105 protein-coding genes, 4 tRNA genes, 2 rRNA genes and 1 pseudogene (1 of these 112 cut by a window edge) are annotated in these 110,662 nt (G+C 68.6%); 77 read left to right on the top strand and 35 right to left on the bottom strand.

Going from position 1 to position 110,662, the window contains the following annotated elements; all coding sequences use genetic code 11:
- The 4 genes in view from mobB to ASG30_RS14165 are tightly spaced (at most 1 nt apart) and all read left to right on the top strand, a layout consistent with a single transcriptional unit that may run on beyond the window.
- On the top strand, positions 1-500 hold the 3' portion of the coding sequence (gene mobB, locus ASG30_RS14180) for a molybdopterin-guanine dinucleotide biosynthesis protein B (RefSeq protein ID WP_055897836.1). The gene continues 34 nt to the left of window position 1, outside the view; 500 of the gene's 534 nt are visible here — the last part of the coding sequence; its start codon lies off the left edge, out of view; the stop codon is at positions 498-500.
- Entirely contained in the window at positions 497-1,720 is a 1,224-nt protein-coding gene (locus tag ASG30_RS14175; RefSeq protein ID WP_156385551.1) for a molybdopterin molybdotransferase MoeA, read from the top strand. Before mobB ends, ASG30_RS14175 begins: the two co-directional genes overlap by 4 nt.
- The gene (locus ASG30_RS14170; protein WP_055897833.1) at positions 1,717-1,971 is read left to right on the top strand and encodes a MoaD/ThiS family protein; all 255 of its coding nucleotides are present in this window, start codon (positions 1,717-1,719) and stop codon (positions 1,969-1,971) included. The genes ASG30_RS14175 and ASG30_RS14170 overlap by 4 nt, the downstream gene beginning before the upstream one ends.
- Before the next feature lies 1 nt (position 1,972).
- On the top strand, positions 1,973-2,458 hold the full coding sequence (locus ASG30_RS14165; RefSeq protein WP_055897831.1) for a molybdenum cofactor biosynthesis protein MoaE: 486 nt from the start codon (positions 1,973-1,975) through the stop codon (positions 2,456-2,458).
- A 9-nt stretch (positions 2,459-2,467) separates the two neighbouring features.
- On the opposite strand, the gene ASG30_RS14160 is transcribed toward ASG30_RS14165, so the two are convergent.
- The gene (locus ASG30_RS14160) at positions 2,468-2,962 is read right to left on the bottom strand and encodes a MarR family winged helix-turn-helix transcriptional regulator (protein WP_055897828.1); all 495 of its coding nucleotides are present in this window, start codon (positions 2,960-2,962) and stop codon (positions 2,468-2,470) included.
- A gap of 97 nt (positions 2,963-3,059) precedes the next feature.
- On the opposite strand from ASG30_RS14160, the gene ASG30_RS14155 reads away from it, so the two are divergent.
- Together ASG30_RS14155 and ASG30_RS14150 are read left to right on the top strand one after the other, a co-directional pair.
- Positions 3,060-4,058: a tripartite tricarboxylate transporter substrate binding protein gene (locus tag ASG30_RS14155; RefSeq protein ID WP_156385550.1), complete on the top strand. Its 999-nt coding sequence runs from the start codon at positions 3,060-3,062 to the stop codon at positions 4,056-4,058.
- A gap of 7 nt (positions 4,059-4,065) precedes the next feature.
- Positions 4,066-5,298, top strand: coding sequence for a flavin-dependent oxidoreductase (locus ASG30_RS14150; protein ID WP_055897825.1), 1,233 nt, complete (start codon positions 4,066-4,068; stop codon positions 5,296-5,298).
- 15 nt (positions 5,299-5,313) lie between these two features.
- On the opposite strand, the gene ASG30_RS14145 is transcribed toward ASG30_RS14150, so the two are convergent.
- Complete coding sequence (locus ASG30_RS14145; RefSeq protein WP_055897822.1) at positions 5,314-5,892, bottom strand: hypothetical protein; 579 nt, start codon at positions 5,890-5,892, stop codon at positions 5,314-5,316.
- 108 nt (positions 5,893-6,000) lie between these two features.
- Between ASG30_RS14145 and clpB the strand changes: the two genes are divergently transcribed.
- From clpB to ASG30_RS14125, 4 genes are all read left to right on the top strand, one after another.
- Positions 6,001-8,625, top strand: a complete 2,625-nt coding sequence (gene clpB, locus ASG30_RS14140; RefSeq protein ID WP_055897820.1) for an ATP-dependent chaperone ClpB — start codon at positions 6,001-6,003, stop codon at positions 8,623-8,625.
- Positions 8,626-8,734: 109 nt separating this feature from the next.
- A complete protein-coding gene (locus ASG30_RS14135; protein WP_055897819.1) occupies positions 8,735-9,019 on the top strand; it encodes a hypothetical protein in 285 nt (94 codons plus the stop codon).
- Between the two features lie 6 nt (positions 9,020-9,025).
- On the top strand, positions 9,026-10,006 hold the full coding sequence (gene acuI / locus ASG30_RS14130; protein ID WP_055897815.1) for an acrylyl-CoA reductase (NADPH): 981 nt from the start codon (positions 9,026-9,028) through the stop codon (positions 10,004-10,006).
- 83 nt (positions 10,007-10,089) lie between these two features.
- Positions 10,090-10,338, top strand: a complete 249-nt coding sequence (locus ASG30_RS14125) for a hypothetical protein (protein WP_055897812.1) — start codon at positions 10,090-10,092, stop codon at positions 10,336-10,338.
- Positions 10,339-10,345: 7 nt separating this feature from the next.
- Here ASG30_RS14125 and ASG30_RS14120 read toward each other — a convergent pair whose 3' ends face one another.
- Positions 10,346-10,768 (bottom strand): J domain-containing protein, encoded by a 423-nt coding sequence (locus tag ASG30_RS14120; RefSeq protein WP_055897809.1) that lies wholly within the window; start codon positions 10,766-10,768, stop codon positions 10,346-10,348.
- A 371-nt stretch (positions 10,769-11,139) separates the two neighbouring features.
- Between ASG30_RS14120 and ASG30_RS22580 the strand changes: the two genes are divergently transcribed.
- From ASG30_RS22580 to ASG30_RS14110, 3 genes are read left to right on the top strand one after another with little or no spacing between them, the layout of a single operon-like run.
- Entirely contained in the window at positions 11,140-11,316 is a 177-nt protein-coding gene (locus ASG30_RS22580; protein ID WP_156385549.1) for a hypothetical protein, read from the top strand.
- 50 nt (positions 11,317-11,366) lie between these two features.
- Positions 11,367-11,909, top strand: a complete 543-nt coding sequence (locus ASG30_RS14115) for a YfiR family protein (RefSeq protein WP_055897806.1) — start codon at positions 11,367-11,369, stop codon at positions 11,907-11,909.
- Positions 11,906-14,155 (top strand): ATP-binding protein, encoded by a 2,250-nt coding sequence (locus tag ASG30_RS14110; RefSeq protein ID WP_055897801.1) that lies wholly within the window; start codon positions 11,906-11,908, stop codon positions 14,153-14,155. The genes ASG30_RS14115 and ASG30_RS14110 overlap by 4 nt, the downstream gene beginning before the upstream one ends.
- Before the next feature lie 12 nt (positions 14,156-14,167).
- On the opposite strand, the gene ASG30_RS14105 is transcribed toward ASG30_RS14110, so the two are convergent.
- The 3 genes from ASG30_RS14105 to ASG30_RS14100 all read right to left on the bottom strand — a co-directional run bounded on the left by ASG30_RS14105 (position 14,168) and on the right by ASG30_RS14100 (position 15,766).
- On the bottom strand, positions 14,168-14,629 hold the full coding sequence (locus ASG30_RS14105) for an NUDIX domain-containing protein (RefSeq protein WP_055897798.1): 462 nt from the start codon (positions 14,627-14,629) through the stop codon (positions 14,168-14,170).
- A gap of 20 nt (positions 14,630-14,649) precedes the next feature.
- Positions 14,650-14,817, bottom strand: coding sequence for a hypothetical protein (locus ASG30_RS22575; protein WP_156385548.1), 168 nt, complete (start codon positions 14,815-14,817; stop codon positions 14,650-14,652).
- A gap of 127 nt (positions 14,818-14,944) precedes the next feature.
- Entirely contained in the window at positions 14,945-15,766 is an 822-nt protein-coding gene (locus ASG30_RS14100) for an AraC family transcriptional regulator (protein WP_055897795.1), read from the bottom strand.
- An 82-nt stretch (positions 15,767-15,848) separates the two neighbouring features.
- Here ASG30_RS14100 and ASG30_RS14095 point away from each other — a divergent pair, with 82 nt between their 5' ends.
- The 3 genes from ASG30_RS14095 to ASG30_RS14085 are packed head-to-tail and all read left to right on the top strand — an operon-like array spanning position 15,849 to position 19,544.
- Entirely contained in the window at positions 15,849-17,084 is a 1,236-nt protein-coding gene (locus ASG30_RS14095; protein ID WP_055898699.1) for an MFS transporter, read from the top strand.
- A gap of 37 nt (positions 17,085-17,121) precedes the next feature.
- Complete coding sequence (locus ASG30_RS14090; RefSeq protein WP_055897792.1) at positions 17,122-18,774, top strand: ExeA family protein; 1,653 nt, start codon at positions 17,122-17,124, stop codon at positions 18,772-18,774.
- A 2-nt stretch (positions 18,775-18,776) separates the two neighbouring features.
- Positions 18,777-19,544 (top strand): general secretion pathway protein GspB, encoded by a 768-nt coding sequence (locus ASG30_RS14085; RefSeq protein ID WP_055897789.1) that lies wholly within the window; start codon positions 18,777-18,779, stop codon positions 19,542-19,544.
- Positions 19,545-19,547: 3 nt separating this feature from the next.
- On the opposite strand, the gene ASG30_RS14080 is transcribed toward ASG30_RS14085, so the two are convergent.
- Entirely contained in the window at positions 19,548-20,219 is a 672-nt protein-coding gene (locus ASG30_RS14080) for a hypothetical protein (RefSeq protein WP_055897786.1), read from the bottom strand.
- Between the two features lie 193 nt (positions 20,220-20,412).
- Between ASG30_RS14080 and ASG30_RS14075 the strand changes: the two genes are divergently transcribed.
- Positions 20,413-20,931 (top strand): bactofilin family protein, encoded by a 519-nt coding sequence (locus ASG30_RS14075; RefSeq protein ID WP_055897784.1) that lies wholly within the window; start codon positions 20,413-20,415, stop codon positions 20,929-20,931.
- Positions 20,932-21,060: 129 nt separating this feature from the next.
- Here ASG30_RS14075 and ASG30_RS14070 read toward each other — a convergent pair whose 3' ends face one another.
- The 5 genes from ASG30_RS14070 to ASG30_RS14050 form a co-directional block, all read right to left on the bottom strand.
- On the bottom strand, positions 21,061-21,972 hold the full coding sequence (locus ASG30_RS14070; protein ID WP_055897781.1) for a sugar phosphate isomerase/epimerase family protein: 912 nt from the start codon (positions 21,970-21,972) through the stop codon (positions 21,061-21,063).
- A gap of 4 nt (positions 21,973-21,976) precedes the next feature.
- Positions 21,977-23,164 (bottom strand): dihydrodipicolinate synthase family protein, encoded by a 1,188-nt coding sequence (locus ASG30_RS14065; protein WP_055897778.1) that lies wholly within the window; start codon positions 23,162-23,164, stop codon positions 21,977-21,979.
- A gap of 10 nt (positions 23,165-23,174) precedes the next feature.
- Entirely contained in the window at positions 23,175-24,338 is a 1,164-nt protein-coding gene (locus tag ASG30_RS14060; RefSeq protein WP_055897775.1) for a Gfo/Idh/MocA family protein, read from the bottom strand.
- A 55-nt stretch (positions 24,339-24,393) separates the two neighbouring features.
- Positions 24,394-25,371 (bottom strand): tripartite tricarboxylate transporter substrate binding protein, encoded by a 978-nt coding sequence (locus tag ASG30_RS14055; protein WP_055897772.1) that lies wholly within the window; start codon positions 25,369-25,371, stop codon positions 24,394-24,396.
- A 99-nt stretch (positions 25,372-25,470) separates the two neighbouring features.
- On the bottom strand, positions 25,471-26,133 hold the full coding sequence (locus tag ASG30_RS14050; protein ID WP_055897769.1) for a TetR/AcrR family transcriptional regulator: 663 nt from the start codon (positions 26,131-26,133) through the stop codon (positions 25,471-25,473).
- Between the two features lie 38 nt (positions 26,134-26,171).
- Here ASG30_RS14050 and ASG30_RS14045 point away from each other — a divergent pair, with 38 nt between their 5' ends.
- The gene (locus tag ASG30_RS14045) at positions 26,172-27,875 is read left to right on the top strand and encodes a thiamine pyrophosphate-binding protein (RefSeq protein ID WP_055897766.1); all 1,704 of its coding nucleotides are present in this window, start codon (positions 26,172-26,174) and stop codon (positions 27,873-27,875) included.
- 62 nt (positions 27,876-27,937) lie between these two features.
- Here ASG30_RS14045 and ASG30_RS14040 read toward each other — a convergent pair whose 3' ends face one another.
- Both ASG30_RS14040 and yedA read right to left on the bottom strand, forming a co-directional pair.
- The gene (locus tag ASG30_RS14040; protein WP_055897764.1) at positions 27,938-28,381 is read right to left on the bottom strand and encodes an SWIB/MDM2 domain-containing protein; all 444 of its coding nucleotides are present in this window, start codon (positions 28,379-28,381) and stop codon (positions 27,938-27,940) included.
- Positions 28,382-28,560: 179 nt separating this feature from the next.
- Positions 28,561-29,469 carry a drug/metabolite exporter YedA gene (gene yedA / locus ASG30_RS14035; RefSeq protein ID WP_055897762.1) on the bottom strand — a complete coding sequence of 303 codons (909 nt, stop codon included), beginning with the start codon at positions 29,467-29,469 and terminating at the stop codon, positions 28,561-28,563.
- Between the two features lie 92 nt (positions 29,470-29,561).
- On the opposite strand from yedA, the gene ASG30_RS14030 reads away from it, so the two are divergent.
- A complete protein-coding gene (locus ASG30_RS14030; protein WP_055897753.1) occupies positions 29,562-30,056 on the top strand; it encodes an Lrp/AsnC family transcriptional regulator in 495 nt (164 codons plus the stop codon).
- Positions 30,057-30,075: 19 nt separating this feature from the next.
- Here the strand turns inward: ASG30_RS14030 and ASG30_RS14025 are convergent, their stop codons facing one another.
- Positions 30,076-30,918, bottom strand: coding sequence for a DMT family transporter (locus ASG30_RS14025; RefSeq protein WP_055897751.1), 843 nt, complete (start codon positions 30,916-30,918; stop codon positions 30,076-30,078).
- Between the two features lie 364 nt (positions 30,919-31,282).
- On the opposite strand from ASG30_RS14025, the gene aceA reads away from it, so the two are divergent.
- The 13 genes from aceA to ASG30_RS13960 all read left to right on the top strand — a co-directional run bounded on the left by aceA (position 31,283) and on the right by ASG30_RS13960 (position 45,671).
- On the top strand, positions 31,283-32,608 hold the full coding sequence (gene aceA / locus ASG30_RS14020; RefSeq protein WP_055897748.1) for an isocitrate lyase: 1,326 nt from the start codon (positions 31,283-31,285) through the stop codon (positions 32,606-32,608).
- Positions 32,609-32,788: 180 nt separating this feature from the next.
- Positions 32,789-34,576: a CHASE domain-containing protein gene (locus tag ASG30_RS14015; RefSeq protein ID WP_162243737.1), complete on the top strand. Its 1,788-nt coding sequence runs from the start codon at positions 32,789-32,791 to the stop codon at positions 34,574-34,576.
- Positions 34,577-34,767: 191 nt separating this feature from the next.
- Positions 34,768-36,675: a threonine--tRNA ligase gene (gene thrS / locus ASG30_RS14010; protein ID WP_055897743.1), complete on the top strand. Its 1,908-nt coding sequence runs from the start codon at positions 34,768-34,770 to the stop codon at positions 36,673-36,675.
- 75 nt (positions 36,676-36,750) lie between these two features.
- Positions 36,751-37,362, top strand: coding sequence for a translation initiation factor IF-3 (gene infC, locus ASG30_RS14005; RefSeq protein WP_082522111.1), 612 nt, complete (start codon positions 36,751-36,753; stop codon positions 37,360-37,362).
- A gap of 198 nt (positions 37,363-37,560) precedes the next feature.
- Positions 37,561-37,764, top strand: coding sequence for a 50S ribosomal protein L35 (gene rpmI / locus ASG30_RS14000; RefSeq protein WP_055897737.1), 204 nt, complete (start codon positions 37,561-37,563; stop codon positions 37,762-37,764).
- 25 nt (positions 37,765-37,789) lie between these two features.
- Complete coding sequence (gene rplT / locus ASG30_RS13995; protein WP_055897735.1) at positions 37,790-38,149, top strand: 50S ribosomal protein L20; 360 nt, start codon at positions 37,790-37,792, stop codon at positions 38,147-38,149.
- Between the two features lie 93 nt (positions 38,150-38,242).
- Positions 38,243-39,286 carry a phenylalanine--tRNA ligase subunit alpha gene (gene pheS, locus ASG30_RS13990; RefSeq protein WP_055897733.1) on the top strand — a complete coding sequence of 348 codons (1,044 nt, stop codon included), beginning with the start codon at positions 38,243-38,245 and terminating at the stop codon, positions 39,284-39,286.
- A 20-nt stretch (positions 39,287-39,306) separates the two neighbouring features.
- Positions 39,307-41,724, top strand: a complete 2,418-nt coding sequence (pheT, locus tag ASG30_RS13985) for a phenylalanine--tRNA ligase subunit beta (protein ID WP_055897730.1) — start codon at positions 39,307-39,309, stop codon at positions 41,722-41,724.
- A 40-nt stretch (positions 41,725-41,764) separates the two neighbouring features.
- Positions 41,765-42,103 carry an integration host factor subunit alpha gene (locus ASG30_RS13980; protein WP_055897727.1) on the top strand — a complete coding sequence of 113 codons (339 nt, stop codon included), beginning with the start codon at positions 41,765-41,767 and terminating at the stop codon, positions 42,101-42,103.
- Positions 42,104-42,194: 91 nt separating this feature from the next.
- On the top strand, positions 42,195-42,644 hold the full coding sequence (locus tag ASG30_RS13975; RefSeq protein WP_055897724.1) for a MerR family transcriptional regulator: 450 nt from the start codon (positions 42,195-42,197) through the stop codon (positions 42,642-42,644).
- A 25-nt stretch (positions 42,645-42,669) separates the two neighbouring features.
- Positions 42,670-42,746 (top strand) — tRNA-Pro (locus ASG30_RS13970).
- 90 nt (positions 42,747-42,836) lie between these two features.
- The gene (locus ASG30_RS13965; RefSeq protein ID WP_055897721.1) at positions 42,837-43,727 is read left to right on the top strand and encodes an adenylate/guanylate cyclase domain-containing protein; all 891 of its coding nucleotides are present in this window, start codon (positions 42,837-42,839) and stop codon (positions 43,725-43,727) included.
- Positions 43,728-43,745: 18 nt separating this feature from the next.
- The gene (locus ASG30_RS13960) at positions 43,746-45,671 is read left to right on the top strand and encodes a serine/threonine-protein kinase (protein ID WP_055897718.1); all 1,926 of its coding nucleotides are present in this window, start codon (positions 43,746-43,748) and stop codon (positions 45,669-45,671) included.
- A gap of 16 nt (positions 45,672-45,687) precedes the next feature.
- Here ASG30_RS13960 and ASG30_RS13955 read toward each other — a convergent pair whose 3' ends face one another.
- The 8 genes from ASG30_RS13955 to ASG30_RS13920 all read right to left on the bottom strand — a co-directional run bounded on the left by ASG30_RS13955 (position 45,688) and on the right by ASG30_RS13920 (position 53,721).
- Positions 45,688-46,248: an NUDIX hydrolase gene (locus tag ASG30_RS13955; protein WP_235579801.1), complete on the bottom strand. Its 561-nt coding sequence runs from the start codon at positions 46,246-46,248 to the stop codon at positions 45,688-45,690.
- A 129-nt stretch (positions 46,249-46,377) separates the two neighbouring features.
- Entirely contained in the window at positions 46,378-47,445 is a 1,068-nt protein-coding gene (locus ASG30_RS13950) for a TRAP transporter substrate-binding protein (RefSeq protein WP_055897711.1), read from the bottom strand.
- A gap of 66 nt (positions 47,446-47,511) precedes the next feature.
- Positions 47,512-48,828 carry a TRAP transporter large permease gene (locus tag ASG30_RS13945; protein ID WP_055897709.1) on the bottom strand — a complete coding sequence of 439 codons (1,317 nt, stop codon included), beginning with the start codon at positions 48,826-48,828 and terminating at the stop codon, positions 47,512-47,514.
- Positions 48,825-49,334: a TRAP transporter small permease gene (locus tag ASG30_RS13940; RefSeq protein ID WP_055897706.1), complete on the bottom strand. Its 510-nt coding sequence runs from the start codon at positions 49,332-49,334 to the stop codon at positions 48,825-48,827. Before ASG30_RS13940 ends, ASG30_RS13945 begins: the two co-directional genes overlap by 4 nt.
- Positions 49,335-49,412: 78 nt before the next feature.
- Positions 49,413-50,108, bottom strand: a complete 696-nt coding sequence (locus tag ASG30_RS13935; protein ID WP_055897701.1) for a fumarylacetoacetate hydrolase family protein — start codon at positions 50,106-50,108, stop codon at positions 49,413-49,415.
- Positions 50,105-51,160 (bottom strand): gentisate 1,2-dioxygenase, encoded by a 1,056-nt coding sequence (gtdA, locus tag ASG30_RS13930; protein ID WP_082522110.1) that lies wholly within the window; start codon positions 51,158-51,160, stop codon positions 50,105-50,107. The genes ASG30_RS13935 and gtdA overlap by 4 nt, the downstream gene beginning before the upstream one ends.
- Before the next feature lie 21 nt (positions 51,161-51,181).
- A complete protein-coding gene (locus ASG30_RS13925) occupies positions 51,182-52,525 on the bottom strand; it encodes an FAD-dependent oxidoreductase (RefSeq protein WP_055897698.1) in 1,344 nt (447 codons plus the stop codon).
- Positions 52,526-52,527: 2 nt separating this feature from the next.
- Complete coding sequence (locus ASG30_RS13920) at positions 52,528-53,721, bottom strand: 3-hydroxybenzoate 6-monooxygenase (RefSeq protein ID WP_055897695.1); 1,194 nt, start codon at positions 53,719-53,721, stop codon at positions 52,528-52,530.
- 114 nt (positions 53,722-53,835) lie between these two features.
- Here ASG30_RS13920 and ASG30_RS13915 point away from each other — a divergent pair, with 114 nt between their 5' ends.
- Complete coding sequence (locus ASG30_RS13915) at positions 53,836-54,273, top strand: MarR family winged helix-turn-helix transcriptional regulator (RefSeq protein ID WP_055897692.1); 438 nt, start codon at positions 53,836-53,838, stop codon at positions 54,271-54,273.
- Positions 54,274-54,408: 135 nt separating this feature from the next.
- Here ASG30_RS13915 and ASG30_RS13910 read toward each other — a convergent pair whose 3' ends face one another.
- From ASG30_RS13910 to ASG30_RS13900, 3 genes are read right to left on the bottom strand one after another with little or no spacing between them, the layout of a single operon-like run.
- Positions 54,409-54,735: a 2Fe-2S iron-sulfur cluster-binding protein gene (locus tag ASG30_RS13910; protein ID WP_055897689.1), complete on the bottom strand. Its 327-nt coding sequence runs from the start codon at positions 54,733-54,735 to the stop codon at positions 54,409-54,411.
- Positions 54,736-54,742: 7 nt separating this feature from the next.
- The gene (locus ASG30_RS13905; RefSeq protein WP_055897686.1) at positions 54,743-56,221 is read right to left on the bottom strand and encodes a glutamine synthetase family protein; all 1,479 of its coding nucleotides are present in this window, start codon (positions 56,219-56,221) and stop codon (positions 54,743-54,745) included.
- Positions 56,218-57,633: a Rieske 2Fe-2S domain-containing protein gene (locus ASG30_RS13900; protein ID WP_055897683.1), complete on the bottom strand. Its 1,416-nt coding sequence runs from the start codon at positions 57,631-57,633 to the stop codon at positions 56,218-56,220. Before ASG30_RS13900 ends, ASG30_RS13905 begins: the two co-directional genes overlap by 4 nt.
- 55 nt (positions 57,634-57,688) lie before the next feature.
- Between ASG30_RS13900 and ASG30_RS13895 the strand changes: the two genes are divergently transcribed.
- Genes ASG30_RS13895 through pgeF form a run of 5 tightly spaced genes read left to right on the top strand, consistent with a single transcriptional unit; the run spans position 57,689 to position 60,877 of the window.
- Positions 57,689-58,411, top strand: coding sequence for a GntR family transcriptional regulator (locus ASG30_RS13895; protein ID WP_055897680.1), 723 nt, complete (start codon positions 57,689-57,691; stop codon positions 58,409-58,411).
- On the top strand, positions 58,408-59,106 hold the full coding sequence (locus tag ASG30_RS13890; protein ID WP_055897677.1) for an AzlC family ABC transporter permease: 699 nt from the start codon (positions 58,408-58,410) through the stop codon (positions 59,104-59,106). Before ASG30_RS13895 ends, ASG30_RS13890 begins: the two co-directional genes overlap by 4 nt.
- Positions 59,096-59,407 carry an AzlD family protein gene (locus ASG30_RS13885; RefSeq protein ID WP_055897674.1) on the top strand — a complete coding sequence of 104 codons (312 nt, stop codon included), beginning with the start codon at positions 59,096-59,098 and terminating at the stop codon, positions 59,405-59,407. Before ASG30_RS13890 ends, ASG30_RS13885 begins: the two co-directional genes overlap by 11 nt.
- A 40-nt stretch (positions 59,408-59,447) precedes the next feature.
- Positions 59,448-60,089, top strand: a complete 642-nt coding sequence (gene maiA, locus ASG30_RS13880; protein ID WP_055898691.1) for a maleylacetoacetate isomerase — start codon at positions 59,448-59,450, stop codon at positions 60,087-60,089.
- Positions 60,089-60,877 carry a peptidoglycan editing factor PgeF gene (gene pgeF, locus ASG30_RS13875; protein ID WP_055897670.1) on the top strand — a complete coding sequence of 263 codons (789 nt, stop codon included), beginning with the start codon at positions 60,089-60,091 and terminating at the stop codon, positions 60,875-60,877. Before maiA ends, pgeF begins: the two co-directional genes overlap by 1 nt.
- Here pgeF and ASG30_RS13870 read toward each other — a convergent pair.
- Positions 60,809-61,096 (bottom strand): hypothetical protein, encoded by a 288-nt coding sequence (locus ASG30_RS13870; RefSeq protein ID WP_055897666.1) that lies wholly within the window; start codon positions 61,094-61,096, stop codon positions 60,809-60,811. The genes pgeF and ASG30_RS13870 overlap by 69 nt on opposite strands.
- A gap of 90 nt (positions 61,097-61,186) precedes the next feature.
- Between ASG30_RS13870 and ASG30_RS13865 the strand changes: the two genes are divergently transcribed.
- The 3 genes from ASG30_RS13865 (at position 61,187) to phbB (ending at position 65,015) form a co-directional block, all read left to right on the top strand.
- The gene (locus ASG30_RS13865) at positions 61,187-62,908 is read left to right on the top strand and encodes a PHA/PHB synthase family protein (RefSeq protein ID WP_055898688.1); all 1,722 of its coding nucleotides are present in this window, start codon (positions 61,187-61,189) and stop codon (positions 62,906-62,908) included.
- Between the two features lie 113 nt (positions 62,909-63,021).
- Positions 63,022-64,203, top strand: a complete 1,182-nt coding sequence (locus ASG30_RS13860; protein ID WP_055897663.1) for an acetyl-CoA C-acetyltransferase — start codon at positions 63,022-63,024, stop codon at positions 64,201-64,203.
- A gap of 74 nt (positions 64,204-64,277) precedes the next feature.
- Positions 64,278-65,015 (top strand): acetoacetyl-CoA reductase, encoded by a 738-nt coding sequence (gene phbB / locus ASG30_RS13855; RefSeq protein WP_055897660.1) that lies wholly within the window; start codon positions 64,278-64,280, stop codon positions 65,013-65,015.
- Between the two features lie 66 nt (positions 65,016-65,081).
- On the opposite strand, the gene ASG30_RS13850 is transcribed toward phbB, so the two are convergent.
- A complete protein-coding gene (locus ASG30_RS13850; protein ID WP_055897657.1) occupies positions 65,082-65,486 on the bottom strand; it encodes a hypothetical protein in 405 nt (134 codons plus the stop codon).
- 125 nt (positions 65,487-65,611) lie between these two features.
- On the opposite strand from ASG30_RS13850, the gene dusA reads away from it, so the two are divergent.
- The 9 genes and pseudogenes from dusA (at position 65,612) to ASG30_RS13810 (ending at position 74,863) form a co-directional block, all read left to right on the top strand.
- Entirely contained in the window at positions 65,612-66,607 is a 996-nt protein-coding gene (gene dusA, locus ASG30_RS13845; protein WP_268793579.1) for a tRNA dihydrouridine(20/20a) synthase DusA, read from the top strand.
- 98 nt (positions 66,608-66,705) lie between these two features.
- Positions 66,706-69,063, top strand: coding sequence for a bifunctional salicylyl-CoA 5-hydroxylase/oxidoreductase (locus ASG30_RS13840; RefSeq protein WP_055897651.1), 2,358 nt, complete (start codon positions 66,706-66,708; stop codon positions 69,061-69,063).
- A 27-nt stretch (positions 69,064-69,090) separates the two neighbouring features.
- Positions 69,091-69,954 carry an enoyl-CoA hydratase family protein gene (locus ASG30_RS13835; protein WP_055897650.1) on the top strand — a complete coding sequence of 288 codons (864 nt, stop codon included), beginning with the start codon at positions 69,091-69,093 and terminating at the stop codon, positions 69,952-69,954.
- Between the two features lie 57 nt (positions 69,955-70,011).
- On the top strand, positions 70,012-71,181 hold the full coding sequence (locus ASG30_RS13830; protein WP_055897647.1) for an acyl-CoA dehydrogenase family protein: 1,170 nt from the start codon (positions 70,012-70,014) through the stop codon (positions 71,179-71,181).
- A complete protein-coding gene (locus ASG30_RS13825) occupies positions 71,178-71,576 on the top strand; it encodes a RidA family protein (RefSeq protein WP_055897644.1) in 399 nt (132 codons plus the stop codon). Before ASG30_RS13830 ends, ASG30_RS13825 begins: the two co-directional genes overlap by 4 nt.
- Before the next feature lie 18 nt (positions 71,577-71,594).
- Complete coding sequence (locus ASG30_RS13820) at positions 71,595-72,794, top strand: acyl-CoA dehydrogenase (RefSeq protein WP_235579800.1); 1,200 nt, start codon at positions 71,595-71,597, stop codon at positions 72,792-72,794.
- Positions 72,779-73,030 (top strand): annotated as a pseudogene (locus ASG30_RS22185) (acyl-CoA dehydrogenase family protein); the annotation flags it as partial. The gene ASG30_RS13820 and the pseudogene ASG30_RS22185, both read left to right, overlap by 16 nt.
- A gap of 37 nt (positions 73,031-73,067) precedes the next feature.
- The gene (locus tag ASG30_RS13815) at positions 73,068-73,802 is read left to right on the top strand and encodes a class I SAM-dependent methyltransferase (RefSeq protein WP_055897642.1); all 735 of its coding nucleotides are present in this window, start codon (positions 73,068-73,070) and stop codon (positions 73,800-73,802) included.
- Between the two features lie 92 nt (positions 73,803-73,894).
- Entirely contained in the window at positions 73,895-74,863 is a 969-nt protein-coding gene (locus tag ASG30_RS13810; RefSeq protein ID WP_055897639.1) for a Bug family tripartite tricarboxylate transporter substrate binding protein, read from the top strand.
- Positions 74,864-74,888: 25 nt separating this feature from the next.
- Here the strand turns inward: ASG30_RS13810 and ASG30_RS13805 are convergent, their stop codons facing one another.
- Together ASG30_RS13805 and ASG30_RS13800 are read right to left on the bottom strand one after the other, a co-directional pair.
- A complete protein-coding gene (locus ASG30_RS13805; protein ID WP_055897636.1) occupies positions 74,889-75,593 on the bottom strand; it encodes a (2Fe-2S)-binding protein in 705 nt (234 codons plus the stop codon).
- 106 nt (positions 75,594-75,699) lie between these two features.
- Entirely contained in the window at positions 75,700-76,335 is a 636-nt protein-coding gene (locus tag ASG30_RS13800) for a GntR family transcriptional regulator (protein ID WP_055897633.1), read from the bottom strand.
- 89 nt (positions 76,336-76,424) lie between these two features.
- On the opposite strand from ASG30_RS13800, the gene scpA reads away from it, so the two are divergent.
- The 7 genes from scpA to ASG30_RS13765 all read left to right on the top strand — a co-directional run bounded on the left by scpA (position 76,425) and on the right by ASG30_RS13765 (position 84,523).
- A complete protein-coding gene (gene scpA / locus ASG30_RS13795; RefSeq protein ID WP_055897630.1) occupies positions 76,425-78,581 on the top strand; it encodes a methylmalonyl-CoA mutase in 2,157 nt (718 codons plus the stop codon).
- Positions 78,582-78,636: 55 nt separating this feature from the next.
- Positions 78,637-78,903 carry a ribbon-helix-helix domain-containing protein gene (locus ASG30_RS13790; RefSeq protein WP_055897627.1) on the top strand — a complete coding sequence of 89 codons (267 nt, stop codon included), beginning with the start codon at positions 78,637-78,639 and terminating at the stop codon, positions 78,901-78,903.
- Positions 78,900-79,319 carry a type II toxin-antitoxin system VapC family toxin gene (locus tag ASG30_RS13785; RefSeq protein WP_055897624.1) on the top strand — a complete coding sequence of 140 codons (420 nt, stop codon included), beginning with the start codon at positions 78,900-78,902 and terminating at the stop codon, positions 79,317-79,319. The genes ASG30_RS13790 and ASG30_RS13785 overlap by 4 nt, the downstream gene beginning before the upstream one ends.
- A complete protein-coding gene (gene meaB / locus ASG30_RS13780; RefSeq protein ID WP_055897621.1) occupies positions 79,316-80,326 on the top strand; it encodes a methylmalonyl Co-A mutase-associated GTPase MeaB in 1,011 nt (336 codons plus the stop codon). Before ASG30_RS13785 ends, meaB begins: the two co-directional genes overlap by 4 nt.
- 18 nt (positions 80,327-80,344) lie before the next feature.
- Positions 80,345-81,877 (top strand): acyl-CoA carboxylase subunit beta, encoded by a 1,533-nt coding sequence (locus tag ASG30_RS13775; RefSeq protein ID WP_055897618.1) that lies wholly within the window; start codon positions 80,345-80,347, stop codon positions 81,875-81,877.
- A 106-nt stretch (positions 81,878-81,983) separates the two neighbouring features.
- The gene (locus tag ASG30_RS13770) at positions 81,984-84,035 is read left to right on the top strand and encodes an acetyl-CoA carboxylase biotin carboxylase subunit (RefSeq protein WP_055897615.1); all 2,052 of its coding nucleotides are present in this window, start codon (positions 81,984-81,986) and stop codon (positions 84,033-84,035) included.
- Entirely contained in the window at positions 84,032-84,523 is a 492-nt protein-coding gene (locus ASG30_RS13765; protein WP_055897612.1) for a VOC family protein, read from the top strand. The genes ASG30_RS13770 and ASG30_RS13765 overlap by 4 nt, the downstream gene beginning before the upstream one ends.
- On the opposite strand, the gene ASG30_RS13760 is transcribed toward ASG30_RS13765, so the two are convergent.
- Positions 84,505-85,467, bottom strand: coding sequence for a Bug family tripartite tricarboxylate transporter substrate binding protein (locus tag ASG30_RS13760; RefSeq protein WP_055897610.1), 963 nt, complete (start codon positions 85,465-85,467; stop codon positions 84,505-84,507). The two genes, ASG30_RS13765 and ASG30_RS13760, sit on opposite strands and share 19 nt — an antisense overlap.
- A gap of 59 nt (positions 85,468-85,526) precedes the next feature.
- On the opposite strand from ASG30_RS13760, the gene ASG30_RS13755 reads away from it, so the two are divergent.
- The 5 genes from ASG30_RS13755 (at position 85,527) to ASG30_RS13735 (ending at position 91,940) form a co-directional block, all read left to right on the top strand.
- Entirely contained in the window at positions 85,527-86,564 is a 1,038-nt protein-coding gene (locus ASG30_RS13755; RefSeq protein ID WP_055897606.1) for a D-cysteine desulfhydrase, read from the top strand.
- Between the two features lie 126 nt (positions 86,565-86,690).
- On the top strand, positions 86,691-88,511 hold the full coding sequence (locus ASG30_RS13750) for an FAD-dependent oxidoreductase (RefSeq protein ID WP_055897603.1): 1,821 nt from the start codon (positions 86,691-86,693) through the stop codon (positions 88,509-88,511).
- On the top strand, positions 88,508-90,361 hold the full coding sequence (locus tag ASG30_RS13745) for a 2-oxoacid:acceptor oxidoreductase subunit alpha (protein WP_055897600.1): 1,854 nt from the start codon (positions 88,508-88,510) through the stop codon (positions 90,359-90,361). Before ASG30_RS13750 ends, ASG30_RS13745 begins: the two co-directional genes overlap by 4 nt.
- The gene (locus tag ASG30_RS13740; RefSeq protein ID WP_055897597.1) at positions 90,358-91,413 is read left to right on the top strand and encodes a 2-oxoacid:ferredoxin oxidoreductase subunit beta; all 1,056 of its coding nucleotides are present in this window, start codon (positions 90,358-90,360) and stop codon (positions 91,411-91,413) included. The genes ASG30_RS13745 and ASG30_RS13740 overlap by 4 nt, the downstream gene beginning before the upstream one ends.
- 86 nt (positions 91,414-91,499) lie before the next feature.
- Positions 91,500-91,940, top strand: coding sequence for a CBS domain-containing protein (locus tag ASG30_RS13735; protein WP_055897594.1), 441 nt, complete (start codon positions 91,500-91,502; stop codon positions 91,938-91,940).
- Positions 91,941-92,045: 105 nt separating this feature from the next.
- Here ASG30_RS13735 and rsxB read toward each other — a convergent pair whose 3' ends face one another.
- Positions 92,046-92,702 carry an electron transport complex subunit RsxB gene (gene rsxB / locus ASG30_RS13730; protein WP_055897591.1) on the bottom strand — a complete coding sequence of 219 codons (657 nt, stop codon included), beginning with the start codon at positions 92,700-92,702 and terminating at the stop codon, positions 92,046-92,048.
- A 41-nt stretch (positions 92,703-92,743) separates the two neighbouring features.
- A complete protein-coding gene (locus tag ASG30_RS13725; protein ID WP_055897590.1) occupies positions 92,744-94,087 on the bottom strand; it encodes a polyhydroxyalkanoate depolymerase in 1,344 nt (447 codons plus the stop codon).
- Between the two features lie 178 nt (positions 94,088-94,265).
- Here ASG30_RS13725 and ygiD point away from each other — a divergent pair, with 178 nt between their 5' ends.
- Complete coding sequence (gene ygiD / locus ASG30_RS13720; protein WP_055897587.1) at positions 94,266-95,099, top strand: 4,5-DOPA dioxygenase extradiol; 834 nt, start codon at positions 94,266-94,268, stop codon at positions 95,097-95,099.
- Between the two features lie 16 nt (positions 95,100-95,115).
- On the opposite strand, the gene ASG30_RS13715 is transcribed toward ygiD, so the two are convergent.
- Complete coding sequence (locus ASG30_RS13715) at positions 95,116-96,312, bottom strand: amino acid aminotransferase (RefSeq protein WP_055897584.1); 1,197 nt, start codon at positions 96,310-96,312, stop codon at positions 95,116-95,118.
- Between the two features lie 122 nt (positions 96,313-96,434).
- Between ASG30_RS13715 and uvrB the strand changes: the two genes are divergently transcribed.
- The 13 genes from uvrB (at position 96,435) to ASG30_RS13650 (ending at position 107,413) form a co-directional block, all read left to right on the top strand.
- On the top strand, positions 96,435-98,540 hold the full coding sequence (gene uvrB, locus ASG30_RS13710; protein WP_055897580.1) for an excinuclease ABC subunit UvrB: 2,106 nt from the start codon (positions 96,435-96,437) through the stop codon (positions 98,538-98,540).
- 247 nt (positions 98,541-98,787) lie between these two features.
- On the top strand, positions 98,788-99,327 hold the full coding sequence (iscR, locus tag ASG30_RS13705; RefSeq protein WP_055897577.1) for a Fe-S cluster assembly transcriptional regulator IscR: 540 nt from the start codon (positions 98,788-98,790) through the stop codon (positions 99,325-99,327).
- 50 nt (positions 99,328-99,377) lie between these two features.
- The gene (locus ASG30_RS13700; RefSeq protein WP_055897574.1) at positions 99,378-100,604 is read left to right on the top strand and encodes an IscS subfamily cysteine desulfurase; all 1,227 of its coding nucleotides are present in this window, start codon (positions 99,378-99,380) and stop codon (positions 100,602-100,604) included.
- 15 nt (positions 100,605-100,619) lie between these two features.
- Positions 100,620-101,006 (top strand): Fe-S cluster assembly scaffold IscU, encoded by a 387-nt coding sequence (gene iscU, locus ASG30_RS13695; RefSeq protein WP_055897571.1) that lies wholly within the window; start codon positions 100,620-100,622, stop codon positions 101,004-101,006.
- Positions 100,996-101,376: an iron-sulfur cluster assembly protein IscA gene (gene iscA / locus ASG30_RS13690; RefSeq protein WP_055897568.1), complete on the top strand. Its 381-nt coding sequence runs from the start codon at positions 100,996-100,998 to the stop codon at positions 101,374-101,376. Before iscU ends, iscA begins: the two co-directional genes overlap by 11 nt.
- Before the next feature lie 76 nt (positions 101,377-101,452).
- Positions 101,453-101,971, top strand: a complete 519-nt coding sequence (hscB, locus tag ASG30_RS13685; RefSeq protein ID WP_055897565.1) for a Fe-S protein assembly co-chaperone HscB — start codon at positions 101,453-101,455, stop codon at positions 101,969-101,971.
- 5 nt (positions 101,972-101,976) lie between these two features.
- Positions 101,977-103,836: a Fe-S protein assembly chaperone HscA gene (gene hscA / locus ASG30_RS13680; RefSeq protein WP_055897562.1), complete on the top strand. Its 1,860-nt coding sequence runs from the start codon at positions 101,977-101,979 to the stop codon at positions 103,834-103,836.
- 2 nt (positions 103,837-103,838) lie between these two features.
- A complete protein-coding gene (gene fdx / locus ASG30_RS13675; RefSeq protein WP_055897559.1) occupies positions 103,839-104,177 on the top strand; it encodes an ISC system 2Fe-2S type ferredoxin in 339 nt (112 codons plus the stop codon).
- Positions 104,178-104,280: 103 nt separating this feature from the next.
- Complete coding sequence (gene dnaQ, locus ASG30_RS13670) at positions 104,281-105,009, top strand: DNA polymerase III subunit epsilon (protein WP_055897556.1); 729 nt, start codon at positions 104,281-104,283, stop codon at positions 105,007-105,009.
- A 42-nt stretch (positions 105,010-105,051) separates the two neighbouring features.
- Positions 105,052-105,126, top strand: a tRNA-Val gene (locus ASG30_RS13665).
- Positions 105,127-105,619: 493 nt separating this feature from the next.
- Positions 105,620-107,150 (top strand): 16S ribosomal RNA (locus ASG30_RS13660).
- Between the two features lie 91 nt (positions 107,151-107,241).
- Positions 107,242-107,318 (top strand) — tRNA-Ile (locus tag ASG30_RS13655).
- 19 nt (positions 107,319-107,337) lie between these two features.
- Positions 107,338-107,413 (top strand) — tRNA-Ala (locus ASG30_RS13650).
- On the opposite strand, the gene ASG30_RS22570 is transcribed toward ASG30_RS13650, so the two are convergent.
- A complete protein-coding gene (locus ASG30_RS22570) occupies positions 107,401-107,601 on the bottom strand; it encodes a hypothetical protein (RefSeq protein ID WP_156385547.1) in 201 nt (66 codons plus the stop codon). The two genes, ASG30_RS13650 and ASG30_RS22570, sit on opposite strands and share 13 nt — an antisense overlap.
- A 99-nt stretch (positions 107,602-107,700) precedes the next feature.
- On the opposite strand from ASG30_RS22570, the gene ASG30_RS13645 reads away from it, so the two are divergent.
- Positions 107,701-110,581, top strand: a 23S ribosomal RNA gene (locus ASG30_RS13645).
- Together the 16S and 23S rRNA genes with 3 tRNA genes alongside form the textbook arrangement of a ribosomal RNA operon.
- Positions 110,582-110,662 lie beyond the last annotated feature (81 nt).

The raw sequence follows: 110,662 nt of genomic DNA, 5'->3' as shown, positions 1-110,662 counted from the left end.
CTGGCAAGACCACGCTGATCGAGCGCCTCATCCCCGCGCTCAAGCTGCGCGGGCTGCGCGTCTCGGTGGTCAAGCATGCGCACCACAGCTTCGACATCGACCATCCCGGCAAGGACACCTACCGGCATCGCGAAGCGGGCGCCTTCGAGGTGGTGGTCGCGTCGCGGCGCCGCCTGGCGCTGGTGCGCGAGTTCGAGCGGGAGGCCCAGCTCACCGTGCACCAGCTGATCGCCGAGCTGTACGACGGCGTCGACTGGGTGATCGTCGAAGGCTTCAAGCAGAGCAACCTGCTCAAGGTCGAGGTCTGGCGGGCCGAGCCCGGCAAGGCGGCGCGCTACCCGGAGGACGACTTCATCGCCGCGATCGCGACCGACACGCCCGACCAGCTGCCCGAAGCAACCCTGCGCCCGGTGCTGGACCTGAACGATCCGGATGCGATGGCGCAGTGGCTGGTCGACAATGGCCACCGTTTCGAATACGACCCGGAGATGTACGCGTGACGAGACCGGCGCTGCGATCGCTGGACGAGACCTTGGCCGACCTGCTGGGCCGTGCGGTTCCGCTGTCCGGTGTCGAGCGCATCGCCACCTTCGACGCCGATGGCCGCGTGCTGGCGCAGGACCTGATCTCGCCGCTGCAGATCCCGCCGCAGGACAACAGCGCCATGGACGGTTATGCCGTCCGCCGCGCCGAGATCCCCGACGAGGGCGTGGTGCTGCCGGTGAGCCAGCGCATCCCGGCCGGCCAGGCGGCGCAGCCGCTGCCGCCCGGCACCGTGGCCCGCATCTTCACCGGCGCGCCGGTGCCCGAAGGCGCCGATGCCATCGTGATGCAGGAGCAGACCGAGGCGGTGGGCGAGTCGGCCGTGCGCATCCAGACCGTGCCCGCGGAAGGGCAGTGGATCCGCCGCGCGGGCGAGGACGTCACCCGCGGCGCCGTGGTGCTGCAGCGCGGCCACCGGCTGGGCCCGGCCGCCTGCGGCCTGGCCGCCGGCATCGGCTGCGACCGGCTGCAGGTGGCGCGGCGGCCGAAAGTGGCGCTGTTCTCCACCGGCGACGAGCTGGTGATGCCCGGCACCGTGCCGCCCGAGCGCATGCCGCCCGGCGCGATCTACAACTCCAACCGCTTCTTCCTGCGCCAGCTGCTGGCGCGCTGCGGCTGCGAGCTGGGCGACCTGGGCATCGTGCCGGACAACCGCGAAGCGACCGTGCAGGCGCTGCGCACCGCGGCCGAGGGCCACGACGTCATCCTCACCAGCGGTGGCGTGTCGGTGGGGGAAGAGGACCACATCAAGCCCGCCGTCGAGCAGCTCGGCTCGCTCGACTTCTGGCAGATCGCGATGAAGCCCGGCAAGCCCTTCGCGTACGGCAAGGTGGGCCAGGCCCACTTCCTCGGCCTGCCCGGCAACCCGGTGTCCAGCTTCATCACCTTCCTGCTGCTGGTGCGGCCCTTCCTGCTCAAGCTGCAGGGCGCGACCGCGTTCGCGCCCGCGGCGGTCACGCTCCAGGCCGGCTTCGACTGGAAGCGGCCGGACAAGCGGCGCGAGTTCCTGCGCGTTCGGCGCGATGCCCAGGGCGTGCTGCAGCTGTTCCCCAACCAGAGCTCGGGCGTGCTGACCTCCACGGTCTGGTGCGACGGCTTCGTCGACAACCCGCCCGGCCAGGCCATTGCGCGCGGCGACGCCGTGCGCTTCCTGCCGCTCGCGGAGCTGCTGTCATGAAGAAGATCCAGCTGCGTTACTTCGCCTCGGTGCGCGAGGCCATGGGCCGCGGGGGCGAGGAGCGACAGACCGCGGCGGCCAGCCTGGCCGCGCTGCGCGACGAACTGGTCGCGCTGGGCGAGCCCTATGCCCAGGCGCTGGGCGGTGGCAAGGCGGTGCGCATGGCGCTGGACCAGGTGATGGCGGACGACGACACGGCCCTGCGCGAAGGCGGCGAGGTCGCCTTCTTCCCGCCCGTCACCGGAGGCTGAGATGGCCGCGCCGCGCGTGTCCATCCAGGCCGCCGACTTCGACGTGTCGGCCGAACTCGAGGCGCTGCGTCGCCAGGACCACCGGGTCGGCGCGGTCTGCAGCTTCGTCGGCACCGTGCGCACGGCCAACCAGGGCAGCGACAGCCCGGTGCTGTCGATGGAACTCGAGCACTACCCGGGCATGACCGAGAAGGCGATCGAGGCCATGATCGACGAGGCGCACAGGCGCTTCGACATCTTCGCCGCACGCGTGGTGCACCGCGTCGGCCTGCTGATGCCGGGCGACCAGATCGTGCTGGCCGCCGTCACTTCGGCCCACCGCGGCCAGAGCTTCCAGTCCTGCGAGTTCCTGATGGACTACCTCAAGACGCAGGCGCCGTTCTGGAAGAAGGAACGCACGCCGCAGGGCGAGCAGTGGGTCGATGCGCGCGTGAGCGACGACCAGGCCCTGGCGCGCTGGGGCATCCGCGCCGGCAACGCCGGCTGAACGGGCCCCTCAGCCTTCCTGCCGCGCGGGGGGCACGAAGGCGGCCCGCGCCTCGTCTTCCAGTTCGCCGGTCAGCAGCTGCAGCAGCGCCAGCAGCTGTTGCTGCTGCTCGCGGTCCAGCGGGGCCATCAGGCGGCGGTAGGCGCGCTCGGCGGGCTTCTGCGCGCTCTCCAGGGTGCGCGAGCCGGCCGGAGTGAGCTGCACCGACACGTTGCGCCGTCCGGCCGAGGACTCGCGTTCGACCAGGCCGCGCGACTCCAGGCCGCGCAGCACGCGCAGCACCGTCACCTTGTCGAAGCCCAGCGCGCGCGCCAGGTTCGACTGGCCCAGCCCGGGGTGCGACTTGAGCACGGTGAGCACGCCGAACTGGGCCGGCGTCAGCTGGAGGTCGCGGCACTCGTCCTCGAACACCGCGGCGGAGATCTGGTGCGCGCGGCGCAGCAGGAAGCCGGGCCGGGCGTACAGGCGCGAAAGGGTGGTGGTGCGGGAGGCGGAAGTGGGCACGGGGGCGGGCGGTGGCTCGGCTAGGGAATCCGTGGATTGTGCCTTGCGGTCCCCGGTCGCCATACTCGTTAGCATGCGAACTCAAGTGGAGCCTGCGATGCCGAGCATCTCCCGTCGTCTCCTGCTGGCCCTGGGGCTGGGTGCGGCCGCCACGGCGCTGCACGCGCAGCCCGCAGCGCAGCCGCCCGCCGCCGGGGGTGGCGCAGGCGCCCAGCCGCTGCGGCTGATCGTGCCTTTCACGCCCGGCACGGGCATCGACCTGATCGCCCGCACCGTCGGGCCCCGCCTGGGCGAACGGCTGGGCCGCACGGTGGTGGTGGACAACCGTGCCGGCGCCTCCGGCAACATCGGCACCGAAGCGGTGGTGCGCGCCGCGCCCAACGGCAACACGCTGCTGGTCAGCGTCAACACGCTGGTGATGAACCGCAGCCTCTACCCCAAGCTGCCGTTCGACCCGGTCAGGGACCTCACCCCGGTGTCGCTCACCAGCTGGGGCCAGCTGCTGCTGGTGACGCACGCCAATGCCGGCTGGCGCACGGCGGCCGACCTGGTGCAGGCCGCCAAGGCCAGGCCCGGCACCATCAACTACGCCAGCCCCGGCGTGGGCACGCCGCATCACCTGTCGATGGAGCTCTTCAAGGCCACCAGCGGCATCTCCGTCACCCACGTGCCCTACCGCGGCACGGCCGGGGCCGTGACCGACCTGCTGGGCGGGCAGGTCGAGCTGATGTTCCTGCCCATCCACGTGGCGCTGCCGCACGTCAAGACGGGCAAGCTGGTGGCCCTGGGCATCGGCAGCGAGAAGCGCCACGCGCTGCTGCCTCAGGTGCCCACGCTCACCGAGGCGCGCGCCGGCAATGTCAACGTCGACATGTGGTACGGCATCTTCGCCCCGCCCGGCACGGCGCCGGACTTCGTGGCGCGCCTGAACCGCGAGCTCAAGGACATCCTGGCGCTGCCCGAGGTGCGCACCGCCTTCGAGACTCAGGGCATGGACCCCGCCAGCAGCACGCCCGAGGACTTCCGCCGCCTGGTCGAGCAGGACGCGGAGCGCTGGGCCAAGCTGATCAAGTCCCAAGGCATCACGGCTGAATGAGGCAGGTATGCGCGTAGCCATCATCGGCGGCGGCATCGGGGGCCTGGCGCTCGCCTTGTCGCTGCACCGCCACGGGATCGCGTGCGACGTCTACGAGACCGTGCCCGAGGTGCGCGAGATCGGCGTGGGCATCACGCTGCTGCCGCACGCCATGCGCGAGATCGCGGCGCTCGGGCTGCAGGCCCAGGTCGAGCCGCTGGGCATCGAGAACCTGGAGAGCGTGTTCTTCAACCGCTGGGGCCAGTTCATCTACCGCGAGCCGCGCGGCCGCCACGCCGGCTACGAACTTCCGGAGATCGGCCTCCACCGGGGCAAGCTGCACCGCGTGCTGTACCAGGCCGTGCTGGACCGCCTGGGGCCGCAGGCCGTGCACCTGGACCACCGCTGCATCGGCGTCGACCAGGACGAGCAGGGCGTCACCCTGCGACTGCAGACCAGCGGCGGCGCGGCGCTCCCGTCCGCGCAGGCCGATGTGGCCGTCGCGTGCGACGGCGTCAACTCCGCCGTGCGCCGGCAGTTCTACCCGGACGAGCAGCTCGCCTTCGCCGGCATCAACACCTGGCGCGGCGTGACGCTGCACCCGCCCATCCTCACCGGCCGCAGCTACCTTCGCATCGGCTCCATCGGCACCGGCAAGATGGTGATCTACCCGATCGTCGACAACGTCGACGGCCAGGGGCGCCAGCTGGTGAACTGGGTGGCCGAGATCCAGCGGACGGGCGCACCCAAGAACGACTGGAACCGGGCCGGCAGCCCCGAAGACTTCGTCGACCTGTTCGCCGACTGGCGCTACGACTGGCTCGACGTCCCGGCGCTGATCCGCGGCGCCGCGCAGATCTTCGAGTACCCGATGGTGGACCGCGACCCGGTGCCGCGCTGGACCTTCGGCCGCGTCACGCTGCTGGGCGACGCCGCCCACCCGATGTACCCGCGCGGCTCCAACGGCTCCGCCCAGGCGCTGATCGATGCGCGCGTGCTGGCGGGGGAACTGGCGGCCGGCGACGGCGTGGCGGCGCTGGCGCGCTACGAGGCGCAGCGCCTGGGCCCTACGTCGCGCATCGTGGAGACCAACCGTTCGGTGCCACCGGACTTCATCAACATCCGCGCGGACGAACTCAGCGGCGGGCGGCCTTTCCCCGGCACGATCGACGACCTGATCAGCCAGGACGAGCTGCGCCGCATCTCGGACGAGTACAAGCGGATCGCCGGTTTTTCGCTGGACCCCGGCCCGCGCGGCTGAGGCCGCAGCCTTCGCTCAGTTGAGGTAGCGCGGCCGCTCTTCGCCGAACTCCGCCTCGGCGCCCTCGACGGCGGGCGAGGTGGGCATGACGAAGGGTTCGCGCCACTGCGCGCGCACCAGCGACTGCTCGAGCAGGTGCATCATGCCCTGCACCAGCCGCAGGTCCATCTCGAGCTGGAAGCCGCGCGGCTTGTCGCCGCCGGCCACCGCCCCGCGCTCGTTGAATGCCAGGCGCAGCCGGCCGTTGGGCAGGGGCGAGGCGTCGATGTCGGTCACCAGCAGCGGCTCGCTGCCCAGCGGGTGGCTGCCCTTGTCCTCGTAAGGGGTGTCGAAGTCGGCCCGCTGCAGGAACTCCTCCTTGCGAAATTCCGTGAGCATGCGCCGCAGCTCCTGGTCGCTCAGGTCCATGGAAGCGGCGCCGGCCTCGCTTCGCAGCAGCTGCTCGGTCTGCAGCCGGGTCAGCAGGGGCCACAGCCCGATCATGAGCCGGCGCGTGAGCCACAGCCGCATCTCATCGCCGGTGGTGCTGCTCACGCGCAGCAGCAGGCGGTCCTGCTCGGCCTGGTAGGTCACCGACACCTGGTGGATCTGCATCCCGCGATTCTAGTTTCTGGACAGTGCCGCCGCTGAGCCATGGCGCACCCGGTAACCCTTGAAAACCAATGGACAAGCCTAAGCTTCGAGGGCAACGGAGGTCCATCCATGCGACTCGACAAACTCACCACCAAGTTCCAGGAGGCTTTGGGAGAGGCCCAGAGCCTGGCGCTCGCCAACGACCACGCGTACATCGAAGCCGAACACCTGATGGTGGCCATGCTGCGGCAGGAGGACGGGCCGCGCTCGCTGCTGCAGCGCGCCGGCGTCAACGTGCCGGGCCTGCAGGCCACGGCCGAAGCCGCGATGCACAAGCGCCCGCAGGTGCAGGGCCAGGAGCAGGTCCAGGTGGGCCGCGAGCTGGTCACGCTGCTGCAGGCGGCCGAGAAGGAAGGCCTCAAGCGTGGCGACCAGTTCATCGCCAGCGAGCTGTTCCTGCTGGCGGTGGCCGACAGCAAGGCCGACATCGGCCGCATCGCCCGCGAGAACGGGCTCACCCGCAAGTCGCTGGAATCGGCGGTCGATGCCGTGCGCGGCGGCCAGAGCGTGGACAGCGCCGGGTCCGAGGGCCAGCGCGAGGCCCTGAAGAAATACACCGTCGACCTCACCGAGCGGGCCCAACGTGGCAAGCTCGATCCGGTGATCGGCCGCGACGAGGAGATCCGCCGCGCGATCCAGGTGCTGCAGCGGCGCACCAAGAACAACCCGGTGCTGATCGGCGAGCCCGGCGTGGGCAAGACCGCCATCGTCGAAGGCCTGGCCCAGCGCATCGTCGCGGGCGAGGTGCCCGAGTCGCTGAAGAACAAGCGCGTGCTCTCGCTGGACATGGCGGCCCTGCTGGCCGGCGCCAAGTACCGCGGCGAGTTCGAGGAGCGCCTGAAGAACGTGCTTACCGAGCTGGCCAAGGACGAGGGCCGCACCATCGTCTTCATCGACGAACTGCACACCATGGTGGGCGCCGGCAAGGCCGAAGGCGCGATGGACGCGGGCAACATGCTCAAGCCGGCGCTGGCGCGCGGCGAGCTGCACTGCGTGGGCGCCACCACCCTGGACGAATACCGCAAGTACATCGAGAAGGACGCCGCGCTGGAGCGCCGCTTCCAGAAGATCCTGGTGGGCGAGCCGACGGTCGAAGCCACCATCGCCATCCTGCGCGGGCTGCAGGAAAAGTACGAGGTGCACCACGGCGTGGAGATCACCGACCCGGCCATCGTGGCCGCGGCGGAACTCTCGCACCGCTACATCACCGATCGCTTCCTGCCGGACAAGGCCATCGACCTGATCGACGAGGCCGCCTCCAAGATCAAGATCGAGATCGACTCCAAGCCGGAGGCGATCGACCGGCTCGACCGCCGGTTGATCCAGCTGCAGATCGAGCGCGAGGCCGTGCGCAAGGAAAAGGACGAGGCCTCGCAGAAGCGCCTGGGCCTGATCGAGGACGAGATCACCCGGCTGCAGAAGGAGATCGCCGACCTCGAGGAGATCTGGAAGGCCGAGAAGGCCAGCGCGCAGGGCAGCGCCCAGGTCAAGGAGGAGATCGACCGCGCACGCTTCCAGATCGAGGAGTTCAAGCGCAAGGCCGACTTCAACAAGGTGGCCGAGCTGCAGTACGGCCGGCTGCCCGAGCTGGAGCGAAAGCTCAAGGCCGCGCAGGACGCCGAGACCGGCAAGGCCAAGGCCGGCCGGCCGCAGCTGCTGCGCACCCAGGTGGGGGCGGAAGAGATCGCGGAAGTGGTGGCCCGTTCCACCGGCATCCCGGTGTCCAAGCTGATGCAGGGCGAGCGCGAGAAGCTGCTGCAGATGGAAGAGCGCCTGCACCAGCGCGTGGTGGGCCAGGACGAGGCGATCAGCGCGGTGGCCAACGCCATCCGCCGCTCGCGCTCGGGCCTGTCCGACCCGAACCGGCCGACCGGCTCCTTCCTGTTCCTGGGCCCCACCGGCGTGGGCAAGACGGAGCTGTGCAAGGCGCTGGCGAACTTCCTGTTCGACAGCGAGGAGCACCTCATCCGCGTGGACATGAGCGAGTTCATGGAGAAGCACTCCGTGGCCCGCCTGATCGGCGCGCCGCCGGGCTACGTGGGCTACGAGGAGGGCGGCTACCTGACCGAGGCCGTGCGCCGCAAGCCCTACAGCGTGATCCTGCTGGACGAGGTGGAGAAGGCCCACCACGACGTGTTCAACGTGCTGCTGCAGGTGCTGGACGATGGGCGCCTGACCGACGGGCAGGGCCGCACCGTGGACTTCAAGAACACGGTGATCGCGATGACCAGCAACATCGGCTCGCACATGATCCAGGCCATGGCCGGCCGGCCCTACGAGGACGTCAAGGACGCCGTCTGGGACGAGCTGAAGAACCACTTCCGTCCGGAGCTGCTCAACCGGATCGACGAGACGGTGGTGTTCCATGGGCTGGGCGCCGACCACATCGCGCGCATCGCGCAGATCCAGCTCAAGGTGCTGGAGCAGCGGCTCGCCAAGATGGACCTCACGCTGCAGGTGTCGCCGGCGGCGCTGGAAGAGCTGGCCAAGGTCGGCTTCGACCCGGTGTACGGCGCGCGTCCGCTCAAGCGGGCGATCCAGCAGCGCATCGAGAACCCGCTGTCGCGCCTGATCCTGGAAGGCCGGTTCCCGCCCAAGAGCGCGATCCCGGTCGAGGTGGACCCGGTGCGCGAGCCCGGCGTGTTCCATTTCGGCCCGGTCAAGGCCGAGCCGCGCGAGCAGGCGCCCGCCTGAGGCCAGTAGCCGACGGCGGTCAGGGGCAAATCCGGGCCCGCTTGCCCGGTCCGCCGGGGCGGGCCAAACTGGACTCTTCCAGCGACGTTTCACGAGAGACTTTTTGCGAATGCCCGCTTTCCTCGCCTTCCTGATGCACCTGCTGGCCCTGGCGGCCGGCCTGGTGGTCGCCGCCGGCATGCTGGTCGTCAGCTTCGTCGGCGCCGTGCTGTGGCTGCTGCACTCCGGCTGGGTCCGCCTGGGCGGCAAACCCGTGTGGTCCGTCCTGCTCGCCGCCGCGCGCCGCCGCGGCGCCCCGGGCGGCTGGAGCGAAAGCGCCCGCCCGGCCCCCGGCTACGTGCCGCGACGTGCGCGCGTGCCGGTGCGCGACATCACCGACGTCGAGCCGAAGTAGCCCGCGATGTTCAAGGCCCTCGTGCTGGACAAGGCCCCGGAATTCTCGGCGGCCGTCCGCGAGGTCGGCGACGACTTCCTGCCCGAGGGCGACGTCACCGTCGAGGTGGCGTATTCCACGCTGAACTACAAGGACGCCCTGGCGATCACCAACCGCTCGCCCATCGTGCGCAGCTGGCCCATGGTGGCCGGCATCGACGGCGCGGGCCGCGTGGTGGAGAGCGCCTCGCCCAAGTGGAAGCCCGGCGACGAAGTCGTGCTCAACGGCTTCGGCGTGGGCGAGGCGCACAAGGGCTGCCTGGCCGGCCGCGCCCGACTGAAGGGCGAGTGGCTGGTGCGCCTGCCCGAGGCCTTCACGACGCGCCAGGCGATGGCCATCGGCACGGCCGGCTACACCGCCATGCTGTGCATCCTGGCGCTCGAGAAGCACGGCCTGAAGCCGGGAGATGGCGAGGTGCTGGTGACGGGCGCGACCGGCGGCGTCGGTTCGATCGCGATCGCGGTGCTGGCCCGGCTCGGGCACCGCGTGGTCGCGGCCACCGGCAAGGCGGGCGAAGAGGGCTTCCTGCGGCAGCTGGGCGCGTCCGCCGTCATCGACCGCGCCGAACTTTCCGCGCCCGGCAAGCCGCTGCAGAAGGAGCGCTGGGCCGGCGTGGTCGACGCGGTGGGCAGCCACACGCTGGCCAATGCCTGCGCGCAGACGCGTTACCGCGGCGCCGTCGCGGCCTGCGGGCTGGCCCAGGGCATGGACCTGCCGGCGACCGTGGCGCCCTTCATCCTGCGTGCCGTGAGCCTGCTGGGCGTCGAGAGCGTGCTGGCGCCGATGCCCTTGCGCGAGCAGGCCTGGTCGCGGCTGGCGCGCGACCTCGACCCGAAGCTCCTGGAGGCGATCACCACCGAGATCCCGCTGGCCGATGCGATCGGGCATGCGCAGCGCCTCATGGCCGGGCAGGTGCGCGGCCGGCTGGTGGTGAAGACGGGCGGCTGAGCCAGCGTGTTTCGCGCGGGTAAATCCTGTCCGCCCCGGCGGATGGGGCCGCGTTGGTGCAAGTGGAAAGGCAGGTAGTACAGATGCTGGTCCAGCGCACCCCCATGTCCCCGCGCGAGCTCGAGGCTTTCGAGAGCGCCATCCGCGACAGCGGCAGGGACCCCGGCAGCTTCAAGGCCCAGGTGTTCGAAGCCGCGGCCAACGACGATGCCGTGCCGCTGCGCCGGGTGCACGTCGTCACGCAGCGCGCCGCAGCGCAGTACGACGCCAGCGGCGGCGAGCGCTGGACCGAGAACTTCGCGCGCCACCTGGCGCGCGGCTTCTTCGGCTGAGGGGCCTTCAGCGGCCGGTGAACTTGGCCGGCGCCTGCTGCGCGGCCACGGCCAGGGTGGGCAGGGCGGTGCGGTACAGCACGCCGCCCACGGTGCCGAAGGCGATCGCCATGGTCGCCGCCACCAGGCCCCAGGGCCATCCCGAAGCGAATCGAGTGGGCTGCGCCGCCGTGGCGGCCGCCTCGGCGCGGCTGCGGGCTTCGCGCGCCTGCAGCCACTGGTCGTAGCTGGCGCGCCGGCCGGGGTGCGACAGCACCGCGTAGGCCTCGTTGATCGCCGCCATCCTGTCCTGCGCCCCCGGGTCCTGCGGCAGGCGGTCGGGGTGGTGCTGCTGGGCGGCGCGGCGGTAGGCCATGCGCAAGGCGTCCTGCGCGGCGCTGCTGGGCACGCCGAGGAGTTCGTAGTGGCTGGGTTGCGCGGTTCTGGCCATTCGGGGTGTCGCGACGGCGCGCGGACACGCGCCTTCCTGCTCCTGAAAGTGTAGCTGCGCACGCTTGCGCGGACCAAGCTCCGGCCGCGTTCCCACGCTGGCGCGGCGGCGGTTTTACAACACTCCCACAACACTCTTTCGACCCCGTCCTACGGACGCGCCGGCCCCGGCCCGGGAGCATTCGCGCCGTCTTCACCTTCCCTTTCGCGAGGTCCTATGCCGGTTGCTTTCTCCTCGAGCGCGACGCGCGGGTCGAGTCTGCCGTCGCCGTCGATGCACGACAGCAGGACGACTACTGGAGCCGCATCTACTCGAACCAGCGCTACTTCCGGCCGGGCTGCGATTACGAGGACTACGCGCCGGCCTACTGCGTGGGCTACGTCGGCCATGCGCAGTACGGCGGCAGCTGGGACGAGGCCGAGGTCTCGCTGCGGGCCAACTGGGAGCGCATCAAGGGCGGCTCGCGCCTGACCCGCGAGGAAGCGCTGGCAGCGATCCGTGCGGCATGGGACAAGGCCGCGGCGGAACACCGCCCGCACGCCTGCTGAGCTGGCCAGCCGCTACGGCTCGCCTAATATCGGTCCCTCCCGGGGGGACCATGAAACCGATTCTTGCCCTGCTGCTCGCCTTCTGCGCGTGGCACGGCCTGTCGTTCGCAGCCGCGCCGACCGGCACGGCCAGTGAAAGCTCCGTCAAGGCCGCCTTCCTGCACCGCATCGCCGGGCTGGTCGAGTGGCCGGCCGGCAGCTTCCAGGACGCCGACGATCCGCTGGTGATCGGCGTGGCCGGCAACGACGCGGTGGCGACCGACCTGGAGCAGTTGTCCGAAGGCCGCCGAGTCAACGGCCGGGCCATCGTCGTGCGCCGCTGGCGCGACGGCGATTCGCCCGCGGGCCTGCACGCGCTGCTGATCGGGGCCGGCCGCGAAGCCCGCGTGCAGGACCTCGCCTCCATCGCCGGCCCGCTGCTGGTGGTGACGGAGCAGGAGGAGGGCCACCGCCTGGGCGGGGTCATCAACTTCGTGGTCGTCGATGGCCGCGTCCGCTTCACCGCCTCGCTGCCGCTGGCCGACGCGCGCGGCCTGCGCCTCTCGGCCCGCCTGCTGGCGGTGGCGCATTCCGTGGAGGGCCGCGGCCGATGAAACCCAGCGAGCGGCGCTCCATCCGCAGCAAGCTCAATTCCATCCTGGCGACCACCACGCTGGTGGCCCTGGTGGTCGCCGCGATCGCGCTGCTGGTGGTGGACCTGCGGCGGGAGCTGGCCGACATCAACGAGGACCTGCTGACGCAGGCCGACGTGATCGCGCTGGCCACCGCGCCGGCCCTGGCCTTCGCCGACGTGCGCGTGGCCACCGAGAACCTGGCGGTGCTGCGGGCCAAGCAGGCGGTGGTCGCCGCGGCGCTTTACGACGAGAGCGGCGCGCTGTTCGCGATCTACCGCCGCCCCGAGGCCGGTGGCTTCGACATCCCGCAGCGGCCCCAGGCCTTCGGCGTGACGGTGGAGGGCGACTGGGCCTCGGCCTGGCGCCCGGTGGTGCTCAATCGCGAGCGGGTCGGCACCGTGTGGCTGCAGATGCGGCACGAGCGCCTGCGCCAGACCTTCGAGTACCTGGGCGTGCTGGCCGTGATCATGGGCGGCAGCCTGGCGGCGGCGCTGCTGCTGTCCAACCGGCTGCAGCGCTCGCTCACCAGCCCGATCCTGGGCATCAGCGAGGTGGCCCGCAAGATCCTGCGCGGCGAGACCGGCGACCTGCGCGCCACGCGCAGCAGCGACGACGAAGTTGGCGAACTGGTGGACGCCTTCAACGCCATGCTCGACGAACTCCAGCGGCGCTCGCAGACGCTGGAGGGCGCCAACCAGGCGCTGCGCTCCAGCGAGGCGCGCTACCAGCTGGCCGTGCGCGGCTCCAGTGCGGGCCTGTGGGACTGGGACATGCCGGGCGGCACGATGTTCTATTCGCCGCGCTTCAAGGCGCTGCTGGGCTACACCGACGAGGAGTTCCCGGACAAGCCGTCGTCGATCCGCGACGTCCTGCACCCGGACGACTGGCCGGCCGTCGCCGCCACGCTGCGGGCCCACCTGCGCGAGCGCGCGCCCTACCAGGTCGAGTGCCGGCTGCGCGACCGGGCCGGCCACTGGCGCTGGTTCTTCGTCGCCGGCGCCGCGCTGTGGGACCCCGCCGGCCAGCCTTTCCGCATGGCCGGCTCGGTGGTGGAGGTCACCGAGCGCAAGGAGGCCGAGCGGGTGCTGCAGGAGGCCAACCGGGCCAAGGACGAATTCCTGGCCACCTTGGCGCACGAGTTGCGCAACCCGCTGGCGCCGATCCGCACCGGGCTGGAGATCCTGAAGAAGGACACCGCCAACGGCGCGCCCTCGCAGATCGCGCGGGCCACCATGGAGCGGCAGCTGGCCCACATGATCCGGTTGATCGACGACCTCCTGGACATCTCGCGCATCAACAGCGGCAAGATCCGGCTGGAGGTCTCGCGCGTGCGGCTGCGCCCGGCGCTGGACAGCGCGGTGGAGATCAGCCGGCCGGCGGTCGCCTCCGGCGGCCACTCGCTCTCGGTGGAGATGCCGGAGGACGAGATCGAGGTGATGGGCGACCCCACCCGGCTGGCGCAGGCGCTGGGCAACCTGTTGAACAACGCCGCCAAGTACACGCCGCCGGGCGGCCGCATCGCGCTGCGGGCGCGCCGCGAAGGCGAATTCGCGCTGATCGAGGTGGAGGACAACGGCGAAGGCATCCCGCGCGAGATGCTGGACACCATCTTCTCGCTGTTCTCGCAGGTGCGCAGCACGCTCGACCGGGCCCAGGGCGGCCTGGGCATCGGCCTGTACCTGGTGCGCAGCCTGATCGAGCTGCACGGCGGCACCGTGGTGGCCGAGAGCGCCGGCCCGGGACTGGGCAGCCGCTTCATCGTGCGCCTGCCCTGCCTGGCCGCCACCGCGCATCCGCTGCCGCAGCTGGCCCCCGCGGCCTTGGGCCTGCCCCAGGGAGGCGTCAAGGTGCTGCTGGTCGACGACAACGTGGACGCCGCCGAGACGCTGTCGCTGGTGCTGGAGATGGCGGGCTGCACCACCCACGTGCTGCACGAGGGAACGCAGGTGGTGGCGGCGGCCCACGGGTTCGGGCCGGACGTGATCCTGCTGGACATCGGCCTGCCCGGCATGAGCGGCTACGAGGTCGCGCAGCGGCTGCGCCAGGAGCCGCGCTTCGCCCGCACGCTGCTGGTGGCGATCACGGGCTGGGGCACCGAGCAGGACCGTCGCCGCTCGCAGGAGTCGGGCTTCGACCAGCACCTGACCAAGCCGGTGGACTTCTCCGCGCTGGAGCCGCTGCTGCACCAGGCGGTCGCCGGCCGCGCGGCGGCCACGGTCCGCTGAGCGGCGCGGGCATCAGCCGGCGCCGGCCAGCAACTGCTCCAGTCGTTCGACGAAAGGCTGCTGCGCGGGCAGCAGCTTGCGGCGCGCGGTGGCCGGGTCGAACCAGGCCACACGGTCGATCTCCGGGAACTGCTGCATCCGCCCCGAGCGCGGCGGCCACTCCATCTCGAACAGGTTGCACAGGAGGCGTTCCGGATCGAGGTCGCCCTGGAAGGCCCAGGCCTGCACGCGCTTGCCGCTCTTCTGGCGGATCTCGCCCAGGTCGAGGAAGGGTCCGGTGGGCACGCAGCCCGTCTCCTCCTCGAATTCGCGCAGCGCCGCGGCGAACGGGTCCTCGCCGTCCCCGAGTTCACCCTTGGGCAGGGTCCAGGCGCCGTCGTCCTTGCGGGCCCAGAACGGCCCGCCGGGGTGGGCCAGCAGCAGCTCCAGCCCGCCCGAGGCGCGGCGGAACATGAGCAGGCCGGCGCTTCGCATCGCCGGCGATTCTGCAGCCGCTAGCTGCGGTCGCGCTCGCCGCCGTTGTCCTGCTGGCGCTGCCGGTCCTGGGAGATCTGTTCCAGGGCACTGGCGGCCCCCTCGCCGGAGCGGCGGCCGGGGGCCTGGTCGGCGGGCGCGCGGCCGGTGGGCTGCGGGCTGTCGTTGCGGTCCTGCGATTGGCTCATCTGGACTTCCTCCAATCACGCGCACGGGGTCGCCGCGCGCTGGCCCATTGAAGCGTTGACGGCATAGCTCAGCAGTCGGCGCAAGCCCAGCCGTGGTGTAGGACAACGGCTGAGGTCGCGGCCCGCGTCAGGCCGTGGCGCGGCCCTGGAAGTGGCGCGGCGGCTGGCCCATGGCGGACTTGAACATGGCGCTGAAGGCGCTTTCGCTGGCGTAGCCGGTGGCCGCGGCCACCTGCTGCACCGGCACGCCGCGCGCCAGCAGGGGCAGGGCGTGGGCCAGCACGGCCTGCTGGCGCCACTGCTGGTAGCCGGTGCGCAGCTCGGCGCGGAACAGGCGCGCCAGGGTCCGCTCGCTGGCGCCCACGTCGGCCGCCCATTCGGCCAGGCTGCCGCGCTGGCCGGGGTCCCGCAGCACGGCCTCGCACAGGGCCCGCAGGCGCTTGTCGCCGCCGGGGGCGGGCAGGGGCACGCCCAGCGCCTGCGGGTCGGCGTGGCGCAGTTCCTCCAGTACCAGCGAGCACAGCAGCTGCTCGCGCGGACGCGGCAGCGCGGGAGCGTCGAGGGCCTGGACCAGCTCGCGCAGCAGGGCCGACACGTGCAGCACGCGGCAGCCGCTCCAGTCCGGCGGCGTCACGGACGCGTGCAGGTAGAGCGTGCGGAACTGCGCGCTCTCCAGCACGTGGACCGAGTGGCGGGCGCCCGGCGCGATCCAGACCGCGCGCGACGGCGGGACGATGTAAGTCACCTCGTCGGCCACGCCGCGGCCCTGCTCGGCGCAGACCTGCAGCACGCCGGTGGAGCAGTAGGCCAGCTGGGCCCAGGCGTGGCGGTGCGGCTCGAAGTGGGTGTCGGCGGGCAGCGTGCGGGCGCGCAGCCGCACCGGCCGGGCCGTGCTCGGGCGGAAGGCTTCGGCGTCGCCGATCGGCGTGGAAAGGGAAGGGCGGCCCATCCCGCGATTTTGGCGGGAATCCGGGGAAAGGTGGCGAACCGTCGCATTCCGGAATCGGGGCCCGCGGGCTAGGATGCCCGCCATGGCTTCGAACCCGACCGCCGGCAGCGTGCCGCTTCCTCCGCTTCGACAGGACGCCGGCGTGATCGGCCTGGTGGGGCTGGCCCACATGATCAGCCACTTCAGCCAGTTGCTCCTGGCGCCGCTGTTCCCCTGGCTCAAGGACGAGTTCAACGCCAGCTACGTGGAGCTGGGCTTCCTGATGACGGTGTTCTTCGTGGTCTCCTGCGCGGTGCAGGCGGCCTCGGGCTTCCTGGTCGACCGGCACGGCCCGCGGCCGGTGCTGCTCGGCGGCCTGGCGCTGGTGGGCCTGGCCGGCTTCGGCTTCGCGGCCAGCACCAGCTACTGGATGATGGCCGGGTTCGCGGTGGTGGCCGGCGTCGGCAACGGCGTGTTCCACCCGGTCGACTACACGCTGCTCAACCGCAAGGTGAGCGCGCCGCGGCTGGGCCATGCCTACAGCTTCCACGGCATCACCGGCAGCCTGGGCTGGGCGCTGGCGCCGGCCCTGCTGGTGCCGCTGGCGATCGCCTTCTCCTGGCGCGTGGCCCTGGCGGCCGCGGGCGCGCTGGCCTGGGGCGTGCTGCTGGTGCTGTGGCTGCAGCGTGCGCGGCTCGAGCTGCCGCGGGCGCCGGTCGCAGCGGGGACGGCCAGGGCCGCCGAGGCGACCTTCGACTTCCTGCGCATCCCGGCGGTGTGGATGTGCTTCGCCTTCTTCTTCGTCTACGCCGGCGTGCTGAGCGTGGTGCAGGCCTTCGCGCCGGAAGCCGCCCGCCAGCTGCACGGCGTTCCCGTCGGCCTGGTGGCGGCCTGCCTGACGATCTACATGGTGTGCAGCGCCGGCGGCATGGTGCTGGGGGGCTTCCTGGCGTCCGACCCGTCCCGTTGCGAGCGCATCGTGGCGATCGGATTCGGCCTGGCGGCGGGGGTGGCGCTGACGATCGGGGTGGCGCCGCTGCCGGCGCTGGCCATCCCGGCGCTGTTCGGCGCCATGGGCTTCGCCAGCGGCATCGCGGGGCCTTCGCGCGACCTGCTGGTCAAGCGCTCGACGCCGGAGAACGCCAGCGGCCGGGTGTTCGGCATCGTCTATTCCGGGCTGGACATCGGGCAGGCGGTGGCGCCGCTGGTGTTCGGCAGCCTGATGGACCATGGCCATTACGCCGGCGTGTGGCTGGGCCTGGTGGCGCTGCAGACGCTGCTGATCGCCAGCGCGTTCAACGTGCGGCGCGCGCGCCGCAGCGTGCTCGCGCCCGCCTGATCTCCGCCGCGCCTTCGGGCGCGGGTATCCTTCGCGCATGTACGCGCCGTATTTCGGGCTGTCGCACGAGCCGTTCTCGATCGCGCCGGACCCGCGCTATCTCTTCATGAGCGAGCGCCACCGCGAGGCGCTCGCCCACCTGCTGTACGGGCTGGGCGGCGGGGGCGGCTTCGTGCTGCTCACCGGCGAGATCGGCACCGGCAAGACCACCGTGTGCCGGGGCTTCCTGGAGCAGATCCCGGACAACTGCAACGTCGCCTACATCTTCAATCCCAAGCTGACGGTCACCGAGCTGCTGCAGTCGGTGTGCGAGGAGTTCCGCATCGAGGTGCCGCGCCGCGAGGGCGTGGCGGCCACCGTCAAGGACTACCTGGACCCGCTCAACGCTTTCCTGCTGCGGTCGCACGCGCAGGGGCGCAACAGCGTGCTGATCATCGACGAGGCGCAGAACCTTTCGGCCGACGTGCTGGAGCAGCTGCGCCTGCTGACCAACCTGGAGACGTCCGAGCGCAAGTTGCTGCAGATCGTGCTGATCGGCCAGCCCGAGCTGCGCGAGCTGCTCTCGCAGCCGCAGCTGGAGCAGCTCGCCCAGCGCGTCATCGCGCGCTTCCACCTCGACGCGCTGACGCGCACCGAGACGCAGCAGTACGTGCGGCACCGGCTGGAAGTGGCGGGGCTGTCGCGCGCGCTGCCGTTCGATCGGTCGGCACTGGAGCGCATCCACAAGCGCAGCGGCGGCGTGCCGCGCCGGATCAACCTGCTGTGCGACCGCGCGTTGCTCGGCGCCTTCGGCCGCAGCGAAGCCGGCGTCACCCGCGCGATCGTCGACCAGGCGGCGCGAGAGGTGTTCGGCGATCCCGCGCCCTCGGCGCAGCGGACCTGGCCGCGCCAGGCCGCGGTGCTGGGCGTGGGCCTGCTGGCCGGCGCCGGCCTGGTGGCCGCCGCGCACTGGTGGACCGAGTCGTCGCTACCGGTGGCCACGCCCCCCGTGGCCGCGGCCGCGCCGGCCGTGCCGCCGCCGGAGCCGCCCGCCACGGTGGAGGTCGCGTCGGTCCAGCCGGTGGTGGCGCAGGCCGCCGCGCCCGCGGCTGCGGCCTCGAGCCCCACGCCCCCGACGCTGCTGCGCGACGAACGCCAGGCCTGGCGCGAACTGGCGCAGGCCTGGAAGCTGGAGCCGGGCGAGGGCGATCCCTGCCAGGCCCTGGCCCGCGAATCGGTGCACTGTTTCACCCGCACGCTGCCGCTGGTGCTGATCCGCCAGCTGGACCGGCCCGGCATCGTCACGCTCGACCGCGACACCGGCAAGCCGTCGTACGCCGTGCTCACGGCGCTGAACGACAAGTCGGCCACGCTCTCGGCCGGCGGCAGCGAGCAGACCGTGACGCTGGCCGCGCTGGCGGCGCGCTGGAACGGCGAATGGGCCACGCTCTGGCGCGCGCCGGCGGGCTTCGATCCGCGCTCGCCCGAGCGCGAGGGTCGCAAGCTTTCGCAGTGGGTGGACGAGCAGCTGGCCAGGGCCGGTGCGAAGCCGGGTGACGGCGAGGCCACCGGCGGTTCGCTGCGCACTCGCATCCGCAGCTTCCAGCTGGCGCAGGGCCTGCCTGCCGACGGGGTGCTCGGCCCGATGACCTTCATGCAACTCAATCGCAGCGCGGGCCTGGACGAGCCGCATCTGCGCCAGGCGCCCTGACCATGTCGTACATCCTCGAAGCCCTGCGCAAGGCCGACGCCCAGCGGGAGCGCACGCGCGTGCCCGGCCTGCACGCGCACCCGCTCGCGGCCGACGCGCCCGCCCCGGCGCCGCGCTGGCGCGCTCCGGTGCTGGTCGCCGTGGTGGTGGTGGGGCTGGCCTCGGTGGCGGCAGCCGCCTGGCGGCTTGCCGGGGACAACGCGTCACCGGCGGTGCCGGCGGCAGAGCGCGTTGCCCTGGCCGAGCCGAGTTCGCCGAAGCCTCCGGTCCTCGACACCGCCCCGGTGGTGACCGCGCCGGTGCCGCCCGCGGGGCCCGCCACGGCCATCGTGCCGCCTGCGCCCGCGCCCTTGCCGGCGCCACCGGAAGCCGAGCGGCCCGCGCGCGCGCCGCGCGCTGCTGCGCCCGCGCAGCAGATGGAGGGCGCCCCGGCTGCGGCCGTTGCGCAATCGCCAGCATCCGCGCCTGGACCAACGACCGCACCTGTGCCTGCGGGCACACCGGTGGCCACCGCCAACGCCTCCACGCCGACGCCTGGGGTTGTCGCCACACCCACGCCCGTGGTCGCCACGTCGGCCCCCGCGGGCACGCCGCAGCTCGCGGTGAGCGGCGGCGTGTACTCGCAGAACCCCGCGCAGCGCATGCTGATCGTGAACGGCCAGGTGTTCAACGAGGGCAGCGAGGTCGCGGCCGGCGTGAAGCTGGAGGAAGTGCGGCCCAAGCAGGCCGTGCTGAATTTCCGCGGGCAGCGCTTCTCGCTGCCCTACTGACGCTCAGCGCGTCATCGGGGGCTGGAACACCGACCAGCGTCCCTCGCGGAACAGGTACAGCGCCGACGACACGCGGCTGCGGTTGGAGCCCGCGTAGAGCGCCGCGGCGCTGAAGCGCAGGGCCGCCACCGCCTCCTCGTCGTCGGCCGGTGCGTACAGCAGGCCGCCGCGCTGCGGCACCGCCACCACCAGCCCCTGGGCATGGCGCGCCTCCAGCGACCGCCAGAAGGGCCGGTCGAGGAAGTAGCTGCTGTTCAAGTCGTCGGCGCGGCCCAGCACCTGCATCAGGCCGCCGCGCCAGGGCCGCACCGTGGGCTCGCCGTAGGTGCGGCGCATGTTCTGCACCGCGACCTGCAAGGCTTCTTCGGGGTCCAGCCGCAGCCGGTCGAGGTCGTCGGGCGAGGCGCTCTGGAGCTGGGCCCGGCTGTCGAACACCAGGCGGATGTGCATGTCGCCCACGTAGCGGAACCAGCTGGTCTCCAGTTCCACCTCGCTGCCGTCGGGAAGCTGCGCCCGCAGCGTGCCATAGGGCTGCAGCGTCTCGCGCTCCTGGTTGCTGCCGGCCGACTCGCGCAGCACGGCCAGCAGGTTGCCCGCGCCGATGTCGAAAACTTCCTGCGCTTGTGCGCCCCAGACCGCCAGCGACATCGCAAGCGCCACCCAGCTCTTCTTCATTCCTGCTTCTCCTCTCGAGACCTCATCGTGCGACGAGCAGACAAGGCCCGCAACGCGTGTTACACGATGTGTGGCCGATGAGCTGCTTTGCCGTGGCATGTAAACGGTTACGGAACTTGCTGAGCCAAGCGTGCTTGTAAGCAACCTCATCCCTAGCATGCAGGGTTCAACCACCCCACTGAGAGGAATTCCGATGGCACTGCAGTCCCCCTTCTTCAACAACGGCAAGCGCGAAGACGTGCGTCCGAACACCCCGAACGGCGCCGCCCTGAGCACCCCTGCCGTCACGACTGCCCCCGCCGCCAACACCGCGCCGGTGCAGGAAGGCGAAGCCAAGCTGACCGTCGGACCGAACATCAAGCTCAAGGGCGTGGAGATCACGGACTGCGACACGCTGGTGGTCGAGGGTTCGGTCGAGGCCACCATGGACTCGCGCATGATCCAGATTTCCGAGCGCGGCTCCTTCAAGGGCTCGGCCGAGATCGACGTGGCCGAGATCCGCGGCTCGTTCGACGGCAACCTGACCGTGCGCCAGAAGCTGGTGATCTACTCCACCGGCAAGGTCACCGGCCGCATCCGCTACGGCAAGGTCGTGATCGAGGAGGGCGGCCAGCTCTCCGGCGAGATCGAGTTCGGCGCCACCCCTTCGTCCAGCGCCACCGGCACCGGCACCGCCCGCGGCACCAGCACGCCCAAGCTGCAGGTCGCCTGAGCGTTTTCGCCCTCCGGAAGAAGCAAGCGCGGCCCTGGCCGCGCTTTTTCTTTGGGGGTCGTTTTCCGGGGCCTCCTGCCACTGGACACGGTGGTGGCCGCCTGCCGCGCGGGCGCGCTGCCTCGAAAATCAGACCGAACTGCGATGCCGCGCGATGCAGGTATCCAACACCTCGCCCATCTCCCGCTGCCACCAATCCTGCGCCGAAAAGATCTCCACCTCGCTGTACCCCTCGAACCCCTGCTCCTCCACCCAGCCTCGGATCCGCGGGATGTCGATGACACCATCACCCATCATCCCCCGGTCGTTGAGCAGGTCGCGCGTGGGCGTGAGCCAGTCGCACACGTGGAAGGCCAGCAGGCGTTCACGGCCCGCGCGTTCGATCTGTTCGCGCAGCTTCGGGTCCCACCACACGTGGTAGACGTCCACCGCGACGCCCAGGGCCGCCGCTTGCGGTGGCCCTTCCGGGTCCGCGCCGCTGCGCGGCAGCGGGTCGAGCGCGTCGCACACGTCCAGCGCGTGCTCCATCGTGTTGATGCAGGCCCGGTCGGCCGCGTACATCGGGTGCAGCGGCTCGATGGCCAGCGGCATTCCGGCCGCGCGCGAATGCTCCAGCAGGCGGCCGATACCGTCGTGGACCTGCTGGCGTGACAACGCGATGTTCTTGTGCGCCGCCTTGCCCGCCAGCGCGCCGGGCAGGGCGCCCACCACCAGCACCAGGCAGGTGGCGTCGAGCTCGCGTGCCTCGTCCAGCGCGCGCCGGTTGTCGTCGTCCGCCGCCTTCAGGCCGCCGTCGTCGGTGGCGGTGAACATGCCGCCGCGGCAGTAGCCGGACAGCGCCAGGCCGTGCGCCTTGACCTGCCGCGAGACCTCGGCCAGGCCCGTCGCCGCCACCTGGTCGCGCCAGGGCGACACGGCGCGGATGCCGCGCCGCGCGCAGGCGTCCAGGATCTCGGGCAGCGGGACTTCCTGGCCCCGGCTCTTGCGCACGGTGGCCGTGTTGATCGACAGCCAGCGGTGGTCCTGCGAGAAGTCGCGCATCGCGTCAGGCCCCGACGCCGTGCAGGGCCAGAAGCGTGTTCATGCGGCGCACCGCCAGGTCCGGCTGCTCCAGCAGGTTGGCCGCATCGGCCAGCCGGAACAGCTCGGCCAGGTGCGGCAGGCTGCGCGTGCTCTGCTGGCCGCCGACCATGGTGAAGTGCTTCTGGTGGCCATTGAGCCAGGCCATGAACACCACGCCGGTTTTGTAGAACCGCGTGGGCGCCGCGAAGATGTGGCGCGACAGCGGCACGGTCGGCCCGAGGATGGCGTGGAAGCGCTCGAGGTTGCCCTGCGCCAGCTCGCCCAGGGCGGCGCTGGCCGCCGGTGCGATGGCGTCGAAGATGCCCAGCAGCGCATCGCTCTTGCCGTGCGTGGGTTCGCTGCCGAAGCCGTCGCCGGCGATCAGCTCGGCATAGTTGAAGTCGTCGCCCGTGTACATGCGCACGCCCGCAGGCAGGCGGCGCCGCATGGCGATCTCCTTGTCCTTGTCCAGCAGCGAGATCTTGATGCCGTCGACCTTGTCCGGGTGCGCGGCGATCACGCCCAGGGCGGTGGCCATCGCGGCGTCGACATCGCGGCCGCCCCAGTAGCCGGCCAGTGCCGGATCGAACATCTCGCCCAGCCAGTGCAACACCACCGGCTGCTTGGCCTGCGACAGGATGCGGCCGTAGACGCGCTCGTAGTCGCCGGGATTGCGCGCCACGCGGGCCAGCGCGCGGCTGGCCATGATGATCAGCTTGCCGCCCAGCTTCTCGATGGCGGCCATCTGCTCCTCGTAGCCGCGGATCACGTCGTCGACGGTCTTCACTTCGTCGAGCGCGAGGTGGTCGGTGCCGCAGCCCGAGGCGACCAGCGCGCCCGGGTAGTCGCGCGCCGCGTCCAGCGAACGCCGGACCAGCTCCAGCGACGTGGGCCAGTCCAGGCCCATGCCGCGCTGGGCCGTGTCCATGGCTTCGGCCACGCCCAGGCCGAGCGACCAGAGGCGCTGGCGGTAGGCGATGGTGGCGTCCCAGTCGAGTGCGGCGGTGAGCCACGGGTCGACCGCCGCCAGCGGGTCGGCGACGACGTGCGCGGCCGAGTAGGCGATTCGGTTGAACTTCACGCCCTTGGCGGGCTGCACCGGCGTGGCGCCCCGGACGGTGTAGTCCTCCAGCGCGCCGGAGCGCGTCGGCAGCTTCAGGAAGGTGGCCATGACTTCGCCCTCAGAACTGCAGCGCCGGCACGTGGACGAAGCGGCGTTCCTTCCAGCTTTGCAGCGCGGCCTCGACCAGCTGCACGCCCTTGGCGCCGTCGGGCAGGGTCCAGCTGTAGGGCGCGTCTTCCACCACGTGGCGGATGAAGTGCTCCCACTGAATCTTGAAGCCGTTGTCGTAGAACTCCGTGTCGGGCACTTCCTGCCACTGGTCGAAGAAGTTCATCGGCTGCTTGACCTCGGGGTTCCAGATCGGGCGCGGCGTGGCGACGCGGCTCTGGGCGCGGCACTCGGTCAGCGTGGCGACGGCGGAGCCGTGCGTGCCGTCGACGTGGAAGGTCACCAGGTCGTCGCGGCGCACGCGCGTGGCCCACGACATGTTCAGCTGGGCGATGATCGGCTCGCCGTCGTGGCCAGTGATCTCGGCGATCGCGTAGGCCGCGTCGTCGGCCGTCGCATGGTACTTGTTGCCCTGTTCGTCCCAGCGCTCGGGGATGTGGGTGGCGCCCAGGCAGGAGATCGACTTGACCTCGCCGAACAGGTTGTCCAGCACGTAGCGCCAGTGGCACATCATGTCCAGGATCATCCCGCCGCCGTCCTCGGTGCGGTAGTTCCAGCTGGGGCGCTGGATCGGCTGCAGGTCGCCCTCGAACACCCAGTACCCGAACTCCAGCCGCAGCGACAGGATGCGGCCGAAGAAGCCGGCGCGGCGCAGCATGTCCAGCTTGCGCAGGCCGGGCAGGAACAGCTTGTCCTGCACTGCCCCGTGCTTGAGGCCCGACTTCTGCGCCGTCCTGGCGATGTCCATGGCTTCGGCCAGCGTGGTGGCGATCGGCTTCTCGCAGTACACATGCTTGCCGGCGCGCAGCGCCTTGGCCAGCAGGGTGGGGCGCATCTGGGTGGTGCCGGCGTCGAAGAAGACGGTGTCCTCCTTGTTGGCCAGCGCCTTGTCGAGGTCGGTGCCCCAGCGCTCGATCTTGTGGGTGCGGGCCAGGGCCTCGATCTTCTCGGCATTGCGGCCGATCAGGATGGGGTCCGGCATCACCTTGTCGCCGTTGGACAGCGTCACGCCGCCCTGGTTGCGGATGGCGACGATGGAGCGGATCAGGTGCTGGTTCATGCCCATGCGTCCGGTGACGCCGTGCATGATGATTCCGAGGCGCTGGGTGGCCATGGTTTCGGGTCCTTCGGGTTGGGAGCCGGCCCGTGCGTGGGGCCGGCGGGGCGGTTTACTTCTGCACTTCCAGGCCGGCGGCCTTGACCAGCGCAGCGTTGCTGCGGATCTCCTCGCGGATGTAGGCGTCGAACTGCTCCGGCGAAAGCGTCCAGGCATCGGCGCCGAGCGTCGTGAAACGCTCCTTGACCTCCGGCGTGTTGAGCGCCTTGACCACCTCGTCGTGCAGGCGGCTGACGATCTCGCGCGGAGTCTTGGCCGGCACCATCATGCCGATCCAGAAGTTGAACTCGGAGCCGGGCACGCCGGCTTCGGCCGTGGTCGGCACGTTGGGCAGCGCGGCGGCGCGCTTGGGCGAGCCCACCGCCAGCGGGACCAGCTGGCCGTTGCGGATCTGGCCGATCACCGGCGCGATCGGCGAGAAGTAGTAGTCCACGCGGCCGGCCATCACCTCGGTCACCGCCTCGGCGGAGCCCTTGAAGGGGATGTTCTGCGCGTCGATCTTCGCGGCCAGCTTGAACTTCTCGGCGTTCAGGTGGGTGGCGCTGCCCTGGCCGGCGGAGGCGAAGTTCATGCTGCCCGGCCTGGAGCGCGCGGCCGTGAGCAGCTCGCCCAGGGTCTTCATGTTCTTGGAGGGCGAGATCACCAGCACGTTGGGCGTGCTGGAGATGGGGGTCACGCCGATGAAGTCCTTCTCGGTGTCGAATGGCAGCTTGGCGAACGTGTGCGGGCTGACCGTGTGCGAGGACGAATGGATCATGACCGTGTAGCCGTCCGGCGCCGACTGGGCCACCGCCGCCTGGCCGATGGTGCCGCTGGCGCCGCCCCGGTTCTCCACCACGAGCTGCTGGCCCATGCTCTGCCCCATCTTGTCGGTGATGGCGCGGGCAATGATGTCGGTGGTGCTGCCGGCGGCGAAGGGCACGATCACGCGGATCGGCTTGTTCGGGTAGCCGCCCTGCGCCGAGGCGCCGAAAGGCGCGAGGGCGGCCAGGCCGGCCAGGGAGAAGGCAAGGGCTCGTCTCTTCAGCATCGCTGTGTCTCCTGGAGTGAGTTGCTTGTTTAATTCACTATCCGGTGAATTATAGGGAAGGCTTCGCCGCACGCAAGCGCGACCGGGACGGCCGCGCTCTCAGTCCCTCAGGGCATACCCGAGGATCACGTCGCACATGTGCGTGAGCCGCTCCTGGCGCGCCTTGGCCGAGAGCAGGTCGCGCCCGAAGATGGCCGACAGGGTGTGGTTGTTGGAGAGGTAGAAGTAGGACATCCCGGCGATGGAGATGTACAGCTGCAGCGGATCGACGCCGCCGCGGAAGCTGCCGTCCTTGCGCCCGCGCTCCAGGATCTGCGCCAGCATCTCGATCAGCGGCGAGTTCAGCTGGCGTGCCCGCTGCGACTCCTGCAGGTGCCGGGCCTTGTGCAGGTTGGCGCTGTTCAGCAGGGTGAGGAATTCGGGGTGGTCCAGGTAGTAGGACCAGGTGAACTCCACCAGGCGCCGCAGCGCATCGGCGGGGCGCAGCTCCAGCAGGTTGAGCTGGCGCTCGGCCTCGCGGATGTCCCGGTAGGACTGCTCCAGCACCGCCTGGAACAGCGACTCCTTGTCCTGGAAGTAGTAGTAGATCAGGCGCTTGTTCAGGCCCGCGCGCTCGGCGATGCGGTCCATGCGGGCGCCGCCCAGTCCGAGCTCCGCGAACTCGTCGCGGGCCGCCGCTAAGATGGTGCTCTGCGATCGGTCGGCGTCGCGCACACGCTCTTCCGCGGCGGGCGCGGCCTGCAGCCTGGGGCTTCGGGTCATCGTTCGATAATTCACTCACTGGTTAATAAAGTCAAGCCATGTCCACGGAACGCGCTCCCACGATCGCCGGCCACCTGATCGTCGAATGCCTGGTGGCCCAGGGCGTCACCCACGCCTTCGGCGTCCCCGGCGAGAGCTACCTGGCGGTGCTCGACGGCTTCCACGCCTGGCGCGACCACATCCGTTTCGTCATCAACCGGCAGGAAGGCGGCGCCGCCTTCATGGCCGAGGCGGCCGGCAAGCTCACCGGCCGGCCGGGCGTGTGCTTCGTCACCCGCGGGCCGGGGGCCACCAACGCGTCCATCGGCGTGCACACGGCCTTCCAGGACTCGACGCCCATGGTGCTGTTCGTCGGCGACGTCGCCTCCGACCAGCGCGACCGCGAGGCTTTCCAGGAGGTCGAGTACACCAGCTTCTTCGGGCCCAGCACCAAGGGCATGGCCAAGCGGGTGGAGCGCATCGACTCGGCCGACCGCATCCCCGAGTACGTCGCCCGCGCCTTTGCCACCGCGATGAACGGGCGGCCGGGCCCGGTGGTGCTGGTCCTGCCCGAGGACATGCTCGTCCAGACCACCACCGCCGCGCCGCTGCCGCGGGTGGAGCCGGCCGAGGCGTGGAGCGATCCCGGCTCGCTGCGCCGTCTGCGCGAGATGCTGCTGGCGGCGCACCGCCCCTTCGTCATCGCCGGCGGTGGCGGCTGGACGCCGCAGGCCGCCCAGGCGCTGCAGCGCTTTGCCGAGAACTGGAAGCTTCCGGTGGGCAATGCCTTCCGCTTCCAGGACACCTTCGACAACCACCACCCGCTGTACGCGGGCGACGTGGGCATCGGCATCAATCCCAAGCTGGCGGCGCGCATCCGCGAGAGCGACCTGGTGCTGGCCATCGGCCCGCGGCTGGGCGAGATGACGACCGGCGGCTACACGCTGCTGCAGCCGCCCAGGCCCCGGCAGAAGCTGGTGCACATCCACGCCAGCGCCGAGGAGCTGAACCGCGTCTACCACGCCGACCTGGCGATCAACGCCACGATGAACGCGGCGGCTCGGTCGCTGGAGGTGCTCGCGGCGCCGCCCGAGCTGCCCTGGCAGGCCTGGGCGGAGGCCGCGCACGCCGACTACGAGGCCAACCTGGTGCCGCAGCCGCTGCCCGGCGACATCGACATGCCGGCCATCGTGGCGGTGCTGCAGAAGCACCTGCCGGCCGATGCGGTGCTGACCAACGGCGCCGGCAACTTCGCCAGCTGGGTGCACCGCTTCTTCCGGCACCACGGCCTGGCCAAGGGCTTCAAGACGCAGGCGGCGCCGACCGGGGGCGCCATGGGCTACGGCGTGCCGGCGGGCATCGCGGCCAACATCGTGACGGGCCGCGTGGGCTTCACCATCGCCGGGGATGGCGACTTCCTGATGAACGGGCAGGAGCTGGCCACGGCGGCGCAAATCGGCGCCAAGAGCATCGTGGTGCTGCTGAACAACGGCATGTTCGGGACCATCCGCATGCACCAGGAGCGCGAGTACCCGGGCCACGTGCACGGCACCCACCTGGCCAACCCGGACTTCGCCGCGCTGGCCAAGGCCTACGGCTACGAGGGCGTGCGCATCACGACGACGGCGCAGTTCGAGCCCGAGCTGGTGGCGGCCCTGGAGCGGCCGCAGGGCACGCTGATCGAGGTGGTGCTGGATCCGGAGGTGATCACCACCCGCGGCACGCTGAGCGCGATCCGCGAGGCGGCGCTCGCGCGCAAGTGACGGCGCCGCGCCAATGAAAAAGGGCCGCGTGTGCGGCCCTTTTTCATTTCGGCGAGGCGAGCTTATTTGACGTGCTTGCCGATCAGGCCGGCCATCTCGAACATCGAGACCTGGGCCTTGCCGAAGATGTCCTTCAGCTTGCCGTCGGCGTTGACCATGCGCTTGTTCACCGAGTCCTGCAGCTTGTTCTTCTTGATGTAGGCCCACAGCTTGCTGACCACTTCGGTGCGGGGCATCGGCTGGTTGCCCACGACCGCGGCCAGCTGGGGGCTGGGGGTCAGCGGCTTCATGAACGCGGCGTTCGGGGTGCGCTTCTTGGCGGGCGCCTTCTTGGCGACAGCCTTCTTCGCCGGGGCAGCCTTCTTGGCCGGAGCGGCCTTCTTCGCCACGGCCTTCTTGGCCGGTGCCGCCTTCTTCGCCGGGGCCTTCTTGGCGACGGCCTTCTTCGCCGGAGCCGCCTTCTTTGCCGGGGCCTTCTTCGCGGCCGCTTTTTTCGCAGTTGCCATGATTCAATTTCCTTCTAGAAGTTGAGTGATCACCAGTGGGAAATTGCTAGCTACCACTGGCAAGGCGGATGCTAAAGGGAAAGAAACGCGTTTCCAAGGGGAGAGAAGCGTTTTTCACTGGGGGCTGTCGTTTTTTTCGCCGCTGGCGAGCGGCGTTTCCCCTCTGGGGGAGGGAGGCGTCAGCGCTCCTCGCGCGCCACCTTGCCCCGGAAGATCAGCACCACCCCGGTGAGGACGACGGCGCAGGCGCCCCACTCGGCGCCGCTGACCGCCTCGCCGGCGAGGGTCACGCCCAGCAGCAGGGCGATCGCCGGGTTGACGAAGGCGTAGCTCGTGGCGAGGGCGGGCGAGGCATGGGCCAGCAGGTACAGGTAGGCGCTGAAGGCGACCAGCGAGCCGGCCACCACCAGGTACAGCCAGGCCGCGGCGGCCAGCGGCTGCGGCGGCCAGTGCGGCTGCTCGCCCAGGCCCAGCGACACCGCCAACAGGGCCACGCCGCCGCACAGCATCTCGCTGGCGAACCCGGCCGCGCCCGGCGCCAGCGGCGAGCGCGTGGTGGACAGCACCGAGCCGAGCGACCAGGCCAGGGTCGCCGCCGCCAGGCTGGCAATGGCCGCCGGCGTGGCCGCGAAGCCGTCGCCGCGCACCAGCAGCAGCACGCCGGCCAGTCCGACCACCATGCCGGCGATCTCCATCCGCCCCGGCTTCTGGCCGAACAGCAGGCCCCAGAGGCACACCAGCATCGGCACTACGGCGATGAAGGCCGCCACTAGGCCCGAGCCCACGTGCTGCGCCGCGCTGGCGGTCAGGCCCATGCCGGCGCCCAGCATCAGCGTGCCGACCAGCGCGGCGTTGCGCCATTGCGGCAGGCTGGGCCAGGGGCCGCCACGGACCGTCACCCAGGCGAGGAGCAGCGCGCCGGCGAACAGGAAGCGCGTGCCCATCTGGAAGAACGGCGGAAAGCTCTCCAGCGCCCAGCGGATGGCCAGGTAGGTGGAGCCCCACACCAGGTAGCAGGCGAGCAGCGCCGGCACCACCAGGTTGCGGGCGGGCAAGGACGGGGCGAAGGGTGCGGACCGGGTGTTCATGGCGAAGGATCGTAGGAGGCCGAACACCCTGAATCCATGCACAATTCGCGGACACGCGCGGACCCCCGCCTTGTTTTTGAAGGTTGATCGCCATGCCGACCGAAGTTCCTGAAATCGACGCCTACGACAGCCGGATCCTGGCCGAACTCCAGCAGGACGCGCGAATCAGCATGGCCGAACTCGGCCGGCGGGTGCACCTGAGCCAGCCCGCGGTGACGGAGCGGGTGCGCAAGCTGGAACTGCAGGGGGTGATCAAGGGCTACCGCGCCGTGGTCGACTACCAGCGCCTGGGCTACGGCATCCGAGCCATCGTGCGGGTGGGGCGGGTGGAGTACGCGCGGGTGGTCAAGCTGATCGAACAGACGCCGGAGGTGGTGAACGCCTTCAACGTCACCGGCGAGGACAGCTGGATCCTGGAGATCGCCGTCATCGACGTCGAGCACCTGGACGCCGTGGTCACCCGGTTCTGCATCCTCACGGAGACGTCCACGTCCATCGTGCTCAACATGCCGCGCGAGAACGCGAACGTGCTGCCCGCCCGCCGGGAGAACATCCGGCCGCCGATCCGGAAGGTGACGGGGCGCTGAGCGGGCCCCGAAGCCGGCGTCAGCGCCTGAACGGCAGCGTGGCCAGCAGCACGCCGGCCAGGGCCAGCGCGAAGGCCGCGGCCTGCAGGGCGCCGAAGGGCTCGCCGAGCAGCAGGACGCCGACCAGGGCGGCCGAGATCGGCAGCATCACGGTGAACACGCCGGCCATGGCCGCGGGCAGGTGCCGCAGGCCTGTCATCCAGAGCCACACGCTCCACACGCTGGCCGCCAGCGAGTAGAAAAGCAGAAGCATCCAGGTCGACGCCGCCGGCGCCGCGAAGTCGAACGAGGCGGCCTGCCACAGGCCGAACGGCGTCACCAGCAGCAGGCCCCAGAGGTTGACGATGGCGCTGATGCGCCGCGGGCCCAGCGCCCCGGTGAGCTTCTTGCCGATCACGGCATAGGCGGCTTCGCACAGCACGGCGCCGACGACCAGCAGGTTGCCCAGCCAGGCGGTCCGGCCGCCGGCCGCGTCGGACTTCCCCAGCGCCAGCACCGCGATGCCGCCGACCGCGCAGGCGACGGCCACCCAGACGCGGGGCGCCACCCGCTCGCGCAGGAACACCCAGCTCATCACCGCGACCACGGCCGGGATCGACGCCATGATCACGCCGGCCGACACCGCGCTGGTCATGCTGACGCCGAACAGCATGCAGATGGAGAACAGGAAGTTGCCCAGGAAGGATTCGAGGAACAGCAGGCGCCGGGTGTCCGTCGACAGCGGCCGCTCGTTCGCGGGCCGCGGCAGCCAATGCAGCATGGCCACGGCGCCGATGCCGAAGCGCAGCCAGGCGAGCAGGAAGACCGGGATGGCCGCCACCAGCGGCTTGGACAGGGCCACGTAGCTGCCCACCAGCGACATGCTGAGGGCCAGGCAGGCGCAGGCGAGCCAGCGGGGGAGGGTGGGGGGCACGGGGTGGCGAAAAAGCGCGCATCTTGCCCGAGCGAGCGGCTTGCCATCGGACGCGGCATTTCATCGGTTCGCCAATGCGTTCCGCATCGCGAAAAGAGTAGATGCTGCAGCGCGGCAAATTTTCCCAATATGAGAATGTGGTTGCCGCATTGCGAAATTCCTTCGATAAGTGGCTGTCGGGGAACGAAAAAATAAATAGTCTTCTATAAGACACAAGAGCCACACGAAGTCTTGTACAAGACTTAAAGTGCTCTCCAGCGGCCGATGCGCCGAACGGCTTTCCAACAACCAACCCCTGACCGGAGTGAAAACCATGAGCAACTGGACGCACCTCAGCCGCGAGCAGCAGATCGCCCAACTGGAGAAGGACTGGGCGGAGAACCCGCGCTGGAAGGGCATCAAGCGCGGCTACAGCGCCGCCGACGTGGTGCGGCTGCGCGGCTCGCTGCAGATCGAGCACACGCTGGCCAAGCGCGGCGCGGAGAAGCTCTGGAACCTGATCAACACCGAGCCCTTCGTCAACTCGCTGGGCGCCCTGACGGGCAACCAGGCGATGCAGCAGGTCAAGGCCGGCCTGAAGGCGATCTACCTGTCCGGCTGGCAGGTGGCGGGCGACGCCAACAGCAACGGCGAGATGTACCCCGACCAGTCGCTGTACTCGGTGGATTCCGTGCCCAAGGTCGTGCGCCGCATCAACAGCACCTTCCAGCGCGCCGACCAGATCCAGTGGAGCGAGGGCAAGGTCCCCGGCGACGAAGGCTACGTGGACTACTTCGCGCCCATCGTGGCCGATGCCGAGGCCGGCTTCGGCGGCGTGCTGAACGCCTTCGAGCTGATGAAGGCCATGATCGAGTCGGGCGCCGCCGGCGTGCACTTCGAGGACCAGCTGGCCGCCGCCAAGAAGTGCGGCCACATGGGCGGCAAGGTCCTGGTGCCCACGCGGGAAGCGGTGTCCAAGCTGGTGGCGGCGCGCCTGGCGGCCGACGTGATGGGCACGCCCACCGTGCTGCTGGCCCGCACCGACGCCGAAGCGGCCGACCTGGTGACCAGCGACGTCGACGAGAACGACAAGCCCTTCTTCACCGGCGAGCGCACGATCGAAGGCTTCTACCGCAGCCGCAACGGCGTGGAGCAGGCGATCAGCCGTGGCCTGGCCTACGCCGAGTACGCCGACCTGATCTGGTGCGAGACCGGCACGCCGGACCTGAAGTTCGCCAAGGACTTCGCCGATGCCATCCACGCCAAGTTCCCCGGCAAGCTGCTGGCCTACAACTGCTCGCCCTCGTTCAACTGGAAGAAGAACCTGGACGACGCCACCATCGCCAAGTTCCAGAAGGAACTGGGCGCCATGGGCTACAAGTTCCAGTTCATCACCCTGGCCGGCTTCCACAGCCTGAACTACTCGATGTTCAACCTGGCCTACGGCTACGCGCGCAACCAGATGAGCGCCTTCGTCGAACTGCAGCAGGCCGAGTTCGCCGCCGCCGAGAAGGGCTTCACCGCGGTCAAGCACCAGCGCGAGGTGGGCACCGGCTACTTCGACGCCGTCACCACCACGATCGAGAGGGAAGCCTCCACCGCCGCCCTGAAGGGGTCCACCGAGGACGCCCAGTTCTTCGACGAGAAGAAAGCCGCCTGACCGTCTTCCACGGTCGAGCCGGGGCCGGTGCGCTTTGCGTGCCGGCCCCTTTTTCATGGGCGCGGGCGTAGGATTTCCGATCCATCCGTGCAGGGCGGCGACTGCCCCGCGCTTCCCGTCGTGACCGCGCAGCCGCTTCCTCCCGATCCCCACGCCCCGCACCCGCACCGCCCCTGGGTGGTGCCGACATTCGTCTTCCTGCTGGCCCTGCTGTTGACGGCCGTGCTGCTGGCCTCGGTCACCCGCTCGATCAGCGCACGAGACAAGGCCGCGTTCGAGGCCGAGGCCACGCGCACAGCCGACGCCATCCGCGAGCGCATCGACACCACCACCACGCTGCTGCAGGGCGCGGCCGGCCTGTTTGCCGCGCGCGGCGAGGTCAGCCGGGAGCAGTTCCGCGACTACGTCGCCCAGCTGGGCTTGCGGGAGCGCTACCCCGGCATCCAGGGCATCGGCTACACGGCGCGGGTCGGCCCCGGTGCGGCGGGCGAGGCCGTGGTGCGCGACGGCGACGACCCGCCGCTGCGGGTCTGGCCGGCCGGGCCGCGCGAGGAGTACCACGCCATCGTCTTCCTGGAACCGCTGGACGAGCGCAACCAGGCGGCGATCGGCTACGACATGTTCACCGAGCCGACGCGGCGCGCGGCCATGGCCCACGCGCGGGACACGGGGGCGGCCGCGGCATCGGGCAAGGTGATCCTGGTCCAGGAGATCGACGCGAGCAAGCAGGCCGGCTTCCTGATCTACCTGCCGGTGTACCGGGGCGGGGCCGCGCCGCGGTCGCAGGAAGAGCGGAGGCGCGAGCTGCAGGGCTTCGTCTACGCACCGCTGCGGGTGGGCGACCTGCTGCACGGCGTGCGCGGCAACGGCGTGCGCGAGGTCGACCTGGAGCTGTACGACGGCACCGCCCAGGAGCCGGAGGCGCTGATGTGGTCCACGGCCGAAACTTCCAGCCAGCCGCCGGCCCACGCGTCCACCCGGCAGCTGGACGTCGCCGGCCGCCCCTGGCTGCTGGTCATGAGCAGCCGGCCGGCCTTCGAGGCGCTGTCGCACTGGCGGCTGGTGCCCTGGCTGGTGGTGGTGTCGCTGGCGGCCAGCGTGCTGCTGGCCTGGATCACGCTGGTGCAGGCGCGGGCGCGGCAGGATGCGGAGCAGGCGGCCCTGGAGCGCCGCGCCAACGAACTGGCGCTGCACGCCAGCGAGGAGCGTGCGCGCGAGCGCGCGCAGCAGCTGGAGGAGCTGTACGGCCGGCAGCGCGAAAGCGAGCAGCGCAAGGACGAATTCCTGGCGGTGCTGGCCCACGAGCTGCGCAATCCGCTCGCGCCCATCCGCAACGCGCTGGAGATCCTGCAGCGCGCGCCCGACCCGGGCCTGGCGCAGCGCTCCCGCGACATCGCCCAGCGCCAGCTGCGGCACCTGGTGCGGCTGGTGGACGACCTGCTGGACGTCTCGCGCATCTCGCGCGGCAAGATCGCGCTGCAGTGGCAGCGCGTCAGCGCGGGGGACGTGCTGGAGTCGGCGGTGGAGACCAGCCGGCCGCTGTTCGAGCGGCGGCGGCACGAGCTGGTGGTGTCGCCGATCGACGGGGCGGTGGAGATCGAATGCGACCCGACCCGCGTGGCGCAGATCCTGACCAATCTCTTGAACAACGCCGCCCACTACACGCCTGAAGGCGGCCGGATCGAGGTCGAGGCGAACGCCGACGGGGACACGGTGCGCATCGCAGTCCGGGACAACGGCTTGGGGCTGTCGCCGCAGCAGCTGCGCGAGGTGTTCGAGCTGTTCGTGCAGGTCGACCGCAATGCCAAGGGCGGCGGCCTGGGCATCGGCCTCAGCCTGGCGGCCCGGCTGGCCGAACTGCACGGCGGACGGATCGAGGCGCGCAGCGACGGCCTGGGCTGCGGGGCGGAGTTCATCCTCATCCTGCCGCGCGGACGCCCGGCTGCGCCCCCGGCGGCGAGCAGTTAGAATCGGGGCCTTCCCCAAGGCACAACAAGGGCGAGAAAGGCAGCTTCGGTTATGACACCGCGAACTACTCCGGAAGGAACCACGGCCCTGTAGCGGCCGGGTAGTCGCGCGTCCGAAAGAACCTCGGTTTCCAGCAAGAGCGCGGCTACAGGCCGCGCTTTTCGTTTTTCGTCTCGCTGGAGCTTGCACCCATGATCTCGATCACGCTTCCCGACGGCTCGCGCCGGGAGTACCCGGGCCCCGTCACGGTGGCCGACATCGCCGCTTCCATCGGCGCCGGCCTGGCCAAGGCCGCCCTCGCCGGCAAGGTGGACGGCAAGGTTGTCGACACCTCCTACACGGTGGACCGCGATGCGCCCGTCTCCATCATCACGGCCAAGGACGCCGACGGCCTGGACGTGATCCGGCACTCGACGGCGCACCTGCTGGCCTACGCCGTCAAGGAGCTTTTCCCCGAGGCCCAGGTCACCATCGGCCCGGTGGTGGAGAACGGCTTCTACTACGACTTCTCGTACAAGCGGCCCTTCACGCCGGAGGACCTGCAGGCGATCGAGAAGCGCATGGCCGAGCTGGTGGCCAAGGACGAGCCGGTGGCGCGCCGGGTGCTGCCGCGCGATGCGGCGGTCGAGTACTTCAAGGGCCTGGGCGAGCACTACAAGGCCGAGATCATCGCCAGCATCCCCAGCAACGAGGAAGTCTCGCTGTACCGGGAGGGCTCATTCGAGGACCTGTGCCGCGGCCCGCACGTGCCCAGCACGGGCAAGCTGAAGCATTTCAAGCTGATGAAGGTGGCCGGCGCCTACTGGCGCGGCGACCACCGCAACGAGATGCTGCAGCGCATCTACGGCACGGCCTGGGCCAGCAAGGAAGAGCTGCAGCAGCACCTGCACATGCTGGAGGAGGCGGAAAAGCGTGACCACCGGCGGCTGGGGCGCGAGCTGGACCTGTTCCACATCGACGACGTGGCGCCCGGCGTGGTGTTCTGGCATCCCAAGGGCTGGGCCATCTGGCAGCAGGTCGAGCAGTACATGCGCCAGGTCTACAAGGACACGGGCTACCAGGAGGTCAAGGGCCCGCAGATCCTGGACAAGAGCCTGTGGGAGAAGACGGGCCACTGGCAGAACTACCGCGAGAACATGTTCACGACCGAGAGCGAGAAGCGGGACTACGCGCTCAAGCCGATGAACTGCCCGGGGCATGTCCTCATCTTCAAGTCGTCGCTGCGCAGTTACCGCGACCTGCCGCTGCGCTACGGCGAGTTCGGCCAGTGCCACCGCAACGAGCCCTCCGGGGCGCTGCACGGGATCATGCGGGTGCGCGGCTTCACGCAGGACGACGGCCACGCGTTCGTCACGGAAGACCAGATCCTGGACGAGTGCGTGGCGTACACGGCGAAGCTCCAGCAGGTCTACCGGGACTTCGGCTTCACGGACATCCTCTACAAGGTCGCCACGCGGCCGGAGAACCGGGTCGGCTCCGACGAGCTCTGGGACAAGGCCGAACACGCGGTCATGGAGGCGCTGCGGCGCTCCGGCGTGGATTTCGTGGTCTCGCCCGGCGACGGCGCCTTCTACGGCCCCAAGATCGAGTACACGCTCAAGGACGCGCTGGGCCGCCAGTGGCAGTGCGGCACCATGCAGGTGGACTTCAACACGGCCGAGCGCCTGGGCGCCGAGTACGTGACGGAGACCAGCGGCCGCGCGCACCCGGTCATGCTGCACCGGGCCATCGTCGGCAGCCTGGAACGCTTCATCGGCATGCTGGTCGAAAACCATGCCGGCGCGTTGCCGGCCTGGCTGGCGCCGGTGCAGGTGGCGGTGCTCAACATCACGGACGGACAGGCCGATTGGGCCCGCGAGGTTGCGAAAACTCTGCAGAATCAAGGGTTTAGGGTAGAGCTCGACCTTCGCAACGAGAAGATCACGTATAAAATACGGGAGCATTCGCTGCAGAAGCTGCCTTACATCCTGGTCGTCGGCGACAAGGAAAAGGCGGCAGGTGCCGTCGCAGTGCGCGCCCGGGGCAACCAGGACCTCGGTGCAATGCCCCTCCAGGCCTTCGTCGATCGCCTTTCCGGGGACATTGCCAGCAAGAGCTGACCTTCACTGAAGTTCAAGCTGAGCCGGGCGTGGACTGGGGCGGCTCAGCTACTTGGGTAGCCCACTTTTTTAAGGATCGAGACCATCGCTACTGAATTCCGCGACCGCCGCCACCGCGAGGAACGCAAGCACCGCCTGAACCGGGAGATCATGGCCCCGGAAGTCCGGCTATCCGGACCCGACAACGAGCCCCTGGGCATCGTCAGCCTCCAGGAGGCCCTGCGGATGGCAGGCGAGCTGGATGTGGACCTGGTCGAAATTGCCGCCACCGCCAGCCCGCCCGTGTGCCGGCTGATGGACTACGGCAAGTTCAAGTACCTCGAGCAGAAGAAGGCCGCGGAAGCGAAATCCAAGCAGAAGGTCATCGAGGTCAAGGAAATCAAGTTCCGCCCGGGCACCGACGACGGTGACTACAACATCAAAATGCGCAACATCCGGCGTTTTCTTGAAGAGGGCGACAAGTGCAAGATCACGCTGCGCTTCCGCGGCCGCGAGATCACGCACCAGGAGATCGGGATGGCGCTGCTGCAGCGCATCCGCGACGAGCTGGGCGACACCATCCTGGTGGAGCAGTTCCCCAAGCTCGAGGGCCGGCAGATGATCATGATGATCGCTCCGGGCCGCAAGAAGACGGGCGGCGGACAAGCCAAGCCCGCGGCCGAAGCCACCGGGGCGGCGACGGCTTAAAGAGGATCCCAGGATCGCATCGGTTGGTCGCCGGCGCGGTCCGGTGAAGGGAAGGCTTTGGCCTTCCCGAACATGGCGAGCTTCAAGAACTCGCCGACAAGTGGCGAGCTTGAAAACTCGCCGACAAGTGGCTCGGGGCCATCAAGACGCGAAGGATTCGCGGCGCCTCACGAGCACAAGAAGAGAAGGAGCATTCACATGCCCAAGATGAAGACCAAGAGCGGAGCCAAGAAGCGCTTCCGCGTCCGTCCCGGCGGCACCGTCAAGCGCGGCCAGGCCTTCAAGCGTCACATCCTGACCAAGAAGACCACCAAGAACAAGCGCCACCTGCGTGGCCCCGTGACCGTGCACGAGACCAACATGGGCCACATGGCCCAGATGTTGCCGTTCGCCGGCCTGTAACCCACGACGAAGAAGGAGAACACACATGCCTCGCGTCAAACGTGGTGTAACGGCTCGCGCCCGTCACAAGAAGGTCCTCGCCCTCGCCAAGGGCTTCCGCGGCCGCCGCGGCAACGTCTTCCGCATCGCCAAGCAGGCGGTGATGAAGGCGGGCCAGTATGCGTACCGCGACCGCCGCGCCAAGAAGCGCGTCTTCCGCCAGCTGTGGATCGCCCGTATCAATGCGGCCGCCCGCGAGAACGGGCTGACCTACAGCCAGTTCGCCAATGGCATCCGCAAGGCCGGCATCGACATCGACCGCAAGGTCCTGGCCGACATCGCCGTGCACGACCCGGCGGCTTTTGCCGGCATCGTGAACCAGGTGAAGGCCAAGCTGGCTGCTTGAGTTCGCGGCCGGACGCGCCGCAAGGCGCATCCGGTGCAACGGTAACTTCAAGGACAGGGGCTAGGGCGCTGCACTAGCCCCTGTTTTCTTCTGATGACCCAAGATCTGGATTCGATCGTCGAGACCGCGCGACGCGCGTTCGCCCAGGCCGCCACCCCGGCCGACCTGGAGAATGCCAAGGCGCAGTTCACCGGCAAGGCTGGCCGCATCACCGAGCTGATGAAGGGCCTGGCCGCGCTGCCGGTGGAGGAGAAGAAGGGCCGCGGCGCCGCGATCAACGTCGCCAAGCAGGCGATCGAGGCGGCCCTGGCCGAGAGGCGGCAGGCGCTGGCCGACGCCGAACTCGAGCTGCAGCTCAAGGCCGAGGCGCTGGACGTCAGCCTGCCGGGACGCGTGCGCGAGCCCGGCGGCCTGCACCCCGTGAGCCTCACGCTCGAGCGCATCGAGCTAATCTTCGCCAGCATGGGCTTCGACGTGGCCGACGGCCCCGAAGTCGAGAGCGACTGGCACAGCTTCACTTCGCTGAACAACCCGCCCAACCACCCGGCGCGGTCGATGCAGGACACGTTCTACGTCGACATCAACGGCGAGGACGGCATCCCCTACAACCTGCGTCCGCACACCAGCCCGATGCAGGTGCGCTACGCGCAGCAGCACGTGAGGAAGTACGCCGGAGGCGAGATGCCCGAGATCCGCGTCATCGCGCCGGGCCGCACGTACCGCGTCGACAGCGATGCCACGCACTCGCCCATGTTCCACCAGTGCGAAGGCCTGTGGCTGGGCGAGAACGTCAGCTTCAAGGACCTGAAGGTCGTCTTCACCGACTTCTGCCGCACGTTCTTCGAGAGCGACGACCTGGCCCTGCGCTTCCGTCCGAGCTTCTTCCCCTTCACCGAGCCCAGCGCGGAGATCGACATCCAGTTCCAGAGCGGTCCGCTGGCCGGCCGCTGGCTGGAAGTGGCCGGCTCGGGCCAGGTGCATCCCGCCGTGGTTCGCAACATGGGCCTGGACCCCGAGAAGTACATCGGCTTCGCCTTCGGCATGGGCCCGGACCGCCTGACCATGCTGCGCTACGGGGTGAACGACCTGCGCCTGTTCTTCGACGGCGACATCCGATTCCTTCGCCAGTTCCGCTGAACCGCAAGCCAAGAGCCAACATGCAATTCCCCGAGTCCTGGCTGCGCGAGTTCTGCAACCCGCCGCTGTCCACGAAAGAGATCGCCGACGTGCTCACCATGGGCGGGCTGGAGGTCGAGGACCTGCGCCCCGTCGCGCCGCCGTTCAGCAGGGTGGTGGTGGGCGAGATCAAGGAAGCCGTCCAGCACCCCAACGCCGACCGCCTGCGCGTGTGCCAGGTGGACGTGGGGCAGGGCGAGCTGCTGAACATCGTCTGCGGCGCGCCGAACGCGCGCCCGGGCATCCGCGTGCCCACGGCGCTGGTCGGCGCCGAGCTGCCGCCCGGCGAGGACGGCAAGCCATTCCAGATCAAGCTGGGCAAGCTGCGCGGCGTCGAGAGCCAGGGCATGCTGTGCTCAGCCCGCGAACTGAAGCTGTCCGAAGACCATGGCGGCCTGCTGGAGCTCGCCGCCGATGCACCCGTCGGCCAGGACGTGCGCGAGGTCCTGCAGCTGGACGACCACGTGTTCACCCTCAAGCTCACGCCCAACCTCGCGCATGCGCTGAGCGTCCACGGCGTGGCGCGCGAGCTGTCGGCGCTGACCGGCGCCCCCTTGAAGCAGCCGAAGTTCGAGCCGGTGCGCCCGGTCCACGACGGCAAGCTCAAGGTCAAGGTGCAGGCGCCCGACCTGTGCGGGCGCTTCTCCGGCCGCGTGGTGCGCAACGTGGACACCAAGGCGAGGACGCCGCAGTGGATGGTCGACCGGCTGGCGCGCTGCGGCCAGCGCAGCGTCACGCCGCTGGTGGACATCTCCAACTACGTGATGTTCGAGTTCGGCCGGCCGTCGCACATCTTCGACTTCGACAAGATCCATGGCGGGCTCGAGGTGCGCTGGGGCCGCCCGGGCGAACAGCTCAAGCTGCTCAATGGCAACACGATCGCGGTCGACGAGAAGGTCGGCGTGATCGCCGACGACCGGGAAGTCGAGTCGCTGGCCGGCATCATGGGCGGCGATGCCACCGCCGTCTCGGACGAGACCCGCAACATCTACGTCGAGGCCGCGTTCTGGTGGCCGCAGGCAGTGCAGGGGCGCTCGCGCCGCTACAACTTCTCCACCGACGCCGGGCATCGCTTCGAGCGCGGCGTCGACCCGAGCCTGACGGTCGAGCACATCGAACACATCACGCGGCTGATCCTGGAGATCTGCGGCGGCGAGCCCGGCCCGATGGACGACCAGGTGCTGTCGCTGCCCGAAGCCAGGCCGGTGGCCATGCGCGTCGCGCGCGCCGCCAAGGTGATCGGCATGCCGGTGTCGCAGGAGCAGTGCCTGGACGCCTTCCGGCGCCTGGGCCTGCCGGCAAGGGCGGCCGAAGGCACCGTCACCGTCACCCCGCCGCCGTACCGCTTCGACCTCTCGATCGAGGAAGACCTGATCGAGGAAGTCGCGCGCATCGTCGGCTACGAGCGCCTGCCCACCACGCCGCCGCTGGCGCCGATCACGGCCAAGCTGCCGCCCGAGTCGCGTCGCTCGCGCTTCGCGATCCGTCGCCTGATCGCGGCGCTCGGCTACCAGGAGACGATCAATTTCAGCTTCGTCGAGGAAAGCTGGGAGCGCGATCTCGCCGGCAACGCCGACCCGATCCGCCTGTTGAACCCGATCGCCAGCCAGATGAGCGTGATGCGCTCGTCACTGGTCGGCTCGCTGCTGCAGGTGCTGCGCTTCAACCTGGACCGCAAGGCCGAGCGCGTGCGCGTCTTCGAGGTGGGCCGCGTGTTCCTGCGCGACGCTTCGGTCGCCACGGGTGAATCCACGGTGCGCAGCGTGCGGCAGCCGATGCGCGTGGCTGGCCTCGCGTACGGCGAGGCCGACGGCCTGCAATGGGCGCGCAAGGGGCTTGGCGCGGACTTCTACGACATCAAGGGCGACGTCGAGGCACTGCTGTCACCGCGGCGCGGTGTGTTCCGGCCGGCCACGCATCCGGCCCTGCATCCGGGCCGTTGCGCGTCGATCGAGATCGACGGCTGTCCCGTGGGCTTCCTCGGTGAACTGCATCCCCGCTGGCGACAGGCCTGGGACCTGCCGCACGCTCCGGTGCTGTTCGAGCTGGACCTCGATGCCGTGCTCGCGCGCGAGATCCCGTCCTTCCAGCCGGTGCCGCGCTTCCAGCCGGCCGAGCGCGACATCGCCGTGATCGTGGCCGATGCCGTCTCGCATGCGGCGCTGATGGACGCGATCCACGCCGCCGACACGGGCGGGCTACTGCGCGACGCGTTGCTGTTCGACGTCTACAAGCCCAAGCAGGCCACTGCCGGCATGGCCGCGGGCGAGAAAAGCCTGGCCGTTCGCTTGACGCTCGCCAGCCCCGAGGCCACACTGACCGACGACCAGATCGAAGCGGCAGTGCGGGCCGTCGTCGCCAGCGTCGGCGATCGGCTCGGCGGCCGGCTCAGGAGCTAGGAGGTCCGGCATGCTGACAACAACAAGGGAAGAACCCACGATGGAGTTCACGGTCGAAAGCCTGGAGACGCCGGCGCTCACCAAGGCGCAACTCGCGGAGCTGCTGTTCGAGCAGATCGGGCTGAACAAGCGCGAGTCCAAGGACATGATCGACGCGTTCTTCGACCTGATCGCGGGCAGCCTGGTCGAAGGCAAGGACGTCAAGATCTCCGGCTTCGGCAACTTCCAGATCCGCACCAAGGCGCCCCGCCCCGGCCGCAACCCGCGCACCGGCGAAGCGATCCCGATCAAGGCGCGCCGCGTGGTCACCTTCCACGCCAGCCACAAGCTCAAGGAACAGATCCAGGGGCAGGGCGCCGAAGCCTCCGCTGGCGATTGAGCAACAACCGCGCGCAATGCGCGTCGGCCGCTTTGCGCGGCGGCTGTCTTAGAGTAACCTAGCAGCTTTCTCTCCTACGACATTGATTTCAGTGGAGAAAGCACTCCCCGCAATCCCGGCCAAGCGGTACTTCACCATCGGTGAGGTCAGCGACTTGTGCGGCGTCAAGCCGCACGTGCTGCGCTATTGGGAGCAGGAGTTCACGCAGCTTCGCCCGATGAAGCGGCGCGGCAACCGGCGCTACTACCAGCACCACGAGGTGCTGATGATCCGGCGCATCCGCGACCTGCTGTACGACCAGGGCTTCACCATCAGCGGCGCGCGCAACAAGCTGCAGGAACTGGTGCAGATGGAGCGCGACAAGCGCCGCGCGGGCGAAGTGATGCTCGAAGGTGTCGAGGTCATCGAGGTGGAAGATTCCACGCTCGAGGACTTCGAGGACAGCACGCCGCCGCCCGAGTCCGACGAGGTGTCCGAGAAGCTGCTGCTGGTCCGGCGCGAATTGTTCGAGATCCGCGACCTGCTGTCGGCCAACCACTGAAGACGTCGGGCTATAATGGCGGGCTCGGCGTGTAGCGCAGCCTGGTAGCGCACTTGCATGGGGTGCAAGGGGTCGCGAGTTCGAATCCCGCCACGCCGACCATTTTTTGCTGAAGTCACTTCGTGGCCGGCGCGACACCGTCGCGCCGGCTTCTTTGTTCTTGCAGAGCTTGGCGCATAGAATGGCCGCGACATGGCCACCGTTGTTTTTGCTGACCTGGTCGGAAGCACCGGCATCTTCGAGAGGCTGGGCGACGAGACGGCCGGCCGCTTCGTCACCCAGCTCACGACGGCCCTTTCACGCAGCTTCGAACAGCACCGCGGCCGTGTGGTGAAGCTGCTGGGCGATGGCCTTTTCGTGGTCTTTCCCGACGAATCCGATGCCATCGCCGCCTGCGTCGGCATCCAGAAGCGCCTGCAGGACGCGCCGGTCTACCCCGGCGGCGCCGGCAAGCCGGTCCAGATGCAGATGGGTGTCGAATCGGGCGAAGTCGTCGAGATCCAGGGCGACTGCTACGGCGACGCGGTCAACAGCGCCGCGCGGCTGGCCGACCTGGCGGGCGCCGAGCAGATCCTCACCACCAACCGCGTGCTCGATGCGCTCAAGCCCGACCTGCGCGCCAAGCTGCGCAGCCTCGGGCCCATGTTCCTGCGCGGCAAGAACGAGCAGACCGAGGTGTACCGCGTGCAGTGGCAGCCCGAGCGGGATGCCGACGCCACCATGATGGGCGCGTCCATGTTCAAGGCCTCGGACGACGCGCACCTGGAACTCACCGGCGGCGGCCAGACTCTTCGGCTCGACCCGCACGGGGCGTCGCTCACCCTGGGCCGCGCCGCCACGGCCGCGCTCTCGATCAACGATGCCCGCGTGTCACGCGTCCACGCCACGGTCGACTGGAAGGGTGGCCATTTCATCCTGAGCGACCAGTCCAGTTTCGGGACCTGGGTCTACATGGGCGGCGGCAACACTCCCCTGGTCCTGCGGCGGACCGAGTGCTACCTGGTCGGCAACGGTCTCATCACGCTGGGCTGCGAGCGTGAGGCCGAAGCCGCGCCCCGGGTGGAGTTCGCCGTCGTGGCCTGACACTTGCAAGCGTCTCACGTGCACCTCAAGAAACTCGGCCGCTACGACCTCGTCCGAGTCCTCGGCAAGGGCGCCATGGGCGTCGTCTACGAGGCCCTCGACCCCAACCTGGACCGGCAGGTCGCCATCAAGACCATCATGGTCGACGGCCTGGGCACGGCGGCCGCGGCGGAATACGAGGAGCGCTTCCGCATCGAGGCGCGATCCGCGGCGCGGCTGCAGCACCCCAACATCGTCAGCGTCTACGACTCCGACCGCGACGGCGACACGGCCTTCCTGGTGATGGAGTTCGTCTCGGGCGACGACCTCAAGCAGCTGCTGGACCGCGGCGGCCGCTACGAAGTGACCGACGCGCTGCACCTGGTGCACGACCTGCTGGCGGCGCTCGACTACGCCCACCGGCAGGGCGTGGTCCACCGCGACATCAAGCCGGCCAACCTGCTGGTCGAAGTCGGCGGCCGCCTCAAGCTCACCGACTTCGGTGTGGCGCGCATCGCGGGCGAGTCCACCCGCACGCAGGGCAGCATGATCGGCACGCTGAAGTACATGGCGCCCGAGCAGGTGCAGGGCCTGAAGGTGGACGCCCGGGCCGACCTGTTCTCGGCCGCGGTGGTCACCTACCAGATGCTCACGGGCTCGCGGCCCTTCGACGGCGACAACGATTTTTCCGTCATCCACCAGGTGCTGGGGCACGCGCCCGCGGCGCCCAGTTCGGTGGTGCCGGAACTGCCGCCCGCCGTCGACATCGTGATGGCGCGTGCGCTGGCCAAGAACCGCGACGAGCGTTTCGCCACGGCTGCCGAGTTCTGGCAGGGCCTGCGGGGAGCCTTCCCCCACCTGGACCTGCCGGCCATGGTGGTGCCGCAGGCCCAACCGCGCGTGCCGTCGCCCACGTTGCCGGGAATCGCGCCGCTGCCCTCGATCCCGTCCCACCGCGCCCCGACCATCCCCGGCGCACCGATCACGCAGGAGCTTGAGCTGGAGTACTGGCGCGACGTGCGCGATGCCACCGACCCGCGCGAGCTCGAAGGCTTCCTGCAGCGTTTCCCCGAAGGCATCTACGCCGACCTGGCGCGGCGGCGCCTGCAGCGGCTCGCCACGCCCGAGAGTCCCGACCTCACCATGCTGCGTGGCATGACGCGCGTGCAGGTGCCCCCCGTGGCCGTCGAGCCCTCCCTGCCGCCCTCCACGGCGACCATGCCCCTGGCCTACGGCAGCGACCCCTCCGAGGCCGAGCGTGCCTGGCAGGCGTTGAGGGAATCGCAGGGCACACCGCAGGAGCAAGCGGCGCCCGCCGTCGTTCGCCCGGTGCCTGCGAGCGACGCCAGGCCGGCATCCATGCCGCGCGCCAAGCCGGCCCTGCCCTGGGTCGGCGCCGCGGCGGCGCTCGCGGGCGTCGGCCTCGTCGCGATTCTGCTCTGGACCCGCAGCCCCGGGGCGGACGCGGGCACGCCCGTGGCGGCGGCTTCGCAGGCGAGCACGGCCCCAACGCCCGCGACGCCATCTTCCGGTCCGGCCGCGCAGACGTCCGCGCAACCCGCCAACAACGCGTCGACGGCGGCCACTGCAGCCTCACCGGTGGCCAGCGTGAAGCCGTCAGCTTCCGGGGCGGCGCGCCCGGCTTCGACCACCACTCCCGCCAAGCGTCCCGCCCCCACGCCGACGGCCATCACTGTCGCCGGAGCGCCCGCGGCCGCGCCCGCACCGGTGGTGGAACAACTCCACGCGCGCGTCGAAGAACCGGGACCGTCCCAGACTGCCGCGCGCGCGCCGCAGCAACCCCGGCTGGTGCCGCCCTCGGAAACCTGCAAGGACAAGATGTTCCTGATGAAGGAGTTCTGCCTGCAGACCGAATGCGCCAGGCCCGGCTACCAGGCCTTCCCGGCCTGCGTGCGCCTGAAGGAAGAGGCGCGGCTGCGCGACGAGAGCCGCGTGCGCAACTGATCGCCCGCGCGGGCGATCAACTCACCGAGAGGTTGTGCACCGTGTGCTGGCCGCGGCGGCGGTCCTCGAAATAGCACAGCAGCGTTTCGCGCACCGTCTTGAAGGCGATCTCCTCCCAGGGGATCTCGTCCTCGGAAAAGAGCCGGGCCTCCAGGCTCTCGTGGCCCGGGGCGAACTGGTCGCTCAGCAGCCGGGCACGGTAGAACAGGTGAACCTGGCCCACGCGCGGCACGCTGATCACGCTGACCAGGTCCTCCATCTGCACCTGCGCGCCGGCCTCCTCGTCGGTCTCGCGCGCAGCGCCTTCCTCGGTCGTCTCGCCCAGTTCCATGAAGCCGGCCGGCAGCGTCCACTTGCCCCAGCGCGGCTCGATGTTGCGCTTGCACAGCAGCACCCGGTCGCCCCAGTACGCCACGGTGCCGACCACGTTCAGCGGGTTCTCGTAGTGGATGGTGCCGCAGGCGGGGCACACGGCGCGCTCGCGCGTGTCGCCGTCGTCGGGCACGCGGTAGACCACCGCCTGCCCGCAGTTGCGGCAATGCTTGATCGGGGTTCGGAAGGGCGGCAAGGTGGACAAGGAAGGGGCTCGCGGGAGAGCTGCACAGCAAAACGCCCCCGAGGGAGCAGCACAGCAAAAGGGCTCCCGAGGGAGCAGCACAGCAAAAGGGCTCCCGAGGGAGCCCTTGGACGGGAAGGCGAGGGAAGTTTAAGCCTTCTTGCCGGCGGCCGGCGCGGCCTTGCCGTGCTTCTCGATCAGCGACTTGGCCGTGTCCAGCAGCTTCTTGCCGTCGAAGCCGCGCTTGTTCATGTCTTCCACCCACTCCACTTCGACCAGGCGCGCCTTGCGCTTGAACTCCTGCGCGTCGGCGGCGGAGATGGTGTGGATGGTGTTCTTGCGGTCCACCGCGGCCTTGCGGCCGACGGCGTCGTTGCCCTGCTGCACCTTGCCCAGCCAGGCCGAGGTCTCCATGCCGGAATTGGCGTCGATCACCTTCTTCAGGTCGGGCGCCAGCGAGTTGTACTTGGCCTTGTTCATGGCCATCACGAAGGTGGTGGTGTAGAGCGCACCGCCGGCGGGATCGAACTCGCTGTGGTTCTTGGTGAGCTCGTGCACCTTCACCGAAGGCACGACCTCCCAGGGGATCACGCAGCCGTCGATGGTGCCCTTGGACAGCGCATCGGGGATCTGCGGCAGCGGCATGCCCACCGGCGTGGCGCCCAGGTAGCCGAGCATCTTGGTGATCTGGCGGGTGGGGCCGCGCACCTTCAGGCCGCGCAGGTCGTCGGCCGACTTGATCAGCTTCTCCTTGGTGTGGAACATGCCCGGGCCGTGCACCTGCAGGGCGAGCACCTGCGTGTCCTTGAACTCGTCGGCCGCGACCGTCTGCACATACTCCCAGTACGCCTTGGACGTGGCCTCGGCGTTGTTCATCATGAACGGCAGCTCGAACACCTCGACGCGCGGGAAGCGGCCGGCGGTGTTGCCCGGCAGGGTCCAGATGATGTCGACCACGCCGTCCTTGGCCTGGTCGTACAGCTGCACGGGCGTGCCGCCCAGCTGCATGGCGGGGTAGCCCTCGAACTTGATGCGGCCGCCGGAGTCCTTCTCCACCTTGTCCATCCAGGCCTTGTGCATGGTCAGCCAGACATTGGACTGGGGCGCCATGAAGGTGTGGAACTTCAGGGTCACGGACTGCTGGGCCAGGCCGCTCAGGCCGGGCGCGCCGAGGGCCACCGCCGCGGTGGTCTTCAGGAGCGTGCGTCGCTGGATCATGGTCGAAATCTCCTAGGGATGCCGGAAGTTAACTGCAGGCTCGAGGGTGTGCCACGGGGCTTTCCCTCAACGGATGAAGCCCACCAGCCACAACGGGATGATCGGGAAGAAAAGGAACAGCAGGGTGCGCAGCACGTCGCTGATCAGGAAGGGCATGACGCCGCGGTAGGTCTCGCCCATCGGCACGTCCTTGGAAAGGCCGTTGACGATGTAGACGTTCAGCCCCACCGGCGGCGCGATCAGTCCGAAGCCCACCGTCATCAGCACCACGATGCCGAACCAGATCGCCACCGATTCCTTGGGCATGCCGAAGTCCAGGCCCACGATGATCGGAAAGAAGATCGGGATCGTGAGCAGCAACATGGACAACTCGTCCATCACGGCGCCGAGCACCACGTAGAACAGCAGGATGGCCACGACCACCAGCAGCGGCGAGACGCCCCAGCTGCCCACCACCGCGGCCAGTTGGTTGGGCACCTGCGTCAGCGCCAGCGCCGCGTTCATCAGGTCGGCGCCCAGGAAGATCAGGAAGATCATGGCGGCGCTCACCGCGGTGCCGTAGAAGCATTCCTTGAACTTGCGCAGCGTCATCTGGCCCTTGAGCAGGGCCGTGAGGAAGGTGGTGGACGCGCCCACGGCCGCGCCCTCGGTGGGCGTGAAGAAGCCGCCGTAGATGCCGCCGAACACCAGCAGGAAGATGATGGCGATGGGCGCCACGCCCAGCAGCGCGCGCAGTGTCATCCGCGGCACCTCCTCCACTTCGGGCGCGTGGCCCGGCACCAGGCGCACGTAGAGGGCGACGGCGATCATGTAGCCGACCATCGCGATGATGCCGGGGACGATGGCCGCGGCGAACAGCTTGCTGATGTTCTGCTCGGTCAGGATCGCGTAGATCACCAGCACGATCGACGGTGGCAGCTGGATGCCCAGCGTGCCGCCGGCCGCCAGCGTGCCGGTGGCGATGCGGCCGGAATAGCCGTGGCGGCGCATCTCCGGCAAGGCCACGCTGGTGATGGTGGCGGCGGTGGCCACCGACGACCCGCTGATCGCCCCGAAGGCGGCGCAGGCCAGCAGCGAGGCCATCGCCAGGCCGCCCTTGAAGCGGCCCATCACGGCCGCGGCGAACTCGAACAGCGACTTGCTGATGCCGCCCTTGGTGGCGAAGTGCCCCATCAGGATGAACAGCGGGATCACCGACAGGTCGTAGCTGGCGAAGCGCGCGAACGACTGGGTGTTCAGGAAGAACGAGAAGGGCGCCCATCCGGTCTGCAGCACGTAGCCGATGGCGCCGGCCGCGAACATGCTCACCGCGATCGGGATGCGCACGGCCATGCAGGCCAGCATGATCCCGAAGATCAGGACCGTGAGGGTGATCGGGCTCATTGCACGGCCTCCTCGGCGGCGTGCACCGGATCCTCCGGCTTGGTCTCGCCGAAGCCGGACACCGCCTGGACCAGGCCGATCAGCGCGGTGAGCGCGAAGGCGGGGACCATGAAGGCGTACACCACCCACTCGGGAAAGCCCATGATCTGGGTCTCCGAATGGGACTGCCAGACGTTGATGCCGCCCAGCGTGGTGCGCCAGGCGAGCAGCGCGAACAGCACCGCCAGCAGCAGCGCGCCGGCGCGATCGAGCTTGTCGTTCACCCGCTCGGGCAGGCCCGCGGTGAAGAAGTCCACGATGATGTTCCCGCGCCGGACCTGGCACAGGGGCATGAACAGCGCGATGGCCGCGCCGGCCGCCACGCCCGTGAGCTCGAAAGCGCCCACGATGGAGTCGCCGGTGGTGTTGCGGCCGATCAGGCTGCCGCACGTCATCAGGGTGATGCCGGTCAGCAGCACGCCGGCCAGGATGGCGCACAGCTTGGCCAGGGGTTCCAGAACGCGCACGGGCAGGCTCCTTCTTGTTGTTTGCCGCGCCGCCACCGGCGCGCGAGCGCGATTATGGTCGCGCCGCGCCGTTGTGGATCAGGCGACGCGCACGCGCAGCTCGCCCAGCCCGGCCACGCTGCCCACCAGCGTGTCGCCGGCCGAGACCGCCGCCACGCCTTCGGGCGTGCCGGTGAAGATCAGGTCGCCCGGCTGCAGTTCCCAGGCCGCCGACAGGTGTTCGATGGTCTCGCCGATGTTCCAGATCAGCTTGGAGACGGTGCTGCGCTGGCGGTCCTTGCCGTTCACCTGCAGCCAGATCTCGGCCTGGGTGACGTCGCCGGCCTGCGCGGCCGGCGTGATCGGCCCCATCGGGCCGGACTGGTCGAAGGCCTTGCCGATGCACCAGGGGCGGCCCTGCTTCTTCATCTCGCCCTGCAGGTCGCGGCGCGTCATGTCCAGGCCCACGGCGTAGCCGAAGATGTGCTTCTGGGCGTCGGCCGCCTTGATGTTGCGCCCGCCGGTTCCGATGGCCACCACCAGCTCGATCTCATGGTGCAGGTCCTTGGTGAGCGGGGGGTAGGGGATGGTCCCGGTCTCGCCCGCGGGCACCGGCACGATGGCGTCGGCCGGCTTCAGGAAGAAGAAGGGCGGCTCGCGTCCGGTGAAGCCCATCTCCTTGGCGTGCTCCTCGTAGTTGCGGCCCACGCAATAGACGCGGTGGATCGGGAACCGTTCGCCGCGGCCCTGCACGGGGACGGACGGCACGGGCGGGGGATTGAAGACGTAGCTCATGACAACCTTTCTTCCTTGTGAAGGGCCAGCGCCTGGTGGACGGGCCGGTCCGAATAACTGAACAGCACGCAGCCGGTGGCCGAAGCGAGCCGGGCAGTGTGCCATGAGGGAATCACGAAATGATCGCGCGGGCCGACGTCGAAATGCCAGCGCTTGTCGCCGGCTTCGACCTCCACCGTGCCCGATCCCTCCACCACGCTGTAGACCGCGCCGTCGGTCTGGCGCCAGCCCTTGCCCGCGAAGCCGGCGGGCAGCTTCTGCATGAAGGTGGCCATGGTGGGCATCGGGTAGCCGCCGGTGAGCGGGTTGACGTAGCGCAGCTTCACGCCGTCCCAGGCGTCCACCGGCGCGTCGCGCTCCAGCCGTTCGAGCGCCTCGCGGCTGCGTTCGTAGGGGTAGCTGAAGATCGGCGAGGTGGCGCCGAAGGGCGCGTCGTGCCGCACCGGCACCATGTTGTGGCCGTAGCGCGCGAGGCTGGTGCCCTCGGTGCGGCTGACCTGCTGCGAGCGGGCGGCATCGTTCTCGGCGAAGCCCGCATCGAAGAAGCGGACCATGGGGATGTCCAGCCCGTCCAGCCAGACCACCGGGCCGTCGGCGTCGCTGCCGTGGTCGTGGAAGGTCCAGCTCGGCGTGATGATGAAGTCGCCCGGGTGCATCGTCGTGCGTTCGCCGTCGACCGCGGTGTAGGCCCCGCTGCCTTCGACGATGAAGCGCAGGGCGCTCTGGGTGTGGCGGTGACTGGGCGCCACCTCGCCGGGCAGGATCAGCTGAAGACCCGCATACAGCGACTGCGTGATGGCTGACTGGCCACGCAGCGCCGGGTTCTCCAGGATCAGCACGCGCCGCACCGCCTCCTCGGCGGTGATGGCCTGGCCGGCGCGCATCAGGAAGGGCCGCACTTCGTCGTACGCCCAGTGCGCGGGCACGCAGGGCGTGGAGGGCTTTTGCGGCACCAGGGCGTGCAGCACCTCCCACAGCGGCGTGAGGTGGTGCGGGTCCATGTCACGGTACAGCTGCTGGCGCGCCATCAGCGGATTGTCGGGAGCGTTCATGCGGTTTCTCCTTCGCAGCGTTCAGTCCTCCAGGCCCAGCCAGGCGCCCTGGGCCTGCAGCCTGGTCTGCAGTGCGGCAGTGTCCACCCGCGCCGCGGTCGTGTTCCCTTCCAGCGCAAGCGACGCCGCGCAGCCGGCCGCCTGGCCCATCACGAAGCAGGCGCCCGTCACGCGCGCGGCCGACTGCGCCTCGTGCGTCATCGACGCGCAGCGGCCCGCGATCCACAGGTTGGCCAGGCCCGGCGGCACGGTCATGCGGTAGGGCAGGTGGTTGAAGCCGCGGCTCTGCGGGATCTTCGGCCAGCGGAATTCCACGTCGCCCTTCAGGTGCAGCTCCAGCGGCCAGCCGTTGACGCCGACGGTGTCGTCGAAGCTGGCGCACTCCAGCACGTCGGCCTCGGTCAGCTGGTAGAGGCCCCGCACGCGCCGGGTCTCGCGGATGCCCACCTGGGGCGCGATGTCGACGATGTAGGAGCGCTCGAAGCCCGGCACCTCGCGCAGGAATCCGGCCACGCCCGCGATCTGGCGCCGGCCCAGCACCTCGGCCTGCGTCAGTTCGTCGGCGTCGGTGCCGTCCAGCGCGTTGCCCTGCGCGTTGGCCAGCTGGGTGAGGTTGACCCGCCACTCGATGCCGCTCTTTTGCGGCCGCACGATGGGCGTCTTGCGCGGAAAACGGTGGCGCCCCTCGGCCTCGGCCTGCAGCATCAGGCCGGGGATCGTCTCCCAGGCCTTGCCGGCGCGGTCCGGGTCCACGCCGTTGATGCGGAAGATGGTGGAGGGGTAGAGGAAGTTGCCCGCGCCGTCGCCCTTCTCGTAAGGCACGCCGGCCCAGGCCGCCAGGTCGCCGTCGCCGGACGCGTCGACGAAGGCGCGGCCCAGGACCGCGCGCCGGCCCGACTTGGTCTCCACCAGCAGCGCGTCGATGCGGTCGGGCGACGCCATCACCACGCCTGCCGCCAGCGCATGGAACAGCAGCTTCACCCCCGCCGAAGCCATCAGCTCGTCGGCCGCGATCTTGTACGCCGCCGTGTCGTAGGCCTGGGCCACCGTCTTGCCGAACAGCGCATGCGGCGTGTTCAGCCCGCCCAGCCGGTCGATGCGGTCCAGCAGCTCGGTGGCAACGCCATGCACCACGCGGCGGATGTCGCCGTGCACGTTGGCGTGCAGGCCGCAGAAGTTGGTGACCCCGGCGGCCGTTCCCATGCCGCCGAGGAAGCCGTAGCGCTCGACCAGCAGCGTGGAGCAGCCCGCCTTCGCCGCCGCCACGGCCGCCGCGATGCCGGCCGGGCCGCCGCCGAGCACGACCACGTCGTAGTCGCCATGGACCTCGGTCTGGCGGGAGGGTTCGGTGAGGGTGCGGGCCATGGTCAGGCGAACAGCCGCTGCGGGGCTATGCCCTCGTACATCCACTTCAGGCCGGCGAAGCCCGCCGATTCCTGGCCGCCCTGGAACATGCGGTTGCGCAGTTCGCGGGCCACGCCGCTCGCGTGGTAGATGTCGCCGTAGAAGCGCGCCGTGAGCTGCACGCGGCCGGTTCGCAGGTAGCGCTCCTGCTGGTACAGCTGGAACGACCGCTCGAAATCGCCGCCGGTGTGGCGCAGCGCCTCGCCGAGCACCACGGCGTCCTCGATCGCCTGGCCCGCGCCCTGCGCCAGGTACTGCAGCATGGGGTGGGCGGCATCGCCCAGCAGCGTGACGCGGCCGCGGCTCCAGTCGCGCACCGGCTCGCGGTCGCACAGCACCCACATCTTCCAGGTCTCGATCTTGCCCAGCAGCTCGCGCACCTGCGGCACGGCCTGCGCGAAGCGCTCGGTCAACTCGGCGGTGTCGCCGAAGGTGTTCCAGCCTTCGTCGTACTTGTTGCTGTGGAACACGGCCACCAGGTTGAACAGCTCGCCCCGCCGCAGCGGGTAGTGCACCAGGTGGGTCTTCTCGCCGCCCCACAGCAGCACGTCGTCGCTCCACAGGTGCGCAGGCACGTCCTCCCGCCGGAGCACCGCGCGGTAGGCGATGTGGCCGGACACGCGCGGCTTGCCGTCGCCCACGATGGCTTCCCGCACGCGGCTCCACAGGCCGTCGGCACCGATCAGGGCCGCACCTTCCACGACTTCGCCGCCGGCGAGCGTCACCCGCACGCCGGCGCCGTCCTGCTCGAAGGCTTCGACCTTGGCGCCGGTGCGCAGCGTCACCGCGGGCAGGGCCTTGACCGCGTCGAGGAAGACCTGGTGCAGGTCGGCCCGGTAGATCACGCCGTACGGAAAGCCGTAGGCCGCACGCGCCGTGTCGCCCAGGGGAACGCGCACCACCTTCTCGCCGGTGCGCACGTCGTTCATGCCCAGCCCGGGCGGGAAGTACGCGACGTCGTTCACCGCGCCGGTGAGGCCCAGGTACTCGAACATGCGGAAGATGTTCGGCCCGAGCTGGATGCCGGCGCCGATCTCGCCGAAGGCGGACGACTGTTCCAGCACGGTGACCGGCAGTCCCTGGCGCGCCAGCACGTATGCGGCTGCGAGGCCGCCGATGCCGCCGCCGGCCACGAGCACGGATGAAGGTGAAGGCATGGAGGGATCCTCAGGCTGGCTCGGCAGCGGGGCCGGCACAAATGCTAAGCATACATACTATCTGGCGCCCCGGCAACGGCGCAAGCCGCTGCGGCGCTGGCTACACTCGGTCGCATGCCCAAGAGCTTCGACTTCGAGCAGGCGCCCGGCCACCTGATCCGGCGCGCGCACCAGGTCGCCGTGGCCATCTTCATGGAAGAGACCGGCGAGCACGAGGTCACGCCGGTGCAGTTCGCCATCCTCAATGCCCTGATGGACGACCCGGGCGAGGACCAGGTCACGCTGGCCGGGAAGGTCGCGTTCGATGCGGCCACTTTCGGCTCGGTGATCGGGCGGCTGGAGGCCAAGGGCTGGGTTCGGCGCGAGCCCGACGCGGGCGACCGCCGCCGCAAGCTGCTGTGGGTCACGCCCACCGGGCAGGAGGCGGCGCTGGCGATGAAGCGCGCGGTGGCCCGGGCGCAGCGCCGCATCCTCGGGCCGCTGGAGCCGCAAGAGCGGGAGACGCTGGTGGAGCTGCTGAGCAAGCTGGTGCAGGGGCACGCGGCCGAGTGAACCGCTGACCCGGCGTTCCGAAATCGCCCGTTTTCGTCGTCCTCGCGGAGGCGGGGACCCAGTGCTTCCGCTTTCACGCTTGGGAGACGGGAGCACTGGATTCCCGCCTTCGCGGGAATGACGGCAGCGTCGCGGCTAGGTCTGCGTCGGCGGCAAGTCGACCGTCAGCCCATCCAGCGCCGGCCCCAGCGCGATCTGGCACGACAACCGGCTGTTCGCCCGCCGCGGGGATGCGGTGAACTCCAGCATGCCCAGCTCGTCCTGCGTCGGCGGCGGCAGCGCGGCCAAGAACGGCTCGCGCACGTACACATGGCAGGTCGCGCAGGTCATCAGCCCGCCGCATTCGGCTTCGATGCCGTGCACGTTCGCGTCCACGGCCGCCTGCATCAGGCTCTGGCCGGGCTTGCCTTGCACGGTGAGCGCCTCGCCGCCGTCGGCGGGCACCAGGTGGACCTTGATCATGGGAACCCTAGAAGCGGCTGAAGTACTCGCGCCGCATGAAGTCGGTCTTGTCCTCGGCGGCCTCGTGCCGCTGCAGCTCCGAGGTCTTGACCGTCACGAAGTAGTCGATGAAGGAGGGGCCGAATCCCTCGCGCAGCACGGCGTCGGAACGCAGGGCCTCCAGGGCTTCGCCCAGGCTGGTGGGCAGGCGCGCGTCGGCCTCGCCGTACGGGGCGTCAGTGGCGGGCGGCGGCTGCAGCTTGCGCCCGATGCCGTCCAGGCCCGCATGGATCTGCGAGGCCATGTAGAGGTAGGGATTGGCCGTGGGCTCGCCCACGCGGTTCTCGATGCGCGTGCCCGCGTCGCCGCACTCGCCGACCACGCGCAGCATCGCGCCGCGGTTGTCGCGGCCCCAGAGCACCGATTGCGGCGCCAGCGCATTCGGGCGGAAGCGGCCGAAGCCGTTGACCGTCGGCGTGCAGAACACGGCCATGGACCGCGCATGCGCCAGCAGCCCCGCGAGGTAGTGCGCCCCGAGGTCCGACAGCGTGTGGTTCGCGTCCACCGGCGTGCTGCCGGCGGCCGGCGCCTCGCGCCGGAAGGCGTTGCGGCCGCTGGCGGTCTCGACCAGCGACTGGTGCAGGTGCCAGCCGCTGGACATGATGTTGGGAAAGGGCGGCCGGCACATGAAGGTGGCGTGGTAGCCCGCGCGGCGCAGCGCCTGCCGCACGCCGTTGCGGAACAGGACCATGTTGTCCGCCGCCGTCAGCGCATCGGTGACGTCGAACACCGCTTCCACCTGGCTGGGCCCAAGTTCGATCTCCAGCGACAGCAGCGGCAGGCCCAACGCCTGCGCGGTGCGCTGGACGATGCGCAGCGGCTCTTCGGCGCGGTCGTACCAGTTCTCGGCCAGCAGGTTGTAGCCGGGGTGGACGAGCTCCAGCGCGGGCGGCAGGCCGGGCCACGCCGCCTGCTCGGGATCGAGTTCGGCCGAGTCGTCGGTGATGCGGTAGACGTGGAACTCGACCTCCAGGCCGCAGTGCATGCCCAGGCCGGCTTGGGCCAGGCGGTCCAGCGCCTGCTGCAGCACGCGGCGCGTGTCCAGCGGCACCGGCGTGCCGTCCTGGAACCAGGGCTGAGCGCGCAGCCAGCCGGTGCCGGGGGTCCAGGGCAGCTGGCGGAAGCTCTCGGGGTCGGGCAGCAGCAGCAGGTTGTTGGCGAAGCCGAAGCCCGGCAGGCTGGCCGTGCCGCCGCGCTCGAACACCTTGTATGCGGTGCGGTCCGAGGTGTCCTTGAGCATCAGCGTGCTGACCATGCCGATGCCCTCGTCCAGCGCGCGTCGCACGGCCGAGGCCACCAGCGTCTTGCCGCGCGTCACGCCGTGCAGGTCGCACCACGCGATGCGCACCAGCTCCAGTCCGGCCGCGTCGATCAGCCGGGTGGTGCGCTGGCTGGCCTCTTCGCGGGCAGGGGTGTGGAGGCCGCAGCGCTCGGCGAAGCGGGTCACGCCGGCTCCGTCCCGGCCTTGGCGTCGGCCGGCTCGGCCTGAGCCGATGCCGAGGCGAGCCAGGGCGCGCCTTCGCGCTTGGCCCGCACGCGCTCTAGCCACCAGGTGGGCCACTCGCCGGCCGGGGCGATGCCGTCGACCGTGTCCGGGCCCTGCATCTGCGGCGCCAGCGACGCATCCGCCACGCCGGGCGCGGTGCCCCCGGCCTGCACGGCCTCGATCGCCTTGAGCAGCATGCGGCGGTTGGCCATGATCACCTTGTCGCTGGTGCCCAGGTGTTCGCGCGTGCGGTCCTGGATCGGGCCCATGCTCTCCACCGCCCACTGGTCGTGCACGTTGATGTCTTCCTCGCCCATGCCCAGGTAGGTGGTGGTGCGCTGCTCCTCGGGGTTGAAGCCCCAGCGGTTGTGGCGCCCGGCGTTGGGGACGTAGTCGGGCAGCGAGATGAACTGCAGCCGCTGCCGGCGCATCGCCTCCTTGTCCACCGGTCCGGCGAAGCTGGTGAACACCGAATACCAGTACGTGTGGGTGTCGTCCACTGGCAGGTGCAGCTGCGTGATGGTCAGCGTCTCGGACAGCGGGATCACGAAGGTCTGCGGGAAGATCGCGTGGGTGATGCGCACGTGGGTGAGCTCCTGCGTCATCGGCCGCAGCGCAGTGAGCTGCAGGCCCCAGGGCCTGGGCTCGAACGAGATCTCCGGCTGGTGGAACTCCCGCATGATCCGCGTCATCGGCCAGCGCTCGCCACCCTGGAACTCGCCCGCGCTGGCGCTTCGGAACTGCTTGCCGGCGGCGTTGTCGCCGATGGCGTCGAGCGAGGCGTCGTTCAGGAAGCGGTGCAGGAAGGACGGGTGCGCCGGGTCGATGCCCACCTCCATGGCCTGCAGCCAGTTGCAGTTCCACAGGCCCTTGAACGCGAAGGTGTGGGTCGGGGGCGCGGCGAAGCAGTCGAACTGCGGGAAGGGCGGCGGCTCGGTGCCTGGCTCGCCGAACCACGCGAACAGGATGCCGCTCTTCTCCAGCACCGGGTAGCTGCGCTGGCGCACGCGCTCGCACAGCTTGCTGCCGGCGGGCTCGGCCGGCGTCTCCAGGCAGGTGCCGGCGGCATCGAACTTCCAGCCGTGGAAGGGACAGCGCAGCCCGTCGCCCTCGTGCCGGCCGAACGACAGGTCGGCGCCGCGGTGCGGACAGGCGCGGTCGAGCAGGCCCCAGCGGCCCTGCTGGTCGCGCAACAGCACCAGGTCCTGGCCGAGCGCGCGCACGGGCTTGACCGGCCGCTGCGCCATGCGAGGGTCCAGCGCCGGGTCGAACTCGTCCACCAGCGCCACCGGTTGCCAGTACTGGCGCAGGACGGCCCCGCAGGGCGTGCCCGGGCCGATGCGCGTCACCAGCTCGTTCTGTTCGGCCTTCATCGCGATCCTTCCAAAACGGTATACCGAAATTGAAGATCAGTGTACAGTCCGCTCCATGAACCTGCAAGAGACCGTGCTGATGCAGCTGCGCGACCTCATCCTGCGCGGTGAGTTCGCGCCGGGCCAGCGCCTGGCCGAGCAGCAGCTGGCCGAGCGCCTGGGCGCTTCGCGCACGCCGGTGCGCGCGGCGCTCGTCACGCTGGAGCAGGAAGGGCTGGTCGAGGCCAACGAGACCGGCAAGTACCTGGTGCGGCAGTTCACGCCGCGCGAGGTGGCCGATGCCATCGCCGTGCGCGGCCATCTCGAAGGCATGGCGGCGCGGCTGGTGGCCGAGCACGGCGTGTCACGCCAGCTGCAAGGCGACCTGGAGGCCTGCCTGGCCGAGGGCGACCGGCTGCTGGCCAGCGACCCGCTGGACTACGACAGCTACGCCGGCTACGCCACGATGAACGACCGCTTCCATGCGCTCATCCTGGAAGCCAGCGGCAACCGCGCCCTGCAGCGCGCGATCGCGGTGAACAACGCGCTGCCGTTCGCGCCCGCGTCGGCCATGCTGCCGATGCAGTCCACCCTGCAGCAGGATCGCGACTGGATGCTGTACGCGCACCGCCAGCACCACATGCTGTTCGACGCGCTGCGGCGAGGCGAGGGCGCGCGCGCCCAGGCGCTGGCGGTGGAACACACCGAGGTGGCGCAGATGAACCTGCGCCTGGCGCTGGAGCGCCGCAGCGAGACCGAAAGGCTGATGCCGGCGATCCGCCTGGTGGTCGGGCGGTGAGCGAGGCGCCGGTCCGCTTCACCCGCGAGGGCGTCTGGCGCGGCTTCGTGCTCTCGCAACCGCTGGCGCCGGGCGTTGCCGTCTACGGCCTGGTGTTCGGCGCGCTGGCCGGCGAACGCGGGCTGTCCTGGCTGCAGGCCACGCTCATGAGCGGGTTCGTCTATTCCGGCAGCGCGCAGCTCGCGGCCCTCCAGGTGTGGAGCACGCAGTCGTCGGCCGTGCTGGCGCTGGTCCTCACCGTGTTCGCGATCAACGCGCGCTACCTGCTCTACAGCGCTTCCCTCCACCCCTGGCTGTCGCAGGTGTCGCGGCCGAAGGCGCTGGGCACGCTGTTCCTGCTGGGCGACGGCGGCTGGGCTTTGTCGATGCGCGAACACGCCGCGGGCTACCGCGACGCCGGCTTCGTCCTGGGCAGCGGGCTGGCCGGCTTCCTGCCGTGGATGGGCGGGACGCTGGTGGGGCACCTGCTGGCGCGCGAGATGCCGGACCCGCGCGCGTGGGGGCTGGACTTCATGCTGCCGGCCTTCGCCGCCGCCATCGGCATCTCGCTGTGGCGCGGCCGGGCGGACGTGGCGCCGCTGGCCTGCGCGGTGGCGGTCGCGCTGCCGATGCAGCTGTGGGCACCCAGCGGCTGGACGGTCGTGCTGGCCGGCCTGGCCGCGGGCATCGCGGGAGCCCTGCGCCATGGACGCTGACGCCAGCTTCTACCTGGCCGTGCTCGGCATGGCCGTGGCGTCGTACGCCTGCCGTGTCGGCGGCTTCCTGCTCATGGGCTGGCTCCCGATCACGCCGCGGCTCGAAGCGGCGCTGCGCGCCATGCCGATCGGCGTGATGGCGGGCATCGTCGCGCCCTCGGTGGCGGCCGGCCGCCCGCCAGAGATCGCCGGACTGCTGGCGGTGGCGGTCGTGATGAAGCTCACCCGAAGCGACATCGTCGCGGCCCTGGCGGGCGCGGCCGTGGTGGCCATCGGTCGCCGGCTGCTGGGCACGTCGTAGACGTGCGTCGGGCCGCGCGGGCGGGTTTATGCTCGCCGCGATGAAGCTGCACAACTACTTCCGCTCCTCGGCCTCGTTCCGCGTGCGCATCGCGCTGGAACTCAAGGGACTGTCGTACGAGTACCTGCCGGTGCACCTGGTCAAGGGCGAGCACAAGCAGTCCGCCTATGCGGCCGTGTCGCCCTCGAACCTGGTGCCGACCCTGGAAACCGACCAGGGCGAGCGCCTGGGGCAGTCCATGGCCATCATCGAATACCTGGACGAGACGCACCCGCAGCCGCCGCTGCTGCCGGCCGACGCCCTCGGGCGCGCGCGCGTGCGGGCGCTGTCGCAGCTGATCGCCTGCGAGATCCATCCGCTCAACAACCTGCGCGTGCTCAAGTACCTGGTGAGGGAGCTGAAGGTGGAAGAGGAGGCCAAGAACACCTGGTACCGCCACTGGGTGCGCGAAGGCCTGCTGGCCTTCGAGCGCGAACTGGCGCAGCTGCCGCGCGGCAGCTACTGCTACGGCGACACGCCGACCCTGGCCGACTGCTGCCTGGTGCCGCAGATCTTCAACGCCAAGCGGTTCAACACCGACTTCTCCGGCCTGGAGCGCACGATGGCGGCGTTCGACACCTGCATGCGCCACCCCGCCTTCCAGAAGGCGCAGCCTTCCAGCTGCCCGGACAACGAGCCCTGATGCGCGAAGCCCCCGCGGGGTTCCTCGTGCCGGACTGGCCGGTGCCGACCGGCGTACGCGCGCTGTGTTCGACGCGCGAAGGCGGCGTCTCTGTCGCGCCCTACGACAGCCTGAACCTGGGCGACCACGTCGGCGATGACGGTGGGGCGGTCGCGGAAAACCGGCGCCGTTTCGCGGAGGCGCTCGATGCGCGTCCGGTGTTCCTGAAGCAGGTGCATGGCGTGGAGGCCGTGCAGCTGTCGAACGGCAGCGCGGACGGCCTGGAAGCCGACGCCTGCTGGACGCGCGAGCGCGGCGTGGCCTGCACCATCATGGTCGCCGACTGCCTGCCGGTGCTGCTCGCCGACCGCGCGGGCACCTGCGTCGCCGCGGCGCATTGCGGCTGGCGCGGGCTGGCCGGCGAGGGTGGACGCGGCGTGCTGGAAACCTTGTGGGCCACCTGGTGGCCGCGGGTGGCGAACGACCCGCAGTCGGCCGCGGACCTCACGCTCGCCTGGTTCGGTCCCTGCATCGGACCCACCGCCTTCGAAGTGGGCGACGAGGTCCGGGCGGCCTTCGAAAATGCGGACTCGCGCGCGGCGCGCCATTTCGTTCCCGCTTCGCCCGGCAAGTGGCTGGCGAACCTTCCCAGCCTGGCCCGCGATCGGCTGCAGGCCCTGGGCCTTCGCAGCGTGCACGGCAACGACGGCAGCACCGGCTGGTGCACCGTCTCCCATCCCTCAAGGTTCTTTTCGCACCGGCGCGACCGCGTCAGCGGACGCCTGGCCGCTGCCGTCTGGCTGGCCTGAAACGGCCGCCTGCTGGGCTTCGTGCTCGGCCTGCTCGCGCGCCTTGATCGCGCGCTTGCGCGCGGGCGTGGCCATGATGTAAGCGACCAGAGACACCGGCCCCACGCCATAGAGCAGAAAGGTGAAGATGGCGCCCAGGACGGTGCCGTCGGTGCTGGTGGCTTCGGCCACGGCCATCATCAGCGCCACGTACATCCAGCCTATGAGAACGATGTACATCAGCGGGACAACAGAAAATTGTTGCAGTGCAACATGAGAGGTGGAATACTTCGGGATAACCCTAGGTAAAACGATTCAGGAGACAAGATGATGAATTCTGGGCCCGATTGGGCGGCCAACGCCCGCCAGCTCCAGCAGTCCCTCGAAGAAGGCTGGCAGCGAACCCTCGAAACCTTCGGCGGCGGCAAGCCGCTCACGGCCTTCGCCGGTCTCGGCGAAATGACCAACGCACCGCCCCTGCTGCCGCAGCTGTCCTTCTCCGCGGACAAGCTGGCCGCGCTGCAGCAGGCCTACCTCAAGGAAGCGTCCGAACTGTGGAACCACGGCCTCTCGGGCGTGGCCGGCGGCGACAGGCGCTTCACCAGCGAGGCCTGGGGCAGCAACCCGGTTTCGGCGTTCACCGCCGCGAGCTACCTGCTCAACGGCCGCACGCTGCTGGGCCTGGTGGAGGCCGCCGAGACCGACGCCAAGACCAAGGCCCGCCTGCGCTTCGCGGTGGAGCAGTGGATGGCCGCCTCGGCGCCCAGCAACTTCCTGGTGCTCAACGCCGAGGCCCAGAAGAAAGCCGTGGAGACGCGCGGCGAGAGCATCGCCAAGGGCGTGCAGAACCTGCTCAACGACATCCAGCAGGGCCACGTCTCCATGACCGACGAGCGCCAGTTCGAAGTCGGCCGCAACGTGGCCACGACCGAAGGCGCCGTGGTGTTCGAGAACGAGCTTTTCCAGCTCATCGAATACAAGCCCAGCACGGCCAAGGTGTACGAGCGGCCCTTCCTGGTGGTGCCGCCCTGCATCAACAAGTTCTACATCCTGGACCTGCAGCCGGAGAACTCGCTGGTCAAGCACCTGGTCGACCAGGGCCACCGCACTTTCGTCGTCAGCTGGCGCAACCCCGACGCGCAGCTCGAGAGCAAGACCTGGGACGACTACGTGGGCGAGGGCGCGCTCGAGGCCATCCGCGTCGTGCAGGAGATCAGCGGATCCAAGCAGATCAACGCGCTGGGCTTCTGCGTGGGCGGCACCATCCTGGGCACCGCGCTGGCCGTGCTGGCCGCGCGCAAGCAAAAGCCCGTGGCCTCCGCCACCTTCCTGACCACGCTGCTGGACTTCACCGAGACCGGCGTGCTGGACCTCTTCATCGACGAGAACTTCGTGAAGTTCCGCGAGATGCAGATGGGCGAGAAGGGCCTGCTCAAGGGCCAGGAACTGGCGTCCACCTTCAGCTTCCTGCGACCCAACGACCTGGTGTGGAACTACGTCGTGGGCAACTACCTCAAGGGCGAGACGCCGCCGCCCTTCGACCTGCTCTACTGGAACAGCGACTCGACCAACCTTCCGGGCCCGATGTACGCCTGGTACCTGCGCAACACCTACTTCGAGAACAATCTCGTCAAGCCGGGCAAGTGCACGGTGTGCGGCGAGAAGATCGACCTGCGCAAGGTCGACATCCCGGTGTACCTCTACGGTTCGCGCGAGGACCACATCGTGCCCATCGGCGGCGCCTACGCCAGCGTGCAGCACCTGCCGGGCAAGAAGCGTTTCGTGACGGGTGCGTCCGGCCACATCGCCGGCGTGATCAACCCGCCGGCCAAGAACAAGCGCTCCTACTGGACCAACGACAAGCTGCCTGCCACCCACGCCGAATGGCAGGCCGGCGCCCAGGAGCACGCGGGCAGCTGGTGGCCCGACTGGATGTCCTGGCTCAAGCCGCAGGCGGGCAAGCAGGTGCCGGCGCCCAAGCGCTACGGCAAGGGCAACGCCTACCAGGCCCTCGAGCCGGCGCCCGGTTCGTACGTGAAAGCGAAGGCGTAGCCTTTGCTTGCACAGGGGCCAGGGGCTAGGGGCTAGGGTCTAGGGCAACAGCCAGGACGCCACCCCAAGCCCTAGCCCCTAGCCCCCAGTCCCTAGCCCCTCAAGGAGTCCCCATGGAAGACATCGTCATCGTCTCGGCCACGCGCACCGCGGTCGGCAAGTTCGGCGGCTCGCTCGCCAAGATCCCCGCGACGGAGCTAGGCGCCCTCGTGATCAAGGAAGCCCTCGCGCGCGCCAAGGTCGATCCGGCCCTGGTGGGCGAAGTGATCATGGGCCAGGTGCTCGCCGCCGGTGCGGGCCAGAACCCCGCACGCCAAGCCTCGCTCAAGGCCGGCCTGCCCAAGGAAGTGCCGGCGCTGACGATCAATGCGGTGTGCGGCTCCGGCCTGAAGGCCGTGATGCTGGCCGCGCAGGCGATCGCCTGGGGCGACAGCGAGATCATCGTGGCCGGCGGCCAGGAGAACATGAGCGCCGCGCCGCACGTGCTGCTGAACTCGCGCGACGGCCAGCGCATGGGCGACTGGAAGATGATCGATTCCATGATCGTCGACGGCCTCTGGGACGTCTACAACCAGTACCACATGGGCATCACCGCGGAGAACGTGGCCAAGCAGTTCGGCATCGACCGCGCCGCGCAGGACGCGCTGGCCCTGGGCAGCCAGCAGAAGGCCGCCGCCGCGCAGGAAGCCGGCCGCTTCAAGGACGAGATCGTCCCGGTGAACATCCCGCAGAAGAAGGGCGACCCGGTCGTCTTCGCGCAGGACGAGTTCATCAACAAGAAGACCAACGCCGAAGCGCTGGCCGGCCTGCGGCCCGCCTTCGACAAGGCCGGCAGCGTCACGGCCGGCAATGCGTCGGGCATCAACGACGGCGCCGCCGCGGTGGTGGTGATGTCCGCCAAGAAGGCGGCCGCGCTGGGCCTCAAGCCGCTGGCGCGCATCGCCGGCTTCGGCACCTCCGGGCTCGACCCCGCCACCATGGGCATGGGCCCGGTGCCGGCGTCGCGCAAGGCGCTCAAGAGCGCCGGCTGGAACGTGCAGGACGTCAACCTGTTCGAGCTCAACGAGGCGTTCGCGGCGCAGGCCTGCGCGGTGAACAAGGAGTTGGGCATCGATCCTTCCAAGGTCAACGTCAACGGTGGCGCCATCGCCATCGGCCACCCCATCGGTGCGTCGGGCTGCCGGATCCTGGTGACGCTCCTGCATGAGATGCAGCGCCGCGAGGCGAAGAAAGGCCTGGCCGCCCTGTGCATCGGCGGCGGCATGGGGGTTTCCCTCGCCGTCGAAGCGGTCTGATTGGCTAGAGTGGTCCGGCGCCCGCGCAATGCGGGCTCCCCACTCGCATTCGTCACAAAACGCAAGGAGAAGACATGGCTCAGAAAGTGGCATACGTGACCGGTGGCATGGGCGGCATCGGCACCGCCATCTGCCAGCGCCTGCACAAGGAAGGCTTCAAGGTGATCGCGGGCTGCGGACCCACCCGCGACTTCAAGAAGTGGCTCGATGAGCAGAAGGCTCAGGACTACTCCTTCCACGCGTCGGTCGGCAACGTGGGCGAGTGGGAGTCCACCGTTGACGCGTTCAGCAAGGCCAAGGCCGAACACGGACCGATCGACGTGCTGGTGAACAACGCCGGCATCACGCGCGACCGCATGTTCCTGAAGATGACGCGCGAGGACTGGGACGCGGTGATCGAGACCAACCTCAATTCCATGTTCAACGTCACCAAGCAGGTGGTGAGCGACATGGTGGAGCGGGGCTGGGGCCGCATCATCAACATCTCGTCGGTCAACGGCGAGAAGGGCCAGGCCGGCCAGACCAACTACTCGGCGGCCAAGGCCGGCATGCACGGCTTCACCATGGCGCTGGCGCAGGAGCTGGCCAACAAGGGCGTGACGGTCAACACCGTGAGCCCGGGCTACATCGGCACCGACATGGTCCGCTCCATCCGCCAGGACGTGCTGGACAAGATCGTCGCGACGATCCCGGTCAAGCGCCTGGGCGAGCCCAGCGAGATCGCTTCCATCATCGCCTGGCTGGCGTCGGACGAAAGCGGCTATTCCACCGGTGCGGACTTCTCCGTCAACGGCGGCCTGCACATGGGCTGAGGGCGCGTCTGCCAAACGAAGAAGGCCCGCGCTGCGGGCCTTTTTCTTTGGCGAGGGCGCCAGGCGCTAGGCCAGGTCCTCGATCACCAGCATCCGGTACCGCTCCGCGAAGGCCGGCATCTGGTCCTTGAGCAGCGCCATCACGCGCTCCGCGTCCTCGCCGTGGGGCGCGTGGATCAGCAGCGCGTAGTGCCCCTTGGACGCGTAGTCGGCATAGCGGCGCACCGTGTCGGCTTCGGTGCCGGGCGAGGGCAGCGTCGAGTCGGCGCTGCCGACGGTGCGCACGATATCCCTCAGCATCACCTCCGGCGTGATGAGGCAGATCTCCTCGTCCGCGACGCCGCCGTCCGACAGCGTCCGCCCGGCGTTGCGGGCGGCCTTCTCGTCCGCGAACATCGCCACGATGTGGCCGGTGGGGTAGAACTGCCCACCCATGGTGAGCATGTTCTTGCTGAGCTCGAAATTCCGCATTGGCGCCTCCAGCACTTTCGTATGAACGGAACCATTCCAGCGTGGCCGGCCCGGCCGTCGTGTCGGTGACTGAGGTTTGACCCTGTAGGAAGGCTCCCCGGATGGCACGGCTTACAGTGCTGCCCGTGAACGAATTTCCCCCCGCGGACCGCTGGCGCCTTTCGGTGGCGCCGATGATGGACTGGACCGACCGCCATTGCCGTTTCTTCCACCGCCTGATGACCCGGCGCACGCTGCTCTACACCGAGATGGTCACCACCGGCGCGCTGCTGCACGGTGACGTGCCCCGGCACCTGGACTTCGACGAGACCGAGCACCCGGTGGCCCTGCAGCTGGGCGGCAGCGAACCGGCCGACCTGGCGCATTGCGCCCGGCTGGGCCAGCAGTGGGGCTACGACGAGATCAACCTCAACTGCGGCTGCCCCAGCGAACGGGTGCAGCGCGGCGCTTTCGGCGCCTGCCTGATGTCGGAACCGCAGCTGGTCGCCGATTGCGTGAAAGCCATGGTCGACGTGGTCGGCATCCCGGTGACCGTCAAGCACCGCATCGGCATCGACCAGGACGACCGCTACGAGTTCGTGCGCGACTTCGTCGGCACCGTGGCCGAGGCCGGCTGCCGCGTCTTCGTCGTCCACGCCCGCAATGCCTGGCTCAAGGGCCTGTCGCCCAAGGAGAACCGGGAGATCCCGCCGCTGCGCTATGAAACCGTGCACCGGCTCAAGCGCGACTTCCCCGGCCTGCTGTTCGTGATCAATGGCGGCCTGGCCACCAACGCCCAGGTGCAGGAGCACCTGCAGCGCGGGCTGGACGGCGTGATGGCCGGCCGCGAGGCGTACCACAACCCCTGGTGGCTGGCGTCCTGGGACGAGGCGTTCTACGGCGAGGCGGCGTTCGCCGGCAGCCGCGAGTCGGTGGAGGCGGCGCTGGTCGACTACATGGCGGCCGAGAAGCGCGAGCGCGGCACGTCCTGGTATTCCGTGGCCCGGCACATGCTCGGGCTGCGCAACGGCCTGCCCGGCGCGCGGCGCTGGCGCCAGGTGTGGAGCGACCACCGCTTGAAGACACTGGACCCGCACGAGGTGATGGCCCGGGCGCACCGCCAGGTCGCGCTGGCCGCCTGAGCCTGGGCGCCGCCTGGGCTTGCGCCCGGCGGTGCGGACGAGTGGCTTCCCGCGGCCAGATGCTTTAAACTTAAATTATCCAGGCTTGGAGTATCTGAATGAAGATCGTCTGCATCGGCGGCGGGCCCGCCGGCCTGTACTTCGCCCTCCTGATGAAGAAGCAGGACCCGCGGCACGACATCACCGTCGTGGAGCGCAACAAGCCCTACGACACCTTCGGCTGGGGCGTGGTGTTCTCCGACCAGACCCTGGGCAACCTCCAGGCGGCCGACCCGAAGACCGCGGGCGAGATCCTGGGCGCTTTCAACCACTGGGACGACATCGAGGTCAACATCCGCGGCGAGAAGATCGTCTCGGGCGGCCACGGCTTCTGCGGCATCGGCCGCAAGCGCCTGCTCAACATCCTGCAAAAGCGCTGCGAGGACCTGGGCGTGCGCCTGCAGTTCGAGACCGACGTGCAGGGCGACGAGCAGTACCCGGACGCCGACCTCATCATCGCCAGCGACGGGCTCAACAGCCGCATCCGCACCAAGTACCAGGCCAGCTTCCAGCCCGACATCGATTTGCGGCAGTGCCGCTTCGTCTGGCTGGGCACGCACAAGCGCTTCGAGGCCTTCACCTTCGCCTTCGAGGAGACCGAGCACGGCTGGTTCCAGGCCCACGCCTACCAGTTCGACGGCGACACCTCCACCTTCATCGTGGAGGCGCCCGAGGAGGTGTGGTGCAAGGCCGGCCTGGACAAGATGGAGAAGGAAGAGTCGATCGCCTTCTGCGAGCGCCTGTTCGCCAAGTACCTCGACGGCCACGCGCTGATGTCCAACGCCTCGCACCTGCGCGGCTCGGCCCAGTGGATCCGCTTCCCGCGCGTGGTCTGCCGCACCTGGGTGCACCACAACGGCCGGCAGCCGGTGGTGCTGATGGGCGACGCGGCCCACACGGCGCATTTCTCGATCGGCTCGGGCACCAAGCTGGCCCTGGAGGATTCGATCGAGCTGGCCCGCTGCATCGGCGGCTCGCAGGGCGACCTCAACCGCGCCCTGGCCGACTACGAGGCGGTGCGCAGCGTCGAGGTGCTCAAGATCCAGAACGCCGCGCGCAACTCCACCGAGTGGTTCGAGAACGTGGCGCGCTACGTCAACCTGCCGGCGCCGCAGTTCGCCTACTCGCTGCTCACCCGCAGCCAGCGCATCAGCCACGAGAACCTGCGGCTGCGCGACAAGGGCTACGTGGAGCGTTTCGAGGACTGGATCGCGCAGACCGCGGGCGTGCAGCGCACCCCGGCCCAGCAGCCGGTGCCGCCGATGTTCACGCCCTTCCGGTTGCGCGAGACCGTCCTGAAGAACCGGGTGGTGGTCTCGCCCATGGCCCAGTACCTGTGCGAAGACGGCGTTCCCGCCGACTACCACCTGGTGCACCTGGGCGCGCGCGCGCTCGGCGGCGCCGGCATGGTGGTGGCGGAGATGACCTGCACCTCGCCCGACGCCCGCATCACGCCCGGCTGCCCCGGGCTGTGGAACGAGGAGCAGCAGGCCGGCTGGAAGCGCATCGTCGACTTCGTGCACCGGACCACCGACGCGAAGATCGCCATGCAGCTCGGGCATGCCGGCTCCAAGGGCTCGACCCGCGTGCCATGGGAAGGCGAGGACCTGCCCCTGGAGAGCGGCAACTGGCAGCTGCTGTCCGCCTCGCCGCAGCAGTACATCGACGGCGTGAGCGACTGGTCGCACGCCATGACGCGGGCCGACATGGACCGGGTGCGCGACGACTTCGTGCGCAGTGCGCGCTTCGCCGCGGCCGCGGGCTTCGACTGGCTGGAGCTGCACTGCGCGCACGGCTACCTGCTCTCCAGCTTCATCTCGCCGCTGACCAACCTGCGCACCGACGAGTACGGCGGCTCGCTGGAAAACCGCCTGCGCTACCCGCTGGAGGTTTTCGGGGCGATGCGCGCCGTGTGGCCGCAGCAGCTGCCGATGTCGGTGCGCATCTCGGCGCACGACTGGGTGGAAGGCGGCATCACGCCAGACGACGCGGTGGCGATCGCGCGCGCCTTCAAGGCGGCCGGCTGCGACCTGATCGACTGCTCGTCCGGCCAGGTGAGCAAGAAGCAGAAGCCGGTGTACGGCCGCATGTACCAGACACCTTTCGCCGACCGCGTGCGCAACGAGGTGGGCATCGCCACCATGGCGGTGGGCGCCATCTCGGAAGCTGACCACGTCAACAGCATCATCGCCGCCGGCCGCGCCGACCTGTGCGCGGTGGCGCGGCCGCACCTGGCCAACCCGGCCTGGACGCTGACGGAAGCCGCCCGCATCGGGTACGGCGACATCCAGTGGCCGGTGCAGTACCTCTCGGGCAAGGTGCAGCTGGAGCGCAACCTCGAACGCGAGAAGGCGATGGCGGCGCAGGGCGCCGGCCTGTCGCCGCTGGAGCAAGCCAACCAGGCGCAAGGCGTCTGAGTCCCCCCACGAGCCAAGGAGACCTGCATGAAAGAAGACAACGCGCCGCGGCTGGACCCGGCGCTGGCGGCCGGCAACATGAAGCCGATGGCGGGCTACGCTGCCCGTCATTTCGGCTGGTCGGTGGACGGCAAGGTGGCCACCATCACGCTGAACCGGCCGGAGCGCAAGAACCCGCTGACCTTCGATTCGTACGCGGAACTGCGCGACCTGTTCGGCCAACTGCGCTACGCCACTGACGTGAAGGCCGTGGTGGTCACCGGGTCGGGCGGCAACTTCTGCTCGGGCGGCGACGTGCACGAGATCATCGGCCCGCTGGTGCGGCTGACGGCGCCCGAGCTGCTGATGTTCACCCGCATGACGGGTGACCTGGTCAAGACCATGCGCGCCTGCCCGCAGCCCATCGTGGCCGCGGTGGACGGCGTGTGCGCCGGCGCCGGCGCCATCGTGGCAATGTCGTCCGACCTGCGCCTGGGCACCTCGCGCAGCAAGACCGCCTTCCTGTTCAACCGCGTCGGCCTGGCCGGCTGCGACATGGGCGCCTGCGCCATCCTGCCGCGCCTGATCGGCCAGGGGCGCGCGAGCGAGCTGCTCTACACCGGCCGCTCGATGTCGGGCGAGGAGGGCGAGCGCTGGGGCTTCTTCAATCGCCTGTGCGAGCCCGACGCGCTGCTGGGCGAGGCCCGCAAGCTGGCGGCGGACATCGCGGACGGCCCCAGCTTCGCCAACGGCATCACCAAGACCATGCTCCACCAGGAGTGGGCCATGACGCTGGAGCAGGCCATCGAAGCGGAGGCGCAGGCCCAGGCCCTCTGCATGATGACCGAGGACTTCAAGCGCGCCTACCACGCGTTCGTGGCCAAGCAGAAACCCGTTTTCGAGGGCAACTGACATGAGAGCCTTGGCGAAGCATGTCATCCCCGCGAAGGCGGGGATCCAGGAGCGGGCATGAGCGATCTCGCCTACCTGGATTGGCCCTTCCTCGAGCCGCGGCACAAGGAGCTGGCCCTCTCGCTCGACGCCTGGGCCACCGAGCAGGTGCCGCATGGGCACGGCCTGGATGTGGACTCGGAATGCCGCGCGCTGGTCAAGTCGCTCGGCGCCGCCGGCTGGCTGCGCCATGCGGTGGGCGGCTCGCACGGCGCGGCCGCCGCCATCGACACGCGGGCCATCTGCCTGATCCGCGAGACGCTGGCCCGCCACAGCGGGTTGGCGGACTTCGCCTTCGCCATGCAGGGCCTGGGCTCCGGCGCCATCAGCCTGCAAGGCACGGCGCAGCAGAAGGACCGCTACCTGGCTCGCGTGTCGAGCGGCGAGGCGATCGCCGCGTTCGCGCTGTCCGAGCCGGAGGCCGGCTCCGACGTGGCCGCGATGCAGTGCTCGGCGCACATCGAAGGCGACCAGGCGGTCCTCAATGGCGAGAAGACCTGGATCTCCAACGGCGGCATCGCCGACTTCTACGTGGTGTTCGCGCGCACGGGCGAGGCCCCGGGCGCGCGCGGCATCTCGGCGTTCATCGTCGATGCCGGCACGCCGGGGTTCGAGATCGCCGAGCGCATCGAGGTGATCGCGCCGCACCCGCTGGCCCGCCTGCGCTTCACCGATTGCCGCATCCCGCTGTCGCAGCGCATCGGCGAGGCGGGCGAGGGCTTCAAGGTCGCGATGCGCACGCTGGACGTGTTCCGCACCTCGGTGGCCGCGGCGGCGCTGGGCTTTGCGCGCCGTGCGCTGGACGAAGGCCTGCACCGCGCCACCACGCGCAGGATGTTCAACCAGAGGCTGGCCGATTTTCAGCTCACGCAGGCCAAGCTCGCCCAGATGGCGACCACCATCGACGGCGCCGCGCTGCTGGTCTACCGCGCCGCCTGGCAGCGCGACCAGGGCCGCAACGTCACGCGCGAGGCGGCCATGGCCAAGCTCACGGCGACCGAGGGCGCGCAGCAGGTGATCGACGCCGCCGTGCAGCTGTTCGGCGGCCTGGGCGTGGTGAGCGGCCAGCCGGTGGAGACGCTCTACCGCGACATCCGCGCGCTGCGCATCTACGAAGGGGCGAGCGAGGTGCAGCAGCTCATCATCGCCCGCGAACTGTTGAAAGACCTGAAGGGAGAAACCAAATGAGCCACGAAGTGGTGCTTCCGGCCGGCTGGCCGCGCCCGAAGGGCTACGCCAACGCGGTCGTGGCCCGGGGCAGGCAGCTCTACATCGCCGGCATGATCGGCTGGGACGCCGAGCAGCAGTTCCACAGCGACGATTTCGGCGACCAGGTGCGGCAGGCGCTGAAGAATGTCGCCGACGTGCTGAAGGAAGCGGGCGCGAAGCCGGAAAATATCGTCCGCATGACCTGGTACGTCACCGACAAGCGCGAGTACCTGGCGGCCGGCAGGCAAGTCGGCCAGGCGTTCCGCGAACTGATCGGGCACTACGACATCGCCATGACGGCGGTAGAAGTCAAGGCCCTGATCGAGGACCGTGCCAAGGTCGAGATCGAAGTCACTGCCGTCCTGCCGGACTGAACCGAGGAGTTCCCCACCATGGCAAGCAAGGCCACCTTCCACTGGGCCGACCCGCTGCTGCTGGACCAGCAGCTCACCGGCGACGAGCGCGCCGTGCGCGACGCCGCCCAGGCCTACTGCCAGGAAAAACTGGCGCCCCGCGTTCTCGAAGCCTTCCGCACCGAGACCACCGACCCGGCCATCTTCCGCGAGATGGGCGAGCTGGGCCTGCTGGGGCCCACCATCCCCGAGCAGTACGGCGGCGCGGGCCTCAACTACGTGAGCTACGGCCTGATCGCGCGCGAGGTCGAGCGCGTGGACTCGGGCTACCGCTCGATGATGAGCGTGCAGTCCTCTCTCGTCATGGTCCCGATCTTCGAGTTCGGCAACGAGGAGACCAGGCGCAAGTACCTGCCGAAGCTCGCCACCGGCGAGTGGATCGGCTGCTTCGGCCTGACCGAGCCCAACCACGGCTCGGACCCCGGCAGCATGGTCACGCGCGCCCGCAAGGTCGAYGGCGGCTACAAGCTCACCGGCAGCAAGATGTGGATCTCCAACTCGCCGTTCGCCGACGTGTTCGTGGTCTGGGCCAAGGACGACGAGGGCGCCATCCGCGGCGGCTACAAGCTCACCGGCAGCAAGATGTGGATCTCCAACTCGCCGTTCGCCGACGTGTTCGTGGTCTGGGCCAAGGACGACGAGGGCGCCATCCGCGGCTTCGTGCTGGAGAAGGGCTGGAAAGGCCTGTCGGCGCCCAAGATCATGGGCAAGGTSGGCCTGCGCGCCTCGGTCACCGGCGAGATCGTGATGGASGARGTGTTCTGCCCCGAGGAGAACGCCTTCCCCGAAGTGCGYGGCCTCAAGGGCCCCTTCACCTGCCTGAACTCGGCGCGCTACGGCATCGCCTGGGGCGCGCTGGGCGCGGCCGAGGACTGCTGGCACCGCGCGCGCCAGTACGTGCTGGACCGCAAGCAGTTCGGCAAGCCGCTGGCGGCCAACCAGCTGATCCAGAAGAAGCTGGCCGACATGCAGACCGAGATCACGCTGGGSCTGCAGGGSTGCCTGCGCCTGGGCCGCATGAAGGACGAGGGCACGGCTTCGGTGGAGATCACCTCGATCATGAAGCGCAACTCCTGCGGCAAGTCGCTGGACATCGCGCGCATGGCGCGCGACATGATGGGCGGCAACGGCATCAGCGACGAGTTAATGGGCGGCAACGGCATCGGCTGGGCCGCATGAAGGACGAGGGCACGGCTTCGGTGGAGATCACCTCGATCATGAAGCGCAACTCCTGCGGCAAGTCGCTGGACATCGCGCGCATGGCCCGCGACATGATGGGCGGCAACGGCATCAGCGACGAGTTCGGCGTGGCCCGGCACCTGGTGAACCTGGAGGTGGTGAACACCTACGAGGGCACGCATGACATCCATGCGCTGATCCTCGGGCGGGCGCAGACGGGGATCGCGGCCTTCTGACCCCTGGCGCGGCCCTGTGCACTGGAGACCAGGGCCCATGCAGCAACAACTTCTCTCGCTCCGCCGCCGCCAGCTCTGCCTGGCGGCGGCAGCTTGCGTTGGGCCGCATGCGTTCGCACAGCCAGCCGCTTCGGGCTACGAGACCGTGCCGCGCAGTGCGGACGGCATCGGCAAGGCCTTCATGGGCCGCGAGATCGCCGGCGTCATGGGCTGGCAGGGCGCGGCCTGGCTGGAGCGTGAGGAGCGCGAACGCCAGGAACGCTCCGACCTGCTGCTGCGGGAACTGCGCCTCGCACCGGGGATGCAGGTCGCGGACGTGGGCGCGGGCACCGGCTATCACGCGCGGCGCATCGCGCGGCTGGTCGCGCCGGGTGGAACGGTCCAGGCTGTCGACGTGCAGCCACAGATGCTGGAGCAGCTGCAGGCGCGGGCGCGGCGGGAGGGGGTCGATAACATCGTCCCGGTGCTGGCCAGCGAACGGGATGCGCGGCTGGCGCCTGCGAGCCTGGACCTCGCCCTACTGGTCGACGTGTACCACGAGCTCGAGTACCCGGTCGAGGTGATGGCCGGCGTCGTGCGGGCCCTGCGGCCCGGCGGGCGCGTGGTGCTGGTCGAGTACCGGGCCGAAGACCCGGCCGTCCCCATCAAGTCGCTGCACAAGATGAGCGAGGCGCAGATCCGGCGCGAGATGGCGGTGCATCCGCTCGTGCACGAGCGCACGGCCAACGTGCTGCCCTGGCAGCACATCGTGGTGTTCGTGCGCCGCGACTGACCGCGCTTTTCGCCGCGGCGCGCCTGCGGTTTTCCCGGTGCCCTCGTCCGTGGGCCCTGGCCAGAATGGGCCACCTACAAGGAGACACCCGCATGAAGTCCACCCGCCTGGGGCAGTTGCTGACCGTCGCCCTCCTGGCCATCGCCTCGCTGGGCGCGGCCGCGCAGAACGCCTGGCCCACCAAGCCCATCCGCATCGTCGTCACCTTCCCGCCGGGCGGCGCGCCCGACACGCTGGCGCGGGTGCTGGCGGACAAATGGGCGGCGCTGGGCCAGCCGGTGACGGTGGACAACAAGCCGGGCGCCGGCGGCAACATCGGCACCGACCTGGTGGCCAAGAGCGCGCCCGACGGCGCGACGCTGATCGTCGGCACCGTCGGCACGCACGGCATCAACGCGTCGCTCTACCCGAACCTGCCGTACCACCCGCAGCGCGACTTCACGCCGATCACCTTCCTGGCGTCCACGCCCAACCTGCTGGTGGTCAACAACACGGTGCCGGCCAGGACGACGCAGGAGCTGATCGACCTGGCGAAGAAGACGCCGCTCACCTTCGGCTCCAGCGGCAGCGGCACCTCGATCCACCTGTCGGGCGAGCTCTTCAACACGCTGGCCGGCGTGAAGATGCAGCACATCCCCTACAAGGGCCGCGCGCAGGCCATCCCCGACCTGCTGGGCGGGCGCATCAGCATGATCTTCGACAACATGCCGTCGGCGCTGCCGCTGGTGAAGGCGGGCGAGCTGCGCGCCATCGCGGTGACCAGCGCCCAGCGCTCGCCGGCCGCGCCGCAGATCCCGACGCTGGCCGAGTCGGGCCTGCCGGGCTTCGAGGCCACCTCGTGGTTCGCTCTCTTTGCGCCGGCGAACCTGCCGCGCGAGGTGCAGATGAAGATCAACGCCGAGACCACGCGCGTGCTGGCCCTGCCCGACGTGAAGGAGAAGCTCGCCACGCTCGGCCTGGAGCCGGCGCCCGGCACGCCCGACCAGCTGGCCACGCTGGTGCAGTCGGAGATGGCGAAGTGGGCGAAGGTGGTCAAGGAGTCGGGCGCCAAGCCCGACTAGCGCGAGCGGCCGGGGCCGCCGGCCGTCAGCACTGGATGGTGTTGCGGCAGAACCGCTCGAGTTCGCTCACCACGGTTTCCCGGGCCACCGGGTTGACCGCGCGCGGCCCCACGTCGAAGCTGAGCTTGGCCTGGTACTTGCGGAAGAACTGGTCGAACAGTTCGCCACCCAGCGTGGCGTAGGCCGTCAGCGAATCGTCCTTGGGATCGTGCGTGAGCAGCACCGCGCACAGCGGCTGCTCCGCGGGACCGGAGAGCACCTGGGCGCCCTTGGCCGGGTCGTACTGGCTGTGCTCCGCGCAGCAGTGGATGAGGTCGTCGCGCACGCCCTTGCTGGCCTTCCTCGGGCGGAAGCTGATGAAGCTCACGTCCTTGGTCGGGTACACCAGCTGGTGCGCGCAGATCGCCGAGAAGGCGACGATGCTGCGCCGCGGCCCGACCCCGCCCGGCCAGGCGTAGGTGTCGCGGCTGCGGGTGGTGAGCGTCTGCGGGCCCGCGGCCTTGCCCAGGTCCAGCAGGAAGGCGGGCGTGGCCTCGAACGGGTAATGGAAGACGTAGTTGCTGCGCGCCTTCAGGCTGGAGGCCTTGAGCGGCCGGCGCTGTTCGTCGACCAAGACAGCCTTGGCGTATTCCTTGGGCTTCGCATCGGCAGCGAATGCCGGCAAGGCCGCCGCGGTGGTCAGGCAGGTCGCCTGGGCGGCACAAGACTCGATGAAGCTGCGGCGGTCCATGGCGCTCCTTCCGGCGTCGGCAAGTCGCCGCAGGGTAGCAAAAAACCGCTGGCGGCAGGGCCCCGTGGCTCGGCAGGCGGCTGTAAACCCAGGCCGCGCTGTGGCCTCAGCCCGCCGCTTCCAACCCGTTGCGGAAGTGCTCCTGCATCCGCCGCATCGCCGCCGCGCCGTCGCGCTTTTCCAGCGCCTTCATCACCAGCCCGTGTTCGGCCAGGCTCTCCGCGATGCGGCCCGACTTGAGCAGCGAGTTGTGGCGATTGAGCTTCATCACCTTGCGCAGGTCGGCCACCATCTGGTTGCGCCAGCGGTTGCCGGCGATCTCCAGCAAGCGCATGTGGAAGCGCTCGTTGACGGCGAAGAACTTCTCGCGGTTGCGCACCGCGCCTTCCAGTTCCTTGTGCAGGGCCTGCAGCTCGCGAAGCTGCTCGTCGGTGGCGCGCGTCGCGGCGACCGCGGCGGCATCGCTCTCCAGCAGCGAGAGCAGGTGGTAGACCTCGGCCAGGTCCTGGTCCGACACCTCGGTGACGTAGGCACCACGCCGCACCTTCATGGTCACCAGGCCTTCGGCCGCCAGCACCTTGAGGGCCTCGCGCAGCGGCGTGCGGCTGATGCCGTACTCCTGCGCGATGCGCACCTCGTCGATCCAGCTGCCCGGCTCCAGCTCGCGCCGGAAGATGCGCTGGCGCAGCAGCTCGGCCACCTCTTCATAGAGGGCGCGGGGGGCGAGCGAGACGGCGGACATGGGCGGCGATTCTAGGCGTCATCCGCATTCTGAATCAATAATTATGAATGCGGTAAGATGCCGGCCGTCTTCGCGAACCGACCCTCCCCATGAGCTCAGCCCCCGAATTCCCGCCCGTCAGCCTCGAGGCGTGGGCCAAGGCCGCCGCCAAGTCCGCGCCCGGCGGCGACCCCCAGGCCCTGAACTGGATCACCCCGGACGGCATCGCCGTCAAGCCGCTCTACACGGCCGAGGACCTCAAGGGCCTCGAGCACACCAACACCCTCCCGGGCTTCGAGCCTTACGTGCGCGGGCCCCAGGCCACGATGTACGCGGTGCGGCCCTGGACCCTGCGCCAGTACGCGGGCTTTTCCACGGCCGAGGAGTCCAACGCGTTCTACCGCAAGGCGCTGGAGGCGGGCGGGCAGGGCGTGTCGGTCGCCTTCGACCTGGCCACGCACCGCGGCTACGACAGCGACCACCCGCGCGTGACCGGCGACGTTGGCAAGGCCGGCGTGGCGATCGACTCGGTGGAGGACATGAAGATCCTGTTCGACGGCATCCCGCTGGACAAGGTGTCGGTGTCCATGACCATGAACGGCGCCGTGCTGCCGGTGCTGGCCGGCTACGTGGTGGCGGCCGAGGAGCAGGGCGTTGCGCAGGACAAGCTGTCCGGGACCATCCAGAACGACATCCTCAAGGAGTTCATGGTCCGCAACACCTACATCTATCCGCCGCAGCCCAGCATGCGGATCGTGGGCGACATCATCGAGTACACGGCGAAGAACATGCCGAAGTTCAACTCGATCTCGATCTCCGGCTACCACATGCAGGAGGCGGGGGCGAACCAGGCGCTGGAGCTGGCCTTCACGCTGGCCGACGGCAAGGAGTACGTGAAGACGGCGACGGCCAAGGGCCTGAACGTCGACGACTTCGCCGGCCGCCTGTCGTTCTTCTGGGCGATCGGGATGAACTTCTATCTCGAGATCGCCAAGATGCGCGCGGCCCGCCTGCTGTGGTGCCGCATCATGAAGGACTTCGGGGCCAGGAGCCCCAAGAGCCTGATGCTGCGCACGCACTGCCAGACCTCGGGCTGGTCGCTCACCGAGCAGGACCCCTACAACAACATCGTGCGCACCACCGTGGAGGCGATGGCGGCGGTGTTCGGAGGCACCCAGTCGCTGCACACCAACAGCTTCGACGAGGCGATCGCGCTGCCCTCTGCGTTCTCCTCGCGCATCGCGCGCAACACGCAGCTGATCCTCCAGGAGGAGACGCACATCCCCGACGTCATCGATCCGTGGGCCGGCAGCTACCTGATGGAGAAGCTGACCCAGGAGATGGCCGACGCCGCCTGGAAGATCATCGAGGAAGTCGAGGCCATGGGCGGCATGGTGCGCGCGGTGGACTCGGGCTGGGCCAAGCTGAAGATCGAGGCCGCCGCGGCCGAGAAGCAGGCCCGCATCGACGCCGGCAAGGACGTGATCGTCGGCGTCAACAAGTACCGCCTGGCCAAGGAGGATCCGGTCGAGACCCTCGAGGTGGACAACCACATGGTGCGCGAGCAGCAGGTGGCGCGCCTGCAGAAGCTGCGCGCCGGGCGCGACGGCGCCAGCGTGCAGGCCGCGCTGGAGGCCCTGACGGCCGCGGCGCAGAAGGGCGACGGCAACCTGCTCGACCTGAGCATCCGGGCGATCCGCCTGCGGGCCACGGTCGGCGAGGTGTCCGACGCGCTGGAGAAAGTGTTCGGGCGCCACCGCGCCGATACCCAGAAGGTGACCGGCGTGTACGCAGCTGCCTACGACTCGGCCGAGGGCTGGGAAAAACTCAAGGACGAGATCGACCGCTTCGCGCAGGAGCAGGGCCGGCGCCCGCGGGTGATGGTCGCCAAGCTGGGCCAGGACGGCCACGACCGCGGCGCCAAGGTGGTGGCCACGGCCTACGCCGACCTGGGCTTCGACGTCGACATGGGGCCGCTGTTCCAGACGCCGGAGGAGTGCGCCCGCCAGGCGATCGAGAATGACGTGCACGCGGTGGGCGTCTCCACGCTGGCCGCCGGTCACAAGACCCTGGTGCCGGCCATCATCGAGGAGCTGCGCAAGCAGGGCGCCGACGACATCATCGTGTTCGTCGGCGGCGTGATCCCGCAGCAGGACTACGGCTTCCTCTACGACGCGGGCGTCAAGGGCATCTACGGCCCCGGCACCCCCATCCCGGCCAGCGCCAAGGACGTGCTGGAGCAGATCCGCAAGGCGCAGGCCGCCTGAGCCGCTTCGATTGCGTATACTTGTGTGACTGTCATACGTCATACAGCCGACCGCCATGTCCACCTTGTCCATCCGGCTCGATCCCGAACTCGAGCGCCGCCTCGACCTGGAGGTCGCCCGGCGCGGGAGCACGCGCTCCCGGTTCGTGCAGGAGCTGCTGCGCGAGGCGCTCTCGCCGCAGGACCCCGTGCACCTGCTGCAGGAAGCCCGCGCCGCCTACGGCCTGCCCGATCCGGCCAAGGCCAGGGTCCGCACCAACAAGGCGGCGGACGTGAAGGCGCTGGTGCGCAAGGCCGTCGCCGACAAGCAGGGCCGCAAATGAGATTCGTGCTGCTCGACGCCAGCGTCATGGTGGCGCTCTTCGACGACGCCGAGCAGCGACACAGCCATTACGCCGGCAAGATCGGCCGGCATTCACCCGGCTACCAGCTCGCCACCACCTGGCCCTGCGTGGCCGAAGCCAGCTACCTGCTGTCGCCCCGCAACCACCTGGCGATGCTGCACTGGCTGCACAAGGGCGGTGCCATCGTCCTGAACTTCGAGGCCGCGGACCTGGGCGAGCTGCTGCCCTGGATGCAGCGCTATTCCGAGAAACACAAGTCCCTGATGGACCTGGCCGACGCCTCGCTGGTCTGGCTGGCCAGCCAGCTCGACACGCAGGCCATCCTCACCGAGGACCGGCGCGATTTCCTTCGCTACAAGCTGCCGGACGGCCGCGGCTTCGAGGTGCTGGCGTGAAGGCGGTCGTCGCGCCGGCGGACATCCTCGCCTGCGATGGGGGGCGGCAGCGTCGCGCGATCGCCAAGGCGATCACGCTCCTGGAATCGACGCGCGACGACCACCGAGCCCGGGGCGACGAGCTCCTCACGGCCCTGCTGCCCCACACCGGCAAGGCCTTCCGCCTGGGCATCTCGGGCGTCCCCGGCGTGGGCAAGAGCACCTTCATCGAAGCGCTGGGCCTGTACCTGATCGACCAGGGGCAGCGCGTGGCGGTGCTGACCATCGATCCGTCCAGCAGCGTCTCGGGCGGCTCCATCCTGGGCGACAAGACGCGGATGGAGAAGCTCTCGGTGCACGAGAAGGCGTACATCCGCCCCAGTCCCTCGTCCGGCACGCTGGGCGGCGTGGCGGACAAGACGCGAGAGGCCATGCTGGTCTGCGAGGCCGCCGGCTACGACGTGGTGATCGTGGAGACGGTCGGCGTGGGCCAGAGCGAGACGGCGGTGGCCGGCATGACCGACATGTTCGTGCTGCTGCAGCTGCCCAACGCCGGCGACGACCTGCAGGCGATCAAGAAGGGCGTGATGGAGCTGGCCGACCTGGTGGCCATCAACAAGGCCGACCTCGACCCCGACGCCGCCACCCGAGCCCAGGCCCAGATCACCAGCGCGCTGCGCCTGTTCAGCCAGCAGGGGCGCGACCGCGGCCCCTGGCATGCGCAGGTGCTGCAGCTGAGCGCGCTCACCGGCGAGGGCATCGAGAGCTTCTGGCAGGCGGTGAGCCGCTACCGCCAGCTGCAGGGCGGGGCCGGCGCCATCGAGGCCCGGCGCCGGCACCAGGCCCGCAACTGGATGTGGGAGCGCATCGAGAGCGGGCTCAAGCACGACTTCCGCGCGCACCCGCAGGTCAGGGCGCGGCTGCCGCAGCTGCTGCAGGAGGTGGAAGGGGGCGGCGTGCCCGCGTCCACCGCGGCGCGGCAGCTGCTGGCGCTGTGGCACGCGGCGCCGCCGGAACGGATCGACTAGGACATTCGGAGAAGAGCAATGCAGGACATCCTGGAACAACTGGAGAAGAAGCGCGACGCGGCGCGGCAGGGCGGCGGCGTGCGCCGCATCGAGGCGCAGCACCGCAAGGGCAAGCTGACGGCGCGCGAGCGCATCGAGCTGCTGCTGGACGAGGGCACGTTCGAGGAATGGGACATGTTCGTCGAGCACCGCTGCCACGACTTCGGCATGCAGGACCAGAAGGTGCCGGGCGACGGCGTGGTCACCGGCTACGGGATGATCAACGGCCGGCTGGTGTTCGTGTTCAGCCAGGACTTCACGGTGTTTGGCGGCGCGCTGTCGGAAGCGCACGCCGAGAAGATCTGCAAGGTGATGGACCAGGCGATGAAGGTCGGCGCGCCCGTGATCGGGCTCAACGACTCCGGCGGCGCGCGCATCCAGGAAGGCGTGGCCTCGCTGGGCGGCTACGCCGACGTTTTCCAGCGCAACGTGATGGCCTCGGGCGTGGTCCCGCAGATCAGCATGATCATGGGCCCCTGCGCGGGCGGCGCGGTGTACTCGCCGGCGATGACCGACTTCATCTTCATGGTCAAGGACAGCTCCTACATGTTCGTGACCGGGCCGGAGGTGGTGAGGACCGTCACGCACGAGGAGGTCACCGCCGAGGAGCTGGGCGGCGCCACCACGCACACCACCCGCAGCGGCGTGGCCGACCTGGCTTTCGAGAACGACGTGGAGGCGCTGATCATGCTGCGGCGCCTGTACAACTACCTGCCGCTGAACAACCGCGAGAAGCCGCCGATCCGCCCGAGCAACGACCCGGTGGACCGCATGGACGCTTCGCTCGACACGCTGGTGCCGGACAACCCGAACAAGCCGTACGACATGAAGGAGCTGATCGTCAAGACCGTGGACGACGGCGACTTCTTCGAGCTGCAGCCCGAGTTCGCGAAGAACATCATCATCGGCTTCGCCCGCATGGAGGGGCAGACGGTGGGCATCGTGGCCAACCAGCCGCTGGTGCTGGCCGGCTGCCTGGACATCAAGAGCTCCACCAAGGCGGCGCGCTTCGTGCGCTTCTGCGACGCGTTCAACATCCCGGTGATCACCTTCGTCGACGTGCCCGGCTTCATGCCCGGCACCAGCCAGGAGTACGGCGGCATCATCAAGCACGGCGCCAAGCTGCTGTACGCGTACGCCGAGTGCACCGTGCCCAAGGTGACGGTCATCACCCGCAAGGCCTACGGCGGCGCCTACGACGTGATGAGCTCCAAGCACCTGCGCGGCGACGTCAACTTCGCCTGGCCCAACGCCGAGATCGCGGTGATGGGTGCCAAGGGCGCGGTGGAGATCATCTTCCGCGAGGACAAGAACGACCCGGCCAAGCTGGCGGCGCGCGAGGCCGAGTACAAGGCCCGCTTCGCCAACCCCTTCGTGGCCGGCGCCCGCGGCTTCATCGACGACGTGATCCTGCCGCACGAGACCCGCAAGCGCATCTGCCGCTCGCTGGTGATGCTGCGCGACAAGAAGCTGGAGAACCCGTGGCGCAAGCACGGGAACATCCCGCTGTGACGTCCCCTCTCGTCATCCCCGCGAAGGCGGGGATCCAGTGCTTCCCTCCGCGTGCCGGACTGGATTCCCGCCTTCGCGGGAATGACGGCGACAAGTGAGAACCACCATGTTCGAAAAGATCCTCATTGCCAACCGTGGCGAGATCGCCTGCCGCGTCATCAAGACGGCCCGCAAGATGGGCATCAAGACGGTCGCCGTCTATTCCGACGCCGACCGCGACGCCCGCCACGTGGCCCTGGCCGACGAGGCCGTGCACATCGGCCCGGCGCCCAGCCGCGAGAGCTACCTGCGCATGGACCGCATCATCGAGGCCTGCAAGCGCACCGGCGCGCAGGCGGTCCATCCCGGCTACGGCTTCCTGTCGGAGAACGAGGAGTTCGCGCGCAAGGTCGAGGAGGAGGGCATCACCTTCATCGGCCCCAAGCACCACTCCATCGCCGCCATGGGCGACAAGATCGCGTCCAAGAAGCTCGCCAAGGAAGCCCGGGTCAACACCATTCCCGGCTGGAACGACGCCATCGAGTCGGCCGAGAGCGCGGTGCAGATCGCCAGGGACATCGGCTACCCGGTCATGATCAAGGCCAGCGCCGGCGGCGGCGGCAAGGGCCTGCGCGTGGCGTTCAACGACAAGGAGGCGCTGGAAGGCTTCACCTCCTGCCGGAACGAGGCCCGCAACAGCTTTGGCGACGACCGCGTCTTCATCGAGAAGTTCGTCGAGGAGCCGCGCCACATCGAGATCCAGGTGCTGGGCGACGCGCACGGCAACGTGCTCTACCTCAACGAGCGCGAGTGCTCCATCCAGCGCCGCCACCAGAAGGTGATCGAGGAGGCGCCTTCGCCCTTCATCAGCGACGCCACCCGCAAGGCCATGGGCGAGCAGGCCGTCGCGCTGGCCCAGGCGGTGAAGTACCAGAGCGCCGGCACGGTGGAGTTCGTGGTCGGCAAGGACCAGTCGTTCTACTTTCTGGAGATGAACACCCGGCTGCAGGTGGAGCATCCGGTCACCGAATGCATCACCGGGCTGGACCTGGTGGAACTGATGATCCGAGTGGCCGCCGGCGAGAAGCTGCCGCTGACGCAGGCCGGGGTGAAGCGCGAGGGCTGGGCGATCGAGTGCCGCATCAATGCCGAGGACCCGTTCCGCAACTTCCTGCCGTCCACCGGCCGTCTGGTGCGCTTCCAGCCGCCCAGGGAGGCTATGTGGGCGGCCGACACCGAACACCTGTACGGGGTGCGGGTGGACACGGGCGTGGCCGAGGGCGGCGAGATCCCGATGCAGTACGACTCCATGATCGCCAAGCTGATCGTGCACGGGAAGGACCGCCCCGAGGCGATTGCGAAGATGCGCGAAGCGCTCAACGCCTTCGTCATCCGCGGCATCTCCAGCAACGTGCCCTTCCAGGCGGCGCTGCTGGCGCATCCGAAGTTCGCGGCGGGCGACTTCAACACCGGCTTCATCGCCGAGCACTACGGCAAGGGCTTCCGCGCCGAGGAGGTGCCGCACGACGACCCGGACTTCCTGGTCGCCCTGGCGGCCTACGTGAACCGGCGCGCGCTGCAGCGCTCGGCCGGCATCAGCGGCCAGATGCGCGGCCACACCTTCCGGGTGGGCGAAGAGTTCGTGGTGGTCAAGGTGGGCGAGGGCGGGCACGACCAGCGCCAGGCCGCCAGGGTGTCGGACTTCCAGGCCGTCTCCGGCTCCAGCGTGGTGGAGACCGGCGGCCGGCGCTACGAGATCTGCAGCACCTGGCACCTGGGCGCCTCGCGCATCCGCGGCACGGTCGACGGCCGGCCGTTCGCGGCCCTGGTGGAGCGCGGCGTCGGCAAGAACCCGCTGGCCACCGCGATCAGCCACAACGGCACCCGCCTGGTGGCGATGGTGATGACGCCGCGCACGGCGCAACTGCACGAGCTGATGCCCTACAAAGCGCCGCCCGACATGAGCCGCTACGTGCTCTCGCCCATGCCGGGGTTGCTGGTGGACGTGGCCGTGCAGCCCGGCCAGAAGGTGCAGGCCGGGGAGCGCGTGGCCGTCATCGAGGCCATGAAGATGGAGAACGTTCTGTTCGCCAACGCCGACGGCGTGGTCGCCCAGGTGCTGGCGGCCAAGGGCGAGTCACTCAGCGTGGACCAGCCGATCGTGGAGTTCGAGAAATGACGACGACCAGACCCTTCCGCGTGCTGGGTGTGCAGCAGATCGCCATCGGCGGCCCCGACAAGCAGCGGCTGCGCAAGCTCTGGGTCGACGTGTTCGGCCTGGAGGTCACCGGCACGTTCAGGAGCGAGCGCGAGAACGTCGACGAGGACATCTGCGCGCTGGGCGCCGGGCCGCTCAAGGTGGAGGTGGACCTGATGCAGCCGATCGATCCGAACGGCAAGCCGGCGGTCCACGCGACGCCGCTCAACCACATCGGCCTGTGGATCGACGACCTGCCCGTGGCCGTCAAGTGGCTGGGCGAGCAGGGCGTGCGCTTCGCGCCGGGCGGCATCCGCAAGGGTGCCGCCGGCTTCGACATCTGCTTCATCCACCCCAAGGGCAACGAGGACAGCCCGATCGGTGGCGAAGGCGTGCTGATCGAGCTGGTGCAGGCCCCGCCCGAGGTGGTGAAGGCGTTCTCGGCCCTGGCTCAGTCCGCGATCATCTGAGCCTGCGAGGCCACCTTGCCCAGCCGCACGTACTCGGACTGGGTGAGCTTCTCCAGCTCCTCGGGCGTGGAGCCTTGCGGCGTGAAGCCGGCCTTCTCCAGCTTGTCCTTCACCGCGGGCTGGCGCAGCGCCTCCACCAGCGCGGTGTTGAGCGCGCGCACCACCTTCGGGTCCATGCCGGCCGGCCCGTACACGCCGAACCAGGGATCCACTTCATAGCCCGCCAGGCCCGCCTCGGCCATCGTGGGCACGTCCGGCAGCGCGGGCGAGCGGCGCTTGCCCGCCACGGCCAGCGGCTTGAGCTTGCCGGCCTGGATGTGCGGCAGCGAGGCCGGCAGGTTGTCGAACATCGCCGGCAGGTGCCCGCCCAGCATGTCGGTGATGCCGGGAACGCTGCCCTTGTACGGCACGTGCACCAGGTTCACGCCGGCCATCTGCGCGAACATCGTGCCGGCCAGGTGCATCGAGGTGCCGGCGCCGGCGGTGCCGAAATGCAGGCCCGGGTTGCGGCGGGCATGGGCGATGAAGTCCTTCACGTCCTTCACCGGCACGCCGGGGCCCACCTCGAGCACGATGGTCGAGTAGCCCAGCATGCCGACGGCGGTGAAGTCGCGCCGCGGATCGAAAGGCATCTTGCGGTAGATGTGGGCGTTGAGCGCGTTGGTCGAGATCGCGCCGAAGCCGATGGTGGTGCCGTCGGGCGCCGCCTTGGCCACGGCATCCATGCCGATGTTGCCGCCGGCGCCGGGCCGGTTCTCGATGACCACGGGCTGGCCGAGCCGGCGCGCCATCTCCTCGCCCACCGTGCGTGCGACCAGGTCGGTGGTGCCGCCCGCCAGGTAGGGCACGATGAAGCGGATCGGTTTGCCGCTGGAAGCGGATTGGGCGTGCGCGAAGGCTGCGGTACAGGCAAGCAGGGCGACGACGAGCCGGCGGAAGGGCATTGGAACTCCTGTGGGATGGAGCGCCGATTCTAGGGAGCGGCGGTGTTTAAGATCGGCGCATGGACCTCTCCCGATTCCCCCGCCGGCGCTACACGCCGTTCGCCACCCCGATCGAATTCCTCCCCCACTTCACCGCCGCGCTCGCGAAGACCTGCCCCGGCGGCAAGGGCCCGCGCGTGTGGATCAAGCGCGACGACATGCTGGGCCTGTTCCCCGGCGGCAACAAGACGCGCAAGCTGGAGTTCCTGGTCGCCGACGCGCTGGCCCAGGGCGCGGACACGCTGGTCACCTGCGGCGCGCCGCAGTCCAACCACTGCCGCATCACGCTGGCTGCCGCGGTGAAGGAGGGGCTGAAGTGCCGCTTCGTCATCGAGGAGCGCGTGCCCGAGAGCTACGACCCCAAGGCCAGCGGCAACAACTTCATGTTCCGCCTGCTGGGCGTGGAGAAGATCACCGTCGTGCCCGGCGGCAGCAACATGGCCGCCGAGATGCAGAAGATGGCCGACGCGCTGGCAGCCGAGGGCCGCAAGGGCTACATCATCCCCGGCGGCGGCTCCAACGCGCTGGGCGGGCTGGGCTACGTGGCCTGCGCGCAGGAGCTGCAGCAGCAGCTGTTCGAGCAGGGGCTGAAGATCGACCGCGTGGTGGTGGGCTCGGGCAGCTCCGGCACCCATGGCGGCATGGTGGCCGGCTTCCTGGGCAACAACATCCGCATCCCCCTCGTGGGCATCGGCGTCAGCCGTGATCCGGCCGACCAGGAGCCCCTGGTGCACAAGGAGGCGCAGGCCGTGATGGACCTGCTGGGCACCGGCATCCAGGTGCCGCGCGAAGCCGTGCAGAGCATCGGCGGCTACTGGCAGCCCAAGTACTCGGTGCCGAACGCGGCGATGGTGGAGGCGGTGCAGCTGCTGGCCCGCACCGAGGGCATTCCGCTGGACCCGGTCTACACCGGCAAGATCATGGCCGGCCTCATCGGCCTGGCTCGCCAGGGCTTCTTCGAGCCGGAAGAGAACGTGCTCTTCCTGCACACGGGCGGCCTGCCTTCGCTGCACGCATACGAAAGCATCGTGCTGGGCGACACCGCGCCGCGCGGTTGAGTTGCCCACCCGGGTAAGCCCCGAGCAGCGGCGGGGGACCCGGGCGCCATAGTGGGGGACGGGGATTGAGAGCCCCGCCCCGGCGAGCGCCGCAGGGCGCCGGCGGGATGCGCTAAAGGAGACACCTTGCAGCGAACCGATACCGCCGATCCGACCTATTTCCACAAGGTCGTCGATTGCCAGTACGCCTGTCCCGCCCACACCCCCGTTCCCGAGTACATCCGGCTGATCGCCCAGGGTCGCTACAGCGACGCCTACATGGTCAACTGGGTGTCCAACGTCTTCCCGGGCATCCTGGGGCGCACCTGCGACCGCCCCTGCGAGCCGGCCTGCCGGCGCGGGCGGGTGGAGGAGGCCAACGCGGAGCATCCCGAGCCGGTGGCGATCTGCCGCTTGAAGCGCGTCACCGCCGACTTCAAGGGCGACGTGCGGGGCCGCATGCCCCAGGTGGGGCCGAAGAACGGCAAGCGCATCGCCTGCGTGGGAGCGGGGCCCGCCTCGCTCACCGTGGCGCGCGATCTCGCACCGCTGGGCTATGACGTCACGATCTTCGACGGCGAGGCCAAGGCCGGCGGCTTCATGTGGACGCAGATCCCGCGCTTCCGCCTGCCCGAGTCGGTGATCGACGAGGAGACCGGCTACATCCTGGACCTGGGCGTGCGCTTCGAGGGCGGCCGTCGCATCGATTCCATGAAGGCGCTGCTCGCGCAGGGCTACGACGCGGTCTTCGTCGGCTGCGGCGCGCCGCGCGGGCGCGACCTCGAGCTGCCCGGCCGCAAGGAAGCCGCCACGAAGATCCACATCGGCATCGAATGGCTGGCCTCGGTCTCGTTCGGGCACGTCACCAGCGTCGGCAAGCGCGTGATCGTGCTGGGCGGCGGCAACACGGCGATGGACTGCTGCCGGTCGGCGCGGCGCCTGGGCGGCACCGACGTCAAGGTCATCGTGCGCAGCGGATTCGAGGAGATGAAGGCGTCGCCCTGGGAGAAGGAGGACGCCATGCACGAGGGCATCCCCATCCTCAACTACCACGTGCCCAAGGCCTTCGTGCACGAGGACGGCCGCCTGACCGGCATGACGTTCGAGCTCGTCAAGGCCGAATACGACGAGCGCGGCCGACGCCGCCTGGTGCCCACCGGCGAGCCCGACGCCTTCTTCGAGTGCGACGAGGTGCTGGTGGCCGTGGGGCAGGAGAACGCCTTCCCCTGGATCGAGCGCGATTGCGGCCTGGCGTTCGATGAGTGGGGCCTGCCCAGGCTGCACAAGGAAAGCTTCCAGTCCACGCTGCCGCACGTTTTCTTCGGCGGCGATGCGGCCTTCGGGCCCAAGAACATCATCACCGCCGTGGCCCACGGGCACGAGGCGGCGGTGTCGATCGACCGCTTCCTTCACGGGCAGGACGTGGCGGTGCGGCCGGCGCCGATGACCAACCTGATGTCGCAGAAGATGGGCATCCACGAGTGGAGCTACGACAACGACACCTCGCTGGACCTGCGCTACAAGGTGCCCTGGGCCAAGGCCGAGCGGGCGCTGGCCAGCATCAAGGTGGAGGTGGAGCTGGGCTTCGATGCCGCCACCGCCTTCAAGGAGGCGCAGCGCTGCCTCAATTGCGACGTGCAGACCGTGTTCACCGAAAGCGCCTGCATCGAGTGCGACGCCTGCGTGGACATCTGCCCGATGGACTGCATCACCTTCACCGAGAACGGCGAGGAGCCGCAACTGAGGCAGCGCCTGAAGGCGCCGGCGCTCAACCTGGCGCAGGACCTCTACATCGGCGGGCCGCTCAAGACCGGCCGCATCATGGCCAAGGACGAGGACGTCTGCCTGCACTGCGGCCTGTGCGCCGAGCGCTGCCCCACCGGCGCCTGGGACATGCAGAAGTTCCTGCTCGACACCACGCAGGCCGGGCCCCGGGCCCGCGACCCTGCGCGAAAGGCCATCGCATGAAGCCCATCGAAGCCGTCAACGACTTCGTCGTCAAGTTCGCCAACGTCAACGGCTCCGGCTCGGCGTCGGCCAACGAGCTGTTCGCCAAGGCCATCCTGCGCATGGGCGTGCCGGTCAGCCCGCGCAACATCTTCCCCAGCAACATCCAGGGCCTGCCCACCTGGTACGAGGTGCGGGTGAGCGAAGCCGGCTGGCTGGGCCGGCGCGGCGGCATCGACATGATGGTGGCGATGAACCCGCAGACCTGGGACGCCGACGTGGCCGAGCTCGAGCCCGGCGGCTACCTGTTCTATGACAGCACGCGGCCGCTGCCGCCGTCGAAGTTCCGCCCCGACATCTCGGTGATCGGCATGCCGCTCACCGAGATCTGCAACGCCGTCTACAGCGACCCGCGCCAGCGCCAGCTGTTCAAGAACATCGTGTACGTGGGCGCGCTGTCGGTGCTGCTGGAGATCGAGCCCCAGGTGATCGAGAAGCTGTTCGGCGAGCAGTACCGCGGCAAGGAGAAGCTGCTGGCCTCCAACGTGCAGGCGCTGCACCTGGGCCGCGATTTCGCCAGCGAGCACCTCAAGCCGCCGATCGGCCTGCACGTGAGGCGCGCCGACAAGGTGCGCGACGGCATCTTCGTGGACGGCAACAGCGCCGCGGCGCTGGGCTGCGTCTACGGCGGGGCGACGGTGGCGGCCTGGTACCCGATCACGCCGTCTTCGTCGGTGGCCGAAGCCTTCCAGAAGTACTGCGCCAAGTTCCGGGTCGATCCGGCCACCGGGCAGAACCGCTACGCCATCGTGCAGGCCGAGGACGAGATCGCGTCCATCGGCATGGTGGTCGGGGCCGGGTGGAACGGCGCGCGAGCCTTCACGGCCACCTCGGGCCCCGGCGTCTCGCTGATGACGGAGTTCATCGGCCTGGCCTACTTCGCCGAGATCCCCGTCACCATCATCAACGTGCAGCGCGGCGGCCCTTCGACCGGCATGCCCACGCGCACCCAGCAGGCCGACGTGCTGGCCTGCGCCTACGCCTCGCACGGCGACACCAAGCACATCCTGCTGTTCCCCGAGGACCCGCACGAATGCTTCGAGCATTCGGCGGCGGCGCTCGACCTGGCCGACCGCCTGCAGACGCCGGTGTTCGTGATGACCGACCTGGACATCGGCATGAACCAGCGCCTGTGCCGGCCCTTCGCCTGGGAGGAGGGGCGCGGCTTCGACCGCGGCAAGGTGATGACGGCCGACGAACTGGAGGCCGGCAAGGACTTCGGCCGCTACAAGGACGTGGACGGCGACGGCATCCCCTGGCGCACCCTGCCGGGCACGCACCCGACGCGCGGCAGCTACTTCACCCGCGGCACCACGCGCGACCCATACGCGCGCTACTCCGAGCGCGGGCCCGACTACCTCTACAACGTGGAACGGCTGCTGCGCAAGTTCCGCACCGCGGCGGACCTGGTGCCGCAACCGGTGGTGCGGACGGCCGCGGCGCCGACGCGGCTGGGCGTGCTGTACTTCGGCTCCACCAGCCCGGCGATGGCCGAGGCGCTGGACGTGCTCACGGCGCAGGGCGTGCAGGTGGACGCGATGCGGCTGCGCGCCTTCCCGTTCCCCGACAGCGTGGCCGCGTTCATCGCGGCGCACGACCAGGTCTTCGTGGTCGAGCAGAACCGCGACGCGCAGATGCGCACCCTGCTGGTCAACGAGCTGGAGATCGACCCCGCCCGGCTGGTGAAGGTGCTGCACTACGACGGCACGCCGATCACCGCGCGCTTCATCACCTCGGCCATCCTGCGCCACGTGCAGGCGACGCCCGCCACGCGCATGCCCGCCCGCCACGCCACGGAGCTGCAGCCATGACCTACATCGCCAAGCCGCCCCTGCGCCATCCCACGCTGGAGAGGAACCGCGTCGGCTACACCCGGCGCGACTACGAGGGCAAGATCTCCACGCTCTGCGCGGGCTGCGGCCACGACTCGATCTCGGCCGCCATCATCCAGGCCTGCTGGGAGCTGGACATCGAGCCGCACCGCGTCGCCAAGCTCTCGGGCATCGGTTGCAGCTCCAAGACGCCGGACTACTTCCTGGGTGCTTCGCACGGCTTCAACACCGTGCACGGCCGCATGCCCAGCGTGCTGACCGGTGCCAACCTGGCCAACCGCGAGCTGCTGTACCTGGGCGTGTCGGGCGACGGGGATTCGGCCTCCATCGGCCTGGGCCAGTTCGCGCACGCGATGCGGCGCGGCGTGCGCATGGCCTACATCGTGGAGAACAACGGCGTGTACGGCCTGACCAAGGGGCAGTTCTCGGCCACGGCCGACCAGGGCTCCAAGAGCAAGAAGGGCGTCATCAACAGCGACAGCCCGGTCGACCTCGTCGGGCTGGCGCTGCAGCTGGGCGCCACCTTCGTCGCCCGTGCCTTTTCCGGGAACAAGGAGCAGCTGGTGCCGCTGGTCAAGGGCGCGCTGCAGCACGGGGGCGCGGCCTTCATCGACGTGATCAGCCCCTGCGTGGCCTTCAACAACCACCCGGGCAGCACCAAGAGCTACGACTACGTGCGCGAGCACAACGAGTCGGTCAGCCGCATCGACTTCATCACCGGCCGCGAGGAGATCACGGCCGACTACGGGCCGGGCGAGGCGGTCGACGTGCGGCAGCACGACGGCACCCTGCTGCGGCTTCGCAGCCTGCATGCCGGTTACGACCCGACCGACCGCGGTCAGGCCATGGCCTACATGCAGGAACACCAGGCGCGGGGCGAGGTGGTCACGGGGCTTCTGTACGTGGACCCGCTGGCCACCGACCTGCACACCGCGCTGAACACCAGCGACCGCCCGCTCAACGTGCTGGGCGAGCCGGACCTGTGTCCCGGCGCGGCCGCCCTGCAGAAGCTGAACGCATCGCTGCGCTAGCGCAACGCATCGCTGCGCTAGCGCAGCGGCAACCCTGCGCAGGCGCGCAGCCCCGGCCCCGGCGCGGGCCATCCAGGAGGTGCCCCATGAGCGAACGCACCGTGTTCCAGTCGATGTCGCACAAGCACGTGGTGCGCGTCGGTCCCGACGCGTCCGTCTACGAGGCGGCCTGCATGATGACCCGGGCGAGCTGCGGCAGCGTGCTGGTGATGGAGCCGCCCGACAAGCTGCTGGGCATCCTCACCGAGCGCGACCTGATGACGCGGGTGCTGGCCCGCGCCCTCGATCCGGCCCACACGCCGGTGCGCGAGGTGATGACGCCCCAGCCGATCTGCGTGCGGCCCGAGCTGCCGGTGTCCGAGGCCGTGCTGATCATGCTGGAGCGCGGCTTCCGGCACCTGCCGGTGGTGGGCGGGGGCCGCATCCTGGGCGTGTTCTCGGCGCGCGACGCGCTGCCGCGCGAGGTGGGCGCCGCGATGGGCCTGGCGGAGTTCAACGAGCAGGTGAACGACGTCGGCGGCGGGTGAACCGGGAACAGAACACAGAGGCACGGAGGCACAGAGGCACACAGAGGTTTCCATTAAAGGAGTCCTCCCCTTGCCTCTGTGCCTCTGTGCCTCTGTGTTCTGTTCTCAAGACTTCCCCCGCCGCGCCTTCGCCCGGGCCAGGGCCGCTTCGATGATGGCGCGCTTGCGATCGGCTTCCGCGCCCTCGGCCCCGTGGGTGTGGGCCGGCAGGTCGGCGAGCTTGGCCTCGGCCTTGCGCTCCAGGCGGTCCTGCTGCTCGACCTGTTCGCGCGCCAGGCGCTGCTTGCGCGCCTCGTAGCGGTCCAGCGCCAGCCCGGCCTGTTCGGCATCCCATGCCTGCCAGCCGGTGCGGTCGCCGGTGACGTTCTCCAGCGAGATGCAGTCGACCGGGCACACCGGCACGCACAATTCGCAGCCCGTGCAGTACGGCTCGACGACCGTGTGCATGCGCTTGTGCACGCCCAGGATGGCGTCGGTGGGGCAGACCTTCAGGCAGAGGGTGCAGCCTATGCACCAGGCCTCGTCGATCACGGCGACGGTGCGAGGACCTTCCAGGCCGTTGGCCGGGTTGAGCGGCAGCGGGGGGCGGCCGGTGAGGGCGGCCAGCCGGGCGATGCCTTCTGCGCCGCCGGGCGGGCACTGGTTGATCTGCGCCTCGCCCTCGGCCATGGCCCGGGCGTAGGACTCGCAATCGGGATAGCCGCAGCGCGTGCACTGCGTCTGCGGCAACGCGGCGTGCAGCCGCGCCGCGAGATCGGACATGGCAAAGACTCCGGGCGGGGCGCCTTCGGCCGGCCGGGCGATCAGGCCGCCGGCTCGACCGCCTTCTTGCGGGCCGACACCTTGGCCGGCGCCGTGCGTTGCGCGGTGGGCACGACCGCCCCGTCATTGAAGCGGGCGATGAACGCGCGCACCTCGGGGTAGACGATCTCCCGCCACTTGCGGCCCGAGAAGATGCCGTAGTGGCCGGCCCCCTCGACCTCGATGTGCTTCTGGCGCGATTTGGGCACGTTGTAGCAAAGCTCGTGCGCCGCTTCGGTCTGGCCGGCGCCGGAGATGTCGTCCAGCTCGCCTTCGATGGTCAGGTGCGCGGTGGTCGTGATGTCGTGCGGCTTGACCCGCTCGAGCTCGCCGTCCTCGCTGATCACGTCCCAGGTGCCGTTGACCAGGGCGAACTCCTGGAACACGGTGCGAACGGTCTCCAGGTAGTAGTCGGCGTCCATGTCGAGCACGGCGTTGTACTCGTCGTAGAACTGGCGGTGCCCCTCGGCCTTGTCGTCGTCGCCGGCGACCAGGTGCTTGAAGTAGTCGTAGTGGCTGGACAGGTGGCGGTCGGGGTTCATCGCCACGAAACCGGTGTGCTGCAGGAAGCCCGGGTACACGCGGCGGCCGGCACCGGGGAAGCTGGTCGGAACGCGGTAGATCACGTTGTTCTCGAACCATTCGAAGCTCTTGTTCATCGCCAGGTTGTTCACCGCGGTGGGCGACTTGCGGGCGTCGATGGGGCCGCCCATCATGGTCATCGTCAGCGGCGTGACCTCGCCGCGCGAAGCCATCAGCGACACCGCCGCGAGCACCGGCACGGTGGGCTGGCACACGCTGATCACGTGGCAGTTGCCGTAGGTGCCTTGCAGGTGGCGGATGAAGTCCTGCACGTAGTTGACGTAGTCGTCCAGGTGGAACTCGCCTTTTTCCAGCGGCACCGTGCGGGCGTTCTTCCAGTCGGTGATGTAGACCTTGTGGTCGGCCAGCAGGCTGCGCACCGTGTCGCGCAGCAGGGTGGCGTAATGGCCCGAAAGCGGGGCCACCACCAGCACGGCCGGTTGCGACTTGAGCTTGGCCAGCGTGCCGGGATCGTCCGAGAAGCGCTTGAAGCGGCGCAGTTCGCAGAAGGGCTTGTCCAGCTCCACGCCTTCATGGATGACGACGTCGATGCCGTCGACTTCGACGGTCTTGATGTCGAACTGGGGCTTCTCGTAGTCCTTCCACAGGCGGTACACCAGCTCGTACGCGGCGGAAGCGCGCTGCGCGAGCGGGTTCTGGCCAAAGAGGGTGAGGGGGTTGCTGTAGAGTTTTGCCGCCGCCTGAGCGAAGTCGGCGAAGGGTTCCATCAGCGAACGTTGGGCTTCGTAAATATGGTAGAGCATGTGCTGTGGCCCCCAAAGGGAATGGTGCGATGCAATATATCAGTCCTGCAGTCCCGGTGCTCATCCATAAAACCCGAAGGCGCCGATTGGGACGCTTCTTCCGACCAGCGGCATCGTCGCCGTTTTGCAGTGCACGATTTGCGGGAATTTTCAGCAAGCTTCTGTCAACCAAGAACCCATGACCTCCGAGGAATCCGACCTGTCACTTTCCTTGCAGAGCCTGCGGCCCAGCCCGCGGATGCCCGCGATGTTCATCGGCCACGGCAGCCCGATGAATGCCATCGAGGACAACGAGTGGCGCCGCAGCTGGCAATCCCTGGGTCTCGAGTTCGGCCCGCGCTGGCCGGTGCCGCAGCTGATCCTCTGCATCTCCGCCCATTGGCTCACCCACGGCTGGTGGCTGACCGGCATGGAGCGGCCCAAGACCATCCACGACTTCGGCGGGTTTCCGGCGGAGCTCTTCGCGCAGCAGTACCCGGTGCCGGGCGCTCCGGCCGCGGCGGGCGAGATCGCCCGGTTCCTTGGCGCCGGCGTCGACAAGGCCGAGTGGGGCCTGGACCACGGCAGCTGGTCCGTGCTCAAGCCCATGTTCCCCTCGGCGCAGATCCCGGTGGTGCAGCTGAGCCTGGACTGGGACCAGCCGCCCGCCGGGCACCTGGCCATGGGCCGGCGCCTGCGTGCGCTGCGCGAGCGCGGCGTGCTGGTGGTGGGCACGGGCAACACGGTGCACAACCTGCGCACCATGCGGCGCGACCTGCCGTCGAACCAGGCCTACGACTGGACCGTGGCCTTCGATGCCAAGGTGGCCGAGTGCGTGCGAGAGGGGAACATGGACGAACTGGCGCGTTTCCAGTCGTGGGGCGAGATGGCGCAGCTCGCGCATCCGAGCCACGAGCACTACCTGCCGCTGCTGCACGCGGCGGGCGCCGCGCAACCGGGCGAGCCGGTGCGCTTCTTCAACGAGGGCTACCAGGGCGCGTCGATCGCGATGCGGTCGATCGTGTGGGGCTGAGCGGCCCCGGCGCCCCTCAGATCACCGAAGCGATCGACCGGCAGACGTAGTCGATGTTCTTGCTGTTCAGCGCCGCCACGCACATGCGGCCGGTGTCCGTGCCGTAGACGCCGAACTCGTTGCGCAGCCGCACCATCTGGTCCTTGGACAGGCCCGAGTAGCTGAACATGCCGATCTGGGTGGTGATGAAGCCCATGTCCTCCTTCACGCCCGAGGCCTTGAGCTTTTCCACCAGCGCCAGCCGCATCTGCTTGATGCGCAGGCGCATCTCGCCCAGCTCCTTCTCCCAGAGCGCGCGCAGTTCGGGGTCGCTCAGCACCGTCGTCACCACGGTCGCGCCGTGGATGGGCGGGTTGCTGTAGTTGGTGCGGATCATGATCTTGAGCTGGCTCAGGACGCGGTGGGTTTCGTCCTTGTCGCCGCACAGCACCGACAGGGCGCCGACCCGTTCGCCGTAGAGGCTGAAGCTCTTCGAGAACGAGGTCGCCACGAAGAAGTCCTGGCCGGAGGCCACGAACTTGCCGATCACCGCGCCGTCTTCGGTGATGCCCGTGCCGAAGCCCTGGTAGGCCATGTCCAGGAAGGGCACCAGCTTCTTCGCCTTGGTGGCGGCGATCACCTGGTCCCACTGCTCGGCCGTGATGTCGTAGCCGGTGGGGTTGTGGCAGCAGGCGTGCAGGACCACCACGGTGCCTTCGGGCGCCATGTTCAGCGCGGTGAGCATGCCGTCGAAGTCGATGCCGCGGCGCGCGGCGTTGTAGTACGGGTAGGTCTCGACCGTGAAGCCGGCCTGGCTGAACAGGGCGCGGTGGTTCTCCCAGCTCGGGTCGCTGATCAGCACCTTGGCGCCGGGGTTCACCTTGCGCAGGAAGTCGGCGCCGATCTTCAGGCCGCCGGTGCCGCCCAGGGCCTGGACGGTGGCGATGCGGCCGGCCTTGACCGGCTCGCTTTCGGCCCCAAATACGAGGTTCCTGACGGCTTGGTCGTACGCGGCGATGCCGTCGATGGGCAGGTAGCCGCGCGCCTTTGGCGCTTCCATCATCTGCTTTTCCGCCCGCTGCACGCACTGCAGCAGGGGGAGCTTGCCGCTGTCGTCGTAGTAGACGCCCACGCCGAGGTTGACCTTCTGCGGGTTGGTGTCGGCGTTGAACTGCTCGTTGAGACCCAGGATGGGGTCGCGCGGGGCCATTTCGACGGACTGGAACAAAGACATGCGGGGGATCCTCTGGAAGATGTCGGAAAGCGGGGAGTGCGGTGGTGCCGGAGCATGCTGTAGGCTGTCCGGCTTGCCTGCGATTTTAAGCGCGCGTCCCCTCCATCACCTCAGCAGCACCCATGCCAGAAATCGCAACCGCCATGCCGGAAACGCACAAGGGTGAGTTCATCACCTATCCCGGTTCGCCCTTCGAGCTGTACCAGCCGTACCCGCCCGCGGGGGACCAGCCCAAGGCGATCGAGAAGCTGGTGGAAGGCGTGCTGGACGGCGAGGTGTTCCAGACCCTGCTGGGCGTGACCGGCTCCGGCAAGACCTTCACGATGGCCAACGTGATCGCGCGCCTGGGGCGACCGGCCATCGTGTTCGCGCCCAACAAGACGCTGGCCGCGCAGCTGTACTCGGAGTTCCGCGAGTTCTTTCCCAAGAACGCAGTGGAGTACTTCGTCAGCTACTACGACTACTACCAGCCCGAGGCGTACGTCCCGCAGCGCGACCTGTTCATCGAGAAGGACAGCTCGATCAACGAACACATCGAGCAGATGCGGCTGTCGGCCACCAAGAGCGTGCTGGAGCGGCGCGACACCGTCATCGTGGCCACGGTGAGCGCCATCTACGGCATCGGCGCCCCCGAGGACTACACGCAGATGCGGTTCATCTGCCGCGTGGGGGACAAGATCGGCCAGCGCGACGTGATCGGCCAGCTGATCCGCATGCAGTACACCCGCAACGAGCAGGACTTCTCGCGCGGCACCTTCCGCGTACGCGGCGACACCATCGACGTGTTCCCGGCCGAACACAGCGAGCTGGCGGTGCGCCTCGAGCTGTTCGACGACGAGATCGAGTCGCTGCAGCTGTTCGACCCGCTCACCGGCCGCATCCGCCAGAAGGTGCCGCGCTTCACCATCTACCCGTCCAGCCACTACGTGACGCCGCGCGAGAAGGTGGTCTCGGCGGTGGAGTCGATCAAGATGGAGCTGGAGCAGCGCCTGAAGGAACTGGTCGGCATGGGCAAGCTGGTGGAGGCCCAGCGCCTGGAGCAGCGCACCCGCTTCGACCTGGAAATGCTCAGCGAGGTCGGCCACTGCAAGGGCATCGAGAACTACACGCGCCACCTCTCGGGCTCGCCGCCCGGGGCGCCGCCGTCGACGCTGACCGACTACCTGCCCAAGGACGCCATGATGTTCCTGGACGAGAGCCACCAGATGATCGGCCAGCTCAATGCGATGTACGCCGGCGATCGCCAGCGCAAGACCACGCTGGTGGAGTACGGCTTCCGGCTGCCTTCGGCGCTGGACAACCGGCCGCTGAAGTTCGAGGAGTTCGAGACCCGCATGCGGCAGGTGGTCTTCGTGTCGGCCACGCCGGCCAACTACGAGAACGAGCACGCGGGGCAGGTGGTAGAGCAGCTGGTGCGGCCCACCGGCCTGATCGACCCCGAGGTCGAGGTGCGCCCGGCCACGCACCAGGTCGACGACGTGCTGCAGGAGATCCGCATCCGCGCCGAGAAGCACGAGCGGGTGCTGATCACCACGCTGACCAAGCGCATGGCGGAGCAGCTCACCGACTACCTGGCCGACAACGGCGTGAAGGTGCGCTACATGCACAGCGACATCGACACGGTCGAGCGGGTGGAGATCCTGCGCGACCTGCGGCTGGGCGCCTTCGACGTGCTGGTGGGCATCAACCTGCTGCGCGAGGGCCTGGACATCCCGGAGGTGTCGCTGGTGGCCATCCTGGACGCGGACAAGGAAGGCTTCCTGCGTGCCGAGCGCTCGCTGATCCAGACCATCGGCCGGGCCGCCCGCAACCTGCACGGCCGGGCGATCCTCTACGCGGACAACATGACGGAGTCGATGAAGAAGGCCATCGGCGAGACGGAGCGCCGCCGTGCCAAGCAGATCGCCCACAACCTGGCCCACGGCATCACGCCGCGCAGCATCCGCAAGGAGGTGCGCGACCTCATCGACGGCGTCTACAGCGAGAAGGCGGCCAAGGAGCAGGAAAAGCAGGAACTGCAGCGCGCGATGGCCGAGGACATGTCGGAAAAGGACGTGGCCCGCGAGATCAAGCGGCTGGAAAAGCAGATGCTCGAGCACGCCCGCAACCTGGAGTTCGAGAAGGCGGCCCGGGTGCGCGACCAGCTGGCGCTGCTCAAGGAACAGGCCTTCGGCGCCGTCGTGCACGACAACGTCGTGCCGATCAGCTCGGCGGGTCGCCGCGCTTGAGCAGGCGGTGGAACCAAAACGCGACTGGCCAGTCTACTTACCCGAGCGATTCACCCGGGTTTTCTGGTATACTTGACGGAAACGCTCAGGATCAAAAGAACTTCGCAGGCGCAGGAGCGCCGATATGACCGGCGCCACTGGGCAGTCGGCGAGGGCCGGCAGGAGCCGGGAACATGGGTGGAGACGAACCGTACCGGCTGATGCTTGTGCGGTGCACAACGGTCAGTTAGGCAACAAGGAGGTTGCGATGCGTCTCACAACCAAAGGCCGCTTTGCGGTTACCGCGATGATCGACCTGGCCCTGCGCCAGAACAACGGTCCCGTCACCCTGGCGGCGATCAGCCAGCGCCAGCAGATTTCGCTTTCCTACCTGGAACAGCTGTTCGGCAAGCTGCGCCGGCACGAGCTCGTCGAGTCCACCCGGGGCCCGGGCGGCGGGTACACGCTCGGCCGCAAGGCCGCCGAGATCACCGTGGCCGACATCATCGTCTCGGTGGACGAGCCCATCGACGCCACGCAATGCGGCGGCAAGGAAAACTGCACCGGTGATGGTGGCCGCTGCATGACCCACGAGCTGTGGTCGCAGCTGAACCAGCGCATGGTGGAGTTCCTGGACTCGGTGACGCTGCAGAAGCTCGTCGACGACCAGCTCGCCAAGGGCATCCAGATCGAGGACAAGCCGGCGGTCAAGCGCGCCATTTCCAGCGCGCCGGTTGTCAAGCCGATCCGCGTGAACGCGCCCAACTCGGTGTTCGCGCTGGGCAGCATGTCGCCCGCCAAGTCCTGACATCCACGCCACTCGCCGCAGCAACCCGCCAGCCTTACCGCCAGCTTCACATGGACATGACCCCGCACTTCCCGATCTACATGGACTATGGCGCGACGACGCCGGTCGACCCGCGCGTGGTCGACGCCATGATCCCCTGGCTGCGCGAACACTTCGGCAACCCCGCCTCGCGCAGCCACGCGTGGGGCTGGGAGGCCGAGGCCGCGGTGGAGAAGGCGCGCGAGCAGGTGGCCGAGCTGATCGGCGCCGACCCGCGAGAGATCGTCTGGACCTCGGGCGCCACCGAGTCGAACAACCTGGCGCTCAAGGGCGCGGCCCAGTTCTACAAGAGCAAGGGCAAGCACCTGATCACGGTGAAGACCGAGCACAAGGCGGTGCTGGACACCATGCGCGAGCTGGAGCGCCACGGCTTCGAGGTCACCTACCTCGAGGTGCAGGAAGACGGCCTGCTCGACCTAGAGGCGTTCAAGGCCGCGCTGCGGCCCGACACCATCCTGGTCAGCGTGATGTTCGTGAACAACGAGATCGGCGTGGTGCAGGACATCCCGGCCATCGGCGCGATGTGCCGCGAGCGCGGGATCATCTTCCACGTCGACGCGGCCCAGGCCACCGGCAAGGTGGAGATCGACGTCAAGGCGCTGCCGGTCGACCTGATGAGCCTGGCCTCGCACAAGACCTACGGGCCCAAGGGCATCGGTGCCCTGTACGTGCGCCGCAAGCCGCGCGTGCGGCTGGAAGCGCAGATGCACGGCGGCGGCCACGAGCGCGGCATGCGCTCGGGCACGCTGCCCACGCACCAGATCGTCGGCATGGGCGAGGCCTTCCGGCTCGCCCGGCTGGAGATGGCGCAGGACAACGCCAAGGCGGCGGCGCTGCACAAGCGCCTGCTCGAAGGCCTCAAGGGCATCGAACAGGTGTTCATCAACGGCACCAGCGAGCCGGGCCGGCGCGTGGCGCAGAACCTGAACATGAGCTTCAACTTCGTCGAAGGCGAGTCGCTGATCATGGGCATCAAGGGCCTGGCCGTGTCTTCGGGCTCGGCCTGCACCTCGGCCTCGCTGGAGCCCAGCTACGTGCTGCGCGCCCTGGGCCGCAGCGACGAGCTGGCCCACAGCAGCCTTCGCATGACGATCGGCCGCTTCACGACCGAGGAAGAAATCGACTACGCGGTGGAGACGATCAAGAAGAACGTCGCCAAGCTGCGGGATCTCAGCCCGCTCTGGGAGATGTACCAGGACGGCGTGGACCTCAGCACCATCCAGTGGACCGCGCACTGAAATCAAGGAGAGAACATGGCTTACTCTGAAAAGGTCGTGGACCATTACGAGAACCCGCGCAACGTGGGCTCCTTCGAAAAGGGCGACGAGACGGTCGGCACCGGCATGGTGGGCGCGCCCGCTTGCGGCGACGTGATGAAGCTGCAGATCAAGGTCAACCCGCAGACCGGGGTGATCGAGGACGCGCGCTTCAAGACCTACGGCTGCGGCTCGGCGATCGCGTCGAGCTCGCTGGTGACCGAATGGGTCAAGGGCAAGACGCTGGACCAGGCGGCCTCGCTGAAGAACAGCCAGATCGCCGAGGAACTGGCGCTGCCGCCGGTGAAGATCCACTGCTCGATCCTGGCCGAGGACGCCATCAAGGCGGCCGTCGAGGACTACAAGAAGAAGCATGCGCATTGATCCGGTTGAAACCGCGGCCGTCGAAGGCGTCGGTGGCGAGACCGGCAAGTCCGTCACGCTGACCGACGCGGCGGCCCGCCACGTGCTGCGCTACCTCGCCAGGCGCGGCAAGGGCATCGGCGTGCGCCTGGGCGTCAAGACCACGGGCTGTTCCGGCCTGGCCTACAAGCTCGAGTACGTGGACGAGCCCGCGCCCGAGGACGTGGTGTTCGAGAGCCAGGGCGTGAAAGTGCTGGTCGATCCCAAGAGCCTGGCCTACATCGAAGGCACGGAGCTGGACTTCGTGCGCGAAGGCCTGAACGAGGGCTTCCGGTTCAACAACCCGAACGAACGCGATCGCTGCGGGTGCGGCGAGTCGTTCCGGGTGTGAGCGTCGCCGGGCCGCCCCAAGACGCGAAGGCCCCATCGGGGGGCAGCGACCACACGAAGTGGGGAGCGTGGGGGCTTTGAACATCGGGGACGACGACTTCATCCTGTTCGGGCTGCCGCAGCGGTTCGCGCAGGACCGGGCGGCCATCGACGCCCGCTGGAAGGAACTGCAGCGCGAGGCTCACCCGGACCGGTTTTCCGCGCAAGGCGCCGCCGCCCAGCGCGTGGCGATGCAGTGGTCGGTGCGCATCAACGAGGCCTACCAGCGCCTGAAGGATCCGCTCAAGCGCGCCGCCTACCTGTGCGAGCTGCGCGGTGCCCCCATCGACGCCGAACGCAACACCGCGATGCCGCCGGCCTTCCTGATGCAGCAGATGGAGTGGCGCGAGGCACTCGACGAGGCGCACACCGCGGCCGAACTCGAGGGCCTGGACGATCGCCTGCACCAGGCTCGCTCCAGGGTTTTTGACGAGGTCGAGCGGCTGCTCGACCGTGAAGGCGACGCGGCCGCTGCGGCGCAGCGGGTGAGGGCGCTGATGTTCATCCAGCGCTTTGCCCATGACGTCGAAGCGCGAATCGACCAGCTGGGACAATAGAAGCCATGGCGCTCCTTCAGATTTCCGAGCCGGGCCAGGCTCCCGACCCCCACCAGCGCCGCATCGCAGTCGGCATCGACCTTGGCACCACCCACTCGCTCGTCGCGTCCGTGCGCAACGGCGTGGCCGAATGCCTGCCCGACGACCAGGGCCGCGTGCTGCTGCCCTCGGTGGTCCGCTACCTCGAGAACGCAGGCCGCCAGATCGGCCACGAGGCGCAGGCCGCGCAGGCGCATGACGCCGAGAACACCATCGCCTCGGTGAAGCGCTTCATGGGCCGGGGCCTGGCCGACATCGCCAACCGCGAGCGGCTGCCGTACGGCTTCGTCGACCAGCCGGGCATGGTTTCGCTGCGCACCCGCGCCGGCGAGAAGTCGCCGGTGGAAGTCAGCGCCGAGATCCTGGCCACGCTGCGCTACCGCGCCGAGGACACCTTCAACGACGACCTGTACGGCGCCGTGATCACCGTCCCCGCGTACTTCGACGACGCGCAGCGCCAGGCCACCAAGGACGCCGCGCAGCTGGCCGGCCTGAAGGTGCTGCGCCTGATCAACGAGCCCACCGCCGCGGCCATCGCCTACGGCCTGGACAACGCGTCCGAGGGCGTCTACGCCGTCTACGACCTGGGCGGCGGCACCTTCGACATCTCCATCCTGCGGATGTCGCGCGGCGTGTTCGAGGTGATCGCCGCCGGCGGCGACTCGGCGCTGGGCGGCGACGACTACGACCGCGCGCTGGCGGAACACCTGCTGGCCAAGGCCGGTGTCCGGGCGGCCACGCCCGCCGACAAGGCCGCCGTGAAGGTCGAGGCCCGCGCCGCCAAGGAGCGCCTGACCGACGAAGAGCAGACCGAAGCCGTGCTGCTGCTGTCGAGCGGCGAGGTCAGCGTGCCGGTGACGCGAGCCGACTTCGAGCGCGTCACGGCCGACCTGACGCAGCGCACGCTGGCCGCGGTGCGCAAGGCCGTGCGCGACGCGAAGCTGCAGCGCGACGAGATCCAGGGCGTGGTGCTGGTCGGCGGTTCCACCCGCATGCCGCAGGTGCGCCGCGCCGTCGCCGACTTCTTCGGTCGCGAGCCCCTCATCAACCTGAACCCGGACGAAGTGGTCGCGCTGGGCGCGGCCCTCCAAGCCAACCAGCTGGCGGGCAACAACGCCTCGGGCGACCTGCTGCTGCTGGACGTGATCCCGCTGTCGTTGGGCATCGAGACCATGGGCGGGCTGGTCGAGCGCATCGTGCCGCGCAACGAGACCATCCCGACCGCCAAGGCGCAGGACTTCACGACCTACCAGGACGGCCAGACCGCGATGGCGCTGCACGTGGTGCAGGGCGAACGCGACCTGGTGCAGGACTGCCGCAGCCTGGCGCGCTTCGAGCTGCGCGGCATCCCGCCGATGGCGGCCGGCGCCGCCCGCATCCGCGTGACCTTCACCGTCGATGCCGACGGGCTGCTGAGCGTGAACGCGCGGGAGCAGGGCAGCGGCGTCGAGGCCCGCATCGACGTGAAGCCTTCGTACGGCCTGTCCGACGACCAGGTGGCGACCATGCTGCAGGAGAGCTTCTCCACCGCGCAGCAGGACATGAAGGCGCGTGCCGTGGCCGAGGCCCGGATCGACGCGCAGCGCATGCTGCTGGCGACGCAGAGCGCGCTGAATGCCGACGGCGGGCTGCTGGACACCGGCGAGCGCGCCAGCGTCGATGCCCTGATGCAGGAGCTGCGAAGCGTCACCGAATCCAGCCAGGACGCCGGCGCCATCGAAGCCGCCACCGAAGCCCTGGCCAAGGGCACGGAAGACTTCGCCGCGCGCCGCATGAACCGCAGCATCCGACAGGCCCTGGCCGGCCGCAACGTGGAGACCCTCTGAGCATGGCCACGATCCGCATCCTTCCGCATCCGGAGTACTGCCCGCAGGGGGCGGAAGTGACCGTGCCCGCGGGTACCTCGATCTGCGAGGCGCTGCTGGACAACGACATCAAGATCGAGCACGCCTGCGACATGAGCTGCGCCTGCACCACCTGCCACGTGGTCGTTCGCGAGGGCTTCAACTCGCTCAACGAGATGGACGAGAACGAGGAAGACCTGCTCGATCGCGCGTGGGGCCTGGAGCCGAACTCGCGTCTGTCCTGCCAGGCCATCGTGGCGCAGAAGGACCTGGTGGTCGAGATCCCGAAATACTCGATCAACCACGCCAAGGAAAAGCACTGAGCGTGGTCGGCTCGCCGCGGGCGTGCGATTGGCGCCACTGCGGCGTGCCGAGTGCCCTCGGTGGCCCCAAGGGCAGGGCCTACGGCCCAGCATAATCGCGGCCATGCGCCAGATCGTCCTCGACACCGAAACCACCGGCCTCTCGGCCGAAACCGGCGACCGCATCATCGAGATCGGCTGCGTCGAACTGGTGGGACGCAAGCTGACCGGCAACAACCGGCACTGGTATCTCAATCCCGAGCGCGAGAGCCACGAGGACGCGCTCAAGGTCCACGGCATCACCAGCGAGTTCCTGCGTGACAAGCCCAAGTTCGCGGCGATCGCCGAGGAACTGGTGGAGTACGTGGGCGGCGCCGAGATCATCATCCACAACGCCGCCTTCGACGTGGGCTTCCTGAACAAGGAACTCGAGCTCGTGGGCAAGCCGGGCTTTCGCAGCTTCGTGGACAACGTGATCGACACGTTCGCCATGGCCAAGGAGATGTTCCCGGGCAAGCGCAACAGCCTCGACGCGCTGTGCGATCGCCTGGAGGTGGACAACTCCGGGCGCACGCTGCACGGCGCGCTTCTGGACGCCGAACTGCTGGCCGACGTCTACATCAACCTCACCCGTGGCCAGGAAGCGCTGCTGATCGACGCCTCGCCGCAGGATGCCGTCACGGGCATCCAGACCCGCGTGGACCTGCGCCAGTTCACGCTGCCGGTGCTGCTGGCCAGCGAACAGGAAGCGGCCGCGCACGAGGAGGTCCTGGCGCAGTTGGACAAGGCCAGCGGTGGCAAAACGCTCTGGCGCATCCAGACCCGCGAGGGTGGTTCCGAACCTGTGGCATAATCGTGGGCTTCGGTCAGCGGACGAAAGTTCGCGAAGCCTGAAGGGTGATTAGCTCAGCGGTAGAGCACTGCCTTCACACGGCAGGGGTCACATGTTCGATCCATGTATCACCCACCAACCGTTTCGTTGAGACGGTTTCGCGAGTGCTTCGACAAGAAGCGGCAAGCGAAAAAAATTCAGCAGCGGTTGACGGAACGCTAAAAACTCTGTCATAATCGAGGGCTTCGCTGATCGCAGCGGGCAAGGCAAGACAAGAAGCGGCAAGCGAAAAAAATTCAGCAGCGGTTGACGGAACGCTAAAAACTCTGTCATAATCGAGGGCTTCGCTGATCGCAGCGGGCAAGGCAACGGAGGGCGGCGACGCTGACCGGGAGCCGCGAAGGTTCGTTAACAACATACAGCCGATAAGCGTGGGCGTTTGATGGCGATTGCCAAGTTCTTCGGAACTAATCAAACGCTCAACGAAAAGAAGTGAAGTAAAGGTTCGTTAACAACATACAGCCGATAAGCGTGGGCGTTTGATGGCGATTGCCAAGTTCTTCGGAACTAATCAAACGCTCAACGAAAAGAAGTGAAGTTCACTTCGATTCCTAGAGCAAAAATCAAGATCGAACTGTAGAGTTTGATCCTGGCTCAGATTGAACGCTGGCGGAATGCTTTACACATGCAAGTCGAACGGCAGCACGGGGGCAACCCTGGTGGCGAGTGGCGAACGGGTGAGTAATACATCGGAACGTGCCCAGTCGTGGGGGATAACTACGCGAAAGCGTAGCTAATACCGCATACGAACTCTGGTTGAAAGCGGGGGATCGCAAGACCTCGCGCGATTGGAGCGGCCGATGGCAGATTAGGTAGTTGGTGGGGTAAAGGCTCACCAAGCCGACGATCTGTAGCTGGTCTGAGAGGACGACCAGCCACACTGGGACTGAGACACGGCCCAGACTCCTACGGGAGGCAGCAGTGGGGAATTTTGGACAATGGGCGCAAGCCTGATCCAGCCATTCCGCGTGCAGGATGAAGGCCYTCGGGTTGTAAACTGCTTTTGTACGGAACGAAACGCGCCGAGTTAATACCTTGGCGTAATGACGGTACCGTAAGAATAAGCACCGGCTAACTACGTGCCAGCAGCCGCGGTAATACGTAGGGTGCGAGCGTTAATCGGAATTACTGGGCGTAAAGCGTGCGCAGGCGGTGATGTAAGACGGATGTGAAATCCCCGGGCTCAACCTGGGAACTGCATTTGTGACTGCATCGCTGGAGTGCGGCAGAGGGGGATGGAATTCCGCGTGTAGCAGTGAAATGCGTAGATATGCGGAGGAACACCGATGGCGAAGGCAATCCCCTGGGCCTGCACTGACGCTCATGCACGAAAGCGTGGGGAGCAAACAGGATTAGATACCCTGGTAGTCCACGCCCTAAACGATGTCAACTGGTTGTTGGGTCTTCACTGACTCAGTAACGAAGCTAACGCGTGAAGTTGACCGCCTGGGGAGTACGGCCGCAAGGTTGAAACTCAAAGGAATTGACGGGGACCCGCACAAGCGGTGGATGATGTGGTTTAATTCGATGCAACGCGAAAAACCTTACCCACCTTTGACATGTACGGAATTCCGCAGAGATGTGGAAGTGCTCGAAAGAGAACCGTAACACAGGTGCTGCATGGCTGTCGTCAGCTCGTGTCGTGAGATGTTGGGTTAAGTCCCGCAACGAGCGCAACCCTTGTCATTAGTTGCTACGAAAGGGCACTCTAATGAGACTGCCGGTGACAAACCGGAGGAAGGTGGGGATGACGTCAAGTCCTCATGGCCCTTATAGGTGGGGCTACACACGTCATACAATGGCTGGTACAGAGGGTTGCCAACCCGCGAGGGGGAGCTAATCCCATAAAACCAGTCGTAGTCCGGATCGCAGTCTGCAACTCGACTGCGTGAAGTCGGAATCGCTAGTAATCGCGGATCAGAATGTCGCGGTGAATACGTTCCCGGGTCTTGTACACACCGCCCGTCACACCATGGGAGCGGGTTCTGCCAGAAGTAGTTAGCCTAACCGCAAGGAGGGCGATTACCACGGCAGGGTTCGTGACTGGGGTGAAGTCGTAACAAGGTAGCCGTATCGGAAGGTGCGGCTGGATCACCTCCTTTCTGGAAAACCGCAATCCAGTCAAACGTCCACACTTATCGGTTGTTGGAAGATGTCGCCAGCGACGTCAATTGCTCGTCATGCGACCGGCCTGGGTCTGTAGCTCAGTTGGTTAGAGCACCGTCTTGATAAGGCGGGGGTCGTTGGTTCGAGACCAACCAGACCCACCATCTCCTTTGTCGGGATCCTGGGGGATTAGCTCAGCTGGGAGAGCACCTGCTTTGCAAGCAGGGGGTCGTCGGTTCGATCCCGTCATCCTCCACCAATAACATTAAGTTCAACACCAAAGCGGCTTCCGCAAAGAGGCTGCTTTGTTGTTGATGCCAGGATTGCCTGGCTCAATCGGCTGTTCTTTAACAATTCATAGAGTCGAATCAGCGTTGCTTGCGGAAACCGCTTCATGGCGGACCGTGCCGCAAGCAACATTTTTGATTGCGTCAACCAAAGATTCATCTTCGAGTAATTCGAATATGAACGGCATAACGCGTCAGGTGAAAGACCTGACCATTCCTTGATTGACTTTGCTTCTCGTGAGAGGCGTCAAAGTTATAGGGTCAAGTGAATAAGAGCATGTGGTGGATGCCTTGGCGATGATAGGCGACGAAGGACGTGATAGCCTGCGATAAGCCTCGGGGAGCCGGCAAATAGGCGCTATATCCGAGGATTTCCGAATGGGGAAACCCACCCTTAGGGGTATCGCATGATGAATACATAGTCATGCGAGGCGAACCGGGTGAACTGAAACATCTCAGTAGCTCGAGGAAAAGACATCAACCGAGATTCCGAAAGTAGTGGCGAGCGAAATCGGAAGAGCCTGCTAGTGATAGCACAAGACTTAGCGGAACGGCTTGGAAAGGCCGGCCAAAGCGGGTGATAGCCCCGTACGCGAAAAGACCTGTGTGGTACTGAGCTAGCGAAAAGTAGGGCGGGACACGTGTAATCCTGTCTGAATATGGGGGGACCATCCTCCAAGGCTAAATACTCATCATCGACCGATAGTGAACTAGTACCGTGAGGGAAAGGCGAAAAGAACCCCGGGAGGGGAGTGAAATAGATCCTGAAACCGCATGCTTACAAAAAGTAGGAGCCCGCAAGGGTGACTGCGTACCTTTTGTATAATGGGTCAGCGACTTACATTCAGTGGCAAGGTTAACCGAATAGGGTAGCCGCAGGGAAACCGAGTCCGAACAGGGCGATTTCAGTCGCTGGGTGTAGACCCGAAACCAAGTGATCTATCCATGGCCAGGATGAAGGTGCCGTAACAGGTACTGGAGGTCCGAACCGACTAGTGTTGCAAAACTAGCGGATGAGCTGTGGATAGGGGTGAAAGGCTAAACAAACTTGGAAATAGCTGGTTCTCTCCGAAAACTATTTAGGTAGTGCCTCAAGTATTACCGTCGGGGGTAGAGCACTGTTTTGGCTAGGGGGTCATGGCGACTTACCAAACCAAGGCAAACTCCGAATACCGACGAGTACAGCTTGGGAGACAGAGCACCGGGTGCTAACGTCCGGACTCAAGAGGGAAACAACCCAGACCGCCAGCTAAGGTCCCTAAAATTGGCTAAGTGGGAAACGAAGTGGGAAGGCTAAAACAGTCAGGATGTTGGCTTAGAAGCAGCCATCATTTAAAGAAAGCGTAATAGCTCACTGATCGAGTCGTCCTGCGCGGAAGATGTAACGGGGCTAAGCCAGTTACCGAAGCTGCGGATGTGCGCGCAAGCGTACGTGGTAGGAGAGCGTTCTGTAAGCCTGTGAAGGTGGCTCGTGAGGGCTGCTGGAGGTATCAGAAGTGCGAATGCTGACATGAGTAGCGTTAAAGCGGGTGAAAAGCCCGCTCGCCGTAAGCGCAAGGTTTTCTACGCAACGTTCATCGGCGTAGAGTGAGTCGGCCCCTAAGGCGAGGCAGAGATGCGTAGCTGATGGGAAACAGGTCAATATTCCTGTACCGATGTGTAGTGCGATGTGGGGACGGAGAAGGTTAACTCATCCGGGTGTTGGATGTCCCGGTTCAAGCCTGTAGTCGTGCCTGGTAGGTAAATCCGCCGGGCTTAGATGAGAGGTGACAACGAGACGGCTTGCCGTCGAAGTGAGTGATACCCTGCTTCCAGGAAAAGCCACTAAGCTTCAGCTACACACGACCGTACCGCAAACCGACACTGGTGCGCGAGATGAGTATTCTAAGGCGCTTGAGAGAACTCGGGAGAAGGAACTCGGCAAATTGACACCGTAACTTCGGAAGAAGGTGTGCCTTTAGTAGGTGAAGTCCCTTGCGGATGGAGCCCAATGAGGTTGCAAAAAATCGGTGGCTGCGACTGTTTAATAAAAACACAGCACTCTGCAAACACGAAAGTGGACGTATAGGGTGTGACGCCTGCCCGGTGCTGGAAGATTAAGTGATGGGGTGCAAGCTCTTGATCGAAGTCCCAGTAAACGGCGGCCGTAACTATAACGGTCCTAAGGTAGCGAAATTCCTTGTCGGGTAAGTTCCGACCTGCACGAATGGCGTAACGATGGCCACACTGTCTCCTCCCGAGACTCAGCGAAGTTGAAATGTTTGTGATGATGCAATCTCCCCGCGGAAAGACGGAAAGACCCCATGAACCTTTACTGTAGCTTTGTATTGGACTTTGAACGGATCTGTGTAGGATAGGTGGGAGGCTTTGAAGTGCGGTCGCTAGATCGCATGGAGCCAACGTTGAAATACCACCCTGGTGCGTTTGAGGTTCTAACCTAGGCCCGTAATCCGGGTCGGGGACAGTGCATGGTAGGCAGTTTGACTGGGGCGGTCTCCTCCCAAAGCGTAACGGAGGAGTTCGAAGGTACGCTAGTTACGGTCGGACATCGTGACGATAGTGCAATGGCATAAGCGTGCTTAACTGCGAGACTGACAAGTCGAGCAGATGCGAAAGCAGGACATAGTGATCCGGTGGTTCTGTATGGAAGGGCCATCGCTCAACGGATAAAAGGTACTCTGGGGATAACAGGCTGATACCGCCCAAGAGTTCATATCGACGGCGGTGTTTGGCACCTCGATGTCGGCTCATCTCATCCTGGGGCTGTAGCCGGTCCCAAGGGTATGGCTGTTCGCCATTTAAAGAGGTACGTGAGCTGGGTTTAAAACGTCGTGAGACAGTTTGGTCCCTATCTTCCGTGGGCGCTGCAGATTTGAGGAAGCCTGCTCCTAGTACGAGAGGACCGGAGTGGACGCACCTCTGGTGTATCGGTTGTCACGCCAGTGGCATTGCCGAGTAGCTATGTGCGGAAGAGATAACCGCTGAAAGCATCTAAGCGGGAAACTCGTTCCAAGATGAGATCTGCCGGGGCCTTGAGCCCCCTGAAGAGTCGTTCAAGACCAGGACGTTGATAGGTCGGGTGTGGAAGCGTAGCAATGCGTTAAGCTAACCGATACTAATTGCTCGTGCGGCTTGACCCTATAACTTTGATCAGTCGATCAAAGAGTTATGCCCGGTCGGCGCAATCAAAAAAGAGTTATGCCCGGTCGGCGCAATCAAAA

The organism is Ramlibacter sp. Leaf400 (genome assembly GCF_001424545.1).
GTDB lineage: Bacteria > Pseudomonadota > Gammaproteobacteria > Burkholderiales > Burkholderiaceae_C > Ramlibacter.
The sequence above is the reverse complement of the archived record's forward strand: the minus strand, read 5'-3'. Positions and strand labels throughout refer to the sequence as shown.

What these genes read in the sequence shown, in the direction of transcription:
- ASG30_RS14170 (WP_055897833.1), top strand. Translation starts at nt 1,717, where the DNA reads ATGAAGAAGATCCAGCTGCGTTACTTCGCCTCGGTGCGCGAGGCCATG.
- ASG30_RS14165 (WP_055897831.1), top strand. Translation starts at nt 1,973, where the DNA reads ATGGCCGCGCCGCGCGTGTCCATCCAGGCCGCCGACTTCGACGTGTCG.
- ASG30_RS14155 (WP_156385550.1), top strand. Translation starts at nt 3,060, where the DNA reads ATGCCGAGCATCTCCCGTCGTCTCCTGCTGGCCCTGGGGCTGGGTGCG.
- ASG30_RS14150 (WP_055897825.1), top strand. Translation starts at nt 4,066, where the DNA reads ATGCGCGTAGCCATCATCGGCGGCGGCATCGGGGGCCTGGCGCTCGCC.
- ASG30_RS14145 (WP_055897822.1), bottom strand. Translation starts at nt 5,892, where the DNA reads ATGCAGATCCACCAGGTGTCGGTGACCTACCAGGCCGAGCAGGACCGC.
- clpB (WP_055897820.1), top strand. Translation starts at nt 6,001, where the DNA reads ATGCGACTCGACAAACTCACCACCAAGTTCCAGGAGGCTTTGGGAGAG.
- ASG30_RS14135 (WP_055897819.1), top strand. Translation starts at nt 8,735, where the DNA reads ATGCCCGCTTTCCTCGCCTTCCTGATGCACCTGCTGGCCCTGGCGGCC.
- acuI (WP_055897815.1), top strand. Translation starts at nt 9,026, where the DNA reads ATGTTCAAGGCCCTCGTGCTGGACAAGGCCCCGGAATTCTCGGCGGCC.
- ASG30_RS14125 (WP_055897812.1), top strand. Translation starts at nt 10,090, where the DNA reads ATGCTGGTCCAGCGCACCCCCATGTCCCCGCGCGAGCTCGAGGCTTTC.
- ASG30_RS14120 (WP_055897809.1), bottom strand. Translation starts at nt 10,768, where the DNA reads ATGGCCAGAACCGCGCAACCCAGCCACTACGAACTCCTCGGCGTGCCC.
- ASG30_RS14115 (WP_055897806.1), top strand. Translation starts at nt 11,367, where the DNA reads ATGAAACCGATTCTTGCCCTGCTGCTCGCCTTCTGCGCGTGGCACGGC.
- ASG30_RS14110 (WP_055897801.1), top strand. Translation starts at nt 11,906, where the DNA reads ATGAAACCCAGCGAGCGGCGCTCCATCCGCAGCAAGCTCAATTCCATC.
- ASG30_RS14105 (WP_055897798.1), bottom strand. Translation starts at nt 14,629, where the DNA reads ATGCGAAGCGCCGGCCTGCTCATGTTCCGCCGCGCCTCGGGCGGGCTG.
- ASG30_RS22575 (WP_156385548.1), bottom strand. Translation starts at nt 14,817, where the DNA reads ATGAGCCAATCGCAGGACCGCAACGACAGCCCGCAGCCCACCGGCCGC.
- ASG30_RS14100 (WP_055897795.1), bottom strand. Translation starts at nt 15,766, where the DNA reads ATGGGCCGCCCTTCCCTTTCCACGCCGATCGGCGACGCCGAAGCCTTC.
- ASG30_RS14095 (WP_055898699.1), top strand. Translation starts at nt 15,849, where the DNA reads ATGGCTTCGAACCCGACCGCCGGCAGCGTGCCGCTTCCTCCGCTTCGA.
- ASG30_RS14090 (WP_055897792.1), top strand. Translation starts at nt 17,122, where the DNA reads ATGTACGCGCCGTATTTCGGGCTGTCGCACGAGCCGTTCTCGATCGCG.
- ASG30_RS14085 (WP_055897789.1), top strand. Translation starts at nt 18,777, where the DNA reads ATGTCGTACATCCTCGAAGCCCTGCGCAAGGCCGACGCCCAGCGGGAG.
- ASG30_RS14080 (WP_055897786.1), bottom strand. Translation starts at nt 20,219, where the DNA reads ATGAAGAAGAGCTGGGTGGCGCTTGCGATGTCGCTGGCGGTCTGGGGC.
- ASG30_RS14075 (WP_055897784.1), top strand. Translation starts at nt 20,413, where the DNA reads ATGGCACTGCAGTCCCCCTTCTTCAACAACGGCAAGCGCGAAGACGTG.
- ASG30_RS14070 (WP_055897781.1), bottom strand. Translation starts at nt 21,972, where the DNA reads ATGCGCGACTTCTCGCAGGACCACCGCTGGCTGTCGATCAACACGGCC.
- ASG30_RS14065 (WP_055897778.1), bottom strand. Translation starts at nt 23,164, where the DNA reads ATGGCCACCTTCCTGAAGCTGCCGACGCGCTCCGGCGCGCTGGAGGAC.
- ASG30_RS14060 (WP_055897775.1), bottom strand. Translation starts at nt 24,338, where the DNA reads ATGGCCACCCAGCGCCTCGGAATCATCATGCACGGCGTCACCGGACGC.
- ASG30_RS14055 (WP_055897772.1), bottom strand. Translation starts at nt 25,371, where the DNA reads ATGCTGAAGAGACGAGCCCTTGCCTTCTCCCTGGCCGGCCTGGCCGCC.
- ASG30_RS14050 (WP_055897769.1), bottom strand. Translation starts at nt 26,133, where the DNA reads ATGACCCGAAGCCCCAGGCTGCAGGCCGCGCCCGCCGCGGAAGAGCGT.
- ASG30_RS14045 (WP_055897766.1), top strand. Translation starts at nt 26,172, where the DNA reads ATGTCCACGGAACGCGCTCCCACGATCGCCGGCCACCTGATCGTCGAA.
- ASG30_RS14040 (WP_055897764.1), bottom strand. Translation starts at nt 28,381, where the DNA reads ATGGCAACTGCGAAAAAAGCGGCCGCGAAGAAGGCCCCGGCAAAGAAG.
- yedA (WP_055897762.1), bottom strand. Translation starts at nt 29,469, where the DNA reads ATGAACACCCGGTCCGCACCCTTCGCCCCGTCCTTGCCCGCCCGCAAC.
- ASG30_RS14030 (WP_055897753.1), top strand. Translation starts at nt 29,562, where the DNA reads ATGCCGACCGAAGTTCCTGAAATCGACGCCTACGACAGCCGGATCCTG.
- ASG30_RS14025 (WP_055897751.1), bottom strand. Translation starts at nt 30,918, where the DNA reads ATGTCGCTGGTGGGCAGCTACGTGGCCCTGTCCAAGCCGCTGGTGGCG.
- aceA (WP_055897748.1), top strand. Translation starts at nt 31,283, where the DNA reads ATGAGCAACTGGACGCACCTCAGCCGCGAGCAGCAGATCGCCCAACTG.
- thrS (WP_055897743.1), top strand. Translation starts at nt 34,768, where the DNA reads ATGATCTCGATCACGCTTCCCGACGGCTCGCGCCGGGAGTACCCGGGC.
- rpmI (WP_055897737.1), top strand. Translation starts at nt 37,561, where the DNA reads ATGCCCAAGATGAAGACCAAGAGCGGAGCCAAGAAGCGCTTCCGCGTC.
- rplT (WP_055897735.1), top strand. Translation starts at nt 37,790, where the DNA reads ATGCCTCGCGTCAAACGTGGTGTAACGGCTCGCGCCCGTCACAAGAAG.
- pheS (WP_055897733.1), top strand. Translation starts at nt 38,243, where the DNA reads ATGACCCAAGATCTGGATTCGATCGTCGAGACCGCGCGACGCGCGTTC.
- pheT (WP_055897730.1), top strand. Translation starts at nt 39,307, where the DNA reads ATGCAATTCCCCGAGTCCTGGCTGCGCGAGTTCTGCAACCCGCCGCTG.
- ASG30_RS13980 (WP_055897727.1), top strand. Translation starts at nt 41,765, where the DNA reads ATGGAGTTCACGGTCGAAAGCCTGGAGACGCCGGCGCTCACCAAGGCG.
- ASG30_RS13965 (WP_055897721.1), top strand. Translation starts at nt 42,837, where the DNA reads ATGGCCACCGTTGTTTTTGCTGACCTGGTCGGAAGCACCGGCATCTTC.
- ASG30_RS13950 (WP_055897711.1), bottom strand. Translation starts at nt 47,445, where the DNA reads ATGATCCAGCGACGCACGCTCCTGAAGACCACCGCGGCGGTGGCCCTC.
- ASG30_RS13945 (WP_055897709.1), bottom strand. Translation starts at nt 48,828, where the DNA reads ATGAGCCCGATCACCCTCACGGTCCTGATCTTCGGGATCATGCTGGCC.
- ASG30_RS13935 (WP_055897701.1), bottom strand. Translation starts at nt 50,108, where the DNA reads ATGAGCTACGTCTTCAATCCCCCGCCCGTGCCGTCCGTCCCCGTGCAG.
- gtdA (WP_082522110.1), bottom strand. Translation starts at nt 51,160, where the DNA reads ATGAACGCTCCCGACAATCCGCTGATGGCGCGCCAGCAGCTGTACCGT.
- ASG30_RS13925 (WP_055897698.1), bottom strand. Translation starts at nt 52,525, where the DNA reads ATGGCCCGCACCCTCACCGAACCCTCCCGCCAGACCGAGGTCCATGGC.
- ASG30_RS13920 (WP_055897695.1), bottom strand. Translation starts at nt 53,721, where the DNA reads ATGCCTTCACCTTCATCCGTGCTCGTGGCCGGCGGCGGCATCGGCGGC.
- ASG30_RS13915 (WP_055897692.1), top strand. Translation starts at nt 53,836, where the DNA reads ATGCCCAAGAGCTTCGACTTCGAGCAGGCGCCCGGCCACCTGATCCGG.
- ASG30_RS13910 (WP_055897689.1), bottom strand. Translation starts at nt 54,735, where the DNA reads ATGATCAAGGTCCACCTGGTGCCCGCCGACGGCGGCGAGGCGCTCACC.
- ASG30_RS13900 (WP_055897683.1), bottom strand. Translation starts at nt 57,633, where the DNA reads ATGAAGGCCGAACAGAACGAGCTGGTGACGCGCATCGGCCCGGGCACG.
- ASG30_RS13895 (WP_055897680.1), top strand. Translation starts at nt 57,689, where the DNA reads ATGAACCTGCAAGAGACCGTGCTGATGCAGCTGCGCGACCTCATCCTG.
- ASG30_RS13885 (WP_055897674.1), top strand. Translation starts at nt 59,096, where the DNA reads ATGGACGCTGACGCCAGCTTCTACCTGGCCGTGCTCGGCATGGCCGTG.
- maiA (WP_055898691.1), top strand. Translation starts at nt 59,448, where the DNA reads ATGAAGCTGCACAACTACTTCCGCTCCTCGGCCTCGTTCCGCGTGCGC.
- pgeF (WP_055897670.1), top strand. Translation starts at nt 60,089, where the DNA reads ATGCGCGAAGCCCCCGCGGGGTTCCTCGTGCCGGACTGGCCGGTGCCG.
- ASG30_RS13870 (WP_055897666.1), bottom strand. Translation starts at nt 61,096, where the DNA reads ATGTACATCGTTCTCATAGGCTGGATGTACGTGGCGCTGATGATGGCC.
- ASG30_RS13865 (WP_055898688.1), top strand. Translation starts at nt 61,187, where the DNA reads ATGAATTCTGGGCCCGATTGGGCGGCCAACGCCCGCCAGCTCCAGCAG.
- ASG30_RS13860 (WP_055897663.1), top strand. Translation starts at nt 63,022, where the DNA reads ATGGAAGACATCGTCATCGTCTCGGCCACGCGCACCGCGGTCGGCAAG.
- phbB (WP_055897660.1), top strand. Translation starts at nt 64,278, where the DNA reads ATGGCTCAGAAAGTGGCATACGTGACCGGTGGCATGGGCGGCATCGGC.
- ASG30_RS13850 (WP_055897657.1), bottom strand. Translation starts at nt 65,486, where the DNA reads ATGCGGAATTTCGAGCTCAGCAAGAACATGCTCACCATGGGTGGGCAG.
- ASG30_RS13840 (WP_055897651.1), top strand. Translation starts at nt 66,706, where the DNA reads ATGAAGATCGTCTGCATCGGCGGCGGGCCCGCCGGCCTGTACTTCGCC.
- ASG30_RS13835 (WP_055897650.1), top strand. Translation starts at nt 69,091, where the DNA reads ATGAAAGAAGACAACGCGCCGCGGCTGGACCCGGCGCTGGCGGCCGGC.
- ASG30_RS13830 (WP_055897647.1), top strand. Translation starts at nt 70,012, where the DNA reads ATGAGCGATCTCGCCTACCTGGATTGGCCCTTCCTCGAGCCGCGGCAC.
- ASG30_RS13825 (WP_055897644.1), top strand. Translation starts at nt 71,178, where the DNA reads ATGAGCCACGAAGTGGTGCTTCCGGCCGGCTGGCCGCGCCCGAAGGGC.
- ASG30_RS13815 (WP_055897642.1), top strand. Translation starts at nt 73,068, where the DNA reads ATGCAGCAACAACTTCTCTCGCTCCGCCGCCGCCAGCTCTGCCTGGCG.
- ASG30_RS13810 (WP_055897639.1), top strand. Translation starts at nt 73,895, where the DNA reads ATGAAGTCCACCCGCCTGGGGCAGTTGCTGACCGTCGCCCTCCTGGCC.
- ASG30_RS13805 (WP_055897636.1), bottom strand. Translation starts at nt 75,593, where the DNA reads ATGGACCGCCGCAGCTTCATCGAGTCTTGTGCCGCCCAGGCGACCTGC.
- ASG30_RS13800 (WP_055897633.1), bottom strand. Translation starts at nt 76,335, where the DNA reads ATGTCCGCCGTCTCGCTCGCCCCCCGCGCCCTCTATGAAGAGGTGGCC.
- scpA (WP_055897630.1), top strand. Translation starts at nt 76,425, where the DNA reads ATGAGCTCAGCCCCCGAATTCCCGCCCGTCAGCCTCGAGGCGTGGGCC.
- ASG30_RS13790 (WP_055897627.1), top strand. Translation starts at nt 78,637, where the DNA reads ATGTCCACCTTGTCCATCCGGCTCGATCCCGAACTCGAGCGCCGCCTC.
- ASG30_RS13785 (WP_055897624.1), top strand. Translation starts at nt 78,900, where the DNA reads ATGAGATTCGTGCTGCTCGACGCCAGCGTCATGGTGGCGCTCTTCGAC.
- ASG30_RS13775 (WP_055897618.1), top strand. Translation starts at nt 80,345, where the DNA reads ATGCAGGACATCCTGGAACAACTGGAGAAGAAGCGCGACGCGGCGCGG.
- ASG30_RS13770 (WP_055897615.1), top strand. Translation starts at nt 81,984, where the DNA reads ATGTTCGAAAAGATCCTCATTGCCAACCGTGGCGAGATCGCCTGCCGC.
- ASG30_RS13765 (WP_055897612.1), top strand. Translation starts at nt 84,032, where the DNA reads ATGACGACGACCAGACCCTTCCGCGTGCTGGGTGTGCAGCAGATCGCC.
- ASG30_RS13760 (WP_055897610.1), bottom strand. Translation starts at nt 85,467, where the DNA reads ATGCCCTTCCGCCGGCTCGTCGTCGCCCTGCTTGCCTGTACCGCAGCC.
- ASG30_RS13755 (WP_055897606.1), top strand. Translation starts at nt 85,527, where the DNA reads ATGGACCTCTCCCGATTCCCCCGCCGGCGCTACACGCCGTTCGCCACC.
- ASG30_RS13745 (WP_055897600.1), top strand. Translation starts at nt 88,508, where the DNA reads ATGAAGCCCATCGAAGCCGTCAACGACTTCGTCGTCAAGTTCGCCAAC.
- ASG30_RS13740 (WP_055897597.1), top strand. Translation starts at nt 90,358, where the DNA reads ATGACCTACATCGCCAAGCCGCCCCTGCGCCATCCCACGCTGGAGAGG.
- ASG30_RS13735 (WP_055897594.1), top strand. Translation starts at nt 91,500, where the DNA reads ATGAGCGAACGCACCGTGTTCCAGTCGATGTCGCACAAGCACGTGGTG.
- rsxB (WP_055897591.1), bottom strand. Translation starts at nt 92,702, where the DNA reads ATGTCCGATCTCGCGGCGCGGCTGCACGCCGCGTTGCCGCAGACGCAG.
- ASG30_RS13725 (WP_055897590.1), bottom strand. Translation starts at nt 94,087, where the DNA reads ATGCTCTACCATATTTACGAAGCCCAACGTTCGCTGATGGAACCCTTC.
- ygiD (WP_055897587.1), top strand. Translation starts at nt 94,266, where the DNA reads ATGACCTCCGAGGAATCCGACCTGTCACTTTCCTTGCAGAGCCTGCGG.
- ASG30_RS13715 (WP_055897584.1), bottom strand. Translation starts at nt 96,312, where the DNA reads ATGTCTTTGTTCCAGTCCGTCGAAATGGCCCCGCGCGACCCCATCCTG.
- uvrB (WP_055897580.1), top strand. Translation starts at nt 96,435, where the DNA reads ATGCCAGAAATCGCAACCGCCATGCCGGAAACGCACAAGGGTGAGTTC.
- iscR (WP_055897577.1), top strand. Translation starts at nt 98,788, where the DNA reads ATGCGTCTCACAACCAAAGGCCGCTTTGCGGTTACCGCGATGATCGAC.
- ASG30_RS13700 (WP_055897574.1), top strand. Translation starts at nt 99,378, where the DNA reads ATGGACATGACCCCGCACTTCCCGATCTACATGGACTATGGCGCGACG.
- iscU (WP_055897571.1), top strand. Translation starts at nt 100,620, where the DNA reads ATGGCTTACTCTGAAAAGGTCGTGGACCATTACGAGAACCCGCGCAAC.
- iscA (WP_055897568.1), top strand. Translation starts at nt 100,996, where the DNA reads ATGCGCATTGATCCGGTTGAAACCGCGGCCGTCGAAGGCGTCGGTGGC.
- hscA (WP_055897562.1), top strand. Translation starts at nt 101,977, where the DNA reads ATGGCGCTCCTTCAGATTTCCGAGCCGGGCCAGGCTCCCGACCCCCAC.
- fdx (WP_055897559.1), top strand. Translation starts at nt 103,839, where the DNA reads ATGGCCACGATCCGCATCCTTCCGCATCCGGAGTACTGCCCGCAGGGG.
- dnaQ (WP_055897556.1), top strand. Translation starts at nt 104,281, where the DNA reads ATGCGCCAGATCGTCCTCGACACCGAAACCACCGGCCTCTCGGCCGAA.
- ASG30_RS22570 (WP_156385547.1), bottom strand. Translation starts at nt 107,601, where the DNA reads ATGAATCTTTGGTTGACGCAATCAAAAATGTTGCTTGCGGCACGGTCC.